We start from the raw sequence: 115,343 nt of genomic DNA on the forward strand, positions 1-115,343 counted from the left end.
CGCATGGAACCCGTAGCCACCATTGACGGTGTGCAGTTCATCAACGACTCGAAGGCAACCAACGTGGATTCGGTATTTTATGCCCTCTCCAGTATGAATGCACCAACGATCTGGATTGCAGGGGGGCAGGATAAAGGTAACGATTACAGTCAGTTAGATGGGGTAGTGGCGCAACACGTGAAGGCGCTGGTTTGCCTGGGCAAAGACAACCAAAAATTGATCGACTATTTTAGTGGTCGCATTGCCACTATTGCTGACACTCATTCGGTGCAGGAGGCCGTGCAACAGGCTATAGCATTAGCTCAACCTGGCGATGTAGTGCTTCTTTCTCCCGCCTGCGCCAGCTTCGACCTGTTCAGAAACTACGAAGACCGGGGGGAGCAGTTTAAAAAAACAGTAAACAGTATAGTGAATGCACAATGAATAATGTACAATGTACAATGTACAATGGCTTCGCATTTTGAATACGCCATGCAAAGCCATTGTACATTGTACATTGTACATTATTCATTGTGCATTAAAACCTCATCCCCATGACCCTCTCCATCCGCGAATTTGCCCGGGACAATCTGAAAGGCGACCGCCAAATCTGGTGGATCGTACTATTCTTGTCCATTCTTAGTGTGCTGGTGGTGTACAGCGCTACCGGAACCATCGCCTACCAGAAAATGGGTGGCAATACTGAGGCGTACCTGTTCAAACACGGGGCACTGGTGGTGCTAGGCCTGGGCTGCATGTTTCTGGCTCACCGGATCAACTACATCCACTATGCCCGCCTTTCCAAATTCGGACTGTATCTGTCCGTTCCGCTGCTAGTGTGGGCCTATTTTAAAGGCACCAACCTCAACGATGCCTCGCGCTGGATCACGATTCCAATCATCAACCAGACGTTTCAGCCGTCTGATCTGGCCAAGCTGGCACTAATCTCAAATCTGGCAGCTATGCTGGCCAAGCGCCAGCGTGTACCCTACGAGCCACAGGTGCTGGTGAACATGATTGGCTGGATCGGCTGCATCTGCGCCCTTATCGTGATCTCCAACACCTCCACTGCCTTGCTGCTGGGAATGACCTGTTTTTTGCTCATGTATATTGGTCGGGTGCCGCGTAATTATCTGGCGGGCATGGTGCTGTTCTGCATGGTCGTGGGTGGATTCGCCCTGGTGCTGGGACAGCGGTTCGAGACTGTTATTAGCCGGATAAACCATTTTCGAGACTCCGAAAGCATTCCTGACCAAGTTCGGGAATCATACATAGCCCTGGCTAACGGCGGCATAACGGGGCAGGGGCCGGGTAATAGTCACCAGCGCAATTTTTTGCCGCACCCCTATTCCGATTTCATCTTCGCGATCATTGTTGAAGAGTATGGACTGGTTGGAGGGGTGATCGTGCTGCTGGCTTATCTCTGGCTGCTTATGCGCGGTATGCGAGCGATCCAGAGTAGTACGAGGCCCTTCGGCGGGTTATTGTCGGCGGGCCTCACCTTCAGTATTGTCATTCAGGCGATGATCAACATGGCCGTAGCCGTTGGCCTGGTACCCGTTACGGGTCTACCGTTACCACTGGTCAGTATGGGTGGCACATCGTTGCTCTTTACGGGGGCTGCCATCGGTATTGTCCTGAGCGTGAGCCGCGATGAGGCAGACGAAAGCAAGCTTTGATTTACGATGTACGATTTACGACTTACGATTTATGGTCGTGCGTTAGTTAAATCGTAAGTCGTAAGTCGTAAATCGTACATCAGAACGTGAACGTAATCATATCCGGCGGTGGCACGGGGGGGCATATCTACCCGGCCATTGCCATTGCCAATGAGTTAAAACGCGTCGACCCAACGGTGAATATCCTGTTTGTAGGGGCCGAAGGGAAGATGGAAATGGAGAAAGTGCCCCGTGCAGGCTACCGTATCGAAGGCTTACCCGTGGTAGGTATCAAACGCGAACTCACGCTCGACAACCTGGCCTTTCCGTTTAAGCTGGGCCGTAGCCTGATGCGGGCGCGACAGATTGTCCGCGATTTTCGGCCCGACGTAGCGGTGGGTGTGGGCGGTTACGCCAGCGGACCAACCTTACTGGCGGCGGCACTACAGGGCGTACCCATTCTGATTCAGGAACAAAACTCCTACGCCGGCCTGACAAATAAGGTACTGTCGCGGTGGGCAAAACGCATCTGTGTGGCCTACCCCGGCATGGAAGCCTTTTTTGCGCCCGAAAAAATTCGCGTCACGGGAAACCCTGTGCGGAGCGACATTCAACTGGCCGATAGCCAAACTGAGGCTGGTAGGGCACAGTTTGGCCTAAATCCGGCTCAGCCTGCCGTCCTGGTTATTGGTGGTAGTCAGGGTGCCCGCACGATTAACGAAAGCATCGAAGCTGGATTAGTGCGTTTTGCCGAAGCCGGCATACAGGTGGTTTGGCAAACAGGCGCGGGCTTTATTGATCGAGCGCGGGCGGCGGTACAGCAGGCGGGTATCGCCAACGTGAAACCATACGATTTTATCTACGAGATGGACCGCGCCTATGCCGTAGCCGACGTAGTGGTGTCGCGGGCGGGAGCGCTCTCGGTCTCAGAACTATGCCTGGTGGGTCGTCCGGCTATCTTGGTGCCGTTTCCACAGGCGTCTGAAGATCATCAGACAAAAAACGCAATGGCGCTGGTTGACCATGAAGCTGCATTGTTGGTAGCCGACAGTGTTGCCCGCACAACATTAGTTGATCAGGTAATTAACTTATTGGCTGACAAGCAAAAAAAGCAAACCTTGAGTGATCATATTAAGTCGTTTGGAAAGCCTCAGGCTGCAAGGGATATTGTTGACGAAATTTTTAAATTAATTTCTGTCAGTAAAGAAGTATAATCCTTTGGTTGTAATGTAAATCACCGGCTTACATTTGTTAAATTATTTTCGTATATCACTTTGGCAACCGTAACGCTCTCTTCCATACGCAACGTTTATTTTTTGGGCATCGGCGGCATCGGCATGAGCGCATTGGCACGTTGGTTTCTGGTCAACGGCTATAGCGTAGCTGGCTACGATAAAACAGCAACCACACTCACTCAATCGCTGGCTGCCGAGGGGATGACCATTCATTATACGGAGGCTGTTGACCAGATTCCGGTGTCGTTCCGCGAAAACCCGGCCGACACGCTGGTGGTGTACACGCCTGCCGTACCCGTTCAGCACGCCGAATACGTTTACTTTTCCGAAAACGGCTTTACCATCCAGAAACGGTCGCAGGTGCTGGGCTTACTGGCAGGCCGCATGACAACCATTGGCGTGGCGGGTACGCACGGTAAAACAACGACCTCGTCGATGGTGGCGCATGTATTGCGTAATGCGGGTGTCAACTGCGCCGCGTTTTTGGGGGGTATCACCCAGAACTATGGTACTAATTTCTTGCTCAACGAGCCGGCCGATGACCTGTCGAAGGTGATCTGCGTGGTGGAAGCGGATGAATTTGACCGGTCGTTTCTAACGCTTTTTCCCGAATACGCCATCGTCACATCTACCGACGCTGACCACCTCGACATCTATGGCGACCACAACGCTGTGCTTGACTCGTTTCGGGCGTTTGTGGGGCAAATCCATGAAAGCGGTGTGCTGTTTCAGCGGGAAGGGCTGGGGCTGGATGGTGCTACCAGAGCTACCGTGCGCAATTATTCGCTCAAGTCGGGAGCCTACCATGCGGCTAATCTGCGCATCGAAGCGGCCCGGTTTGTTTTTGATCTGGTCTATCCGGGCGGCACCGTACCCGATATTCGGCTTATGATACCGGGGTTTCACAACGTCGAAAATGCCGTGGCGGCAGCTGCCGTGGCATTGAAAGTGGGGGTATCAGCCAAGGCTCTGCGCGACGGGCTCAATACCTACCGGGGCGTTCGCCGCCGGTTTGAGTATGTACTCGATACCGAGACCATGATCCTGATTGACGATTACGCTCACCACCCCGCCGAGGTCGACGCATTTTTAACGTCGGTCAAAGCCCTGTACCCAAATCGCGAGCTGACGGTCATTTTCCAACCGCACTTGTTCAGCCGAACCCGCGACTTTGCTGAGGGCTTCGCCCGAAGTCTGTCTTTGGCTGATCATGTGGTATTGCTGCCTATTTACCCGGCCCGTGAATCACCAATTGATGGCGTGACATCAGATTTGATTCTGCGTCATGTTAAATCAATATCAAAGCAAATAAGCACCAAAGAAGCCATCTCATCCGTTCTGCGGGATAAGAAGGCTACACTGGTAGTAACAGTGGGTGCCGGAGATATTGACCAACTGGTGCCGGTCCTTAAAAAGGATTTTGACACCAATGGATAAAATAATTAAACGGTCGACCGAGCTTATTTACAGATGTTTCCTACTTTTAGTAACCCGAAAAAGTGGCTTTGGAACGTGTTGGGTGCCGTAACCCTTTTTGGGCTTGTGGCGTTTACCGAACATCGCATCCGCCAATCGCACTGCGAAGCCATTATTGTTCGTCTCCGCGAGGCAGACGGGCAGCGGTTTCTAACGCGTAAGGATGTCACTGGTTTTCTGACAAATAATGGGGCAGACCCACTGGTAGGAAAACCATATGACGGTATTGATCTGGGGGCGTTGGAGCATCGGTTGGGGCGGTATAGTTTGGTCAAGCAAGCTCATCTGTCGCGTGATTTGGCGGGAAATCTGCTGGTTGACGTAACGCAGCCGCAGCCAGTAGGTCGGCTGATTGATGGAGAGGGGAGTGGCGCGGTTCGGTGGTTGGGTGGGCAGTATATCAGCGACGAAGGGCGTTTTTTTCCTTTGTCGATGAATTATTCGGCCCGAGTGCCCATCGTATCGGGTGATTGGTTTCGGCAACATCGTACGCTGGCAGATAAAGCCGGGCGCCCGTTGCTCGAATTATTGACATACATTCAGCAAGATGAGCTATGGAAGGCGCAAATTGCAGAAATTGACATAAACGGGGCTGGTGAGGTAACTCTCTGGCCGCAGGTAGGCAACTACCAGATTGAATTTGGCACGCCCGACGGGTTAGCCACCAAGTTTAAAAAAGTAAAACTGTTCTACACTCAAATAGCCCCCCGCCGTGGCTGGGACCGCTACCACCGGGTGAATGTGCAGTACCGTAACCAGTTAGTGTGTGAGTGATGACCCATCACCTTATGGATGACAAGATTGTGGTAGGACTCGACATTGGTAGCACCAAGGTGTGTGCCGTGGCGGGTCGGATGTCTCGAGGCAGCAACAACCAGCTCACGCTGGAAGTACTGGGCGTAAGCCGGGCTAGTTCAGAGGGGGTAACGAAAGGTAAGGTGATGAACATCACCCGAACGGTTGCCGCCATCAATCAGGCCATCGAAGAAGTGTCGAACCAGTCGAATGTGGATATCGGACTGGTCAACGTCAGTTTCAGCAACCACAATATCAATTCACAGAAGCAGCCAGGCAGCATTACTCGCCTTTCGCCCGGCGACGAAGTGACCCCTGCCGATATTGACCACCTCCTGCGCGATATGTACCGCACGCCCCAGTCGGCGGGTAAGGAAATCGTGCATGTGCTGCCTATGGACTTCACTGTCGATAGTGAAGCGGGGGTGGAAGATCCCGTTGGTCGCAATGGAGTGAAATTAGGTGCTGATTTTCAAATTATTACCACGCAGTCCGACGCAGCTGTCAATGTGCGCCGGTGTATTGAACGCACCGCCGGCCATCTGCAGCGTGATCAGGTACTGCTCTCGCCGCTGGCCTCAGCTATGGCGGTGCTCACGCCCGAAGAGCGGGAAGCAGGTGTGGCATTGGTCGACATCGGCGGCGGTACAACCGATCTGGCCATCTATTATCGCAATGTGCTGCGCCATGTGGCGGTCTTTCCCTGGGCGGGCAATAGCCTCACCAATGATATTCAGGAGGGCTGCAAAGTGCTGCCGCAACAGGCTGAAGTGCTGAAAACCAAGTTCGGCAATGCTAATCCAGGTACCTATCGCCTCAACGAAGTGGTGTCTGTACCTGGTTTACCTGGCCGACAGCCGAAAGATGTGTTGCTCAAAAACGTATCGATCATTATTGCTGAACGGCTGAAGGAAATTGCCGCGCTAGTACAGGCTGAAGTAATTCGGTCGGGCTACAAAGACAAGCTCCTGGGCGGCATCGTGCTCACGGGGGGGTCGGCCCTGATTGAAGGTATCGACGATATTTTCCAGAACGTCACCAGCATGGACGTGCGTGTAGGCTATCCTGAACAACTGGAACGCAATCTGCGCGCCGACCTGGTCAGCGACCCGGCTTTTGCTACGGCGGTTGGACTCGTGTGGGCAGGGTTCCGCAGCGTAGACGACCGGATTTCGTTTATCAGCGATCCCGGACAGTCATTTGGTACAACGGTTGCACCGGTTCGTCAGCCTGAGCCACAGCGGCCTGCCACCCGGACAAACAATAGCGGGCAGCCTGCCCAACGGCCTAAAGAAGAAGCTACAGCTACCAATGGAGCTAACAGCATTTTTGGTTGGATGAAGAAATTATTCAATCCTAACCTGGGCGATATAAACGAGACCTATAAAGAATAGATTCTGTGCCTGTTTAAATTAAATTACGCTTCGCTTACCCACCGCTTTTGCCAACAACGCGCCACCCATGAACTCTCGAACCCCGCTCCGAAATCAAGCTATGCTGGACCACGGTTTTACATATGAAATACCAGACAACAATGCACCCATCATTAAAGTGATCGGCGTGGGTGGCGGCGGCAGCAATGCCGTGCAACACATGGTGGCGATGGGTGTGAAAGATGTGGAATTTGCCATATGCAACACAGACCGGCAGGCACTGATGAGCAGCGATGTGAAAACCAAACTAAAACTCGGTACAGGCCTGGAAGGGGCGGGTATGGATGTAGAAGTAGGTCGCAAAGCTGCTCTGGAGAGCATCGACGAACTGCGCAACCTGCTGGGTGGCTCTATCAAGATGGTGTTTATTACGGCGGGTATGGGTGGTGGTACGGGTACCGGAGCTGCCCCTGTTGTGGCCGAAGTAGCGCGCGAACTGGGGCTGCTGACGGTTGCCGTGGTAACGGCTCCCTACAGATACGAAGGCATCGACAAACGGCGTCAGGCCACGGAAGGTATTGAGCAATTGAAAAAAAGCTGTGATACCGTACTGGTGGTTATGAATGATAAGCTGGCCGAGCTATACGGGAAGTTGAGCATTCGTAAAGCGTTTGCCCATGCCGACAACGTGCTTGCCACGGCCGTAAAAAGTATTGCCGAAGTGATTACCACACGTGGCGACGTGAACACCGACTTCATGGACGTGAAGAAGGTATTGCAAAACGCGGGGCCATCAGTAATGGGTGAGGCCGAATCTGAGGGTGAAAACCGGGCGCTTCAGGCTATCCAGGAAGCGCTGAATTCGCCGCTGCTTAATGACAGTGATATTCTGGGTGCCAAGCGAATCCTGCTCACCATCACGTCTAGTTCGGAACATGAAGCCACATTGGAAGAACAAACAATTATCTCGAACTACATTGTCGAGAAAATTGGTGAAGAAGCCCGTCTGTTTAAAATAGGTGCCATCTTCGATGATTCGCTGGAGGCAAAAATGCGTGTTACCATCATTGCCGCTGGCTTTGAGACGGCTGGTTTAGCCCCGGTGCAGCCTCTGATTGCCACTACGGTGGAAGACGAAGTCGATGATGAGGTGGCTGTTGCTGAGTCAGTAGAAGAAGCACCTGTTGAGACTAAAGTGCCCGAATTAGTGGCCGACGAAACCGGCGTTGGCACCCCTACCTTTACTCATAGTGGTGCCACGATGTTACCGCCCATGACGGGTCCTTTGGCCAACGGACTAGGTGGCAATGCAGGCTACACGGGTGTAAGTCTGAACCCCACCCGCCCCGATGATACAGAAGAAGTGAAGCAATTGGTCAACGATTTTTTGAGCAACCGCTTCACGGAAAGAGAACTGGAAGCGCCAGCCTTCAGCCGTCACCGTGTGGCCCTATATGAACTGCCACTAATACCTGACCACGAAGTAATTCGTGCCCGGTTGTTTGATTGATAGGACGGCTGTGATGGTCGGAACGGCTATACTGTAACTTGAACAGCCTGAACAAGCCTCCTTTGTTTCCCGATAGTTTAAACGCACCCTGGCCATACCGGCCAGGGTGACGTGTTTCCGGGCCTTTCCATGCCCCAACAACATGCGCTTGCCCGGCAGTTGGCTCAATTGTGCCGGTGGAAGAAACGGAGCGGTTGGTGCAGGATACGTACCACGAATGCCGCGTGGTAAGGCTGCTGATTTGAATGCTTTGCGAAGTTGGTAAACGCGATCAAGCAGCTCGATTAATTAACACCTTCGTATCTTTGCCGTCCGTTTGATTTGTTGGTTGGGTCAACGCCAACAGCAGCAAACGCCTAACCGTCAGATGCACCTTTATGTCCTGGTTCATACGAAAAGATAAGGGTATTCAGACCCCAACCGAGTTGAAGCGGGAGGCCCCCGATGGGTTGTGGTACCAGTGCCCAAGCTGCAAGCAGGTGATGCACACCCGTGAACATAAGCTCAACGCCTACACCTGCGTACATTGCAATTACCACGAAAAAATAGGTTCTGATGCCTATTTCTCGATCCTGTTCGATGATAATCAATTCACCGAACTCGACGAGAAAATGATGTCGGCAGACCCACTTTCATTTACCGATACCAAAAAATACCCTGACCGGGTGCGGGCCACGATTGGCAAAACCGGCCTGCGCGATGCAGTCCGCACGGCGCATGGGCCAATGGAGGAAACTGAAATCACGATTGCCTGTATGGATTTCAACTTTATTGGTGGCTCAATGGGGTCGGTGGTGGGTGAAAAAATTGCTCGTGCCATCGACTACGCCATTGCCAACAGAACCCCATTTCTGATGATCTCGCGGAGTGGCGGTGCCCGGATGATGGAGGCTGGCTTTTCGCTGATGCAGATGGCTAAAACATCGGCCAAGCTGGCGCGGCTGTCTGAAGCAGGCCTGCCTTATATATCACTTCTTACCGACCCAACTACCGGCGGCGTGACGGCTTCCTATGCTATGCTGGGCGATTTTAATATTGCCGAGCCGGGTGCCCTGATCGGATTTGCCGGACCGCGCGTAATCCGCGAAACCATCGGCAAAGACCTGCCGAAAGGTTTTCAGAGTGCCGAATTCGTGCTGGAACATGGTTTCCTCGACTTTATCGTTGACCGAAAAGACCTGAAAGACAAAGTGGCCTGCCTGTTGAAGCTGATTAAATAACATGCGCCTTGTCCGCCACCCGGTTTTGTGCAATTACTACGTCACGTACCGCTGCAATGCGTCGTGTGGGTTTTGTGACATCTGGGAGCGGCCCTCGCCCTATGTGACGCTGGAAAACGCGCGCGAAAACCTGCGCGACCTGAAGCGGCTTGGTGTGCGGGTAATCGATTTCACGGGCGGCGAACCGCTACTACACCGTCAACTGCCCGAATTGCTGGCTGAGGCGAAACGCCAGAAATTCATTACTACCCTCACCACCAACGGCTTGCTCTACCCAAAACAGGCCGATAGTCTGCGCGGTCTGGTGGACATGCTTCATTTTTCGCTCGATTCGCCCAACGCCGCTGAGCATGATGCAGGGCGTGGGGTACGTTGCTTCGACAAAGTGATGGAATCGATTGCCGTGGCGAAGCGCCTGGGCGAACGGCCCGATATTCTGTTTACCGTTTTCGAGCACAACATTGGTCAGATCGAGGCGATGTACGAACAAATCTGCCGCCTAAATGGCCTCGTGCTAATCCTGAACCCTGTTTTTGGTTATAACAGCGTCGATACGGGAGCCATTGCTGAAGGTGTTTCTCCTGAAAACCCACTCTCGGAAAGCGCATTGCAAGCATTGACGTACTGGGGAAAACAACCGGGCGTGTATCTCAATGATGGCTTTGTGCAACTTCGGCGTGATGGAGGAAACCACATTAATAGGCCGGTTTGCCGTGCGGGAAGCACCACCGTGGTTATTTCGCCGCAGAATGAACTAGTGCTGCCCTGCTACCACCTCGGTCTAAAAAACCTGCCCATCGACGGCCAACTCCACAACCTTTATCAAAGCGATGAGGTGCAGAAACTGGTTGCGTTGGAAGGTCGCCTGCCCGCCTGCGAAGGCTGTGTGATCAATTGTTACATGCAGCCCTCATTCGCCGTTGAACTGTCTAAATATTGGTGGAAAGCCCTGCCCAGTACCCTGAAATACAACTACATGAAGGGTACCTGGAAACAGCTTTTCTGACCTGTCTAACGGCGGACCGTCCGTTAAACAGGTCACTCTCTCACTACTTTTCGCGTTATCTGCTGCCCACCACTTTCGGCACGGATGAAATATAGACCGGCAGGCTGCGAGCTAAGATCTAGTTGAAAATGCTGTTGGTCAAGTAATTGACTTTTTTCAATGCGCTGATGCATCCGTCCCTGATTATCCAGCACACTGAAAACGGCTGGAAGCCCAAGTCGATTTTGCAACGATACGTGCACCAGGCCCCCCACGCTGGGATTGGGCGAGAGTGTGAGCTGTAGCTCATTTGGGGCGGCATCATCAACGGCGGTGAGTACCCCAACATAGGCTGGTTCATAGGGAGGTGGGGTTATAATTGCAAATTGCACCAGGTTTGTCTACCACGGTCAATGTCAATTCCTGAAGGGTTTCGCTAATCAGTTGCCCATTGCGCCATTCCGAGACCACTAATGCCACCGAATACCGCCCCAATGCACCCGGTACGTCCCAGGTAAGCAAACCTGTTTTTGCGTTAAGCCGGAAGATACCGGTATGCAGTACATCATTAGGAAACTGGTAATTGCTTAACGCTGAAAAACTAGTGCAAAAAGTATTTAGAGTAACGTTCGGATCACTACTAGTCATCGGCAACGCGAGGGAATATGTGAGACTATCACCCTCAGCATCACTGGCATTTAGTGGCAGCGATAGACGTTGATTACGAGCTATCAGCAAATTCTCTGTCGGTGTAAACAGCGTGGGCGTCTGATTGCTTATGCCGATTTGCACAGTTGTTTGTAAAGAGAAATTCTCCCCCACGGCTCCATAACCAATATTTAACATGAAGTCGCTTCGGGATATAGCAGTGGCTCTGATCGTATAAACCCCTGGCCCGCTAAACGTAAATGTTGTTGTATACTGATTGATAGTGACAGCTTTATCATCTGTTTGTGTGATGGAACCACGATTAACCGTAACCATACCAGTACCCCCGCCTATGCAAATAGCAACGCTTGAAGCTTCATCTCCAGCAGAACCGCCACTACGACCATTATAATACATGATTACGGTAATCAGACAGGTGTTTTTGTTTCCAGCAACAGGCGTTGCCCGGATGTAGCCACCCATGATGTGAGTGGCGAAGACCGCTGGAGAGCCAAGCAGCACAAGCAGGAGGCAGTAAAGAGGGCGCATGGAGAGTTTTGGAATAGACGTTGACGGATTTTGTAACCCTATAACTTACTGATCCTCAGTTTACGTATACAGCCTGGATAGATATTAATTACCCGGCCTGCTGCTTCGTGCATTTTGCAGTAGGTTTGGTATATGATTACCCTCTTTCGCTTCCTGCTCACGCTGGAATTGCTGCTCATGCTACAATCCCCCGTTCGGGCGCAGCCGTTGCCGGTTTCACCTGCTGAGCCGGGCATCAATCAGGGGCGGTTTATTGGGGTAGTGGCAGGTACGGCGGCATTCTATACCGTTACGCTGCTGCTACTTCGCAAGCAGTGGTATAAGAAGAAACTACCTTTCCACACCTTCAACGACAACCGCGAATGGCTACAGATGGACAAGGTGGGCCACGTCGCCACGGCCTATTGCATGAGCCGGGGTGGCTACGAACTGATGCGCTGGAGCGGCGTAAACGAGCGGGCCAGCATCCTGACCGGGGGGCTACTAGCGCTATTGTTCCAGACGACCCTGGAAGTCTACGACGGCCACGCCGAGGGCTGGGGTTTTTCCAAAGGCGACATGGTGGCCAATGTGGCGGGTACAGCCCTGTTTATGGGGCAGCAGTTCGGGGCTGGGCAGCAGGTGGTGAGCCTGAAATATGGTTTTCGCAAAACGATTTTTCCGCCCTACCGCCCCAACTTACTTGGCAAAACCACCGGTCAGCAGATGCTGAAAGATTATAACGGTCAGCAATATTGGCTGTCGGTCAATCTGGCGTCGGCGTTGCCCGTGGGACCCGACTTTCCGCGTTGGCTGAACCTGGACGTGGGCTACAGCGGTAGCGGGATGACCGGCGGACATGAAAATCCACCGATGATTAATTCTGAGGGTAAGCCGTTGGTATTCAAACGATTCAGACAATTTTTTCTGTCGCCCGATGTTGATTTGTCACGAATAAATCAGCCCGATCCGTTACATCCATTGCCCTGGCAGCGCTTTGTGGGTACGGTGCAATTTTTCAAAATTGCTGCTCCTTCGCTGGAATATAACCCCGTCAACGGTTTGCGTTTTCACCCGCTCTTACTGCCGAAAGAGTAAGAACCACAATTTGCTATGACCATCCTACGCACAACGTCTGAAAACGCTGATTTCCAATTCCTTGTCAGCAAGCTAGATGCTTGCCTGGCCGAAATAAACGGTAGTGACCATGCCTTTTATAATCAGTTCAACAGCATTGCTGCTCTGCAACACGTGGTAGTAGCCTATGATGATGGCATACCAGTTGGTTGTGGTGGCTTGAAACAGGTTGATCATGAATCGGTTGAGATCAAGCGGATGTACGTCGACCCGGCGCAGCGGGATAGGGGCGTTGGTGGCGCTGTGCTGGCAGCACTGGAAGCCTGGACACTGGAACTAGGCTTTCGGGCGTGTGTGCTGGAAACGAGTGTGAAGCTGCCCGCTGCCGTACACCTGTATTGTAAACACGGCTATGAGCGTACACCCAACTACGGACAGTACGTCGACATGCCCGACAGCGTTTGTTTTCGAAAAAATCTGACAGCCTAATCATGCTCTATACTGCCAACCAAACCACCGACCTGCTTACCCGGCCCCTGCGCTATCTGCTGGTGGAACAGACCAACCACGTGTTGACGCTTACCCTGAACCGGCCTGAAAAAAAGAACGCGCTCAACCCCACATTGCTCAATGAACTAGCTTTTGCACTGGCCTACGCTCACTTCTCGGCTGACGTTTGGGTGGTGGTGCTGGCGGCGGCGGGTGATACGTTTTGCGCAGGAATGGACTTGAAAGCATTAAGCAGTGGCACCACCGAACCCGAAACGGTACCTCCGCCAAGTGGTCCCGTGCGGCTGGCCGAACTGGTGGCGGGACTGCATAAACCCTGCGTTGCGCGGGTACAGGGGCCGGTCTACGCGGGCGGCTTTTTGCTGGTGGGTACGGCTACCTACGCCGTAGTAGCCGAGGGGGCCACGTTCGCCCTGCCCGAAGTGAAGCGCGGCCTGTTTCCGTTTCAGGTGCTGGCCGTATTGCTCGACCTGATGCCCGCCCGGCAAGCCCTTGACCTGTGCCTGCGGGGACGTACCCTCAGCGCCGCCGATGCCCTGGCCGTGGGGCTGGCCACGCAGGTGGTGCCAATGGCCGACATTGACCAATCGGTAGCGGCTCTTGTAAGCGATTTAACCGCCGTTTCGCCCACCGCATTACGGTTTGGTTTGCGGGCCTTCCAGCAACTGAAAACGCTGCCCAGCAACCAGCAACAGGCTTTTTTGCACGAGCAATTCGGGCAGATTCAGCAGACAGCCGACGCCCGCGAAGGCATGGCGGCGTTTCTGGAAAAACGTTCGCCAACCTGGCAGAATCGGTAAGTCCGAGGCCACTATTTTTGCCGTTTCGCTGTTAAGAAACTAGTTATTCGGCCTCTTCTTTATGCAAAACATTATTCACCTCCTGCCCGATTCCATTGCCAACCAGATTGCCGCCGGCGAGGTTGTTCAGCGGCCTGCGTCGGTGGTGAAGGAACTGCTCGAAAACGCGGTCGATGCGGGGGCTACGTCAGTGCAACTGGTGGTGCGGGAGGCGGGCCGGACGTTGATTCAGGTGATCGACGATGGCAAGGGCATGACCGAAACCGACGCCCGGATGAGCTTTGAGCGGCATGCCACATCTAAAATTCGCACGTCCGACGATCTGTTTAAAATTCGCACCATGGGCTTCCGGGGCGAGGCGCTCGCGTCGATTGCAGCGGTGGCCCAGGTAGAGATGCGCACACGAAAAGCCGACGACGAAGTGGGGACGCTTATTCGGATTGAAGGGTCAGATATTAAGGCGCAGGAGTCGGTATCATGTTTGCCGGGGACTAATATTCTGGTTAAGAACCTGTTTTTCAATGTGCCCGCCCGGCGTAATTTCCTGAAGTCGAATTCGGTCGAGATGCGCCACATCATTGATGAGTTTCAGCGGGTAGCGCTGGCTAATTCGGAGGTGACGTTTTCGCTGTTTCACAATGACCAGGAGGTGTTCAACCTGCCGGGGGGGAAACTCAGTCGCCGCATTGTCGACATGTTTGGTAAGGCATACCGCGAACAACTCGCTGCCTGCGACGAAGAAACGCCCTACGTATCGGTGCATGGGTTTATTGGTAAGCCTGAATCGGCCCGGAAAACGCGGAATGAGCAGTTTTTCTTTGTCAACAACCGGTTTATCAAACATAATTACCTCCACCATGCTGTGGTGGGGGCCTACGAAGGCACCATTCCCGAAGGCCACCACCCGTTCTACGTCCTGTTTATCGACATCGACCCGTCGCACATCGACATCAACATTCACCCAACTAAAACAGAGATTAAGTTCGACGATGAGCGGTCGGTGTATGCCATCGTGATGGCGGCCGTACGCAAGGCCATGGGCATCTATAATTTGTCCCCCTCGCTCGATTTTGAGTCGGACGTGAATTTTCTGGATGGAGGTGGAGCGGCCATTGCCAAACAGTTTGAGCCTGGTGGTAAGCATTCGGCCACGGCTAAAAACGGGGGCGGGTCGTCGGTGCCCCGGCCCATCACACCCTCGTGGGCGCAGCCCGCGCCAGCCGATCGCGCACCCGCCGCAAAACCCGCGCCCCCCGCCCGCCCGCAACAACCGTCTCCGCAAAACTGGCAGGCTATGTTTGACGGTGCCGCCCGCCCCGCCACCGCCAGATCGCGTCCTGAAAAACCCGTTGGCGATGACGTAAACTGGCTTGACGACCGTCCCGTACCTATGCCCGATGCGCCAGTAGATGTCCCTGCCGATGCTACGCCGGTAGCGGCGAATATACCAGTTGCTGAACCGGCCACATCCGCCGAACCACCCGTGACTATGGGCAGCCGGGCCAACCGTATGGGGCAGTCCGGAACCGTTGAGGCGATGCCGGGCGAAGCAGAAACTGCTGTTATTCAGGTTCAGAACCGGTTTCTGGTCACCACCGTGAAATCGGGCCTGTTGCTCATCGACCAGCGGGGGGCCTACGAACGCATCCTGTACGATCAGTTTCATACGGCGTTGACTAAGCACGGCGGTTCGTCGCAGCAGGTCCTTTTTCCGAAGACCGTTACCGTTTCGGCGGTCGATTACCAGGTGGCCCTCGACCTGCGCACGGAGCTGGAAAGCGTGGGCTTTCAGTTCGACGAGTTGGGTGCCAATACGTTTGTGATCCGGGGTATACCCGCCCAAATCGCCGACGAATCGGGCCGACGGGCGGGTGAAGAAGAACTGTTTGCCAACTTGCTGGCGCAACTGCGCGCAGACACCGGTAAGCTGAAACTGGACCGGTCTGAGGCATTGGCCCGGTCATTGGCGCGGCGTTCAGCGAGTCGTTACGTCAAATTTTTAAGCCCGTCAGAGCGTCGTGCTTTGGTAGATCAGTTGTTTGCGTCGGCTAATCCGAGCTACACACCGGGGGGCGAGGCCATCACATCAGTGGTGTCGCTTGATAAACTGTCGGGACTATTTAAAGCGTAAGTTGTTACCCCTACTACAGCGCCTCGTCAGGATAGACGAGTAATCCGTCTAATTGCTTTTTCTGCGTCTGGTCTGCCCCATCTATGTTCAATTTCACCCCTGTTGTCCGCCTGTTGCTGTTTGCCAATGTCATCATTTTCTTAATTACCTCGTCGGCAGGTGATTGGGTGGTTGACCGCTTCGGGCTGCACTCGGTGTTGTCGAATCTGTTCAACCCTATCCAATTGATTACGCACATGTTTATGCATGGGAGCTGGGGGCACATTTTCAGCAACATGATTGGCCTGATCGTGTTTGGGCCTATGCTGGAGCGCGTGTGGGGTGGACCCCGTTTTTTTCTGTTCTACATGCTCACGGGCCTGGGCGCAGCAGCATTGTATCTGGGAGTGAACTACTATGAAACGGCTTCAATGGTCGATGCTTACCATTTATACGCCGTTCATCCAACCAACAGCGAGTTTGTAGGGTTTATCAGTGAGTACGCCAGTTCAGTTTACGATAATATTGCGCCGTTTATCCAGAAATTTGATGCCGACCCGACCAATCCTGCGTATATTAAGCAAGGGCAGGCGTTCTTAGAGGCAATGGTGTCGCGGCAGGTTGATACACCTATGGTGGGGGCTTCAGGGGCAATTTTTGGGGTAATTATGGCGTTTGGCCTATTGTTCCCCAACACCGAGTTGATCTTGCTTTTCCCGCCAATTCCGATCAAGGCAAAATATTTAGTACTGTTCTATGGTGCCTACGAAGTGTATTCGGGCATCTACCAGGCGCAGTCTGACAACGTTGCTCACTTTGCCCACATCGGCGGAATGTTATTTGCGTACATACTGGTAAAACTTTGGGGGTCTCAACGAAAAACATTCTATTGATGTATGAGCGGATTATTAGACGATTTCCGGTCTGAATTCAGAAAGCCCAACAACACGTTGGTGCAGTTGATTTTAGTGAACACGGTAGTGTTTCTGACCGTAGTGTTGATTAAGGTTTTTGCCCAGGTATCGGGCAATTTACAAGTATCGCAGTGGGTCATGAATCAACTGCAGATGCCTTGGTCTCCGGGCGCTTTGGCCCGTAAACCGTGGACAGTAATCACCTATGCCTTCACCCATGTAGAGCCATTCCATATTCTGTTCAATATGCTGTTCCTGTATTATTTCGGGCGGCTTATTGAAGAGTATCTGGGTAGTCGGCGACTGGTTGGGCTGTATCTGCTCGGTGCCCTGGGTGGTGGGCTGTGCTATGCCATTTGCTACAACCTGATTCCTTATTTTTCAGTACCCGTGGGCACCCAATCGTTGCTGGGCGCATCAGGTGCAGCATTAGCCGTGGCTGTCGGGGCGGCCACACTGTTGCCCAACTACACGTTCCACATGCTGTTTATTGGGCCCGTCCGCATTAAATATATCGTGTTGTTTTTTGTGGTACTATCGTTTTTCAACAGCACCGGCGAAAACGCGGGCGGTAACATCGCCCACCTGGGCGGGGCAATGGTAGGCTTTTGCTATATCAAACTTCTCCAGAACGGCAGCGACATTGGTCGACCTATCTACTGGGTGATGGATGCCTGGAGCAACATGCTCCGGCCTAAGCCCCCGGTAAAAGTGTCGCAGCGGCAACGCAGCACCCAAACGGCTGCCAGTGCCTATGCCACTGCCGGTAGCCCCGGCCCCTCTGTGTCAATTCCTGACCAGGATGAAATAGACGCTATTCTTGACAAAATTGGCCGTTCCGGTTACGAGAGCCTCACCCGCGAAGAGAAACAGAAACTGTTCCGGGCGAGCCAGAAGAGTTGATTTGATTGATTTACAATAGCCGACTTACGACTTACGATCTGGGCTGTCGCTAGCGCACGTTTGCTCTGGCGACAGCCCAGATCGTAAGTCGTAGTTCGGCTATCGTAAATCTATTCCTCCACCCGCCGCCGCGAAGCTTTCACGTCGCCGCGGCGTTTTTTTGTATCCATGCGTTCGGCCTGGGCGGCTTTGCTTGGTTTGGTGGCACGGCGGGGTTTTTGTACCTCAAATGACCTGGCAATAAGTCGGTCAAATTTCTTGATAACCTTCTCTTTGTTAGCCAGTTGCGTGCGCTCTGTCTGGTGTGTCAATACCAGCTCGCCTTCGGTAGTGAGTTTGTTGGCCAGTTTTTCGGTTAGGGTGGCGCGCTCTTCGTCGGTGAGGAGCGCAGAGTCGCGCACCGAAAACCGGAGTTCAGCTTTAGTGGCTACTTTGTTTACGTTCTGCCCACCCGCGCCACCACTTCGGGCAAACTGAAAACGCAGGTCTGGGTGTAGGGTTGTTGGGTTCATGGAACTACAGATTGAAAACAGTAAACCGAAAACTACTCCTGGTCGGCCTTACGGTCAGCGCGAATCTCGGGGAGGGTGTCGGGATCGATCAGGCCAAGCACGGCAGCATGCTCAGCGGCCGCAACCGTGTTGGGCACCAGCAGCATGGGCACATTGTCATTAGCGGCGGTCTGAATCAGGTGTTGTACGGCCTCATCGCGGTCGGCCTCGCGCGATACGTCACGGATGTAGGCTACCACGATCCTGCCGGGGTTATCGCGGATGATGTCGGCGTAGATTTCGGGGTCCTGCTGCCCGCTATCGCCCAGGAGAATAAATCTCAGGTCGGGGTTTACGTCCATTACTTTCCTGATCATGGCCAGCTTATGCAGGTGATGCCCTTCTTTCGAGATCATGCTGGCGTTTATATCCAGGTCGCGCAACAGGATAGGGCCTTTCGGAATGCCCTGAATGCGGAAGAAGTCGATCAGGAGGTCATACAAGTTCCAGGGGCTGCTCGATACAAAATAGATAGGGTTAAACAACGTGGTCACTGCGCCACCCTGTAATGCCCGGTAGAACGCGGCGACCCCGGCAAAAGGTAAGCGCGTGAAGGCGTTTTCCAGAAACGTGAGCCTCAGCGTTTGCCACAGGCTGGTAGCCCCCGTCACCAGCACCGTGTCGTCAATGTCAGAAATAACACCAAACTGACTATAGGCCGGAGCAATCATCAGTTGCCCGTCTTTCACTACCTCGCGGCCTTGTCCCGACCCCGACTTGCCTTCGTAACCTTCTGGCTGCAGAACGCCTTCCAGCGCATACCGAACCGGAAACCAGGCCCGTCCGGTGGGCAGTTCAATGGCCGGGTCGATAGTGATGTCGAAATAGCCCTCATCATTAGTTACGGTGCGGAAAACCTGCCCAAACGCCTCAATGCGGACGGTGATGCCGTCTACTTCGCTGGTCAGAAACCGACTGACAGAGGCCGACAGGTTATCCCAGAACGGAGCCTGATCAGCAGGAGACACAAGTTCGTTCTGGCGCAGCACCCGCCCGGTGAGCCATACCGCCCTGGGTGAGCCGAAGCCACGGTAATAGATGATCTGATACGGTTTCATGCTGGTGATAGCCCCGCCTAACACAAAAATTCCTGACTCTGTCAGGAATTAGGGTACGGACAAAAATGGTTTCTTTCTTATCGCTTTACACGGAGGGGATCAGTTATAGCCATCCTAAGCAGATAACTCAGGCTGAATCTCATTTGTCGAATTGCCTGACGTACGCGTGTTATCTCATTCATTGGTAGCAAAGGTAGATGTTGGTCAGATAGCGAATACAAAACTAGGTAGCGTGGCACCTATATCGTTTAAACGGTTTATGAAGCGGGCGTTTGGTTTAACGAGCGGTTAGAAGTGCCTGGTAATATACACCACATGCGCTGTTTATGATAAACATTTCATGTGTAGAACATATGACTACTTAGCTGACAAATAGTTTCTGAATGAATAATAATTATATCCATTGGCCAGTGGCACCGACATAATCGCTCCACTCATCAATGTCAGTGAGGGTTTCTAAACGGCTATACGTGAGCTGGTTGCGTTGAAGCGCTAGTTCTGTTTCCGCCAAAAGATTAGGCTGGCTCCAGGGCATATTGGCAAACAGGTCGGTATGCAACTGCTTCATACCCAATAGGTAATAACCACCGTCGGTGGCCGGGCCAATCACTACGTCGGCGGTGTCGAGGGCGGCAAAGGCTTGTGTCAGATGGGTCTGAGTGAGGGCCAGGCAATCGCTACCAATGAGGACTACCCGCTCTGCATTGGTGGCAAACTGGTCCTGAAAGGCCTGCTGCATGCGCTGACCCAGATCGTTGCCTGTTTGCTGCACTTTGCGGTAACCACTCCAGCCATCATTAGGATTGACAAAGTCAGCATAATAGACCACTTTTTCCCAGGGGCTGTAGCGCGTAATCTGTTGTGTGTACTGCACCAGATGACGATATACCTGCGTTGCCTTTTCGACTCCGACTGTTTTGGCAATGCGCGTTTTAACGGTGCCTGGGATCGGATTTTTCACGAAAATGACCAGACGATGGCTTGGCATACGATCTTTACTTTTGACTTTTGATTTAAATAAGCTATGTCCAAGCAAATTGTTTACACCGAACAGGCTCCTGCAGCCATTGGTCCCTACAGTCAGGCTGTGAAGATGAATGGTATCCTGTATGTATCAGGTCAAATAGCCACCGAACTAGCAGCACAAGGCGATATTCGTGCCGAAACGCAACAGGTAATGAAAAATATCGGAGCAATCCTACGCGCTGCCGACATGGACTATGCCAACGTGCTGAAGGCCACCATCTTTGTGAAGGATCTCAACAATTTTGTGGCAATCAATGAGGTGTATGGCAGCTTCTTCACTACCGACTATCCCGCCCGGGAAACTGTCGAAGTAGCTCGCCTGCCCAGAGGCGTCAACGTCGAGATTTCGGTGATTGCGATGTAAACTACAATCTGACAGGTAACTTAACCCCTGGTCTGTTCAGCAAGTAGCGGGACAAATCGAGGGAAAGGTTACAGTAGACAAGCTCAACGGCCTATCTTTCCGGTTACAAGTACCTGCATCGCAATTGTGCAGGTCTGACTAGTTATTGCCTGCATGCACACACCTGTCCATATCTTGGTTATTGAGGATGAGGCTGTTTTGGCTATGACCCTCAGCGACAAGTTAGAAGCCGAAGGGTATACCGTAATAGGAATAGCCAACAACGGTGCCAAGGCCCTCAGCCTGTTTACGGCCAACTCTGTCGACTTGGTTCTGTCAGACATTCAGATAAAAGGCCCGTGGGATGGAATAGAAACCGTTCGCCAGCTTGTGCAGCAACGACCCGTACCGGTGATCTACCTCACAGCCTACGCCGACAGCGACACCATAACCCGCGCTAAGCAGACATACCCTGCGGCTTATCTGGCCAAGCCATTCGATATCAGTAGCTTAAGGCTTGCTATTGACCTGGCGATTCACAATTTTGTTCAGCGCCTAAACGCCGATCTGCCCACAACTAAAACGATCAATGGCCAACATGACGTTGCTGACCGCGACCCCGCGCGTGATCCCATTTTGCAGGTAAACGACCAGCTATTTTTAAAGCAGGGTTATCAGTTCGTAAAGGTTAATCTAGTTGATATCGTGCTGCTCGAGGCCGATAATATTTATACTACGTTTGTAACATCTACCCGCAAATATGCCCTGCGCTTGCCCCTGACGTCGGTTTTAGAAAAGCTGCCCGCCAAACGATTTGTGCGGGTGCATCGATCATATGCCGTCAACGTAAGCCAGGTCGACACCTTCAGCGATCATGAGGTAACCCTGGGCAAATACAGTGTGCCTATGAGCAAAAACTTCAAAGACGAGTTTATCCACCGGTTGCGGGCGTCGTAAAGGGGGTTTCAGGTCTAGGGTCTACTGGCTAAAGCCGGCTTCGTGCTCAGCTTATACTAGTGCGCGAAGCTGGCTTTAGCCAGTAGACCCTAGACCTGAAACCCCCTTGCCTTTCGTATTTTTGCGGGTTCGTTTTTGACACCATACTATGTCTGACTTAGTCCGCGACGTCCGCGTCCGTTTTGCCCCTAGCCCTACCGGCCCGCTTCACATTGGCGGTGTACGCACGGCACTATATAATTACCTGTTCGCCCGGAAGATGGGCGGGAAAATGCTTCTTCGCATTGAAGATACTGACCAAAATCGGTTTGTGCCGGGCGCTGAAGCCTACATCATCGAAGCCCTAAACTGGGTGGGTATCCAGATCGACGAGGGCCAAACCGCCAATGGACCATCGGGTCCGGATGCGCCCTACCGGCAGTCTGAACGGCGCGACATCTACCAGCGCGAGGCCCTGCGTCTGGTTGAAGAAGGCAAAGCTTATTACGCGTTCGACACCGCCGATGAACTCGATGCGATGCGCAAACGGCTGGAAGAAGCCAACGCGCCAGCTGCCCAGTACAATGCCATCACCCGTATGCAGATGCGCAATGCCCTCACTATGTCTGCTGCCGATGTGAAGGCCCGCATTGACGGAGGTGAGCCACATGTGATTCGGCTGAAAACGCCTCGTAAAGAAGAAGTTAGGCTCAACGACATTGTGCGCGGCTGGGTCAACGTACATTCATCGGCTATTGATGACAAGGTGTTGCTGAAGTCTGACGGCTTGCCCACGTATCACCTTGCCAACGTGGTCGATGACCATCTGATGAATATCTCGCATGTGATCCGGGGCGAAGAATGGTTGCCCTCGGCTCCGCTGCACGTGTTGCTATACCGGTACCTGGGCTGGGAAGCTACGATGCCGCAGTTTGCTCACCTGCCCCTGCTGCTGAAACCCGAGGGCAACGGCAAGCTCAGCAAGCGCGATGCAGACTTGGGTGGTTTCCCCATTTTCCCACTGCAATGGACCGACCCATTTAGTGGTACTGTGGCGCGGGGCTTTCGCGAAGATGGCTACCTGCCCGAAGCGCTGGTCAATTTTCTCTCCTTGTTGGGCTGGAACCCTGGCACTGAGCAGGAATTATTCAGTATGAATGAGTTGATTGAGGCATTTGACCTGGAGAAAATCCACAAAGGTGGCGCTCGTTTCGACATTGAAAAGGCCCGGTGGTTCAATCATCAATACCTGCGCCAACGTTCTAATGCCGAACTCGCTCCGGCCGTTCAGGTACAGGCGCAGGCCGCCGGACTCGACTGTTCGCCCGAAAAGGCAGAGCAGGTGGTGGCCTTATTGAAAGAACGGGTCAACTTCGCTCATGACATTTTCCCTGAAGCGCACACAATCTTCTACGCCCCCGAAGCCTATGATGAAACGATCCGCGCCGCCAAATGGAACGACGATGCCCGTCGTGCTGTAACCGTCTTCCGCGACGCCCTGCTAACCTACAATGGGCCTTTTGAAGCCGATGCCATTAAACACCTGCTGTCTGACACGCTCATGCAGGCGGGCATTAAGCAAGGCAAAGTCATGCAGGCAATGCGTCTGGCGCTCACCGGCTCCGGCGTTGGCCCCGACCTGATGCTGACTATGCAAATTGTGGGTAAGGAAGGGGTAGTGGCCAGACTGGAGAACGCGCTGGATAAACTGTAGTCTGGATTATCAGGTTTACTGCAAATGAATGTATTGTCTGTGCAGTCTGCGGTTTTAACCCTGGGCTGAAACAACGCTAATCAACTTCCAGACATCACCTTATGGCTAAGAAAAAACCACTCCCCAACCCCGACGAGCCAGAAAAGCCACGGGTGCATAAAGAACTTGAAGGCTTTAATATCGAAATCAACTCGTTTGGCGAAATCGTCACGAGTTTTGAGATCGATAAGATCAACCAGTTCCTTAACCGAACCGTAGATGATAAAAAACTACGGCACCGCGACGACCTCAAGGCACTGAAAGGTGAAGCTCCTGACACTGACGAAGACCCGGACGCGGAAACCGACGACGATCCAGAAAAATTGTTCGACGACACCGACGATATTTTGCCCGACGAGGGCAAGTAAAAAGGGCAGTTTAGAGTCTAAAGTCCAATATCTACTGATGCAGTGCATCAGTAGATATTGGACTTTAGACTGTCTCCCCGCGCCGTTTATCCAATTTCTTTGCCGCTAAATTGCCCAATCCAATAGCTTTCGTGCTATAACCAATTCACGAGCGGAGTATGACTTCTCACGAGATAGACTACAAGATTATTGGCGAAGACATTCAGGTTGTTGAGATCGAACTGGACCCCAACGAGACTGTGATTGCCGAAGCGGGCGCAATGCTGTTTATGGAGGATGGCATTGTGTTTGAAACAAAAATGGGCGACGGCTCGCAGGCATCAGGCAGTTTCCTGGGAAAACTGATGCAGGCTGGTTCACGCCTGGTTATGGGCGAATCGCTATTTATGACCCACTTCACCAACCGGGGCGTTGGCAAGCGGAAACTAGCCTTCGCAGCTCCCTATCCGGGCACGGTCATGCCCATCAACCTGGCCAACATTTATCAGAATACGCTGATTGTGCAGAAAGATGCTTTTCTATGCGCAGCGTTGGGTACCAAACTCAGTATCCATTTCAACCAGAAACTGGGTGCAGGCCTGTTTGGCGGTGAAGGGTTCATCCTCGAAAAAGTGCAGGGCGACGGCATGGCGTTTATTCATGCCGGCGGCGTGGTAATCAAACGACAACTCAACAACGAAACCCTGCGCGTGGATACCGGCTGCGTGGTTGGCTTCGAACCACAAATCGATTTTAGCGTCGAACGGTCGGGGGGGCTGCGGAGTATGGTTTTTGGGGGCGAGGGGCTCTTTCTGGCTACTCTCCGTGGCACGGGCGCCGTTTGGATTCAGTCTATGCCCATTTCTAAACTGGTTCAGCGATTGGCTCCCTATGGTGGCAACGCCAACAAAGAGGGTGGTTCTGTGTTAGGGCAGTTGGGGAACTTGTTTGAAGGGTAATGCCAGCTAAACAGCCCGAACTTTCGGCGTAACCAGACCGTTTTTAACAGATTAAGGCTGCTTATTATGGAAGTTATCTGCACAAACGACAAGTTTCCGGCCCCCGTTTTGGCTTTCTACGCTGAATTTGGGGTACAAACGCCGAAGAAGGACACGCTTTACACCATCAGGCAGGTGAAACAGCACACTACCGGCGAAACGGGCGTGTTACTCGCCGAAATACAGAACCCTGATGTGCCTGTGAAACACCCTGTATTGGGCGAAGTCTGGTTTGAGCCTACGTTTAATGTAAATCGGTTCGCTACCTTACTGGGACAACCCATCCGCGAGGAGGAACTTGCCGACGTAAACGTGTAGCCCCTTGCTGTCAATGATTGTTTAGGCCGATGCCCCACCGGGTGTCGGCTTTTTTGTGGACATTACTTTTGGTAAGAAGCAGTAAGTAAAAAAACGTACCTTTGTCTTATTCGTATTATTGTATAAATTCTTGAAATCAGTCTGTTTATGTGGTATGTCGTTATCGGCATTTTTCTGGGTTTACCGGTTGGCGTGTACCTCATGCTGCGGCGAAAACTGTTAACACACAGGCCAGAAAATTACCCTGATACTGCACAGAAGCTGGCTGATAAACAGGTGGTTGTCTGCGCTGGCGACAGTATTACCCACGGCAATACAGGTGTCAACTATGTTGATATGCTGACAGACATGTTTGCTACCGGGCCGTGGCAATTTTTCAACGCCGGGCGCAATGCTGACCTTACTTACACGCTGCTTGACAGGCTGGATGACATTATTCAACTGCAGCCCGACGTGGTCACAGTGCTCATCGGTACCAATGATGTAAACGCTACATTGAGCCCGTGGCGACTGAATGAATACAGAGACATTAAACGGATTGCCCCCGATGTAACGCCTGATTTTGATTCATTCCAGGCTAATTACCGATTGATCGTGGATCGACTACAAACTGGAACATCTGCCCAGCTAGCCCTGGCGTCGCTACCTGTTATGGGTGAGGACCTGACCCATGAAGCCAACCAAAAAGCCGACCGTTATAGTTTGTTTATCAGGCAGTTGTGCGATGAGAAGGAAATAACATATCTGCCTGTCAGGGAGGCTATGAAGGCATATCTGGCTCAATTTTCTACCGGGCGTCGGTACGGTTACGAGGCATCGCGGCGGTTGCTGACAGCAAGCGTGGCCCGCCATTATGTGCTGGGGCATTCGTGGAACCGCATTTGTGTTGGCAACGGTAACCGGCTGACGCAGGATATGCTCCATTTCAACAGTGTCGGTGCCAGGCTGATAGCCAATACAATTGTGCCTTTTCTACACACATCATTGCACCTTCAGCCAACAACTTCGTTATGATGCCCACCGTTTGCATTATTGGGGCTGGCTCTTCTGGTATTTCAGCGGCTAAAGTGCTGAACCAGAAAGGTATAGGATTCGACTGTTTTGAAAAAGGATCGGCTATTGGGGGTAATTGGCGGTACAATAATGACAACGGTATGTCGTCGGCATACCGGTCGCTGCACATCAATACCAACCGGATGGTAATGGCCTACAGCGATTTTCCGATGCCGACCGAATATGCCATGTTTCCGCACCATAGTCAGATCATTAAGTACTTTGAAAGCTACGCACAGCATTTTGGCATAGCTGATAAGATTACGTATAACACCGCCGTGACCAGTGTGTGCCCTGCCGATGGTGGCTACCGCGTTACTACCAGCGACGGGCAGGAGCGCATCTATGCTCATGTGGTTGTCTCGAACGGCCACCACTGGAATCCGCGCTATCCTGAACCGGCTTTTCCAGGTCAGTTTGCCGGTGAGGTGATGCATTCGCACGATTACAAGGTGCCGGAACAAATTCAGGGAAAAGACATCCTGATTGTGGGCATTGGTAATTCGGCGGTTGATATTGCCTGTGAGGCTGCGCGTCAAGCTACTGGTAATAAAGTTGTTATCTCAACGCGTAGCGGGGCATATGTTATCCCCAACTGGCTTATGGGCATGCCCTTCGATTCGCTGGCGAACCCGCTTACGGCTAAGTTGCCTATGAGTTTGCAACGGCTGTTGTTGAAAGCATCATTGCTATTGGCGCGGGGACGGCAGGAGGCTTATGGAGTGCCTGTGCCCAAGCGCCCTTTGCTGAGTGAGCACCCCACTATCTCGCAGGATTTACTTACTATTGCCGGGCGGGGATTGGTGCAATTTAAGCCGAATATTGCGTCATTTGATGGTTATGACGTGTTGTTCACCGATGGTACCCAACAACGGTTCGACATGCTCATCTACGCTACAGGATATAAGGTCACATTTCCGTTTTTTGCCCCTGATTTCATCAACGTTGAAACCGATAATAACCTGCAGTTGTACCGTCGTGTGGTGCATCCAAACTACCCGGGCCTGTACTTTCAGGGGCTTGTGCAACCCTTGGGGGCCATTATGCCGCTAGCTGAAACGCAGGCCAACTGGATTGCCAAACTGATTGCGGGCGAGTGTCGTTTGCCAGACCGGGACACCATGATGCGAACCATTAAACAAGATGCGGAACAAAACTTGCGGCGTTACAATCAGTCGGTGCGACACACACTGCAAGTTGACTTCCATCCCTATCGGAAAACTATTGAACTGGAAATAAAAAAGTACGCCCATAGACTATAGGAACTTTTTTGGCCCGATATATGATAGAGTTGGTAATTGCGGAAGTTAAAATTTGACTGATATAGAGTTGGTTACTAACTTCGGCGTTTGTTGTTTGGTAAGTACTACCAAATCCTTGATTCTTCTCACCTAGCCGCGATGAACGGTTCGACTACCGTAACCAATGATCTCAAAGAAAGCAAAGTACGCCATTAAGGCGCTTAAAGTACTTACCGAAGAGTTTGGTAAGGGTCCAGTACTGATCTCATACATCTCGGCCAAAGAGAACATCCCGAAGAAATTTCTGGAGGCTATTTTGCTCGAATTACGCAACCATGGCATTCTCCAAAGCCAGAAAGGCAAAGGCGGTGGCTACCTGCTCCGTATCGACCCGGCCCGCGTAAACCTGGCACAAGTACTGCGCGTAATCGATGGTCCTATTGCACCTACTCCCTGCGTTTCACTGAATTTCTATGTGAAGTGCGACGATTGCGATGATGAGGTAACCTGCGCCCTGAAACCAATCATGGAACGAGTTCGTGACGCAAACTTAGGCGTATACGAAAACACGTCACTGCTGGCGTTTCAGAATCTGGAGTCGCTGGAGACGAAAGAAATTTCGATTGGCATGCCCGCGAGTGCCGGTTCAGACGTCGGCCTTATGTCGGCCTAAACATCATTTGCGCATGAGAAAACGCTACTGCTAAAAAGAAACCCCCGATCAGCAAAAGCCGATCGGGGGTTTCTTTTTAGCACTAACTGCGCAACGAACGATTAATGGCCGATAACCGCAGGCTGGTGTTCGGGTCGGAGCAGGTCGTTGACGGTTTTAACAGGGTTGAACGTGATCAGCGGTACCTCTACAAACAGCGTATTCCAGTTGGCCATAGCACCGTTCCAGAGGCCGGGTAGTTCCTGGGCTTTCAGGTCCTTGCCATCCTTCGATTTGCCCGTGATGAATCCCGTCAATGGGTCGCGGAAGTCGGGGAGGTGGTACTTTTTACCCTGCCGGTCTTTCAGGCTACACACCAGGTCGACAGGGTTAAAGTGTGTTGCCTGCTCAAAAATAGCTTTTTGCGAGGCATCATCCATGTCTATCTGCGCTGATTCGACCACTTGCAGCGACACCGATCCGTCGGCGTTTTTAGCCCAGAATGGTCCGCCACCCGGTTCGCCTACGTTCTTCACCATGCCACAGGCACGAATGGGTCGGTCGAGCTTTTCACGGAAGTACGTCAGCTTTTCGGCTGGGCTACGTTCATTAAAACCGGCGGGCGGGGCCACGCACAGGGTCTGGCGCAGAAACTCGTCTACTTCGGTCAGCACACCTTCGCCAGGGGTGTCGTTATCCAGCAGTTCCTGAAAACGAAACAGTTGCTTCTGGGCGTCAAGCAGCACGGTGGCGAGCACTTTTTTGAAAGTAACAGTAGTTTCTTTCAATTCATCGGGCACCACGTTGTCTACATTTTTGATGAACACCAGGTCCGCGTCGATGTCATTCAGGTTTTCGATGAGCGCCCCGTGACCCGCCGGCCGGAACAGGAGTGAACCATCAGCATTCCGAAACGGGGTGTTGTCCAGATTTACTGAAATGGTGTCGGTAGCTTTTTTCTGCTCCGAAAAACTCACCTGAATATCCACGCCCAGCCATGATTCATAATCGGTCAATTCGTTGTCAATCAACGATTCAAAATGCTGCCTGTGTTCGGGCGAAACCGTGAAGTGGACGCGTACCTGTCCGCCGGCGTTGGCGTAGGCAGCCCCTTCTACCAGGTGCTCTTCTACCGGTGTACGCGGACCGTCGGCATAGTTATGAAATTTCAGCAACCCTTTGGGCAAGCTGCCGTAATTCAGGCCTTTATCGGTAAGGAGGTAGGTTAATACTGTCTGGCGGTCGTTTGCGGCCATTACCTGGGTTAAGTCCAGACCGTCTTTGGCCAGGGCGGCTTTCAGGTCGTCGTAGAAAGCGAAGTCTTCCAGTCGGGTGAAAAAAGCGTCGGCGGCTTTGTCAGCTTTACCTTCCAGCGCCGCAAACAGTGATTTAAACATCCGCGTGGCTGCTCCCGACGCTGGCACAAACTTCATCAGGTCCAGGTTGACCGACTGCCCGTCGTACTGCCGGATATAGCGCATGAGCTGGTCGTCGGGCACGTGCATAATGCCATCACCGATGGTGGCGGCGCGGATGACGTGCAGGAAAGGAAACCCGTCGACGAAATGCTGTATTTGTTGTTCCACCAGGGCAATTGAGGCACCCTGCGCGGCTATCTGGTCAAGATCGGCTTGCGTAAACATGAAAAAGCGATGCAGTTTTAGCCGGGCAAATTGCCCCTTTCGGGCAAGTATCGCAAGGCGGCAGCGGAAAAGTTAGTGAGTGACCAGCTAGAGCTAGTTAAGCAATTGTACAGATTTATAATAACCCCGCTACAATGTTGATGCTCAGGGCCACGATGAGCGTGTTAAATCCGAAGGAGAGCAGGCTGTGAAGGAGAATGAGTCGCCGGAAACGCTGACTGGTAGGGCCTACGTCGGCCACCTGACAGGTCATGCCGATACCAAAGGCTACGTAGGCAAAATCCTGGTAATCGGGGTTTTTTGTGTCGGGGAAATTCAGGCCGGAGCCAGGGTTAGACCGGTAATAGAGATGGCCATAACGAAGCGTAAATAGCGTATGCAGTAACGTCCAGGAACTGATAACCGTAATCACCGAAAGTCCGGCATAGAGTTTTAGATGCCCCGGATCGCTCTGCTTGACCATGTCGACCAGAAAAACAACGGCAAACAGGCTGGCGAAGGCTGCCGTAACGGCAAAAATCAAAATGAACAACCGACCCTGGTCCTGCAATTTGTAGGTCTGCCGGGTTTCGCTGGGGTGCAAATTAGCCATCGAAATAATGGTTAACACGTTGATTGTTAGCGAATAAGATAGGTATACGGCCAGAATGCGAATAGGTAAAGTTACAATGTCATAGGAAAGGCCTAAGGCAAGAAGGGCTACACAAATGCCGATGAGCAGTCGGTGGTGCGCATCTAAACGCGCTAGTTGGTTTAGCATACTATGGGTTGGTATATGGCTTCGTGAGTAGCTTTGTATGACCTGTTAAAGGAATCGCTATGCGCCATTATTGTTTTTACCTGGTTCTGCTCCTGGCCATAACTGCCTGTGAACAAGATGCATCTGTCGTGTACAAAGAAAATGTAGACATAGAGGGGGGCAAGTGGTACGTGAAAAATACACCGTCGTTTACGTTTAACATCACCGACGCCAATATCCCGTATGACCTTTACTACACCGTTCGTAACGGCCTGGCTTACCCTTATTACAACCTGTACCTAACTCGTTATCTGACCGACGACAAAGGACAGGAAATAGAATCGCGCCTCGACGAACTGTTGCTGATGGATGCCAAAACCGGCCAACCCCGTGGCAAGGGTCTTGGTGATCTGTATGATAACAAAGTAGTATTGAAACGAGCTTACCGGTTTCCGAAACCGGGCACCTACACGCTTCGAATAAAACAATACATGCGGCAAGACCCGCTGCCCGACGTGGTGAGCGTGGGCATCAGCGTTGAAAAAAGCCCCCAATAATCGTCCTTTCGACACGTATGGAGACAGTAATTCCTTTCTTTCCCCTCGGTCTGGTAGTGTATCCCGGCGAAGACCTTAACCTGCACGTTTTTGAACCGCGCTATCGGCAGCTTGTTAACGAATGTCTGGAGGAGGAAAAAACCTTCGGCATACCCGCTTTTATCGACAACAAATTGCCTGGCTATGGTACCGAAGTTCACGTAACTACCCTGCACCAACGGTATGACGATGGCCGAATGGACGTGAAAACCAAGGGATTGCGTGTGTTTAAGTTGAATGAATTCCAGAACCCGTTGCCCGGAAAACTATATGCAGGCGGGTCGGTGCAGTTCATTCAGCCCAGTCCCGACCCCACCCCTAATCAGTACCTGGCCCCCTTGCTTAGCCGGCTCGAGCGACTGTATGATTTGCTGCAAATCGAGACCGACTACAACCCGAAGAAGGCAACGGATTTTTCGTACCGGATCAGCCATAAAGTGGGCCTGTCTATTGAACAGGAATACGAAATCCTGACCCTCGACCGCGAGTCGGATCGGCAGCAGTTGCTGATTCAGCACCTCGACAAGGTGATTCCGGTGGTGGCCGACATGGAACGGACAAAAGAGCGTATCCGGCTCAACGGGCACTTCAAAAACCTGGACCCGCTTACGTTTTAGGCAGTTTATCAGGTCAATAAATCCATGACGGGTTTACCAAGGCCGTCGGGGGTGGAGTAGAAGGGGCGTTTTTCTACGTCGTAATGCGTGTCGGGTGGCAGGCCCAGCGCATGGTAGATGGTCTGGTGAATACCGTCGATGCGCACCGGATGTTCGACTGTTTTGCAGGGACGCTCGTCGGCGGTTTTGCCGTAGACGAATCCTTTTTTTATGCCCCCGCCAAACATCAGAATCGAACAGCCGTCGGTGAAATGGCGGTGCATGCCGTAGAACTTCAGGTCTGAGAGGATATCCGGCTGATTAACCTGCTCCAGCACCTTAGCATCCGGTCGTCCTTCCACCATCATGTCACGGCTGAATTCACTGGCCAGAATCACCAGCGTCCGGTCTAAATGGCCAGTTTTGTCGAGGTCTTTGATAAGCTGCGCTACGGGACCGTCGATCTGCTTTTTCATCGCCTCCAGCCGCGTATGGCCATTTTCGTGCGTATCCCAGCCTTTGAACGGCTCGTATTCGGTGGTGACACTGATAAACCGGGCACCCTGCTCGGTGAGTCGGCGAGCCAGCAAACAACCCAGACCAAACTTGCCGGTATTGTAGGTATCATAGCTGGCTTTGGGCTCATTGCTCAGATCAAACGCCTTCGCTTCGGGCGAATTCAGGAGCCGATACGCCTGCTCCATCGACCGCTTTAACGACTCTTTCTGGTAGTCACTGCCAAACTCGCCAACGGGTCCACTATTAATCAGGTCATTATAAAGTTGGTTGCGCCGCTCAAACCGCCTGGTGTTCATACCCACCGGTGGCCGGACGCTTTCAAGTCCCTGACTGGGATCGGGTATGAAAAACGGGCCGAACTCGTGGCCTAGAAATCCAGCGGTATGAAACGCTTTCAACTCCTCGGCTTCTCCCACGGTGAACCGCTGCCCAATGTCGACGAAGGCGGGAATGACGGGGTTCTTTGGGCCCAGCTCTTTAGCAATCCAAGCTCCCAGGTGTGGCGCGGCTACGGTTTGGGGTGGTTCGTAGCAGGTGTGCCAGTGATATTGATGCCGCGAATGCAGGATATGGCCCATATCGGCAGCCACGTAGGATCGGATCAACGTACCCTTGTCCATCACCCCGCCAATGGCTTGCAGGCCGTCGGAGAAATGAATACCGTCCAGCGCGGTAGGGACTGATTTAAAGGTACTTAACACCCGGTTGCCTTCCATACCGGTCTCAAACGGCGTATATTTTTTGGGATCGAAGGTTTCGGTATGGGCCATGCCGCCAGCCATCCAAAGCAGAATGACGGTGTCGGCGGTGCCGTTGGTTTGGCCTGGCTTCGCGCCCCGCCCACAGCCCGACAGCAGGCTTGCCACCGGCGCACTTGCCGCTAGGGCCGCCAGCGTGGCCGCGCTCGTTTTCTGCAAAAATTCCCGTCTGTTCCAGTTGGCTTTCATAGGCGAAAGAGGATTTTATCACGGTTTTTTGGACAGGATTATCAGGATGGCGGGATGAACAGGATTTTCTAGTTTGCTCTTACTATTTGCTGTACAGTAAAAGGAAATCCTGTTCATCCCGCCATCCTGATAATCCTGTCCAAAAAACTGCGTTCCATTCTATCAGTAAATCAGTTGAAATTCAGGGTGCAGGCTAATGGCCCAAATCAGGTCCTGAACCCCTTCAATGCCGGGTGATGCACCAATAATCTGCTGCGCCACGGCCGATTCCTTAAAATTTGGTTCTCGACCTAATGATTTAAGGTACAATCGTTTAACTAATTCAGTTGCTGTTGGATACGTTGTTAGCCATTGCTTTGCCGCCCGGTTGAGGGCGGTGTTAAACTGCGTACCGTTGGTCAGTTCCAGTGCCTGCAATAGGTTCGCCTGCGATGACCGGCTGGTGCTGACCGTCTCACGGTTGGGCCGGCCGAGCGCGGTCAGGAATGGATCGTTTTTGACGAATACCGCCCGCGCAAAAGGAATTTCCCGCTTAATCTGTTTGGGGAAAACCTTAGCCACCACAGCAGAATCGGGGTAAACCGGGCTGAAAACGGCACTAACGGCGTCGGCAAATTGCTCGGCGGTCAGTCGGCGACGTACCATGCCCTGGAATACAAAATTGGGCGACGTGAGCAGGTCGGCATCTTTCAACGCGACAGAGGGCAGTTGATACGTTCTTGAGGTCAGAATGGTTGATATCAATGCCCTGATATTGTAGTGGTTAGCCACAAAATCAGTTGCCAGCCAGTCCAGCAAGTCCTGGCTCCAGGGCTCATTGTCCATCACGTCGACAGGTTCCACCAGGCCCCGGCCCATCGTCTGCGCCCATACCCGGTTCACTACTGTGCGGTAGAGTCGGCCATTTTTGGGTTGCACCATAAAATCGGCCAGTTGGCGGAGGCGTTCTGCCGTTGGCGCCTGGCCGTTGATAGTACCCAGTTGCTCAAAAATGATTTTGCGCCCGGCCATCTTACCCGTCGGTTTATCACAGCGGTTTATTTCCAGCGTAGTGTCAGAAAACACATTGGCGAAAGCATAGGCATCGGTTAGTTTCCAGTCGCTGATGAAGCTGTCGTGGCAGGATGCGCACTTCAGATTCAGCCCCAGAAGTACCTGCGACACGTTTTGGGCCGCCTGCATTTCTGTTCGCTGACTGGCGTTGATCGTGCCGCGCCACTGGATGCCCTTAATAAACCCCGCCGACTGTTTGGTGGGGCTAATAAGCTCTCTCACAAACTGGTTATAGGGCTTGTTGGCCTTCAGCGAGGTGTAGAGCCAGTTGGTAATGTCGAACCGCCCACCCGTAATGTAGCCCGTGCCGCTGTAGTCGTTGCGCAGGGCATCGTTCCAGAACGTGAGCCAGTGCTGGGCATAATCGGCATTGCGGTTCAGTAATTCCTGAACCATTCGCTTCCGCTTATCTGGTTGATTGTCAGTTGAAAACCTGTCGACTTCTTCGGGTGAAGGTAGCAAGCCTATTACGTCGAGATACACCCGGCGGATGTAGGTCCGGTCGTCGACGGGGGCTTTCCAGGCAATTTTATGCTGTTGAAAATAGACGTTCACAAACCGGTCGATGGGATTGTTCAGGTCTGCTGGGGCAGCGGGGAGGGCGGGGGTACGGGGCTCTAACGCCGCCACGCGATAGAGGCTTTTTTCGGGGCCAACGGGCCAGGGGGCGCCCTGCTTAATCCAGAACTCAAGCAGCGCTATTTCGCTATCGGTCAGGCGTTTGCCTTTTGTAGGCATGGCGTCATCATGCCCTGCCGGAAGTTTGACACGCCGGATAAGATCGCTTTTTTCGGGGAAACCAGCCACCAGCACCGGGCCGTCTTCGCCGCCTTTCAGCACAAACGCCTGGGTATCGAGCCGCAGCCCGCCTTTGGCTTTGTTGGCTCCGTGGCAGCTATAGCAATTATGAGCCAGAATAGAGCGTACTTCCAGATTTAGCTGACTAACCTGTTTTTCATCAAGCGGTTGGCCGGTACTGGCAAACGCAAACTTCGTAGTGGACAGAGCAACCGGTTGTTTGCCAGAAGGTAACACGCTGCTGAGATAATCGTCGCCGTGGGTGACCATAGCGCCATAGTGTCCCGTCGCACTAACACCCACTATGGTAAGTGTTAACAAGCCACGGTACAAGGATATCTGTCTTGTTGTCAGCGCAGTAGCCGTCAGTATTGCCAGGGTCATGGTAGTCAGACCCAGCCATTGGTGGGTAGTGACAGTAGCACCGGCATAGCTATCCTGGTTAACCAAGAGCAACCCCAACACCGCTGCCGCGATGGCACTGCCGGTTCCGATCCAGACCAGCGCCGTAATTCCCGCCCTCAGTTCTGTCGATTTCCGAAGTAGGCCAACAATTTCCAACAGGAGGGCTACGCACAACAGACCGACCGGAAAGTGAACAAGCATCGGATGGAGGCGGCCCAGAAATTGCCAAAGCCAGAACGATTCGGTTAGTAAGGGCATTTCGCAAGACGTTGAGGGAGCTGACTACTAGCTAATTAAGCCAGTAGGTCGGTTAATTTACCCAAAACGGTGTGTTTAGAATGCCAGCACCTGCCGATAAAATGCCCGCAGTTTGGCTGCTTCGGTAGCCCAGTTATAGTGTTGTTCTACGGCGGCCCGTCCCCGTTCGCCCATCTGCTGAGCCTTGTCGGGGTGGTCGATCAGGTACTGAAGTGCATCGGCCACGGCGATTGGGTCGTAAGGTGACACGCAGAAACCGCATTGGTGCCGCTCTACCACGTCTTTGTAGAGCAAGAAATCAGCGGTAAGCACGGGCAGGCCGAGGGCCATGTATTCAAACAGTTTGGTGGTGTAGGATTCGGGATAATCGCCAACGGGTTTTAGCAACGCCAGCCCTGCCACTGAGCCACCCGCCTCCTGCAACGCCACCCGCTGATCGGTATAGCCGTAAAAACGGAGCCGGTCCCGAATGGCCAGATAGCTGGGGTCAGCGTCCAGTACATCTTGCGTAAATGTCTGACGGCCAAATAGTTCTATTATGAAACTTACGCCACGGCGCTCTAGGTCATGAAATGCCGCCAGCAACGTGTCGAAAGCTCGTTCCATACTGAGCCAGCCAATATAATAGAACGTAGCAGGCTGTTTCAGGGGCAGATACGGTTGCCGAAACGGGTCGAGCAGAGGCAACGACGCATAGTTGTAGATCACGACCGACGGCTTGCTCAGGTTGGTGTAGGTGGTCAGGTAGCCGTGTTCGGTGAAGACACAGTAGCAATGCCGCCGGGCTAGTTGGTCGAGCCGCGAAAAGGCCCACTTCAACAGCCAGCCCTTGTTTTTCTGTTTCAGATGCAGCTTTTTGAACAGGTTTTCCTGCACTTCATAGATCAGTTTCGCGCCCTGCAGCCTAAACAGAAACGCAAACGGAATGAACTCCGGCACGTAGAAATGCACCACGTCGGGCCTGATGGTCCAGCACTTCCAAACGATCAGTGGGCAGGTGAGCAGGATGCGCCAGATAACGCTTTCGTGGTAAGGCAACGAGATAAACTGCACGTTGGGCGCGGCGGTGGGGTCGGCGTCGGGGATAGCGCACCACACGGTATAGTCAGCGGCCAGCGTGGGGCACTGTTTATACACAATCCGGGGGTCGTGGGGGCGGTGGGCCGTGGTAACGTGCAGTACGCGGGGCTTCATCAGTAGCCAAAACTACGTAACTCGGCGTCAATTTGCCTGTTCCAGTGCGCCTGCGCTGCCTGATTGATACCGTGGATGGTCTCGGCGTCGTACCGTTGTTGGCGCTCGCCCAAAGCCCGGTACATCTCAATATAACGGTACTGGATGTTGCTGTTGTAATCATTCAGCGACAGGCTGTCGGGGTTCAGGGCCTTTTTGAAACGCTCCATCGCCAGCCGGGCAATGTCGAAGTGGCGTTGTTCGTGATTAAGCGCGTAGTCGTTATGGCCAGCTTCTTTCACCCACGACTGACTCTTAATCATGAACACTTTCAGCTTGAGCAGCACATTGATCTTACCTTTTTCCACCACGCTATGACCCTCGTAGGCTACGCCGGGCATGATCTGGGCAGCATAGCGGTTATTGGGCGGTGGCGGTGCCCGAAAATCGTCCCAGGTCAGGGCGCGGTCGGGGTCGTAGAAAACGGTGTCGCTGCTGGCGGGGGTGCGGGTCTTCACGTCGGTTACGGTGATCTTGAGTCCACCCGCCAGAGCCGGGTAACTTTCGGCCCGGTTATTCATGAAATTGTTAAGGTATTTCAGCCCTTCGTTCAGGCTTTGCCGGATCGTTTTTTCGATCACGTCGGTCTGTCCCGGTGGGCGCTGGTAGCGGGCATTACCGGCATACGAAATCAGGGACAGGTTTTCGTCTTCGCGCCGCACATCAAACGCCAGCCCCAGTTCCAACTTGCCGCTGATGCTCCCCCGCGGGCCGGGCGTTTCGGTCAGTTTACCCGCCGTGATGCGCAGCACGATGGGCCGAAGCCGGGGGTTCCGCTTCAGGCTTTGGCCAATGTATCGTTCAATGGCTGGTCCGGTGCCGCCTTCCAGATCAATGGCTTCAGCGGGCCGGTCGGGGCGGAGTATGAGTTGGGCAAATGCTGACTTCACAGGCCGCTGATCCAGCACGTCGGCGATGTAGAATTCGGTAGGAGTAAACGGCAGTGTTTCCGCCCGAAGCGCAATAACGGGCGGGGGCGCATAGGCCAGAAAAAGAAGAGAGACGCTAAGGAGCAGTGGTCGGAGCAGAGGCATCGGGCAACAGGCCAGTCGTGCGGGTATACACCGTAGATAACGTAACAGACAGGCCAATCGTGCCGATGGTGAAAACGGTGGTGGGGTCAGCTGATTCATGGGTTAGTGTCCACTGACCCTGCTCGTTCCTGCGCCATATTTCTACACTAACGGTCTGTGAATCAAGCAGTATGTATTCTGTCAGCGACGGGATAGCCCGGTAGCGATGGAACTTCCGTCCCCGGTCGTAGTCTTCCGTCCCGTCGGACAGGACTTCGATAATAGCGTTCGGATTGGTTAGGTTGTCAAACTCGTTCGGGAGCAGTTGGGGTTCGCCGCAAACGATCACGATGTCCGGATAGGCGTATAACGACGTACCCGGAAAATGTACCCGCATGTCGGACGAGAATGACTGGCAGTCGGCAAACTCTAAGTGACTGATAATTTTGCCGTTAAGGTTTTCTTTAACCCGATTGTGATTGATAGAGGCTCCTGCTATTGGGATACGTTCACCGTTATAAAATTCGCTCTTGTCAAGGGCGGCTCGTTCGAGCGTCAGGTATTCTTGTTCCGTCAGCAGGTGTTTCTGTTCCGCAACCATAGTTCACGTTGTTCTGATACTTGTGGGTTAATTTATGGATTCTAAACGACAATCGTATGACGGTACTCAACAAGCCAACTTGCACCACGCGCCGCTCATACCCCGAACTGATTTATGAGCAGTGGGGCGGACAAACCCATTATCGGAAGGGCTATACAGACGTAGTAAAGAAACGCAAACCCCCGCCGAAACCATGGGATCAAGTGACATACAGGCTTTTATTATCAGTTTCATTCATTGGTTTGTCATGTCGGCTATCGACCGAAAAAAATACCGGATGCTGACGAGCGGACCCGGTCTGCACCTCGGTCCCAACGAAAACCTGGCTTGTGATGTCATGATTTACGACCGTGATGGGCTAACCAACGACCGTATCAACGTGAAGTATGTCGATGTGCCACCGCTGGTAGCTATCGAAGTGGATGTGCGGGTTGAGTTATAAACCGAGAGTGAAATCTCCTACGTATTTCGGAAAACGGGGCAATTATTCACTTTCGGCGTACAACGCGTAATCTGGGTCGTTTCTGACCTGAAACAAATGCTGGTTTTTGAAAATGGTATTGATACGGTTGAGTATAAAGAGTGGCATCAACCCATCGAGATTATACTGGGTGTGTCCATCAACATTGGTGCGTATCTGGATGACCAGGGAGTTGGCAAATGACAGTAAATCTTCCTTTTAAGTAGTCTAATCTGTTTATGGGCAATTATATTGATAACTGCCTTCTAAATTGTAGAGTATGTTGCCTTTTTCTGTTAACTTATATGTACCTTTTACAGGTAGGTTATCTTTGCTGTAACTGTACGAATAATTATATGATTGATATTCGCTACCATCAATGTAGTGTGTATTGCCACTAATTACGTTGTTTGAACTGTATACATCAAAATTCATGAGGTATCCAATCAAACCTAAATTAGCATATGAGTTCTTAGAAGTGTCGAAAGTCACTGATGAAACCTGCTTCCATTCTATTCTTTTTACTGGTTCATAAGCGAAAGATGCGATTCTGTTGCCCGACGGGTTATACTCGTATCTATAATAAATAGAATCTGTTTTATTGAAAGAATAGGTGTCTCTAAGCAACTGACCTTGAGTATTATAGCGCAACACATGACGTACGTCTGGTGCATCATACATGTAATAAGTCAGAGGTAATTTACCTGTGCCATATTCAATCATATACGGTATAGTATATTTCCTTACACCGAAAATTTTATATTCCGTTGAATCTATTTGTGTCTCTACCATTGAAATGGCTCTACCATTATTGTCATAACCTATTTTATAACTCTTTTCTAAAAATGGCGAAACTTTACGAGCAGTAATTAATTCGTTTTTCGCATCATAAGTAAATTCGTATCTGTAACTTGTGCCATAAATAATAGATATTGTTCTGCATTCTACGTTTTTATCAGGTGTTACGATTGACTTCTCTTTCGAACAAGAAAAAATAATTAAAATAATTATAAATAAGAAATAATTTTTCACGATGCTGCGTTAAATTGCAAGTATTAAAAAAACAAGAGCATAGTATTAATCAAGAGAAATTTTGATTAATACTATGCTCTTTTGTGTAAGATTTGTACTACTCAATCAGCATCGCTTTGCCATTCATGAGGTCGTTTTCGATGCTTTTGTATTTCACGTCTTTCTTCACCGTGCCGTCAATGTATTGCACATTCACGCGGGCATTGCGGTCAATCTTGGTGTTGCGTACGGGCATCTGCTTGGGCATGGGTGGCGCGCCGGCTCCCATCTGATCATTCATGGCCATCCGGCGGCGGTACTCTTCCGGGCCAGAGGCCAGATGATCATCGTCGAAATCTTCCATGTTCGTGTGCAACTCCGGCTGCGGCGCAGGCCGACGCTGAACGGGGGCCGCCTGTATCTCCTGCTGCACTTCTTCTACCTCCTGACCGGGCAAGTCGGCTTTGGTCAGGAAACTGATGGTGTCGAAGTTGACTTTGTTCAGGAACCGCTTGAACAGTTCGACCGACTCGAATTTGTATACCAGCAGCGGGTCTTTCTGCTCGAATACGGCGTTCTGCACCGACTGTTTCAGGTCGTCCATTTCGCGGAGGTGCTCTTTCCACTCCTGGTCAATCAGCGACAGCGTCACCGACTTCTCCATCTCGCGTACCACCTCGCGGCCATTCGTGTCTACGGCCTTAATCAGATCCGTCACTACCTGCAACTCGTGCATACCATCCGTAAATGGCACCACGATGTTTTTGATCTGATGGCCCTGATCCTGAAACACCTGCGTGAGCACCGGTGTGATCTTTTCAGCGATGGCGTGGTTCTTGGCCTGGTACGATTGCTCGGCTTCGGCATACAGACGCTGTACCAAATCGGCCTTCTTCGTCTTGGTCATGTCGGCCTGCGTCAGGTTCGTGTCGAGGCCCAGCGTGGTCAGCAAACGCAGCTTGATCGTTTCTACGTCACCCTCGGCATTGTCCACGATCTCCTCCACCACGTCGTAGGTTGTGTTGGCAATATCCAGCGGGAGGCGTTCGCCGAAGAGGGCGTTACGGCGGCGGTCGTAGATGGCCGTACGCTGGTAGTTCATCACGTCGTCGTATTCGAGCAGCCGCTTCCGCACGCCGAAGTTGTTTTCTTCGACTTTCTTCTGCGCCCGCTCAATCGAGTTTGTAATCATCGAGTGCTGAATCACTTCGCCTTCTTCCAGACCCATCCGGTCCATGAGTTTGGCAATACGCTCCGAACCGAACAGCCGCATCAGGCTGTCTTCCAGCGATACAAAAAACTGCGATGTGCCCGGATCACCCTGCCGGCCCGCCCGACCACGCAACTGCCGGTCAACGCGCCGCGATTCGTGGCGTTCGGTACCGATGATGGCCAAGCCACCCGCCGCTTTCGATTCGGGCGTGAGCTTGATGTCCGTACCCCGACCAGCCATGTTGGTGGCAATGGTCACGGTACCGGGCTTACCTGCTTCAGCTACAATTTCGGCTTCGCGCTGGTGGTACTTGGCGTTCAGCACCTGATGCTGAATTTTCCGAAGCCCCAGCATCCGGCTCAGTACTTCCGAGTTTTCCACCGACGTGGTACCCACCAGCACCGGGCGACCTTTGCCCACGAGGTCTACGATCTCATCGACCACGGCGTTGTATTTCTCCCGCACCGACCGGTACACTTTGTCTTCCTCGTCTTTACGGCTAACACTCCGGTTGGTTGGAATGGCCACCACGTCGAGTTTGTAGATCTGCCAGAATTCCGAGGCTTCGGTTTCGGCCGTGCCCGTCATACCCGCCAGCTTGTGGTACATCCGGAAGTAGTTCTGAAGCGTGATGGTGGCGTAGGTCTGGGTAGCATCTTCCACCTTTACGTTCTCCTTCGCTTCCACCGCCTGGTGCAGCCCGTCGCTCCACCGGCGCCCTTCCATCACCCGACCCGTTTGCTCATCCACAATCTTTACCTTGCCCTCCTCGATGATGTATTCCACATCGCGCTCGAACAGGCAGTACGCCTTCAACAACTGGTTGACGGTGTTGATCCGCTGGGTCTTCACCGAATAATCGCGGATGAGGGCTTCTTTGTGCAGAATCTTCTCCTGCTCAGTGAAATCAGTGCTTTTGTCAATTGCGTTAATGTCAATGGAGAGGTCGGGCAGGATAAAGAAGTTAGGGTCTTCGCCGCCACCCGTAATGTAGTCAATGCCTTTTTCGGTCAGGTCAATGCTGTTGTTCCGCTCGTCGATGGTGAAATACAGCGGCGCGTCGGCTTCGGGCATGAGCTTCTGGTTCTCGGCCAGGTAGATCGACTCCGTCTTCTGGAGCACCTGCCGAATGCCGTTTTCGCTCAAAAACTTGATCAACGGTTTCAGCTTGGGCAACCCCCGGTGCGCCCGGAACAGGGCCAGACCACCCTCTTTGTCATCGATGTTGGCGTTGAGCTTTTTCTTGGCTTCGATCAGGAAATCATTGACCAGCCGACGCTGCACATCGACTACTCGGCTCACGCGGGGCTTCAGTTCGGCATAGTCCTGCTCGTCGCCGCGGGGTACAGGTCCCGAAATGATCAGGGGCGTCCGGGCATCGTCAATTAGTACGGAGTCGACCTCATCGACCATGGCGTAGTGGTGTTTCCGCTGCACGAGTTCGTCGGGCGTGCGGGCCATGTTGTCGCGGAGGTAATCGAAGCCGAATTCATTGTTGGTGCCGTAGGTGATGTCGGCGAGGTAAGCATTCTTGCGCTGTTCGGAGTTAGGCTGATGCTTGTCGATGCAGTCAACGCGCAGGCCGTGGAATTCAAACAGCGGGCCGTTCCATTCGGAGTCGCGTTTGGCCAGGTAATCATTGACGGTTACAATGTGTACTCCGCGACCACCCAGGGCGTTTAGGAATGAGGGTAGGGTAGACACCAGCGTTTTACCTTCACCGGTAGCCATCTCGGCAATTTTGCCCTGGTGCAACACTACACCGCCCAGCAACTGCACGTCGTAATGGACCATGTCCCACTTAATGGGTACCCCGGCGGCATCCCAGGTGTTGGCCCAGTAGGCTTTGTCGCCGTCAATACGCACGTTTTTCTTCCGGATGGACAGTTCACGGTCCATATCGGTGGCGGTTACCTCCAGGAATTCGTTTTGGGCAAAGCGGCGGGCGGTTTCTTTCACTACGGCAAACGCCTGTGGCAACAGAGCCAGCAGTACGCGTTCCAGATCGGCGTTGCGTTCTTTCTCAAGCCGGTCTACTTCGTTAAACAGCGTCTGCTTGTGGTCAACGTCCATGTCGGGATCACTGGCAACCTGATTACGTAGATCGGCAATCTGGTCGTCAAATCCCTGTAGTTCGCTATCAATCTGGGCGCGAAGCTGCTGTGAAAAAGCCCGCAGTTCGTCGTTCGACAGATCTTTCAGCCGCTCAAATTCGGCGTTGATCCTGTCGACGTAGGGCAGCAGGTCTTTCAAATCCCGCTGCGACTTCGTGCCGAACAGTTTAGCTATACTCTTGGTGATGAAATTGCTCATTGGCTATAAGACTGGTCGGATTACCTGGCGTTGGCAGGTTCCAACTCGGACGTTACTTTTTTACAAAATTAACGGATAATGCTGGTAGTTCAACGGATTAGGGCTGGTCAAGAATTGGCCCAGACTTGCTGTTGTAACTATTTTCTGCCAGAATGTCAGACCCAAAAAAACGCCCTTCCGATAAGGGAAGGGCGTTATGAAGACTTGCTTTAAGACAACTGATTACGCAAACCTTGTGCGTCTAAAACAGCGGTTGAGTACTACTCTGTACATGCGCCCGAACTGAGCGTAGCACCAGGCCTTTAGCTGCTTTACTTCGTCTTCGACTAGCTCCTGGAGGGCTTTGCGCAACTCCTTCTCAAACAACTGCCGGTCGAAACTTACTTTCTGAAGAATCGTTTTTACATACTCAAGCATGGAAGCCATACCGCATTCGTTAATGGTTAAAAGCCTATAAGTTCGGCGTGGGAAGAGGATAGAAACTGGTGACGGACCGTTATCATTGTAACGGAGGGCTTTCTAATTTGTTACTGGCAAATGTATAGAAGTGTTGCAATATTCGTAGCTGTATTTGCATTATATTTTTGTAAAAATCGGTCGATTTTAGCTCAATCCGTTGAGCCTCTGCCGGTTATCGAATTCTCGGCTACCGAATTTCTGATTGAACGGCCATTTACCATTTCGGTCATCATTCCGCAGGTTGAAAACCGGCCTACCATTGCCTTCCCCGATATCCTTGGCCTGACAAAGCAAGGTACCTCCACGAGTGCCACACGAACTGAAGTGGCTGGCCGCGAAGTGATTAGTCAGGTAGTTACGCAGACATACGCGGCCATCCGCCCCGGCACGCTGAAAGTAGCTCCGTTTGCCATCACCGTTAATGGGCAAACTATACGTTCGGCAGGGACAACGCTTATTATTCGGACCACAACACCGCCCGTTTCGGCTTCGGCATTGGCTGCCAAAATAGACAAGAAGTCAACCCTGCTCATTACGTCGGTAAGTCAGCCAAGCATATTTGTGGGCGAAGGTCTGCGTATTGACGTGGCCGTTTATGTCGCCGAAAATTATCCCTACGAGCTTCATTTCGACAAGTTGGCCCCGCAGGTGGAAGCTATGGCGAGGCAGCTGCGACCCGTAAACGCCTGGGAGGAGAATGATAACATCAGCGAACTAACCCCCCGGCCCGCGACCTACAATGGCCGCCGCTATATCCGGTACTTACTCTATCAGGCCACGTTTTTCCCCCTTAGTGGCCAAACCACCACAACTCGTACGGTTCATATACCAGCCCTGCGCCTGATGCTTACGCAAAGCAGCGTAAAACCCACTGTGGTAACCAATGCGAGTCAGCCACAGTCGGTAACGGCTTCAGAGCCACTCGTGCTCACCAGCTTGCCCGCAGACGTAACTGTCCGCCCCCTGCCCCCTCACCCCCTTCGCGAACGCGTGTCGGTAGGGCAGTTTCGGCTGGTTGATGAGGTAGACCGACAGCGGGTAGTGGCCGGGCAAAGTATTCGTTTCGACATCAGGGTTGAAGGCCGGGGGCAGATTGCGGGCATTCAGGCTCCCACACAAACGATACCTGAGCACGACCGGCAGGCTGCTGATCTGGACGTATTTCCGCCCACTATGCAGGAACAAATTGGCCGCGCCAACGAGCAGGTAAGCGGCTACAAGCGGTTTCGGTACTTTCTGATTCCAAAGCAAAAAGGCGTACTGACGTTGGCAAACCGGTTTTTCTGGGTTTACTTCGACCCCCAAACCGGACGTTACGACACCCTGCGTCCTCAAACTGTGCTGAGCGTAATCAACCCCGGCGATAACCTTGACGCGGGTATTGTTCCCGCCGACACAGTAACAACCAATGGGCGTGGGTCTGTTTATTCAGGCCTTGAGCAAACGGATAGTACGCAGCAGTCCATCAACATGCCGGTGCTGGTGCGATCATTGGCTAACGTCCTGATTATTCTGATGATCCTCGGCACGTTGTATGTCTATGCAAGAAAAACATGAGTAGCACCTACGGCACCCTTTTTAAAATTTCCACCTTCGGCGAATCGCACGGGGCGGGTATCGGCGTCATCATAGACGGGTGCCCGGCGGGCCTGACGTTCGACACCGATTTTATCCAGCACGACCTCGACCGGCGCAAACCGGGGCAATCGCGCATTACGACGCAACGCCGCGAGGCTGATGAATTTGAGGTGCTCAGTGGTGTGTTTGAAGGCGTTACGCAGGGTACACCCATTGCACTCGTGATTCGCAACACCGACCAGCGCAGCAAAGACTACGGCCATATTGCCCAGCAGTTCCGGCCCAGCCATGCCGACTACACCTACCAGGCCAAATACGGCACCCGCGACTACCGGGGTGGGGGGCGGTCGTCGGCGCGGGAAACGGCAGCGCGAGTGGCGGCGGGGGCTGTGGCAAAGCTACTATTACAGGGTCAAGGCGTTCATGTTCAGGCGTATGTGTCGCAGGTGGGGAAGCTGAAACTCGAAAAGAGCTATGCCGACATGGACCTCGCCGTAGCCGAAGAGAACGCCGTGCGCTGCCCTGATCCTGAAACAGCCGAGCACATGTTTGCCCTGATCGACGACACGCGTAAAAAAGGTGACAGCATTGGCGGCGTAGTCGACTGCGTGATTACGGGTGTTCCGGCGGGCTGGGGTGAACCCGTTTTCGACAAACTCCACGCCGAACTGGGCAAGGCCATGCTGAGTATCAACGCCGTAAAAGGGTTTGAATATGGCAGTGGTTTCGCCGGGGCTGAGCAGTACGGCTCGGAGCATAATGACGAATTCTATACCGACGAAACAGGCCGGGTACGTACCAGAACGAATCAGTCGGGCGGTATTCAGGGGGGCATCAGCAACGGCGAAACGATCTATTTCCGCACCGCTTTCAAACCCGTTGCCACCATTATGCAGGATCAGGACAGCGTCGATTCAGACGGTAACGCCGTGATTGTCAGCGGTAAAGGTCGCCACGACCCCTGCGTAGTACCCCGCGCCGTACCCATCGTAGAAGCCATGGCCGCCCTTGTACTGGCCGACATGTGGCTGCGAAGCCGAGGGAGTAAAGTCTAAAGTTTAACGTCCAAAGGTCCAAAGTTGCTTCGCACCCGTAGAGGTCTGACGCGAAGCAACTTTGGACCTTTGGACGTTAAACCTTAAACTCTTCTACAGTTCCCTTATCCGCACATTCCGGTACCAGGCTTTTTCTTTTGGGCTGTGGCACTGGATGGCGATGCAGCCTTTGGCGTGGGGAGTGGCGTAGGGCCATTTGGCAAACTTACTTTTGGCAACCTGCGCTTTCCAGGCATCGCTACCGTATTCATAATCAACTACTTTCTTGCCATTCAGGTAGTGTTCCACGTGGTTGTTGTTCACGACAATCCGGCCTTTGTTCCACTCGCCGATGGGCTTAATCAGGTTGAGATCATTGGGCTCATACATATCATAGTCGGCACCAGTTAGCTGCGTGTTGGCCAGCGACAAACGTTTGCCGTCTTTGTCTTTCCACTCGTAACCTTTGTCGTCAATGACCTGGTATTCAGGGCCTGACATATACGTACTAACAATGTCGGGGCGGTCCTGGACTTTGTAGATCACGCCGCTATTGCTGCCTTTGGGTAGCTTGAACTCAAACTCCAGATCGAAGTTCTCGTATTCTTTATCCGTCACCAGATCGCCACCGGTGCCGTCGGGCGTTACTTCGCCGTTTTCAATGGCCCAGCCCACTACGCCGGTTTTGTGGTAGCTGTGCCAGCCTGTAATGGTCTTACCCTCAAACAGGTTTGTCCACTTCTCTTTTTGGCCGAAACTAGTCAGAGCCACCGCCGCCGAGGCCAGCAGCCCAACCGTTAATAGGGTCTTTTTCATAGAATTGCTTTTTCTAAGGAAAGGCGGCTCTGCTTAAAAACTCCTTTAAACGGTAACAGGGTTACACACAGCGACTGCACGAAGTTTTACTTTTGAAAGTAAAACTTCGTGCAGTCGCTGTGTGTAACCCTGTTACTTTGACCTCACTACGACGCCATATCTCGGGTACCATCGAGATCGTTGTATTTCCGGTCAAGTCCGTCGGTCGATTTCACATCAGAGCGCGGGGTTGCGTTGTAGACTTCGCCAGTAGGCGATAGCATCTCCTGGGCTTGAATCGTGCTTTCATCCACCAACTCGCGGGGCATACTTTCGGCTTCGCGCTTTTCTTCGGGGCGCTCGCCGGGCTGGTTATCCTGGGTAGCTCTGTGATTGTCGATGTTATAGGGCAGGTCTGATGTGCCCGTGTCAGGCTTGGCGTCCATACCCTCGTCGTCCAGGCCATTCGACATGTTCACGTACTGCGTACCCGGTACGGCTTCGCCCGGCTCCACATCATCGGCAGACGGTTCAACCCCGTTTTGTGCCACCGACATCGTTGATGTTTTGGTTGAAAAACCACGCTGTGCAAACCCGCCAAGGCCATAATAGCCAAATCCTGATGGTACGTTGCTGGGGTATTTGCTCTGGCCCACGCTGTTGCTGCTTCCGTTGACTTCATGCGACCGGTCTGGTTCCATTGGCTCGGTAATCTCCGGCTTATCGGGCGAGGGAGATCCGGGTAGCGTAGGAATTTCCGGACCAGGCGACGGAGGCGTGGGTGGCGTTTCGGGACCACCAGGCATGGGGTAATTAGGGTCGGGCGTGGAGGGCTGTGGGGGCATCATGTCGCCCATGGGCATTCCGCTGAAGGTTTGCGTCTGGTCTGTGCCATTGGCCTGCACGCGGTCGTTGGGCGTGCTGTCATTGGCCGAAGCCGTGTTGGCCGGGGCATTGCCTTTCGACGAATCATCCAGGGCATAGCCAGTATCGGTTGTTTCGCTCTGCTGATCCTGCGTCAGGTCGGCATCGGCAATGGGGTCGTCCTGAAACGTTTCGGCCTGCGGGTCTATGCCGTCGCCTACACGCAGGGCCGCTTCCGAGTTTTCGTAGGTTTTCTGGCCTTCGGTTGGGGGATTCTGGAGTGCCCGCTCCTCGTCGCTACCATAGCGATTCTGGAGTTGTTCGTCCATTACGTCGTCTTCGGTGTCGCCGATGGGCGTCAATTTTCCGTCAACGAGTTTTACCATATTGGTTTCGGCCTGATCGGCCCCGAACATCGCCTCGGCGTTTTCGTTAGAAACCATGTCGGCTTGTTGTGCGCCGTCTGAAAGTGCTGAAGAAGCAGCCATAACGTTGGTGGTTGAGTTAGTCTATAAGAATAAGGTTAAAACTCCCCCCGAATGGAAAGGTTTGACTAACCGATTTGGGATTGGGCTGAAGCCAGCGTATTCTCGCCGCACCAGCGAGCCGGTCAGCCCAATCCCAAATTGCTAAACTCTTTACTCCCCTGCCGGGTTGCGGCTATACGCATGACCACTCCTATACGCCAAATCTTTACTGGTCCGGCCCTGTTGGGGCTGATTTTGTCAGTGACGCCGTTGCTGATGAGTTCATGGATTACCTATTACGCCGTGACCCACGAAGCCCAGATCACGCAATTTACTTCCACCGACTGGGCGTTGGCCACGGTGATTTGCAGCTTAGGGTGTGCCTTCGCATTGATGCTTCCTACGCCGCTGGCGCTCATTTTTGGCTATTTCATTGGCTGGCGGGCGGTAGTCCCGTTGTTCATCATCAACATGGCGGCCATTCTGCTGGTAAACCTCGTGGTGCGCCGCCTCGATAATGATCGCGTACGCCGCCTGATCGAAGAAAACCCCAAAGCGGCTCGCATCCTGGCCCGCATCCGCGAGCAGGAACTGAAATTCATTTTCTTTGCCAAACTGTCGCCCGCCCTGCCGTTTTCGCTTACGAATATGGTCTTCTCGCTGTCGGGAGCCAGTTTGCGCAACATCTTGCTGGGTGGGTTTCTGGGTATGGTACCCCGCACGCTCCTGGCTATCTGGACCGGTGCCGAAGCCCATCACATCCGCACTTTGCTCGATAACCCCAACCAGGATGCAAGCTCCCAAATAGCCGTTGTCGTACTGTTGGTGGTCTCTGTTGGGGGCCTGGTTTCAGTACTAATCAAGGCGCTTGGGAAGGCAGAGGATAAAGGAGTTGTAGAGAAGTCCTGAGGAAAGGAAGTTGTAAAGAAATTCGTAGGTTGCCCCAAACCGTAACTTAGTGAAGCCCCTTACGACTCTCAGGACTTATGCCTTCTTCAGCTGTCAATTCTGCTCCCCTCCGCCTTATCTATATCCACGGCTACGTAGAAGACCCGTCTATTTTCGATAACCTGATTCCGCTGTTGCCTGCCGACAATGTACTGAATCTCAATTTGCAGGACGAATTCGCGCATTGGAATCCTGATGATAAGACGGTTAATGTGTCATCGCTGGCAGCTTATCTGGCTAAAAACCATCAGATTACGGCTGCTGATGTAGTCATTGGCCATTCGATGGGCGGCTACATTGCGGCCAATCTGAAAGCCCAGACCGGCTGTGGGGCTGTGCTGATTTCGTCTTATACCGATCCGGCCAAGGTTATTACGCCCATCCGTAGCGTGGGGTTGCTGAAATACCTGGTTAACTGGGGGGTAATCCAAAGCAGCGGATTTGCGAATTACGCGTTAAAAAAATACCCGTTCGATCAATCGCGGACGTTGCACAAAGGCCTGATAGGCAACATGGTAGCTCAGCCGAAACGGTTCATTTACCAGCAGCTTCGCGTGCTGATGGCCAAACCTGACGTACCGCCTGCCCCCGCCGACGTGCGCATTCACACCCGCCCCGACAACGTGTTGCGTTACCCCGACGAGCCTTTCCACGAAACCCCCGGCGACCATTTCAACCTCGTTTACCACCCCGAAGAGGTAGCCGCGCCCATTCTGGCTTATCTGGCTACACGCGTACAGGCGGGCGTGTAAGAAGAGGACACCAGGCTACTCTACCCCCACGGTCTCTTCGGGTTCGTCAGACGTGGGGGTTTCGGCAACCAGCTTTTCCTTGGGCTTTTTCTTGTCGGCGAAGGTGCGGGGGATGGCGTGCTTTTTCAAGATACGGTCTTTTTCTTCCTTCGCTACCTCATTCTTCCGCTGACTATACAGTCTTCTCTGCGCCTCGCGGGCCGTTACGGCAAGGTCAACGATGGGGGCGGGGTAATCATAACCGATGTGGAAATCATACATGTCCTGCTCCAGCAGCGGCATTGTCCACGGTTCATGGATATAAGCCACAGGCACGTTCTGAAGCTCAGGCACCCACATTTTCACGAAAACGCCCTGTGGGTCGTGGTCGTGCGACTGCTTCACGGGGTTGTATACACGTACAGTATTAGTACCCGTCATCCCCGCCTGCATCTGGGTTTGGGCGTAGTGAATACCCGGTTCGAAGTCGGTGAAGAGCGTAGACAAATGCACCGCCCCCTCTTTCCAGTGCTGAAACAGATGATGCGTCAGAAACGACATCAGCATGGCCCGCATCCGGAAGTTGATATAGCCCGTGGCCATCAGGCAGCGCATGCAGGCATCCACCATCGGAAAGCCCGTATGGCCCGTAGCCCAGGCTTTGTAGGCGGCGGGATCGTTGTTTTTTTCGATGGAATCGAAGCCCCGGTTCACGTTCTCGAACTCCATCCTGTCTTCGGTCTCAAACTTCTGGATGAAATGACAATGCCAGCGCAGCCGCGAGGCAAAGGCCGCAAACTGCCCCTTGAACCCCACTGCTTCTTTGGCAACTAGCTGTGCCTGAAACACTTGTCGGATGCTTAGACAGCCCCACGCAATGTAGGGTGATAACCGGCTGCATCCTTTCCGGCTTTCCAGCGGCTTGGAAATACTGGCACCATAGAGCGCAATTCGTTCTGTCACCCAGCTTTGCAGGTAACGGTGTGCGTTAGCCTCGCCGCCGGGCTGAAAACGGCTGTCGGGCAGGCCAAACTCGGCTGGCAAATCAGGTCCCCGGTGCGCAGCGAACCAGCCGTCTGCATCCAGCGATACCGAATCAAGTTGGTCAATGGCCGGGTGTTGCTGGTCAGACCGCATGGTTTTTTGCCAGAGCGCGGGCCAGCCTTCGCGGTCTTTTAGCCGACGGATGACGCCGTTGCATTGGTACTCATGCCAGGTAACACCCTGCGTCCGGCACCAGGCCGCAACAGCCTTGTCGCGGTCGTAGGTCACTTTCAGCCCCGTCTCTTCGTGCGAAAAAATGGCTTCAATCCGGTATTGCTGAGCCAGTTCTGTCAGAACGTCGATTACCTCCCGGTGAAACACCCAGACCCGCCCAGGCTGGTGTTCAGCGCCGTTGCCAGCCGCCGCGTCGGCAAACACAAACGGCAGCCACTCATGATCAGAATCCTGATTTTCAGCCGGTTTCTGTTCCGACAAACGCGTTAGCTGCCTGTTCAGATCGGCCAGCGATTCGTGGACGAAACGCCAGTGACGCAGATCGTAATTCGGGTCGGCCATCACCGACGGCTCGAAGCAGCAGAGCATCAGCACAGGTCGCCCCGCCGCGATAGCCGCCTGCAACGGGGCATGGTCGCGGAGGCGCAGGTCGCGCTTGAACCAGAGTATGGAAATGGGTGTCGAGTTGTCCACAATACAAACGGAAAGCGTTGTGGATAAATAAGCCAAACAACGGTTTTTTGTTTGACCCTATTTTTGCTCCATGAACCAGCCCGCGATTACACCCGCCACTACCGCCGATATTCCTGCCTTAAACCAGCTTGTGAACAGTGCCTACCGGGGCGATTCGTCGCGAAAGGGCTGGACGACCGAAGCCGATCTCCTTGGCGGAATCCGCACCGACGAAGCGGGTCTACAAGCTATGCTGGATAATACCGACGCTGTTATTCTGACGTATAAATCTGCTAGTCAGCTGATTGGGTGCGTCTACCTGGAGAAAAAAGGCACCGATATGTACCTCGGCATGCTGACGGTGTCGCCTGAGTTACAGGCAGCGGGTATTGGCCGGCAGTTGCTCGAAGCGGCCGAAAACTGGGCAAAGGCGCAACACTGCCGGGCCGTTACCATGACGGTGATTCCGCAACGAACCGAGCTTATTGCCTGGTATCAACGCCGCGGCTACCAACCCACCGGCGAAACCCACCCCTTCCCCAACGATCCCCGTTTTGGCCTGCCCAAACAGCCACTGTCCTTTATTGTGCTGGAGAAGGTGCTGACCAACTAAGTGAACAGGGAGTGCTGTCCTTACTTTTGCTTCATGACCGACTACGACCCCAAAGACTGGTTTCGCTACCTGATCTCGTTCGACAGAAGCGACACCGCCCGTAAACTCGCTCCGGCTCTGCTGGCTATGGCTGCCTATTGCTCGGCGGTGGCCTGGTTTGTGATCGAATACGTGCATCCGGGTCCTGATTCTGACCTGAAGAACATTGCCATCATGCACTCGCTGCTGGGCTTTGCCATTTCCACGCTGCTGGTGTTTCGTACCAACACGGCCTACGACCGCTGGTGGGAAGGCCGGAAAGCGTGGGGTAGCCTGACCAATAATTCGCGGAATCTGGCCCTGAAACTGGCGCATATATTGGCCGCTGATGACCACGACAGCCGCACGTTTTTCAGAGCCATGATTCCCAACTACGCCACCGCCCTGAAAAATCACCTGCGTGGCCAGTTTCACGCAGCCGACTTTGTGGTTTGCAACGGCTTTGACCCTGCTAATGTGAAGCCAGACCAACACGTGCCCAACCAGATGGCGATGCGGCTGTTTAGCAAAATGGACGAACTGTATCAGGCCGGCGTTATTCGTGCCGAGCACCTGCTGGTCCTGAACGGCGAATTCAGCTCATTTACTGAGATTTGTGGCATCTGCGAACGGATTCATACTACACCCATTCCGTATTCGTATTCGTCATTTATGAAGAAATTCATTGCCGTCTACTGCCTCACGCTGCCCCTTGGCTACGTGCTGTCGCTGCATTACTGGGTCATTCCGGTGGTAATATTCGTATTCTACGTCCTCACCAGCCTGGAACTGGTGGCCGAAGAAATAGAAGATCCATTCGGGACCGACGCCAATGATCTGCCAACCGAACGCATGGCGCAGGGCATCCGCACGGCCGTGGGCGAGTTGCTGTAAAATCATTCCTTTAGTCGCCAGCAAAGTACGCCCAGCGCCACCAGGCTCGCAGCAAACCAATAAAAAGGGAGACTGAGATTGATGGTGGAAAGGCCCCCGTAGATAAGCGTGGTGAGCAGACTCGCTACCCCTGTCAGGGCCTGGTTGAGGCCTACCAGTTCGCCCCGGTCGTCGTCGCCGGTGAGGTTGGCGAAGAAGCCGTTCAGCAGTCCGCTACCCAGCGAAATGGTTAGCGTGTCAATAGCCACCGCGCCGCAGAGCAGCCACAAATTGTCACCCACGTTGGCATACAGGATGTGTAGGCCGGCCCCAACAAACGCCGCGATAATGAGCATGGTCCGGCGGTTAATTTTGTCTATGTCTACTAAAAACTTGAAATACAGAAAGTTAGTCAACGCGCTCATACCCCCGAAATAAGCAAAAAAATAGGCTGTCTGCTGGGCGCTGAGTTTCAAGGGACCCAGTTCCAGGTAGGTGATAAAATAGGTCAGATAGCCCTGGTGCAGCGTAATGAGCAGCATCAGGATGGTAATGAACCGAACGCCGGAATGGGTCTTCTCTTTGTCGGACAGGCGTTTCCAGAGCAGGGCCACGTTAAGGTTGTCGCGAACGGCCTGCCACACGGCCGCCCGGTCGGGTGGGGCGGGCTTGTCTTCATTTTTGGTGTCTTTCTGTTTGGCACTTGGTTCGGCCATAAACCACGAAAGAGCCACGTTGAGGGCGCTGAGGCCGATTATGGTCCAAACTACCAGCGTCACCTGCCGTGTGGGGTTGCGGGTGAAGGCCAGCGCCACGCCCGACACCATTGGGCCAAAAACGCCGCCCAGCGACACCAGCGTACTGATGTAGCCGCTGTTTTTGGCCAGATCTTCTTTAGACGACAAATCCGTCACCGACGACCGCATCAGGCCGTACATACCGTTGGTGAGGCCGTCGCTGATGCGGTTGGTAAAAAACGCCCAGGCCCGCACCGGCAGCAGCAGCACATTCGCCACCAGCGTACCCGCCGACGACAGAATAACCAGCGGCTTTCGCCCGTAGCGGTCCGACAAACTGCCCAGCAACGGGGCCGAAATGAGTTGTACCCCCTGAAAAAGTGCCGTGCCCACCGCCAGCCAGAGTTCGGGGTTACTAAGTCCCTTCACAAATTGCGGGCGCACCGGCCCCGTTGCCGACCCCACCGTAACATCAATAAATACCAGGAGGTAAATGAGCAGCAGGGGGCGGTTTTTAAACATGTATCGACAACAAAAGCGTGACCAACATGGCCGCGAAAAGTCAGCGAATGGCTTCTAAACGGCGCTACTGAGTTGCACGATTTTTGTTTACTATTGCGCTGTTCACCACAACTTGCGCATGGAATCGACTGAGGTAGTTGACGTTATCATTATTGGTGCGGGTTATGCCGGCCTTACTGCTGCCCGTGAGCTGCACCGCGCCGGGAAATCGGTGCTGGTACTCGAAGCCCGCGACCGGGTAGGCGGCCGCGTCTGGACAAAGCAACTCGATGATGGTCAGTACGTTGACCTGGGTGGTGCCTGGGCCGGACCCACGCAGGATCGGATCTATGCTCTGGCGAAAGAATACGGCGTAGAGACCTTTAAAACATACGATGAAGGTCGTAGCACGCAGTTTTTCCGGGGAAGAGTAAAGCGGTATAAGGGCCTTATCCCACCACTGTCTATCCTCTCACTCCTCAGCCTCGACCGGGCCATAAAGCGGATCAACAAACTGTCGAAAGGCATAAACCTCGAAGCTCCCTGGGACAGCCCCAACGCCTACCTGTATGACTCCATGACCCTGGAAACCTGGATGGAACAGACCATCGGGCTAGACACAGCACGGCAATTTTTCAAAGTGGCCGCCGAAGCGATCTGGGCGGCCGACCCTGCCGACATCTCGCTGTTGCATGCCCTGTTCTATGCCAAGTCGGGTGGCGATCTGGAAATGCTGATGAACGTAAAAAATGGGGCGCAGGAGGAGCGTTTTGTGGGTGGGGCGCAAAGCATGGCTAACCACATGGCCCGCGAACTCGGCGACCGTATCCGGCTCGATAGTCCCGTGCGGCACATTCGGCAGCAACCCGATAGCGTAACCGTGTCGGGAGAAGGCTTTTCGGTTGAAGCAGGCCGCGTAGTGGTGGCTATTCCGCCCGTGTTGCAGGAGCAAATTCAGTTTACGCCGCCGTTGCCCGCCGCCCGGCAAATGCTGATCCAGAGTATTCCGATGGGGGCCGTCTGGAAATGCTACGCCATCTACGACCGCCCGTTCTGGCGCACCGCCAACGGCAACACCCCCGCCCTCAACGGCCTCGCCGCCACTACCGATGGCTACGTCACGGTCACGTTCGATACGTCGCCGAAAGACGGAAGCCGGGGTATTCTGATGGGATTTGTGCTGGGTAATCAGGCCCGTGCTTTCTCAGAACTAACTGACAATGATAGAAAAGAGGCCGCGCTACATGCCTTCGCTACGTTCTTCGGCGAAGCCGCCCGCACGCCGCAGCAGTACCTCGACCATAGTTTTCTGAACGAACCCTACAGCAAGGGCTGCTACGCGGGCCTGTTCGGACCCGGCGTCTGGACCGAGCACGGCCCCGCTCTCCGCGAACCTGTAGGCCGCATCCACTGGGCCGGCACCGAAACCGCCCCCGTCTGGAATGGCTACATCGAAGGGGCAATCCGGTCTGGAGAACGGGTTGCGGGGGAAATTATATAGAAAATTGTCTACACATCTGGATACAACCCAATCATAGCTAATTCCCGACGTAGAATCAGCCGTTCTGCCTGATTGACATTCAGTATCGTTACTGTGGCCTGCCCAATAGCGGATAGCGGCACAATTTCGCCCTCCACGGCTTCGAAGTGGTCAGCCCAGTTGTCACGGCGAGGATTGAAAAATCGAATGAGTGTTTCACCATCGTTATCAGCGAATGTACCAACGTCACTTCCTTTATGTTGATTGCAATGAGGGCAGGCGTAGACGAGGTTGTCAAAATCTGAATTGCCGCCATGTTTCAGGCTTCTCACGTGATCAACGTGAAAATAAGTTGCTAAAAATCGCTCCGGTATCAGGCAATATTCACATCTATATTTAGCTCGTTCTATTACTTGTTGTCGAACCTTTTTAGGTACATAGGCAGTCATGCTGACTTGTGAGATTGGTAGGCCCGCACTTTCGCCAAACCTATTAATAAATCATAAGTCAGATATTTGTCCAGTTCTTCTTGCTCGTCGGGCGGTAAGTTACCTGCTTTTTTTCCCGCCACTAATTGCTCAATCCGCGTCTGAACTGATGCAGAAAATTTAAACGAAAGAACTTGCTCTGGCATGGCGTCGGCCATAAGAGCGGCTAATTGATCCTGCGCAGCTAACGAAGTGAGCATAAAAGGACTGGGGGTATCCCGTTTGTACAGCGTAAATTTAACTAATTTCCCCGATCAGTCCGATTAGGTTAAAGATCGCTGACGCGCCTAAAAGCGGGTGTGAAACAACTGCCACTGCTACTTCACTTCTTCCCACTAAAAAACGTATACGTCCCCTGAATGTAGTCCTGGATGGCAGGGCCGTGGTCTTTCCCGTTGATAGTGATCAACTCAACGGTGGTGACGCCGCGGGCTTTCATCGCTTTGGAAGCATCATCCGAGTTGCGGTAGAAAACCTGGTTGTCGGCGGTGCCGTGGTAGAGTTGCAGGGGCGTTTTGGGTGCCCAATCATAGACGTTATTGTCGCGGACGGCTTTCAGAAAATCAGCGTCGGTGCCGTTGTTTATGCCGTTTCTGAACGCGTCGGAAAAGGCCTTGTTGATGCTCACGTTGATGTTGGAACGGGTGCTGTTAGTCTGAACGTCAGTGGCATATGGTTCTTTGAAGTACGCACTCATGGGCCGGTTGAGACCATAAACGCGGTTGATGGTTTGCAACACCCACACATACAGGTTGTTGTATGCCGCAATGCCGTGGGTGTCTTTGTTCACCAGATCCTGCATAAAGCCCTCTACGTTGTATGGGCCTGCGCCGCAGCTCGCCGCCGTGATCGTGAACTCGTTGGGGAACTGCTCTTCCATCATTTTCAGCAGTGACATACTCGCGTGCCCCCCCTGCGAATAGCCTGTGATAAACACCCGATTGTCCCATTTCACGTTGTTTTGGGCCATAAACTCCTTCGCCGCCCGCAGCATGTCGAGGCTGGCAAGGGCTTCTGTTTGCCGGTGCAGATACGGGTGCGGCACCGACTTCGACTCGCCGTAGCCTACATAGTCGGGGCAGGAGAGGATGTAGCCCGCCGACGTAAACAGGGTGCCGATGTTAGCCGCCTCGCTGTTGTTGCTGAAATAAGACGGCGCGTCGGGTTCGTTGAACAGCGTACCGTGCTGCTGACTGATTATTGGGTAGGTCTCCGTACCGATGGGTACCGGTACAATCAGCGCCCCCGACGCCGTGATGGTGGTGCCGTCGGCGTTTTTGGTTTTGTAGGTAAGCCGGTAGGCCTTCACGTCGCGCTGAAGCAACAGGGTTAGAATCCCGTTCAACTGCGCAGGCAACACGCCCGAAGCCGACACCCGATCAATCAACTGCGTTTTGGTGAGCGTCGTAATGGGTGTACTGCTCACCAGCGTGACGTTGGCCGCGGGTGTGGGATTGTCTGTGCTGCTGTTTTTGCAGGCGGTAAAATTCAGGCTCAGGGTGAGCAATACCAGCCAGAGAGACGTGTAACGGGAGTGGTTTTTCATGTAGATACAACAGATCGTTAACGTTGTGCTTCATCAACGAAAATACAGCCCGAATGTGCGAGGCTGCACAACGTATGAATGATGATTTATTGGTTAATGTGACTACCAACTCTATATTATTTTACTACAACTCGCGTGCCAGTAGAGTGGGCGGCGAATTCTGGGGCGTAGAAACACTGTACTTCGGCGATGCCCGTGCTGAAATCCCCGCCGTGCACCACCCGCAAATTGTACTCGAACACGTGCGTACCCACGGGCAGACGCTCGATGAAAAAGTCGGTACTGGCGTCGCGGGGGGCTTCATAATAACTCAGGCCGTTCTGGTATTTGGTGCCCGACAGCGTTGCCACCGGTTCGAAACCCGATGCCCGACCATCTTTTAAGTGTACGTATTCCATAGCCCGGTCGGTAGTCAGCACCACGCGCACACTGAGCTTATCGCCGGGTTTCAGGGGCGTTTGGGGCGTAATTGGTTCCAGCACCGGACCTGCGTCGGTGTTGCGCACGCGGAAGATGTTTTTCCTGACAGTCAGGTTATTACTTCCCCTCTGTACGGCATCCAGCGGTTCGAAATGTTGCCAGTATACCCCGCCCCAGCTGATACCCGTTTTCGCCGATTTGCTCACCTCGATCACGCCCATCTGCTGCGTTACTTCGGCGGGGGCAAAGCTCACCTTCTGGTAGCCGGTCAGGGCCTCGGTGGCCGTTACGCGTTTGGCAATATCCTGGCCTCCTAGCCGCACGGTCGTGGTGGCTTTGGTGTCCATCCAGTCTGAACCGTTGAGCAGCAGGGCGTAGATGGCCTCGGTCGTGGCTTTGGTCGATGGCCACGACTGGGTACGTTTCTGCTGAATCAGCCACTGCCGCATTTTGTCGATAAACGGTTGATTGTCCGTGGTTTGTGCGTAGGCAGGCTGCTTCCGGTACCAGGCAAAAACATCCCCTGCGCTGTTGGTAGCCTTGCCCGCTTCCAGGTATGCCTCGATCAAATAGGCCTGCGTCTCGACCGGGGCCTGATACCAGTACGTACCGCTCACATTTTCAGGCCAGTACATACCCAGTTCGTCCGAAATCTTGCTGTGCTCGGTCAACGATTGCAGAATTGCCGTGGCCTCCTTGGTATAGCCGTAGCGGAACAGCGTCATGGCACTCATGGCCTGCCCCTGCAAGCTGCCACCCTGCCAACCATTGGTAATGGCGGGAATCAATTCGGCCAGAAAGGCCTTGTCGAGGGGACTTTTGGCCTGGTAATAGCTGCGCCCGTAGAGGTAAAATGCCGCCCAGTACGGCACTGTTTTTTGTTTCGTTTGCTGCTCGGCCCGGTTGTGTTCAGCTAGTTTTTGCCGCGCATCGGCGTCTATATAGACCAGCCCTTTTTGCTGAAGCGTAATGATATCCGGGGCCAGGTCGGGCGAAAATTGGACGCCCATTTTCTGAAGGTGCCCCAGTCCGGCCAGCACGTGCAGGGTCATCCAGATGTTAGACCGCATACCCGGAAACCACGTCAGCCCACCATTGCCGTCCTGCAAATCTTTCAGCTTGTTAAGTGCCCGGCGTTGTTCGGCGGCAAGGGTATTCTGATCGAAAAACTGGCCTAGTTTAGCCATGCGTTCGGTTTCCGAGGTTGCCTCGGCCAGCCAGGGGGTGTTTTCAATGGTGACGGCTCTTAGCTCCTCGTTTTTCAGCAGCGGGCTTTTCGGTGGCGTCTGTTTCCAGATGTCTACCGCCTTCCTGAATTCAGGACGGCTGTTCATGATGTGGGCACCCAACGCGTTAGCATAAAGCTTACTAAACAATTGCTCGGCGCAGTCATATTGGTAGTCCATCAGATACGGCAAGCTTTGCAGGGCATACCAGGCGGGGTTGTTCGTCACCTCCACCGTAAGCCGCTCAGTCTGCATCGGCAACTCCGGCGACCGGTCGACCAGTGGTTTCAGCCGGAACGTTTTCGCCTGACTACCCCCATCTATCCAAATCGGCTGTGCGTCGGTGACGAGAATGCGGTTGGGCAACACCGGCACTACGCGCTCTTCGCCATCCGAAAAGTTACCCGCCTGCGCCGTTACCCGCACGGCCACGGGCGGCAGCGATTGAGGCATCACCAGGGTCCAGACGGCCACGGCACTTTGCCCCGTTTTGGTCGAAAAGGCCTGATTCAAGGTCTTCAGGCCCAGTTTGGCGTTCAGCGACTCGCCGGTGAGGGCGTCGGTGAGATCGAGTTTGGCGGTGCCGGAGAGGGGTTTGCCGCTGAGGTTATCAATACGGGCGGTGAGGCGGAGGGTATCGTTTTCGCGGAAAAAACGGGGCACGTTGGTCGTCACCATCAGTTCTTTCTGTGTCTGGGCCGTGGCTTCGAAACTGCCCGTCTGCATGGTTTTCGTGTGCGCAAACGTCATCAGCCGCCAGCGCGTGAGGGCTTCGGGCATGGTGAATTTGAGCACCACGCGCCCTTCTTTGTCAGTGAGCAGTTGCGGGAAGAAAAACGCCGTTTCGTTGAAATTTTTTCGAATGACGGGCGGCGGGCTAGCCTGACCAGATTGCTGACCGACAACCTGTTCCGCAGCAACGGCCTCGCGTAATTCCTGTACCTGCATACCAGATGCTGCATCTGCTGCCATGGGTGCAGCCAGAACATCCTCGCTGTTTGCCCCGCTATAATCACCACGACTACGAGCTGATACTTTCGAAACCGCTCCCGTAATATCACGCCGTTGCTGGATACCATAGCCAACCACGACGACCTCGTTCAGGCCACTATTATTAGACTGAAATTTGGCACTGAACGACTGCTTCTTATCGAGTTTGATCTCAACCGTTTTATAGCCGACAAATGAAAACCGGAGCACGTTATTTCCCGCCGATTTTTTCAGCGAAAAACGCCCATTCACATCGGTGGTGGTGCCACTGGTGGTTCCCTTCCACGACACTGTGATGCCTGGAAAGCCACCCATTTCGGCTCCAATCACGCCTTGCACAAGCCCATTTTGTACCGTTCCGCTGATGGTAAGTTCAGTGGCATAGGCGAAGCCACCGCTGAAACGGCCACGATACGGGTCGTAATTGTAAGGATACCAGCTAATTAAGGGGTAGTCTCTGATTATTTGTTTTGGATAATCGGTCCCCGCGCGGCTACTGTATTCCAGTGGTCGCTCAATGCCAAATGCGCTTGATTGCCAGTAGTTTGCCGCAAAGCTATTACCTGTGTAGAAGGAATCGGCCCAGTCGAGTTTAGCAAATTCGTCGAGCGAGGCGTCGTAAAGGGTGGCGACCATTTCGGCCAGTACCTTGTCTTTGTTGGGGCCACTCACGCGCAACGTCCACTGCTCAGGCTGACCGGGTTGCAGCCGATTCGGCGAGTTATCGCGGAAGGTCTCGGTCTCCACAGTCAGTTGCTTGCTGGTGAAGGGCACCGATACCTGTTGGCTTTGCGATAGTAGCCGCCCATTTTGAACCGAAGCAAAATGCACCATAAACCCGCCACGCTGACGGTCGGTCACGGGCAACGCAATGCGCAACGGCTTGCCGGGCTTAGGCAATAACCACTGCTCCGTGATGGGTCTGCCCTGCTCTTCAACGGCCATCAAAACCGGTTCGCCGGTGGATGACCCTACCCAAAAAACGGCTTCCTGACCAGGCAGGGCCGTTATTTTGATCGGTTGCACAAACTCACCAATGCGCTCAGACGGAGTGGGTACCTGCTCATCACGCACGGTGAAATAGACCATTTCCTCCCCTGTTTTCCCCGTCGAATCCTGCGCTGTTACCTCGGCGGCGTAGGTGCCTGGTGCCAGGCCCGCCAGCGTGACCGAGCGCGGGTCGGTGGTGCGAACGAGGGTTTTAGTCCAGGTGGCGGGGTTGTCTTCGTCGGCATAGAGGTCCAGTGGAAACTGCTTCTCGAATTCGGCGCGGGTCAATAAATCGCGGTCTGGACGCTCCCAGAGGCGTTTGCGCAACGGACCGGGTCGCGTGGGAGTGAGCCGTGAAATACGTACGCTACCCTGTTTCAGGCCCACTGTGTTCCCCGACGCGTTGGTAAGCCGCACGGCGTAGGTGGTTTTATCGGTGGTGAGTACGGTGCCAGGCAGGGGCAATCCCACCGAAAATGGCGCGTACCCAATCCGCAGGCTCTGTGTGGTGCTCCGCGTCTCGCCCGACTGGTCGGTCACGTCGATGGTGACGGTGTAGGTAAACTGGGGTTTGTCTTTTTGAGCAATGCTACGGTCAGGCACGGCCACGAAGGTCAGGCTTGCTACCCCGTCGGCGTCGGTAGTGGCGGTGCCGTTCGCGATCTCCTGCTCCGGCGAGGGGCGGTAGGGTCGCCACCACCAACCACCACCCCAATAAGGCTGGTAGTACGTCCGGGTGACGCGGTAGGCCACCGTGGCACCGTCCAGATTAGCCCCGGCCAGGGTTTTGGCCACCACCCGCACCGGTACAGTTTGGCCCACCACCACAGCTTTGGCAAGAGGTTCGGCCACCACAGCGAAGGTGGGGCGTTTGTACTCTTCCACCCGAATGCTAGCCTCACCGATGTACTCAGTCGTAGTAATGGTCATCTGCCCCGTCAGCCGGCCAACGGGGGCCGTAAACGTGCCACTTGCCGTGCCGAACTCGTTGGTTTTCAGCGTAATCTTCGCCACCGTTTCGTTGTTCACGTCGCGTAGTTGCACGTTCAGTTCATCATTTGGCACTACGGCAAACTCGTTGTTGGTCCCTCTGAAGACCAGTGCTTTCCAGTGAATTGTCTGACCGGGACGGTAGATGGCGCGGTCGGTGAAAAACCGGGCCTGCGGGGCGATTTCGTCCCCGTCTTTGTTTCGATTGCCCCGGTTGTAGGGGTAGCTGTATTGCTGGTCGCTGTCGAGAATATCGTCCTGCTGACTGAAGCGCAGAAAATAAGACTCGTTAACGGGTAACTGGCTGTAGTTGATGATCAGCTTACCCTGCTCATCGGTTTTTAACGAACTCCCTTTTTTGAACGTGGTTTGATTGGTTCTGCTGGTGATTGCCTGCCAGAGTTGCACGGTTACGCCAGCCAGCGGTTTACCGGTCATGCGGTCGGTCACGTACATGATCCGGGCGGTGTCTGACTCCTCATTCCTGCGCGGTTCCAGATACGCCAGCCGCGACATGGCAAACTGCCCCACCTGCACTATCTGTTGCGGGTTGTTGGTCATCACCTCAAAGGTGCCCGTATTGGAGATCAGCATGGCGTAGTGCCCAATCGGCAGGCCCGCCACGGGCACTTCCACGCTATGATTGCCCAAATCACCATCGTCGGGCAGGGCCACTTGCCCATTAGCCACGGACTGACGGTCCATCAGCAGGTCAAACTGCGACGTGCGCTTGTCGTACTGTTGGTAGTAATTCGTGCGAATGTTCTGAGCCTCGTCGGGCGTTACGCGTACGATTTTGTAGAACAGCGTTTTTACATTGGCATAGGCCACACGCACCAGAAAAGGCTTCGTTGGCGTGTTGGCTTCCTCAATCTGTATGTCCAGCGAAGGCCGTAGCAGGTTATCCAGAATAGGCCGAACACGCTGCGTAGCATAGGCATTGGGGCGGCGTTTGATCAACTCGCGGGCGAGTTCGGCGGCCTGTTTACGGTCCCAGCGGTGGGTGGAATCAGGCGCATTGGGTGCATCGTCAACATCCATACGCCGCCCCCGCCCCATGGGCCGGTTGTTGCCGTTGGCCAGTGCCTCAATCAACAGCGCGGCGTATTCGGCTTCAGCATCGCCAGACCCGTTTTTGTAGCGTGTTACTTGCGCCTTCAGCGTTTGGCGATAGAGCTCTTCTTTGTTAGGTAGCACACTCTGCCGGTGAACAAACGCAAGTCGTTCGGCATCGACCGCCGCCAGCACCAACGGGTCTTTGTTTGCGAGGTGCAGGGCCACCAGTTTTTGGTACAGCAACAGCGCCTGGAACTTCCCCGACAGTGTGTCGCGGCTGGTAATGGGTGTTTTGACGAAAATTGTTGGTTCAGCCAGGTACTCGGCTTTGTCCAGTTCGAAGCGATAAATCGGCTTGGTCACGTCGGCTTCGGCGTTACTCAAAAAGTCGATGGCCTTATGCGCCAGCAGGTCGTAGAGCGTGGGGCGCAGGGCACGACCTGCGGCGTTGCCGGGACTGCTCACTACGGTATAGGCCTCGGCGGGGGACTGTTGCAGCCCTTTTTCATCCTGCACCGAAGCTAGGTACAGCTCCATCACCACGCTGCTCAGGCGCCGGGCGTCCCAGGTGCGGGGGTCGTCACTATCAACCTTATCGGCATCACCCACGGTGGTGCCGGCATTGGGGGCCACGCTCGTGCGGTTCATAAACCGGTAGCGGTTGCTTTGGTAATACTGCCAGTACACATCGGCCAGCACCGACTGCAAAATGGCTTTGGCGGGGGCGGGGGCAGCTGCCACGTCGGCCCGGAGCGACTTAATCAGGTTCACAAACGTGTCTTCTTCACGACCAACGGCGGTGCTAAACACCACCCGGCGCATGGCTGCTTTGGTAAGCTGCGGATAATTGTTGGCCTTTTTGGCCGCGGCGTATACCCGGTCAGCAATATCCAGGGCCGATTTTGGCAGCCCTTTTCCCATAAGCGAGTCGGCTTTTTGCCAGTCGGTGTGGTAATCGTTCATGGGGGCGGGGGTGTTTTGCGCCAGGCCAAACAGGGGCAGGAAAAGCAACAAAAGCAGGCGTAACGCGGTGGGATGGGCAACCATAGTCGTTGGTGTTAGAACTGTCAGACAACAAACTCGTCTGTACGTTTAGCGGAGTTAGCCGCATTACCATACAAGAGTACACTTTTTAGGTAAAGGGTTGGGAGTTGATTGATGCCATCGCCTTAAATGGCATCTATCAACTCCCAACCCTGCCTTCTTAAATCTGGATTAGAACTACGAGTTGGAAAATTATTCGTTGTTCCATTTCGTTTTCTAGATAGAATCCCGGCGGGTTTTCCACATTCACCCGGCTAGGCTGACAGGATGAAAAACAGAACGTTGATCTATACGATACTGAGCTTTGTGCTCGTGCTGACGTTGTGGAGTTGCGGGCCTTCATACGTGGGTGTACGCACAGGCTACGGTCCGGGCTATTATGGTGCGCGCCCCTATTACGGGTATGGTTACGGCTACCGCCCACCCGTGGTGATTGCACCGCGCCCCTACTACGCTCGCCCTTACTACCGCGTTCCGAATTATAGCTACCGTAACTACGGCCCCCGGTATGGCGGTGGGTTTGGTGGTCGTCGCGGTTGGCGGTAAGCCAGCCTGCTGAATAAAAATCCTGTCCACTTGGGCGGGATTTTTTGTTTTAGGTCTATGCCCTCGAAACCGAAACTAGGTACCGCCACCCTTGCTGATTTTCGACCCGGCGACGTGTTCGTAAACCGTATCGACTTGTCGATGAGTGGGTTACACCGGCCACGGCGGGCGGGTATCAGCGGAACGGGCCCCCACGGTGCCGACTCCATCATCCTGGCGGGCATGTATGAAGACGACATCGACGAGGGAGATCATATCGCCTACGCGGGCCACGGCGGGCGTGACCAGAAAACGGGTAAGCAGATTGCCGATCAGGTGCTGGATGGCTACAACGCGGCCCTGATTCGAAACGTGGCGTCGGGGCATCCGGTACGGCTTGTTCGGGGAGCCACGCTTCGCAATGAACACGCTCCCGCCGAAGGCTACCGTTACGAGGGCTTGTTTCGCGTTACGTCCTACGAGCGCATCCGGGGGAAGTCGGGCTACTGGATTTGGCTGTTTCAACTAGACCGGGTAAGTTGATTGCTAAAATCACCCCGTTATGCGCCACCTCGCTGTAATAGTGCTTTTCCTGCTCACCAGGGCACTTTTTGCCCAACATGTAATTGACTCGGCCAACGTAACGCCCGCCAACCGGGCGGCGCTGATGGCACAGTTAACAGCCCTGCCCTGTGGTATTCAAGCGGCTGATAAAAAGGCTGTTGTACTACAAAAAATCAAAACCTACCTGGCAAACTATAAACCGGACCCCGCCCAGCCCGACGATGTGTTTGCCAAAGCGGCGGTAGTGCAGGCGTTGCGGGGCGTACTCACGGGTGGTTATGGCATTGGCGCGGTGCTGGTAGACGGCAGAGGCCGGATTCTGCACGGTGCGCATAACGCTCAGCTTCAGCAGGGTCGGTCTGACCTCCACGCCGAAATGAACCTGCTCACGGAATTTGAGAGCCTGCCGCAGTTTAAAAAATACCAGTCGAAGGGAAATTTTACGGGCGGGGGCAACACCATCTATACCGAACAACTCCGCCTCTACACGTCGGCCGAACCCTGCCCCATGTGTTTTATCCGGGTGGCTATTGCGGGCGTCGACACGCGTTATGTAAGCACCGGCCCCGACGACGGCATGAACGCTCGCGCTGCTTGCCTGCCCCCATTTTGGGCCGAACTAAGCCAGAAGCACAAAATTATCGCGGCTAAAAATGCGCCTGTGCTGCAACAACTGGCCCACTGTTTGTTCTATTCGTTTATGCTTTGAAAAGAAGCAAGAAATAAGAAGTAGTCTGCAGACTTTCTTGTTTTCTTGCTTCTCACCTCTTGCTTCTTACCTCTCATCGCTCACAACGTTTCAGCCTTTTTCGCGTTATTTGTTGTACAGCCTCTCAACGGTAATCAAGTATGAAATCGACAACAATTGTGCTTCTGCTCATGGCCTCGCTGGCTGTAACGGAAGCACCGGCGGCAGGCTATTTGGCCAGCCCGACCGCGAAAGAGGCGACTATTTTTCGCAAGAAGAAAAAAGGGTTCCGCCGCAAAAAGGGCTTCCTCTGGGGCCTGTTCAAGAAAAACGACTGCGGCTGCCCGAATCATTGATAATTTAAAGGGACCGCAGATGAGGCGGATCGGGCTGACTTACACGGATCTTTAATCTGCTTCGATTAGTAAAAAGATCCGTGTAAGTCAGCCCGATCCGCCTCATCTGCGGTCCCTTTAAATACTACCTTATCCGGTTCGACTCACGGACGAGCTTTTCGTCGCGGCGGATGAAGCGGTTGGCAAGAAAATTGAAGACTAAGGCAGCGAGGATAGCCCAAAAGCCCGCCAGGAATGACCCCTGATCGTTTGGATTGCCATACGTTTTGCCATTTACTAAAACGTTGTACAGTACCACGCCCATAGACGCCGTCAACAAAATGGCATTTACGGCGCACAAACCCATTTGCAAAATGCGCTTACGGTACTGAAAAATGGCTACCAGTGCTACAATGGCTACCAGTACCAGTAGGCCAGCCAGATACCACGTAGGCGTTGTGAAGGTGGTGATGCCCTGCTCATAGGAATACTGCAATGGCGTTAGTTCGGCTTCTTCGCCGGGTTTGACTCCGTTCTTTTCCCAAATAGGATTTACGAGTGCTGTGCCCATCGAGGCACTGATGAGGAACAGAAATACACTTTGAATTCGTTGAATCATGGTAACAGAATAGAAATATACCGGTTTACCATACAGATGGGTAACTTAGCGTAGCCAGCAGCCTTACTGGCACCGAAAGCAGCCGTTTTGGCCCTGTTTATTTGCCCTGTATCGATCCGCAAAATTAGCCCAAAAGCAGGAGTTTGTAAATGAATACACAAGTTGTTGTCACCGCCGATGGCTCCCACTCGGTATACAATGCGGAGGTAGGTCACCACTACCACTCCGTATACGGGGCCGTGCAGGAGTCACAGCGCGTGTATATCGAGTTGGGCCTGCAACATGCCTTCGATACCATCGACGGGCCGGTTCGGGTGTTTGAAATGGGCTTCGGAACGGGCCTTAATGCACTCATGACCCTACGCGAGGCCATCCGGCACAACCGCTCGGTCGAATACGTAGCTATTGAGCCGTATCCTATCCCCGCCGACGAGGCACAGCAGCTTAATTACGACGAACTGCTGCACACCTTCTGGCTGGCCGACGTACATGATGCGCCCTGGAACGTACCAACGGCCGTGACGCCGTATATGATGCTGACTAAATACCAGATTCCCCTTGAACAGATGCTGCCTGTTGGCCCGTTTGACGTGGTATATTACGATGCTTTCCCACCTGAAGGTCAGCCCGAATTATGGACGCAGGAGATATTCGAGAAAGTGGCTTCTATGATGCACCCAGGTAGTTTTCTGACCACCTATTGCTCGAAAACAATGGTACAGCACAACCTCCGCGCTGCCGGGTTTGCCGTTGAAAAACACAGCGGTCCGGCCCGCAAACGGGAAGTAATCAGGGCAGTGCTGAAGTGAGTTCAACGTTAAACAGCAGACCTTAAACGTTGAACGCTAGACGCACCACCTTCCCCACGGCTTCCAGCCCAGTTACGTCTGCTTCCAAGAAATCATTCAGTTGGTCGCTGTCTACATCGAGTACGGCTACCACGTCTCCGTTCTGATCAAAGATGGGCACGACTACTTCTGATTTCGAGGCGGAGCTACAGGCAATATGGCCGGGGAAAGCCTCTACGTCGGGTACCACTATCGTTTCGCGGCGGGTGTAAGCAGCCCCACAAACGCCTTTGTCGAAGGCGATGCGTGTGCAGGCGATGGGTCCCTGAAACGGCCCCAGCACCAGTTGTCCTTCTTTTTTAAGATAGAAACCCACCCAGAAAAACCCGAACGCTTCTTTCAGCGCCGCTGCTACATTGGCCAGATTCGCTACCAGATCGGTTTCGCCTGAAAGCAGCGCTTCCAGTTGCGGGACAAGACTGTTATAAATCGCCGTCCGGTCCTGCGTCTGGGGGATGGTGAGTGTCTCTGCCATAACTAAGACTAAACGGATACGTTTTTAAAATACCGCTTCAGCCAGGTGCTGGCAGCTGGAAGTTGCCAGTTGGTATGAAAGTCGGCAATCGTTTTTATTAATGTATTGAAAACCAGCGTTTCCGGCGTGAGTAGGCCCTCAGCAACGGCGGCTTTCACATCACCCAGCGGCAGGGTTTGCACGGAGCCATCAGCGGCACGGTAGACCACGGCACAGTCTAGAAAATCAACCTGCAAGGCTTGCCCAATGGCCTGCACCGTGTGCACCGATGAGTCGATAGAGCAGCCACTAGGCAGTCCCGCGCCTTCATCGACGGCCAGCAACAGAAAACGCCCATCTACCACGTTCGCCGAGGCCAGCAGCGGGTGCCCATGGGCCGCCCACGTATCAAGTGCGGGCCGGATAGCGGCATCTATCGCAGCCACATCATCGGCAGCCAATGGTCGATTGGCCTGATATACCCAAAGCCGCGCCGAAGCGGGCATCTGATCGAAGGGGAGATACATGGTTTGATTGACGATTTACGAACGGCGGACCGCTCGTCATTCGTAAATCATAACCCTTGCCCTTGCGCGATGAGTTCCGAGATGTCGTAGACCTTTACGGTGTCTTCGCGGTTCTGGTTTTTCACACCGTCGCTCATCATGGTCATGCAGAAGGGGCAGGCCACGGCAATGGTATCGGCACCGGTGGCGAGGGCTTCCTGCGCCCGTTCTACGTTCACGTCTTTTTTGCCGGGTTCGGGTTCTTTGAAGTACTGCGCACCACCCGCCCCGCAGCAGAGGCCATTGGCTTTCACGCGCTTCATTTCCACCAAATCGGCATCCAGCGCCTCCAGTACCTCGCGGGGAGCCTCGTAGATTTTGTTGGCCCGACCCAGGTAACATGAGTCGTGGTAGGTGATTTTGCGGCCTTTGAAGGGTTGCCCGTCCTGTACTTTCACGCGCCCCTCATTGATGAGCTGCTGCAAAAACTGCGAGTGGTGAATAACTTCATACTCCCCGCCCAGGTCAGGGTATTCGTTTTTCAGCGTGTTGAAACAGTGGGGGCAGGCCGTCACGATTTTTTTGACGTTGTAGCCATTCAGCACCTGGATGTTAGCCATGGCCTGCATCTGAAACAGAAACTCGTTGCCCGCCCGCCGCGCCGGGTCGCCGGTGCAGGCCTCTTCGGGACCAAGTACGGCAAACTTGATGCCCACGTGGTTCAGGATACGCACAAACGCAATGGTCACACGTTTGTAGCGGTCATCAAACGAGCCGGCGCAGCCCACCCAAAACAGAATGTCGGGCGTATCGCCGTTGGCCATCATCTCGGCCATGGTGGGTACTGAATAGGTCTTTTCGGTTGTCATTTTTTCTTATTTTTCATTCACCTGCTCGGCCCAGTTAAAGCGGTCGCTGGGGGAGAATTTCCAGGGGGCCATGTTGTTTTCTACATTGCTGAACATGGCATTCCACGAAGCGGGAGCCTGTGCATCTTCCATTACTTTGAAGCGCCGCATTTGCAAAATGATATTCAGCGGATTGATATTGACCGGGCAGGCGTTAACGCAGGCCTGACAGGTAGTGCAGGCGTTGATTTCCTCGACGGTAGTATAATCACCGAGGAGCGACTTGCCATCGTCGTAATCGTTGCCATGCTTCTGGCGGTTGGTCGTAATCTCTTCGGCCCGCCAGCGGGTGTCCATCATGATCTTGCGCGGCGACAGTTTTTTGCCCGTTATGTTGGCCGGGCAGGCGGCCGTGCACCGTCCGCACTGGGTGCAGGAAAGAGCGCCCATAATGTCGACCCACGACAGATCAGGCACGTCCTTTGCCCCAAACCGCCCAATGTCCGACGGTTGAGCACCGTTTTCATTAGCCTGTGTGCCGTCGGCTGCTACGGGTTCACCACCGGTAGGTTCAATCCCCAGGGCCAGTTGCACCTCGCGAGTGATGCTGGGCATATTCTTCATTTCGCCCTTTGGCACCAGGTCCGAGAAATAGACATTCGGGAAGGCCAGGCCGATGTGCAGGTGCTTTGAATAGGTCACGTAGCCTGCAAAAAACAGGATGCCCAAAATATGAAACCACCACGTAGCCCGTTCAACGCCTACTAAAGCGCCATCGCTTAAACCAGTAAAGAGGGGTTTTAGGTACTGGCTGATCAGAAAATCGGGCACTACGCCTTTCAATTCGCCGTAGTGACCCACGCCCCGGTCACGCAGCACACTGTCAGACGCGTTCCAGGACAGAAATGCGATCATCAGCACAATCTCGAATACCAAAATCAGCGTGGCATCGAGCAGGGGCCAACGTGGACGGAGTTCTTCATTGGTGGCCGCTTGCAGACGATTTACTCGTGTGATATAGCGGCGGCTGAGGAACACCACGCAAACCGCCAGCACCCCAAAAGCCAGGATTTCGAAGAAATTGATGAGATAGGGGTATACCGGGGCAATGTAGGGCGCAAAGAGCCGATGCGTACCCAGCAGCCCGTCGAGGATGATCTCTACAATCTCGACATTGATGATGACAAAACCAACGTAGATCACCAGGTGCATAAGGGCCACGGTGAGGTTGGTAAACATCTTTTTCTGCCCGAAAGCTACCAGGAGCATGATCTTAAATCGTTCGCCGGGATTATCGGAGCGGTCTTCGGGACGCCCCAGGTTAATGGCCTGCGCAATGTATTTGACGCGCCGGGTAATAATCACCGCCGAAACGATCAGGGCTGCGGCGAATAAAACTTGCTGGATTACCTGCATGGTAGGTTACTGGATTAACTGATTAAGGCTCAACGCGTAAGCCGGAGGGTTGTTCAATTCAAAACTTTTTTTGCGTGCAAGGTTGGAAAACCTACCCCCGCACCCTACTTTTGCACCCACGTTTGACAGTCAGACGACGCGGTGATGTAGCTCAGTTGGTAGAGCAAAGGACTGAAAATCCTTGTGTCGGCGGTTCGATTCCGTCCATCACCACCGCGAAAGAGGCCTTCTCCAGTTTGGGGAAGGCTTTTTTGTTATGGTCGACGCTGAGCGGAAAGGGGCAGATCATAAGGATAACGATTTGGAAGCGGGGTTGATTTCATGCAACTAGTATGCATGCATACTATTTTTTCTGCCGGGCAAATATACGGCTTCAGGCTTGGCTGCCAAACCGCAATTCGGGCTAATTTTGGCCCAACTCAGTGCGGCATTCCGACCTGACGGCACCGTAACTCGCTCCATGTATCATTTCCTGCTTTCGCTTGTCCTGCTTGGCTATCTGCTCCTGCCTGCGCTTTGTCGGGCACAGTCAGATAGCTTGCCGGCGCTGGTGCCTCCAATTGCCACGACGGTTGCTACAACTGATTCAGTGTTGCCCGCCCCCTCGTCGGCGGTGCCGCGTTACCGGACCTACCTGCTGGCGGGTACGTCGCTGCTGACGCTGGGGTCTACGTATGCTTACCTGGAAAAGCGCTGGTGGAGCGATGGGCATGCCAGTTTTCACTTCGACGATGGCCGCGATTTCCGGTATGCCAGTAACGTCGATAAACTAGGTCATTTTTTGGGGGGTGCCTTCACGGCCGATGCGTACTATGCCGGCTTTCGCTGGGCGGGGGTGTCGCCACGCCGGGCCGAATGGTATGCGGTTGGAACCACGGCACTGGTGCAACTGTGTATTGAATTCAAAGATGGTTACGCCCCCACCTACGGCTTCAGTTGGGCCGACGTAACGGTGGGTACACTGGGTGGTTTCTGGCCAATGGTACAGCACCGGTCGCCGTTTCTGGCCGATTCACAGTTGAAGGTCAGCTACTGGAAACGGACAAACAAATACTGGGAACACCGGGGAATAGTGGACATTCCAGCCTTGTCTATCGACGACTACATCAATCAGGCGTACTGGTTTTCATTTTCGCCGCGCTACTTGGGGAAACCTGGCTCGGCCATTCGCCGCAACTGGCCCAACTGGCTGCAGCTCTCGGCGGGGTTTGGGCTGGATGCCGACACCTGGAGCCCAACGCGCAATGGCGAAGGTGGTCTGTGGGAATTTTACCTCGCCCCGGATCTTGATCTGGTGAAGTTGTTCAAGCCCAAAAAACCGTTGATGCGTACTATGCTACATCTGCTCAACTACGTCAAAGTGCCCATGCCCACCGTGCAGCTAGGCCCTAAGCCTCGCCTCTGGTGGCTCTATTTCTGAGTATTTATTCGGATAAAATAACTAAAAACCAAATTAATTACGGCTATTTCGTAAAATTATTGACTATTATTTTGAAAGCATCTATTTTAACGGTTCGTAACACCTGACTAAGCCCACAGGCAAAGTCTTGTACTAACCATAAGATGATTGTTTTCTCACGCACAACCAGGCCGGCACTCGCCTGGTGGGGGCTGCTGTTGGCCCTCGTCATTACATTACCAACAGCATCCCAGTCACTTACGCCTGATCAGGCCCACGACGATTTGCTGTATCTACGACGGCAACTGCGTACTTACCACCCCGGCCTGGGCCACTACACACCCGTCTCACGCATGGAGCAGGTGTTCGACTCGCTCTACAATCACGTCGACGCGCCAATAGACTATCTGGCATTTTTTCGGCATCTGTCGCCTTACCTCAGCGGCCTTAAAGACGGCCATACCAACCTGAACCACCGCAAGGGATTCATCAATCGCGACACCCGCTACGTGCCCTTTTATATCCGGCAGGTAGAGGGCCATTATTTCATCAGCCACAACGCCTCAGAAGACAGTACGCTACGGCGTGGCACGCAGCTTATCAGCATCGACGGGCAATCGGTAGCCGACATTCATCGGGCGTTGCTGGAAGGTGACCGGTCAGGCTCGGACGGAGACAATGTGTCGGGGCGGCAGCAGTGGAGCCTGACTCAGTTTGCCGACTACTACGCCTGCTGGTTTGGCTCGCGCGACTCCATTACGGTGCAATACCGTTCGCCGCTACCAAACGGGAAAATAGATTCTGTTCTACGCGAAAAACGTATCTCCTGCCCTACTGTAGCTCATTTTCGCGAAAAACTCTGGCAGCGGTACCCCACCGATTTTGGCCCAAAATCGGAAAGTCGGTTGCCAAACCTGGGCTTACGTATTGTGGATTCACTGTCGGGTACGGCGGTGCTTCGGGTATCGTCGTTTAGTAGTCCTCATGGATTCGATCCGTTTGGATGGGGATTTAAGAAGCGGCTGAAACAAGCCTTCCGGCAAATAAAAGAGGCAGGAGTCGACAACCTGATCGTGGATATGCAGGACAATGGCGGTGGAGCAGTGGTTAACTCGGCGCGGCTGTTGCAGTTCTGGATGCCTGCTCCCTTTCGGATTATGGCCCGCGAAGAGATGAAGCAGGCTGCCCGACCTCAGCTCGTAAACCGCTGGAATCCCCTTTCGGTCATTGATTTCAATCTGCGCTATAAAAAAGATGGTCATGGCGGGTTTATCAGCCGTGTGGCAAACCGGCAATACCGGCCCATTCAACGGTTGGCGTTTACCGGCAATTTATACCTGCTCATGAACGGCTCGTCGTTTTCGGCAGCTACGTCAGTGCTGGCTAAAACCCTCGACGCGGGCAAGGGTACGTTTGTTGGCGAAGCCAGCGGGGGAGCTTATTGGGGTGACTTTGCCGGTCAGTTCAACTTCGTCACCCTGCCCCATTCGCGTATTCAGGTGCGGTTGCCGCTTAAAAAATTAACTCATGCCGTAGCGCCAAACCACGCTAACGGATTCACGGTCGAGCCTGACTTCACCGTCACCCGCTCCTATAACGATCTGCTCACCAATCGTAACTATACGCTGGACTATACGTTAAAACTGATTCGCCAGCGCGTTACCGCCGCCCGCGACATACCGTCGCTGCTTTCGGAAATGAAGAACTGAGAGGTGAGAAATAAGAGGCAAGAAGTAAGAAGTGAGAAGCAAGAAATAAGAGACAAGAAGCAAGAGAAAAGAGCAGCGTCAAGGGTTCGACAGAGTACGTCTTGTTTCTTTTCTCTTGCTTCCTGTCTCTTGCTTCTTGTCTCCTACTTCTCACTTCCCAAACGCCAGCCTCGTTTGCGGCAGACTTTGCGGGTATTCGTCGCGAAGGAACTTGATCAGTTCTTCGCGGAGGTGGCACCGGAGGTCGAAGTTTGAAGGTGCGTCGTTGGATGATACCAGCACACGAACAACCGCGGTAGTGGGCGTTGTATCGGTTATCTGCACGGCAAACGACTGTTGATTCCACAGGGGATCCGCTTCGGCCAGCGCACGGGCTTTTTCGCGGATAATATCAATGGGCGCGTTGTAGTCGAGGTAAAGCAAAATTGACCCTGTGATGGAGGCATCGGAGCGGGTCCAGTTCTGAAACGGTTGTTCTACGAAATAAGTAATGGGCAGAATCAGCCGCCGCCGGTCCCAGAGGCGTACCACCACGTTGGTGAGGTTGATCTCTTCTATGCGGCCCCATTCATTTTCGACCACTACGGCATCGTCGAGGCGGATTTGCTGCGAAAAGGCGATCTGAATACCAGCCAGCAAATTGCCCAGTGACTTTTGCGCCGCAAAACCCACCAGCACCGACACAATGCCCGCCGAGGTGAGCACGCTGACGCCCAGTTTACGACTTCCCTGAAAGCTGAGCAACAGCAGCGAAAACGTTACCAGGACCACCAGGGTAGCGATAATGCGCCGGAAAAATTGCATCTGTGTCACAAACTTCCGATGCGACAGGTTGGCGTCGCTACTGATGTCATAGCTCCGCACCAGCAGGATTTCGCCTACTTTCAGCAGTCGCAGAAACAGCCAGGCGCTCGTGACAAGAAAAAGGACTTCGGCAGTTTTGTCGGCAATAGGGTGCCGCTGCAAAAATCGTTGCGACTGGATATTGGTCCCTAGCAGAAAAAACAACGAGGGTAACCAAAAGTAGAAGGCTGTGCGCAGGTGATTGCGGAGTAAAGTCAGCACGGTGTCGCCGCGCCGCCGTAAAATCATCCTGACAATCTGGGTAAGCAACAGCATTGTAGCCACACCAGCTACCACAGCAATAATGAGCAATATCCAGCCCGACAAATCACGATTGGGCACGTAGCCAAACCAGCGGACAAGGGCACGAATCCAGGAGTCGAGTTGCTGTTGCATAGGCTTAAAAGTAATGACACAACCCTAAACCCCGGCGGTCAGTTTGGCCGGTCTATCACCAGACGCTGGCTGGGGTCATACAGTTTTGGACCTTCCCCGCCTACTTGCAGGATCTTGACCTGGTAGTTACCCTGCGCAAATCGTTTGGCAAAGGTGCCGGTGCTGACGCCCGTTCGGTAGAGTTGCCCGGTGGTTAGAAACTGCCGAAAACCGCTCTTGGCTGGTGCGGCAGGTAGCAGAAAACGTTGCCCACCGGTGGTTTCAATCACCACATAGGTGCCCCGGCTACCGGGTCCTTCCTGCACACGTGGAAAGTTGGATTCACTGATCTGCACCACATCGGGATGATACCCAATCATGGAATTATTAACGGCCATATCGGGCGCGGTGCTAACAGAAATCGGCGTGGTCATGGTTGTAGACGGCCAGGTGGCAGGCGGGGTAAAGGCCACCGGAAACTGATAGGTGTTGCGCTGTTTGGCCTCCAGCAGCAGGCTGTCGATGGGTCCACGGAAGTAGGGTAGCGGTACGGTGGTCTGGTGATAATGAAAGTTGAACGCGTCGGCCTGCCGAAGCTGGTGCGCCGAAATAACGTTGGGCATGTTGGCGTGGAAGGCGGCTATGTTCATAACCACCGCCCCTGCCGTCACCAGCCCTGCACCAGCCAGCTGCCACCGCCGGTTCAGCACCGATAAAACCAGCAAATAGGCCACGCTGAGGGCCAGGTGCGCATAAATCTTGTACCGGTCGCGCAGAATATCCTCGGTAGGGCGGTAAATAGCCAGCAGTAAACAGGTGGCCAGTATCACTACGGCGAAGGCCATGAGTACGTTGGTACTGGGTTGTTGCTGCAATCGTTTACCTGGTTTACCCAGGCCAGACAACCACATCAGCAGCGCTGTACCCAACACCGCCGCCAGTCCCACACCCGCCACCATTGGCAGCAGCCGGCTATCCTGATTGGTCATGGCCGAGCCAAGCGACAGCAGCGTGTTGGGAATCCAGTTGATGAAAGGCGTTTTGTGTTCATTAACGGGCAGAATCGTGAGCCGCACCAGAATCACCAGGGCTGTAATGCCCCACCAGATTAGGCCCGAAAAACCCCGTCGCCGTTGATGCAGCAATACCAATGACCCCACCAGAAACGCCAGTACCCCATTGCCGCTGGTCAGTACCGCCGCCACGCCCAGCACCAGCGGCCACGCCAACGACTGCCGACGGTGCAACTGATACAGCGACTCGAGTACAAACCAGACAACGGTGAAGTTCTGCAAGCCGGCCATCGCCCAAAACATGTTCTCGTGCGATTGTAGACTCAGGACCCAGCACGGTACCGGCAAAAAAGCCCACGCTGGTAGTTCCAGTGTTCGAAACAAGGTCCAAAGCCGCCACACGATAGCCAGCAGGGCGGCGTTGCCGAGCACGATCATGACCAGAAAATTGATCTGGCCGGTGGTGTAGTAGGTTGCCAGCGCCACCAGCCGGTCGTAGATGATGTAGTGGGTGTTGTGCACGGCCACCAGTTCGCTCAGGCGCGTGGGCCAGGGCGTGGCGGGGTTGGCCCAGTGGGTGATAAACCGCAGCAGGGCGTAATCATCAAACAGGACCACATTAACGGCGTAGCGTTGCAGGATAAACAGCCATACCAGCACCGGCAGGCACAGCAGCATCCCACCCGCTATGGTTAACCAGCTGGATCGGGGCCGAGGAATCGGGAGCGACATTGTAAGCAGGAATAAGCCGCAAAGATGGCGCGGGGCTTCCAGATTACGCAACTGGGCTCGTTTACTCGAAAACGGTTTTCCGGTAAATCGCCGACATGGGTAGTTCCAGATCACCCAGCCGAACCGTGCTATCCAGTGTTCGGTAATCGTGGTTCAGCCATTCGTCGGGTACGTTGGTACGGGAGTAAACCGTGGCGTAGGGCCGGTATTGATCAACGAAGAGAACGTGTTGCAGCGGCGGAATAAGTTTATAGTAAGTGAGTTTTTCCTGTAAATCGAATCTACGTGTGCTTTTCGAGAGTACTTCGACCACAATTTCGGGATTGATAAGCCGCGAATTTGACGTTTTTCCTGTGGGTGTAAGTCCATAAATAGGTGATTTAACCACGCACGCGTCGGCATTCACATCGCCGTAGTCCCCTGGTATAATGATTTTAACGCTGCTGCCCATTACCTGATAGTCAGCATGAGCAATGTAATGGTTATTCAACAGCCATATGAGTACACCCACAAGGGTCTCGTGATCGCCAGATGCCTGACTCATAATAAGTTCGTTGTTGAGAAATTGAACAGTATAAGGAACGGTATCAACAACGTCGAGGTAGTCAGCCCAGGTAGCAGGCATATACAGTAGCTCATCGGCCTCCAGCGAATCCGGCAATTTCAGGGCAACGGCTTCCATCGGTACACAGTCAGTTTGAGCCATTAAGATAACGATTTTTGGGGTTGTAGCGCAGGCTTCAGCCTGTTTTAGCGGGCGAAAGCAATAGTTACACAGCATTGCTTTCGCCCGCTAAAACAGGCTGAAGCCTGCGCTACGATCCCTACGCCAATATCCCCTTAACTACCTTGCCATGTACATCCGTTAACCGGTAGCGGCGGCCCTGGTGTTTGAAGGTCAGTTTTTCGTGGTCAACACCCATCAGGTGCATAATCGTGGCCTGAAAATCGTGGACGTGGACGGGGTCTTTCACTACGTTATAACCAAAATCGTCCGTTTGGCCGTAAACAAAGCCTTTTTTGATACCCGCCCCGGCCATCCAGATTGTGTAGGCACGGGGGTGGTGGTCGCGGCCGTAGTTTTCGCGGGTGAGCTTGCCTTGCGAATACGGTCCACGGCCAAATTCACCACCCCAAATCACCAGGGTGTCATCTAATAATCCGCGCTGTTTCAGGTCGTGAACCAATGCCGCCGACGCCTGATCCACGCTTTTGGCCTGTGGTTGAATAGCCGAGGGCAAGTTGCCGTGCTGATCCCAGCCCTGATGGTACAACTGCACAAACTTCACGTCTTTCTCCACCAGCTTCCGGGCCAGCAGGCAGTTGGCAGCAAAGGTGCCGGGCTTGCGGCTGTCGGGGCCGTACATATCAAAAATGTAATCCGGCTCGTGGGCAATGTTCAGCGTTTCGGGCACCGACGCCTGCATCCGGTAAGCCATTTCGTACTGTGCCATCCGGTTGTTGATCTCCGGGTCGAGTACATGCTTGCTTTGCTCGTGGTGCAGTTTGGTGAGGTAATCGAGCATACGGCGGCGGCTGGTGCGGTCAATACCGGGCGGGTTGTTGAGGTAGAAAACTGGATCTGGCCCCGACCGAAAAACCACGCCCTGATGCACAGAAGGCAGAAAACCATTGCTCCACAGCTTGGCGTACAGAGGCTGGTCGCCGCCGTTGCCTTTCGACAGCAGTACCACAAACGCGGGCATATTCTGGTTGTCGGAACCCAAACCATAGCTCACCCACGACCCAAAACTAGGCCGACCGCCCTGCTGACTACCCGTCTGAATGAACGTGACGGCGGGGTCGTGGTTGATAGCGTCGGTGTTCATCGTGCGGATAAACGTGGCCTCTGGGGCAATGCCCGAAATGTGTGGCAGCAATTCGCTCACCCACATTTGACCCGGCCCGTGCTGTTTGAACTTAAACTTCGACGCGGCCAGGGGAAACTTGCTTTGCCCGGCACTCATACCCGTGAGGCGCTGCCCGTTACGCACCGACGCGGGGAGGTCTTGCCCCCACATGGCTTCCAGCTTCGGTTTGTAATCGTAGAGGTCGAGTTGCGAGGGTGCACCGCTTTGGAACAGGTAGATGACCCGCTTCACTTTGGGCGGAAAATGCGGCTTACCCAGCGCCGGTTCTCCAGCCGAAGCTGTACCGCCAAACAACTTGGTTGGGTTGAGCAACGACGCCAGCGCCAGTGCGCCAATGCCCGCGCCCGACTGCCCCAGGAAATTCCGGCGGCTAAGGGTGTCGTGTAATTCGTCCTGGATGTCCATGTTATCGTTTCACAATCGCTTCGTCAAAATTCATTACTGTGCTGGCCACCACGGTCCAGGCGGCTAGTTCGGCGGGGGGTATTGTTTTATCGACGGGGTATTCGCCAACGGAAAGTAGTTCGGTAGCGCGTTTGGGGTTCTTTTTGAAATCGGCCAGTTCCTCGGCATATAGTTGTTGCATCAAACGGACCTCTTCCGCCCGCGCTGGGCGGCTGATTACCGCTTTGAAAAAACGATTGATGGCCTCCCTGCCTCCATTCTCCCTTTCCGGCTTTCCTCCATTCTGTGCCAGCACCCGCGACGCCTCCACAAATTGCGGATCGTTGAGCGTGACCAGAGCCTGCAACGGCGTACTGGTTTTCTGCCGTTTCACAATACAGACATGACGTTCGGCGGCGTCGAAGTTGAGCATCATGGGAGGCGGAGAACTCCGTTTCCAGATCGTATACATGCTGCGCCGGTAGAGTGTGTCGCCGTGTTGCTGGTTGTAAACCACCGCATTGCGTGTAGCCAGCGCCTCCCAAATGCCCGACGGCTGATAGGGCAATACGCTCGGCCCACCCATCTGTTTGTTCAATAAGCCACTGGCTGCCAGCGCATTATCCCGAATTTGTTCGGCACTCATGCGGTAACTGGGGCCACGGCTCAGGTACGTGTTGTCGAAATCGTATTCCCGCGCTGCCTCCGATACCGACGAGGATTGCCGGTAGGTAGCTGAGGTGACAATAAGCCGGTGCATGGCCTTCACATCCCAGGGCCTGATGCCTTCTTTCTCACGTCCCTCCCGGAATCGAATAGCCAGATAATCAAGTAGTTCGGGATGTGAAGGCATTGCTCCCTGGTTGCCGAAATCGTCGGCGTTCTTGGCCAGCCCCTGCCCGAAGTAATTTTGCCACATGCGGTTTACCACCACCCGCGCAAACAATGGGTTGTCGGCACGAAGCAGCCATTTTGCCAGACCTAGCCGGTTGGGGGGCAAGGCATCGCCCGCGCTATTGTCGCTGAGTGCAGGCAGGAAGTGTGGCGCGGCAGGCTGAACAGGTTCACCGGGGGCATCATAAGCACCACGATTGAGAATAAACGACGGCCGGGACTGGCCACGCTCCTGCATAACCATCACCTGATCGGCGTTGGTCAGCGCCATGAACTGTTTCTCGCGCAGTTTCAGCGTTGAGTCCAGCGCGGCGCGGTATCCAGCATCCTGTGTGGTTACAAAATAGGTATACAAACTGGCCCGTTGCTCAGGGGTGCGTCTGGCCGCCGGGGTACGTAGGGCGGCGGTGATGGCATCGGGTTGACCAGCCAAGCGGGGCATTTCGGCAGGAGTGAGGCAGCGGGTGTAGATACGTAGCTCATCGACGGCAAAATCGCGGTAATAATTGTCGTGCATCCGGCCCACATAAAACGCGTGTTGTGCCCAGTGGGTCTTGTTTTTGCCCCAGACCATGCTATGCTGCAGTTGATCGGTAATAACCTGCCGATGCATGGGTTTGCCGTTTAAGTACAAAGTCAGTCCCTGCGCTTTACCCAGGCCATCATACGTAAAGGCCACCTGAAACCACCGCCCGGCGGGTACTTTCTCTACCGACTCGATATCAATGGCGTTGGCGGGCCACACGTGGCTCAGCATCAGCTTCAACCGTCCGTCGGCCAGGAGGTCCAGCTGGTAACCGCGCTGTCCGTCCATCGGTCCGGCGGTGCGGCCCATCAGCGTAACCAGTGAGCCTACCTTGTTCATTTTGAACCAGCTGCTAATCGTGAATGGCTGATTCTGGTCATACGCGCCAAACTCGTAGGGCAGGCTGATCCAGCTGTCGCCGGGCAGGAAACGGGCCTTGCCAAAGCGTCCCGGTACGGGTTTAGGCAGGTTGTCTACGTCGCCACCCAGCCACGCGGGCAAGGTGTCGTTGACCGAGTTGAGGAACGCATTGCGTGGATCTTTTTCCAGTTCGGCGCGGGTTTTTGGTTTGCGAGGCTCCTTTTTTGCCTCAGTGGGCTTCACCACGGCCCCTGCCTTTTCCGGCTTTCTCTTGGCTTCTTGGGCTTTGCGCTTGTCTTCCTCGGCCTTCTTTTTGGCTTCCTCCAGCTTGTTTTTTTCGTCTTTCGCCTTCACATACGCCACGATATCGCCCCGGTTTTCTTCGTCGAAACTATACCGGGCCACCATTCCCAGGTCGGGCTGTATGACGCGTTTTTGTTCCGCCTGAGCCAGCCATTGACCAAAACGCTGCTGGTAATCAGGCTTGTTGGGATTTAGCAGGGGTTGAAACGAAGCCATTTTCTTGCGCACTGCCGCCAGCTGCCGCACCACCTGTGGGCTTGGTAGCGTAATGGTGGGTGCCGATTCGCCATTGTACGGAATTTGGCCTCGCTCATTGTTGCTGTTAAAAAAGGCAAACAGCGAGTAATAATCTTTCTGTGAAATAGGGTCGTATTTGTGGTCGTGGCAACGGGCGCACTCGGTGGTTAAGCCCAAAAACGCCTTGCCGAATGTGGCCACCCGATCGGCCACATATTCCACGCGGTACTCTTCATCGACAATGCCTCCCTCCTGACTTTGCTGGTGGTTACGGTTAAAGGCCGTAGCCAGCAGCTTGTCGCGTTGCTCATCGGGGTTGGCCGAACGGGGCAGCATGTCGCCCGCCAGTTGCCATGTCACAAACTGATCGAAGGGTTGATTTTTATTGAACGACCGAATCACCCAATCGCGGTAGGGCCACATGGTGCGGGGACCATCGTCCTGATAGCCGTGGGTATCGGCGTAACGGGCCACGTCCATCCATTCAACAGCTTGGCGTTCACCGTAATGCGGATCGTTAAGCAGCCGGTCAACCAGTTTTTCGTAGGCATTGGGCGAACGGTCGGCCAGGTAGGCGTCTACCTCGGCGGGAGTAGGAGGCAGGCCCGTGAGGTCGAGCGTGACACGACGGAGGAGGGTCAGTTTGTCTGCCTCGGCGGCGGGCACCAGGTGTTTTTCGTCCAGTTTCGCGCCCACAAACCGGTCGATGTCGTTGCGTACCCAGCGGTTGTTTTTGGGCGTAGGCAGGGCGGGCATCACAGGGGCAATAAGCGACCAATGCTGTTTGTATTCGGCCCCCTGCTCAATCCAGCGCAGCAGCATGGCTTTTTCGCTGGCGGTGAGCGTCAGGTTCGACTTAGGCGTGGGCATCACCTCGTCGGGGTCGGTGGTGGTGATGCGGTGAAAAAGCTCACTACTTTCCAGATCACCGGGTACCACGGCGGTATGACCACTTTTAGCTAGTGCCTCGTAAGCACCTTCCGGCGTGTCGAGGCGCAGGCCCGCCTGCTGTTTATTCTTATCGGGACCGTGACACGCAAAGCACCGATCAGACAGAATGGGCTTGACATGCAGGTTATAGTCTACCTTCTCGGGTAAATTGATCTCTGCCGCCAGCACGTCGGCGGGTTTGCTGACGTGGCTCAGGTGGCTGCATGATGACCAGACAGCCCCGCCGAACGCGCTCACCGCTACGGCAATCCCTATAGATTTTATACGCTTTGTCGACCAGCGAACCATATAGTTGAGTATGAGCAGATTATTATAAACAAATTTACATGGGAAATGTGCAAAATGTTCGGCTAAAAAGACTCATTCACTACACAGAATTGACCAGTTTATGGTTGAACATAACCCACAAGGGTATAAAGAGGCGACAAGTCAACATTTCCCTACAAAAAAAGAAGCCGCTTACCCTGAGGGTAAACGGCTTCCTGTAAAGGTGGCTACAGCATCACCACAGCGGTTTTATTGTTTCGTCAGCACCACCGTGTATGTTGTTTTAACGGGGTTGTTGCCGGGGTCAACATCAAGCTGCGTAACCATGGTGGCGGTAGTGGCAGTGAATACTTTGCTGGCCGTTACCACCCGACTACCCGTTGTCAGCACCACCTGGTTGTTTGTTTCGGCATAGGTGGTGGCCGAACTGAAAAATGCATTGACCAACTCCTTCGATTTCGCGGCAGTGGAACAGGCCGCTACCGACGATACATTGTTGGTGATGGCACCCGCGGCCGTAAACGTAACGGTGGCCTGCCCAAGGCAGTTACCCTCTAGTGCGTTAAGTCCCCCTGCCAAATCGGTCAGACTCAGGTAGGCGGGTGACACATTAAGGCTGGTGAGCTTCCAGGTGCCCTGCAATGATGTCAGCACGGCAGGATCAGTGGGGGTATCTTTTTTGCAGCTTAGGCTGAAAGCAAAAAGCGCCGCTGTAGCTACCAGCAGAACAAAATAGTGGTGAACAGATGAACGGGTCGTATTCATTTTTAACTACCTGTTTGGTTGAGAGACAACAAGAAGAAGTATTTACGGGTTTATCGGCTCACATTGGCCGTTTTGTGCTTGATCGTTCTGCTTAGTAATCAAACGGTATTATTGCCTTCACAGAGGCATTTCGGCCGGTAAAAAAACGGGACAACCCAGCCTTGCCATTGGCTACAACTTCGGGTGTGTTCTAATCCCTTGCCCTCTTTTTTTTGTTAAGCCTATAAATCCGTGGCGGTGCTTGCCGCCGTATACATGGAAAGGTCTGCATTCTGCAGGAGTGAAAACCAATTAACACCTTGAAAACTATGCTCTCGTCAAACAAAGACCAGCAGGTCGCGCCCGGCGTGTTTGTGTCGCCCGAACACCCGTCGATGTTCCTGGGTCGGCGCTTATTTCTGCGTTACGCAGGCTTTACCGTAGCGGCTTCGGGCCTGCTGATGGCCTGTAGCTCAACCGAAACTGTACAGGTAACACCCTCGGTTGTCGATCTGGGTAGCGGCGACACCGGTATTCTCAATTACGCGTATGCCCTTGAGCAACTCGAGGCAGCTTTCTATACGCAGGTGATTGCTACGCCCTACGCCAACATGTCGGCCGATGAAAAAACGATTCTGACGGAAATTCGGGATCATGAGATCATCCACCGCGAATTTTTCAAAGCAGCGCTTGGCTCATCGGCCATCATTGGCCTGACGCCCAACTTCACGGCCGTAAATTTCAGCGACCGCGCCAGCGTGCTGGGAGCCGCCAAAACGTTTGAAGACCTCGGCGTAGGAGCCTATAACGGGGCCGGCCGACTAATAAAAAGCGCTGACTATCTGACGCTTGCCGGCAAGATTGTTTCGGTAGAGGCGCGTCATGCGGCTATCATCCGCGACTTGCTGAGTGCGCGTACGGCCAACTTTGCCGGCGATGATGTTGTGAATCCCACCAGCGGCCTCGACAATGCCTATACCCCCTCGCAGGTATTGCCCCTGGCACAACCGTATGTCAACAACAAAATTTCGGGTGCCAACCTGCCCCAGTAATTCACCCTCAACCAACGAGACATCATGAATCTGTTCAATATTTTTTCTGACATAGAGAAATTAGACGGCGATGTGGCCGAGCGCGTGGACTATTACACCCGCCGCAATCTGTTTAAACTGGGCCGCAAAGCGGCCACCGTGGCGGCAGCCCCCGCCGTTCTGGCTGCCAGCCTCAACGACGCATACGCTCAGACAGCGACCGTAGCCGATGTGCTAAACTTCGCTCTAACGCTGGAATACCTCGAAGACGAATTCTACCGTACCGGCCTGGCTACGGCTAGTTTAATACCGGCTGGTGATCAGGCCGTTATTGCCCAGATCAGTAAGCACGAGGCCGCCCACGTAGCCCTGTTAAAAGGCGCGTTGGGTACGGCAGCCGTGGCTAAACCTGCTTTCCGGTTTGGCAATGCATTCTCTACCTATCAGATATTCCTGGCGTCGGCCAATGCGTTTGAAGATGTTGGCGTACGGGCTTATAAAGGGCAGGCACCCAGTCTGTTGGGTCAAACGGTGCTGACCACGGCGCTACAGATTCACTCGGTAGAAGCACGCCACGCCGCCATGATTCGGCGGATGCGCGGACTGAAAGGATGGATTTCTGATCCTGCCGAAGCACCTGCTGCTGTTTATGCTGGTGAAGACAACACAACGCAGGCGGGTGTGGTGCTGACCTCGCTGTCCAATGTGACAGGTATCGACGCGGCCCGCTCACGTGAGGCGTTCGACGAGATCCTGACCAAGCAGGCTGTACTGGCTATTGCCGCCAACTACCTGTAGAAAAAAATAACCGTGTGTGGTTATTCTTCCCCGGTGTGGCCGAAACACGGTGGTCATAAGCGTCGCGCAGAAGGCTGCCTGTTTTGTTAAGAATTTAATTTTTTGGCGTGGAAATGAGCAAATAAGCTCATTTCCACGCTTTCTTTTTCGCTTATAGACCCTGATAGTGTGTAGGGTTAAACATTGGATGGGTTGTTGGTGGTTACTTGTTCTTATTGATCAACCATCGCTACTATGAACCCGCCAAGTCTTTACTCGCCGAAGCCTGTATATTTGGGTTCACAACAAAGACTACCCTTGAAAAGCCGCCCGCTCCTTACCGATGAATCTGTGCTGGTAGACCGGCTGATGCAGCGCAACGAGCAGGCATTCCAGTGGTTGTACGAGAACTATTCGGCAGCACTGTACGGGGTTTTGCTGAAAGTAGTGCGTGAAGAAGAGCAGGCGCAGGATCTGCTTCAGGAGGTGTTTGTGAAAATCTGGAATAACCTCACCAGCTACGATCCCCAGAAAGGTCGTTTGTTTACCTGGATGCTCAACATCACCCGAAACACGGCCATAGATAGTGTTCGGGCGGGCAAGGCCATGAGTCGTCCCAGCACCGCACAAACCCTGTCAACCAGCGACGAAAGCACTTTTTTGATTGACAAGCAGTATTCAGTAGCGCCCGAGAACCCCGACCATATTGGCTTGCAGGATGTAGTGGGTCGCCTGCGTCCCGAACGGCGTGAACTCATCAATCTGGTGTATTTCGGTGGTTATACACATGAAGAAGCAGCCGAAGCACTTAGCCTGCCGCTGGGTACGGTAAAAACACGCATCCGGTCTGCGCTTCAGGAGCTGAAATCGCTGTTTAGCCGCTAGTCGTCGGCGAAATTCTTCTACAATGTTGTGTCAAACTGGCACCCTGGCTCCTAGTACGCAGCCAAATTACAGGCGTCATAGTATTTTGTAATCAATTACTATACAGACGGTTAACCCCCGAAAAGGCGGCTGGATCAGAGTTCCGAACAAAGTGGGATGTTTTTTGTAATGAATAGTGTGCACACTAAACTGCAACAGTAGATCATGCTGGAACGTCTGGAAGGAATCCGCGAAAACATATTTCGCTATATAGAGGCTCGAATAGAATTGTTTACCCTCGAAACCCGCGGTAAGGTTGAAGAGGGTGCCGTAACGGCTATTCATGGGGTCATTTTGGGATTTCTGGCCACCATTACCACCATCTTTTTATTCAGCTTGCTGGCTGCTTACCTCAACGAGGTGACCAATAGCCGTTATGTCGGTTTCCTGATCGTAGCCGGTTTCTTTTTGCTGCTCACCATCATCTGGGCCGTATCGAAACCGTCGATGATCAATATGATCCGGAAAATGGCCTATAAAGCCTTAAAGGAAAGCCAGGAAAAGAAAGGCGAAGAGAAATCACAGGCCGTTCAGGACCTTATGAAGCAAACCACTGCCTCAATCAATGAGGAGGGGCAGTATTTGAAGTAAACACTGAGAGTCAGAGGATAAGAGCTTGGCAACAGGAAAAACGTATGTCAGACATGTGACATACGCATCTCCGTTCTTAGGGTATGCTCCTACTCTCCCAAATAACTTTTTATTAATTTAGACGTACAAACCAATGGAAGACCCAAAAGTACCCTTTGCCGATACCACAGCCCGTCGGGCGCAACTGATGCAGGCTACCGAACGCTTTAAAGAATCAATTCAGGACAGTGTAGATTCCCTGAAATCAGACGCTTCGGAAATAGGGAAAACATCAGCATTAGTGGCCGGTGTTGCTTTAGGCGTATTTTTGCTGGCCAGCCTGATTCTGCCTAAGTCTGACGAGTACCGTTACGCTGAAAAATATGGCGAACGCGATGAAGATGATGACTACGACGAGGACGACGATGATGATGACGATCACGTTAGCTACCGTCAGCCTCAGCAAGAAGTAAAAAAGCAGGCTAAAGCCACGCAGAAGTCGGCAGCAGCCAGCGGGTTGATTGGTGGTTTACTAACCTCAGTACTCACCAATATAGCTCGTGAGCAAGTATCGGGACTGCTGACTCGTATTCGGAATAACAATGCAATCAATCCCACAGCAAAACCCGCTGAACCCCAGTATCACGAAAAAGCACCCGTTCAGCCTGTTAGCTACGCTAACGAAGCGTAGGCAGGAGGGGCGTAAATCACTGGCCGTATTGCTCGACCCGGACAAGGTTGAGCAGTACGACTTTGTTGACACAGTCAGTCGGGCCGTTCGGCATCAGGCTGACTTTTTTTTCGTTGGGGGGAGTCTAATCACCGACTATGTACAGCGCGACATGATTGCCACGATCAGGAAACTGACCGATACCCCCATCATACTTTTCCCCGGTAACGCCGCCCACATCGAACCCTCTGCCGATTCTCTCCTGTTGCTGTCGTTGATTTCGGGCCGAAACGCTGAATTTCTGATTGGGCAGCACGTAGTGGCGGCCCCGCTGCTAAAGCGCAGTGGCCTCGACATTGTCTCTACCGCCTATATGCTGGTTGATGGTGAAGCGCAGACAACGGTTTCCTACATCAGCAACACCACCCCACTGCCTCACGACAAACCCGGCGTGGCCGCCTGCACAGCCATGGCCGGTGAACTGCTGGGCCTGAAATTAACCTACCTCGACGCAGGCAGCGGCGCGCGCCGAGCCGTTCCGGCCGCCCTGATTGCCGCCGTTCGTGCCGCCGTTGATACGCCTATTGCGGTAGGAGGGGGGATCAATTCGGGCGAAAAAGCCTACGAAGCGCTGGCCGCTGGTGCCGATCTGATTGTGGTGGGCAACGGTATTGAACAAAACAGCGATCTGCTTCCCGAACTAACGGCAGCTCTGGCTGCCTTCAATTCAAAAATTCCCATCGTAAACGAATCCCTGTAGCTGAATGAAATCGTCATTTCTGTCCTTGCATTGGGTAGGCATACTAGCTATTGTAGTCTGTTTTTCGTGCATTGAAACGGCTGCCACGGCGCAAAAAATGCCCAGACAGACGTACCCGGGCCGTTATTACACATCTGTCGAAAAATTAGCTGAGTTTCCCGGTGGCCGCGACGCCATGCTCCGCTTCATGGCCGAACACATTGAATACCCGTCGTCGCTGGACCGGATGAAGTACAAGACCGGCCCTATGAAAGTGCGCTTTATTGTATCTCCCGACGGCAAGCTCTACGACATCACCGTTGATTCAGTACCGGTGCAGACGGCTGAAGCCCAAAAAGGAATGGATGACTACATCATCAGCATTATCCACGCCATTGAGATCATGCCCCGCTGGAAACCTGCCTTCCTGGACGGAAAACCCGTAGCGCAACTATATACCGTACCTATTCAGGTGGTTGAGTAGCCTAACAGAACGGTTCGCCGCTGTGGCGTTGCTCCGTTTTTATTGAAACGAACGGAGCGTTGCTCCGTTAGACTATGCATGATTAAAATCTTCAAATTCGGCGGGGCTTCTGTGCGCGATGCAGCGGGGGTACGTAATCTGGCTTCGATTCTCCAGTCCTACGCTGGTCAGTCAGTGGGGGTGGTTATTTCGGCGATGGGCAAAACCACCAACGCGCTCGAAACGGTGGTAGACAGCTACTGGGCCGCAAACACCTCAGAGGCGCTGGACCGGTGGACGTTGATAGAAAATAATCACCTGACTGTCAGTGCAGACCTGGGCCTGTCAGCCCAGGAAATAGCCCCCGTACAGACGCATCTGGATCACGTGCGGTCGTTGCTGCAAACACCACCCGTGGGCAGCTATGATCAGGTATATGACCAACTTGTATCGACGGGCGAAATCCTGTCGACGCAACTTGTAACGGCTTATCTGCTTCAGCAGGGGTTACCTGCCCGCTGGACCGATGCCCGTCAGCTGATTCGTACCGATGCCACGTTCCGCGAGGGCCGCGTAGACTGGACGGTGACCGAACAGCAGGTCCGCGCTGCGGTAAATACGGCTCATGGAGAATCGAGCATTTTAATAACGCAGGGATTCATTGGCAGTACCCACACCGGCGAGACCACCACACTGGGACGTGAAGGCTCAGACTACACGGCTGCTATTCTGGCCTATTGCCTGGATGCGCAGGATGTAACGATCTGGAAAGATGTGCCCGGTGTGCTCAACGCTGACCCCAAATATTTCGACGATACCGTGCTGTTAACGGCCCTGACGTATCAGGATGCCACCGAACTAGCCTATTATGGTGCAACGGTCATTCACCCGAAAACGATTAAACCGCTGCAAAACAAGGGCATCCCACTCTACGTACGCTCCTTTCTGCAACCCACGCAGCCCGGTACCGTAGTGGGTGTGGCCGACGTGCCTACGCCCGTAGCGTCATTTATTTTCAAGGTCAACCAGTGGCTCATTTCGCTGCACCCCACCGATTTCTCATTCATTACGGAAGATAACCTCAGTCTGATTTTTGGTGAGGTGGCCGCGGCAGGTCTGAAAATTAACCTGATGCAGCAGACCGCGCTCAACTTCTCCTTTGTGGTCGATAACCGCCCCGACCGAATCGAAACGCTGTTTACAGCCTTGCGCCCGCACTTCCGCGTCAACTACAACGAGGGCCTTGAACTCATCACAATCCGCTATTACAACCAGGCCACCATAGACCGCGTGCTGATAGGCAAGACCCTGCTGTTGGAACAAAAAAGCCGCACAACCGTGCAGCTTGTGGTAAGAGAAAAATCGTCTGTTGGCTGACGCTAGCGTCAGCCAACAGACGATTACTTATTCTCCATATCCCCTAGAACTTGGGACAGGACAACTCGCCTTTGCGCTGTTTGTAGCGGGGGGAGCGGCCTTCGGGGCGGTCGAAAATGTAGGAGATTGAGATTTCGTGCGAACCGCCAGAGGCAAAACCCAGCGTTGAGATGGTGGCATCGTAGCTGTAGCCAATCGAAAACTTGTCGGCACGGTAGCCAATCAGGCCCGCCAGCGCGTCGTGGTTGTTAATCCGCTGATCGTATTTTTTAAATGGAATCCCCCGGTAATACGCGCCAATCGTGATGGGTGAATAGGTAAGGTAGGCCCCCAAATCGAGCTGATCGTAGTTGCCCTGAAACTTATAATACACCACCGGCGAGAAACTGATCTCGCGTTCCAGTTCGTCGCCCCGGCCTGTGAATCCGTTCAACGGAATGCGCAACCCAGCCTGGAAACTGCCTTTTACGGGCAACCGGCTTGAATTTTTAACGAAAAAGCTTTGGTCAGGTCGGTTAATGTGGTGTGCCGATACGCCCACCCAAAACCAGTCGGAGTAGAACAGGCCACCAGTTGAGAAGTCGACGTACTTGTTGGTGGGCGAGCCGCCCAGCACTACTGCGTCGGTGGTTTTGTCGCGGATAAGGCCCTGCGAAGAAAACTGGTCGCCGAAGGTGAGACCAAAATAGTTAACGTTGCGGTTTACGTAGCTTGCCTGTACGCCCAGACGAACAAAAGATGCCTCGCCTACCTGAAACTGATAAGCATATTGCCCGGCCAGTTCGGTGCTCTGCACAGCCCCCTGCCCCTGATTGTCGCTCACCAGCATGAGCCCAATGCCACTATTCAGCTTGGAAATGTAATGGTCGATGCCTACTACGGTGGTTACGTAGTTAGTAATGGCGGGCCATTGGTTACGGTAGTTGATGGTAGCACGCGGGGCCAGCGCCGAGCCGGCAAAGGCTGGATTCAGGTATTGGGGCGCCGCGTAGAACTGGGTAAATTGAGGGTCCTGTGCCCACACCGACCCCATGCTGAGCAACAGCAGAAGCACAAGGAGAGTATACTGTTTAGCCATAGGTAGAAGGCAGCGCAAATTCATTGCCAAACGAGCGAATTGATTAAAGATAACAGGCAGCGAATGGATACGTACCCCTCGTCAATGAATGAACCGGGCCGTGGGTAAATCCGCGTAAAGATGCCGGTTTGGACCGTAAAATTTTACTCGCTGGCATTCGTTTATACTAACGTAACGTGTCTGTTGTCTGTTATACGGATTACCGACTTTCGTTTTAAGCAACAAATGGTACTGCACACTCAACTTATACGTTCTAACTGGTTGTGGGCTGTTTTGTGGCTGCTGACGGGTTTGTCGGTCAGCATGGCACAAATACCCCGTGGCGTGGTGGTTCCCCGCAAAATATGCGTACCCGATTTAAGCTGTAAAACAGCCGACTCGATTGTGATCAGCGATGTGCTTGCGGCTACCGAAGTGGCGTCGTCAAGCTGGACAGTGGTTGGCGGCACCCTTAGCACCGGCGGCACGTCTACTACGGGAAGCACCATCAACGTGTCGTTTGCTACGCCAGGAGTAAAACAGTTTACGCTTCTTCGGAAATTCAAAAACGGCACCGACACTACCTATTCTTTTCCTATCAACGTAGGTGACCGCCCCCCGCAGTTTACGGGCTGGCGGCATGACACCACTATTTGTAAAGGCGACAAAATTGTACTGAACCCTTATCAGTCCGGGCCTACACCGTCGGGGGTTATTTACCGCTGGTTTCCTAAAGGCGACTCCACTCAGACCATTCGGGTCGACAGTTCAGGCTGTTACTCGGTCGAAGTATCCTACAAAGACGGCTGTAGTACTCAGGATCGGATCTACGTCGATGTGTGCGGGGAACAGCCTCAGAAACAGGGTGTCAAATGGTTTTTTGGTGGAAATGCGGGCCTCGATTTTCAGGGCGGTTCGCCCAAAGCACTTGATAACGGCAAGCTGAATACCATTGAGGGCACTTCATCCATTGCCGACACTAAAGGCAAACTGCTGTTTTATACCGACGGTATCTCGGTCTATGATCGAAATGGCAACAAGATGCCCTCGCTGATTCCCAATGACACGACCAAGCTGGGGGGCAACATACGGTCTACACAGTCGGCGCTGATTGTGCCAAAGCCGGTCTGTAATGGCTGTGACTACCTCTATTATGTGTATACCACCGCCGAGATTCGGGGCACGCGCCAACTCACCTACAGCGTAGTCGACATGCGGTATAATAAAGGTAATGGGGCCATTATCGACCGGAACATTCCAGTGGGAGGTACCACACCCAGCACTGAGCGGTCGGCCTCGGTACGCAACGACCGCGATACTACTTACTGGGCTATCACCCACGACTATGGAACCAACTGTTTCAGAGTCAACCATTTGACGAGAGCAGAGAGTGCCACGGCCGCTACTTATTGCGTGGGCACTGCGCACGACACGCCGCAAAAAGGCGAGGGACAAATGAAAGTTGGCCCCGCCACCGACACGACCAACAAAGGGCAGCGTCCGTTGGCTGTGGTCATTCCCGGCGACACGACCAAGGGTAAGGAAACCCACAACTTTGTGGAACTGCTGAACTTCAACGACTCAACCGGTAAAGTAACCGAGCCTCTCCGACGGATAGACCTTGGCCCCGCACCGCCCAAAGCTTATGGCGTCGAGTTTTCGCCCGATGGTAAAACACTCTACGTTAGTATGCTGGCCGACACCAATGCCAATGGTTCGTTGAAGGGGCTATCCTACATACTGCGTTATGACCTTACCCAGCCGTCTGACTCGCTTATAAAAAGCTCGAAGACAGTTGTCGACAGCAGCAGCACGCGGCAGTATGGTTCGCTGCAGGTAGCGCCCGACGGCAAAATCTACGTGGCCATCAAAGACAACCCATCGCTGGGTGTGATCCTGAACCCGAACGGTGGCCTGCTCGACAGCCTGAAATTCCAGGCCGACGGTATCAATCTGGGCGGCAAGATTAGCCAGTTGGGGCTGCCAAACCAGGTCGCTAACTTCAACGAGAAATCAAACAGCCCTGGTTTGGCCGTGAGCGACACCTGCGCCGGGCAGCCTACTACGTTCCAGATCACACCCAACTGCCAGAAACTCAAAGAGCAGTACACGCTCAATTTTGGCGATGGCAGCGCGCCCAAGTCATTTACGCAGGCATCGCCGCAGGTGCATACTTACACCAACCCCGGTTCCTACACGGCCACGCTCCGTATCCTGACAAAACGGGCCGACGGTGGTATCTGCAAAGACACGCTGGTGAAAGCCCCCATCACGATCCTGGCCGTACCCGACACAGTAAAGCTGGGGCCGGATGTAGAGGTATGCGATCTGCGCGGTAAACTGCTCGACATTGGCGTGAAGGCTAAATTCTACATCTGGCTGTATAACAGGCGGGTGGTAGCCCGGACCAAAACCTTCCAGGCTTATCGATCCGGTGAATATATTGGCCTGGCGGCAAATGGAGGCTGTTTCAACGGCGATACCATCAGGTTGCTGTTCCGCATACCGCAGCGCCTGAACCTCGGCCCCGATACGTCCTATTGTCAGGGCAGAACCTATGCGCTGAGTGTACCCCAAAAAGCATTCAACACCTTTGCCTGGAGTACTGGCGAAACCTCGGCCACCATTGCCGTGGGCAAACCAGGAGCCTATTCGGTAACGGGTTCGTACAAAATTGGCGACGTCACCTGCGTAGCCCGCGACACGATCAACATTGCTCAGCGCAACAACCCAACGCTGACCGCCGCGCTGACAAACCCTGCCGGCTGTACCACCGTTGACGGGGCTATCGCGCTGACGCCCAGCCCGGCAGGTTCGTTTGTGTATTCGTGGACAACCATTGCCGGAACGCCCATTTCAACCTCCACCAGTTCGGCGTCGGCGCTGACGCAGGGTGACTACCGGGTTAGAGCCACCGACATATTCACCTGTTACCGCGACAGTACGTTTGCCCTGCGAACAAAAGTGCCTCCGTTGCAGCTAACCACACAGGCCACGCCGCAGCAGTGTGATAAACCGGGCAGTGGCAGCGCTACGCTTGGGGTGTCGGGTGGGGTGCCGATACTGTATGAGTGGCGCGATAAGGCAGGAAATATAGTGAGTACAACAGCTTCATTGTCAGGCGTTTCGGCGGGCGTATACAGTGTTTCCGTGGCTGATAATCTGGGGTGCGTTTCGTCGCTTTCGGCGGTGCCAATTGGTCTGAACACGGTAGTTGCGCTTGATCTGGGACCAGATCGAAGCAAATGCTTGGGCGATACTGTACTGCTACTGAGTCCTGCCGTAGCAGGTGGTACCTACCGCTGGAGTAATGGGGTTACGAGCAGTTCCAACGGCGTAAACACGTCGGGTACGTATTCACTCACGCTGACAAATACGGCCAACGGCTGCGTGGGCACCGATGCTGTGGCGGTGCAGTTTGTGGCTAAACCCAGTGTGTCGGCGGGTAATAACCTGTCGCTCTGTCTGGGTGCGCCGGGGTCGCTCACCTCGCTGCAACTGTCGGGCAGTAGTCCCGGAGGGGGCATCTGGTCGGGGCCGAATGTCGACCCGGGTGGGCAGTTCACCCCGTCGCCGGCGTTGATCGGTCAAACCATTACGCTGACCTATTCCGTGACGGCCAATGGCTGCGCTAATTCGGCACCGAGACAGGTGGCGTTGAAGCCAACCCCCGTAGTCACGCCCCTGACCGACCTCACCTTCTGCGAGGGCGCTGGCCGGACGGTACAGGCCACCGGATCGCCAGGGGCCGTATTCCGCTGGTCTGATGGTACGCAGGGATCCCTGCTGCGGCCCACCCAGACAGGGCGTTATGTGGTCATTGTTGATCTGGCGGGCTGCGAACAAACCGACGATGTGCAGGTGACGGTTGATCCTGCGCCGCGCTTCTCGCTCACCCGCGAGGCCGTTATTTGTGTGGGCGACCGGCAGCAGGCGCAGCTTCGTGTCGTGCCCCAATCACCGAATCAGACTGTTCGATGGACCACCACCGGCGAGTCGACGACGGCTATTACGGTAGGGTCGGTAGGGACGTATTCGGTGGTGGTGACTGGCAGTAACGGTTGCGTAGCCAGTGACGCCGCTCGTGTGGTTGACCTCTGCGAACCACGCCTGCAGACGCCCAATGCCTTCTCGCCAAATGGCGATGGTAACAACGATAAATTTGGTCCGCTCTATGCCTATACCACTGATCTGGAAGTACGGATTTATAACCGCTGGGGCGAAGTAATTTTTGCCAGTACACCCGATAAACCCGACTGGGACGGCACCTACAAAGGCGAACCCGTTCAGTCGATGGTATACCCGTATGTGATCAGCTACCGAAGTCAGTATTTCCCCGAACGGCCCGCTGTGGTAAAACGAGGCAGTGTGTTGTTATTGAGGTAGGAGAAAAGCAGGAGGGAGGAAAGGAGAAAAGGGTTGCTGACGTGAAAAAACCTGCGTCGGCGACCCTTTTCTCCTTTCCTCCCTCCTGCTTTTCTGCATTTTTCTTCGTATCTTTGAATAGGTCAGGGTAATTGCTAATGGCCTGATAATCAACAATGCGAAAAGATTTTATGACCGGTTCGGGCGATGGAATGTCGACTTCTGAGAAGGAGATCGAACGGGCGCTTCGGCCATTATCATTCGAGGATTTTACGGGGCAGGCCAAGGTGCTTGAAAACCTGGAAGTGTTTGTGAAAGCTGCCATGCAACGGGGCGACGCCCTCGATCACGTGCTGCTCCACGGCCCTCCTGGTTTGGGCAAAACCACCCTCTCGCACATCATCTCCAATGAGCTTGGGGCCAACATAAAAATGACCTCCGGCCCCGTGCTCGACAAGCCCAGCGATCTGGCAGGGTTGCTCACCAACCTCCAGCAAAACGACGTGCTCTTCATCGACGAAATACACCGGCTCAACCCTATCGTGGAAGAGTATCTGTATTCGGCTATGGAAGATTACAAGATCGACATCATGCTCGATTCGGGGCCAAATGCCCGGTCGGTACAGATCAAGCTCAACCCCTTCACGCTCATTGGCGCCACAACGCGCGCGGGCATGCTCACGGCTCCCCTGCGCGCCCGGTTTGGCATCAGCGCCCGGCTGGAATATTATGATGCCAAATTGCTTACCGGTATCATTCAGCGGTCGGCGGGTATTTTAGGAACGCCCATCAATGAACAGGGCGCGTTTGAGATTGCCCGCCGTAGCCGGGGTACACCGCGTATTGCCAACAACCTGCTGCGCCGCACCCGCGACTTTGCTCAGGTGCGCGGTAACGGCGTCATCGACATTGCCATTGCCGAAATTGCGCTCAGTGCCCTTGAGGTCGATCAGCACGGTCTCGACGAGATGGACAACCGGATCCTGATGACTATTGTCGAGAAATTTAAAGGCGGTCCCGTGGGCCTGTCGACCATTGCTACGGCCTGCGGCGAAGAATCGGAGACTATTGAAGAAGTGTATGAGCCGTTCCTGATTCAGGAAGGTTTTCTAAAGCGTACCTCGCGCGGCCGGGAGGCTACTGAAAAGGCTTATTTCCACCTTGGTGTAGTGCCTAACTACAAGAACGGCGAGCTATTTGCCTAGTCTTTATTGTTTCGAAGCAGAAGGGGTCCACTTTTTTATGGCTGGCTTGAGCAATAGGAAAACAGACCGCTTCTGCTTATGAATAATAGGTCCGGGTGACGGAGTTACAAACAAAGAGGCCCGTCTTCACTACGAAGACGGGCCTCTTTGTTTGTACTAGCAACAATCGATTATGCCAGAATTTTACTCTTGTAAATACATTCGATGATCTCAGCTACGGCGTTATCGACCAGGAAATAGTAGATGTTTTTGCCGCTGCGCCTGATTTCCAGAATGCCTTTGTCGCGCATGTTAATGAGGTGATGCGAAATCAGTGACTGCTCGGCGTGGAGGTTTTTGTATATCGTTGAGACATTCAACTCCTTGTTTTCGTGCAACATCTGAATAATCTTAATCCTCAATGGGTGGGCTACTGCCTTAAGCACGTAGGCCGCTTTTTCAATCTTCTTGTCATTTTCCATACTGTCTGTCATTTCGGCTGTTTTTCAAGCCATTAAGATACCGGTTATTGACGTAGCCTACTTAAAAGTTCAGCCGTTTATTGTGCCTAATTTATTTAAAGGGCCATATGTTCGTCTGTTCGTTACATTATTTACAAACGAGTGATCTAACTGCGTGAAAATTAAGCGAATAGAGAAAGTAGAATAATGACCGCTTAATAAATATGAGTACCGATAGCAACACCGATACAATAAAAAACAGCACACACTACTCAGCAGAATTCACTAGAACGCCGGCAAACATATCAATAAATGCTCCTATATAGAACGTATTAATAGCAATATGATGTATACCCAGTTGCTATATAGACTAATATTAGTTGTCTCATTGTTTAATTAACTTGGCTATTAGCTTTGACCTTCAGCCTGTTAGTGAGATGAAGGCCGGGCATGGCTGGCGAATAATCTGTGAATTACCGCGCTCGGGTGCTGTCTTTACTGGTGGTGCTCTTGGCGCACAATTGGGGCCGAGTCGGTTGCGGGTGGTGGGCTGGTGGTAGGCGTATACGGATACGGCCACCAGCTGACTTTACCCGGTCGTTGTCCGGTTTCTGTTTAGCGCAGGCAATGATCTGTGTAGCGGGGGGGTATTCCCAGGCCTGGTCTTTGGCTACAACGCCGAAATCACCGGCGACTTCAACGACAACGAACCCTGCTTTCTCAGTGCGGCCCAGCAGCAGGGCAGGTGCCTCTTGTGGTTCAAAATTGACCCCACAAAAGAGGTGGTTTTGGAGTAAAGGGAATGGACAATGCATAATGTACAATGAACAATGGCTTCGCGCTCTGATAGATTCAACTTGCGGAGCCATTGTTCATTGTACATTATGCATTGTCCATTAGTTTTATTTCTGTCGGAAAAATAACGTCAGCGGGACGCCATCGAAACCGAAGTGATCGCGGAGTTTATTTTCCAGGAAACGTTCATACGATTCTTTGATGTACTGCGGCAAATTGCAGAAGAAAATAAACGTCGGTGAGGGAGTGGGCACCTGAAGCATGTACTTGATCTTCACGTGTTTACCCTTCAACGCTGGTGGTGGATACGCCTCTATTTCGGGCTGCATCAACTCGTTTATTTTCGACGTTGGAATCTTCTTTGTTTTATTCTCATACACCTCCATTGCCTTTTCCATCACCTGAAAAATGCGCTGCTTTTCGTGTACCGATGTGAAAATCACGGGCAGGTAATCAATGGGGGCCAAACGCTGGAGCATTTCTTTTTTCCAGACATCAGCCGTGCGGTGATCTTTCTCTACGGCATCCCATTTATTCACCATCAGCACTACACCTTTTTTGGCTTTAATAGCCTGCCCAATAATGGTCATGTCCTGGCTTTCCATGCCCCGTGTGGCGTCGAGCATGATAATGCATACGTCCGACTCCTCCATGGCCTTGATTGTGCGCAGCGTCGAATAGAATTCGATGTTGTCGCTCACGCGGGCCTTGCGGCGCAAACCGGCGGTATCGGTCAGGATCAGGTCCTGGCCAAAGGCTTTGTAGCGGGTGTTGATCGAATCGCGGGTAGTACCGGCAATATCGGTTACGATAGTGCGCTCTCGGCCCAGCAGCGTATTAACAAACGATGACTTACCCACATTGGGGCGACCAATGATAGCGATGCGTGGAATACCTGCATCTGGGTCTTCCACGTCTTCCGACGGAAAGTGCTTAATAACTTCATCGAGCAAGTCACCTGTACCTGAGCCAGTTTGAGCCGAAATGGGGTACGGGTCACCCATGCCGAACGAATAAAATTCGGATGCGGCCTGCATACGGTCGGTGGTTTCGGCTTTGTTGGCCACAACGAAAACGGGCTTTTTCGAGCGGCGCAGCACATTGGCAAAATCTTCGTCGAGTCCCGTAACCCCGGTCATGCAATCAACCACAAACAGAATCACCGTGGCTTCGTCGATAGCGATTTCGACCTGCTCACGGATAGCCTCTTCAAAGACATCTTCCGACCCCACCACATACCCGCCGGTGTCGATAACGGTAAAAAAATGGTTGGTCCACTCGGCCCGCCCATAGTGCCGGTCGCGCGTTACGCCCGACTGGTTATCCATAATGGCCTGACGCTGCTCGATCAACCGATTAAACAGCGTTGACTTACCCACATTCGGGCGGCCTACAATTGCGACAATGTTTGACATTTTTTTAAAGGAGGAAAGGGAGGAACGGAGGAAGGGGAGGAAAGAGGCTAAGGGGTTGTGCATCCCTTTCCTCCTTTCTCCCGTTCCTTCCTTTCCTCCTCTCTTATTTATTCGTCATAGCCCAACCGCCGGAGCATGCGCTCTTTCTGGCGCCAGTCGGGTTCTACTTTGACGTGTGTTTCTAAAAAGACTTTTTTACCGAAGAAGCGTTCCAATTCTTCACGGGCCATAATGCCCGTTTTCTTGATCATGTTACCTTTTTCACCCAACAGAATGGCCCGTTGGGTGGGGCGTTCTACCAGAATCTCGGCAGAGATCACCAACATGTCTTCGCGGTCTTTGAACCCGGTAATAACCACTTCCGAGCTGTAGGGCACTTCTTTCTTATAATTCAGAAAGATTTTCTCCCGGATCATCTCCGACGCAAAGAAGCGTTCGGGCTTGTCGGTCAGTTCATCTTCCGGAAAATACGGCGGATGAACCGGCAGGTAGCGCACGATATCGTCGAACAGCCGATCCAGGTTAAACCCGTTCAGCGCCGAAATCGGAATGATCTCGGTAGCCTTGCGAGGGCCGGAAGGCTCGGCTTCGGCAACAGGTTGCTCGGTGAGGTCAACGTCGGTCAGGTCATCTTCGTCAATCAGGCTACCGTCTTCGTTGAAACGGAGCGAGTCTTCGTCAGGAATTCCTTCCTCCTTTCCTCCTTTCTCCCCTTCCTCCAGAACAGCATACCCACCCACGCTAAAGTGCTCTTCCCAATACCGGATCTTCTCCTCTACCTGTTCGGGCGAGGCCTGATCGATCTTGTTGATAAGCAGGATAATGGGCACGTTGGCGTATTTAAGCCGCTTGATCACGTCGTCTTCGTCGTGTTGCTCGAAGATGTCGGTCACAAACAAAATCACGTCTGCGTCTTCCAGCGACCCGCGCACGAAACTCATCATCGACTCATGGAGCTTGTATTTGGGTTGAATAATACCCGGCGTGTCGGAGTAAACGAGCTGAAAGGGTTGCCCGTTGTGGTTGCCGTTGAGGATGCCCATGATCCGGTGGCGGGTGGTCTGGGCTTTTGAGGTGATGATTGAGAGGCGTTCGCCAATCAATTGATTCATGAGGGTCGATTTACCGACGTTCGGCTTACCGACGATGCTCACGAACCCGGCCCGAAAATCGGGAGCGGGCGGGGCACCCGGACTTAGGTCTCCGGGTGGTTGTATGTCAGGTGATCCCATATTGGTCTAATAACCAATGGCTTTGAGGTGAAGGCCATGCCTTATGTTTCACAACGGAAGGCGGCCAGAAAAATATTTTTACAAAGGTACTTGATTTTATCCAAAGTTGCCGTACATTTGCACTCCCAACATCGCGGGATGGAGCAGTTGGTAGCTCGTTGGGCTCATAACCCAAAGGTCGCTGGTTCGAGTCCAGCTCCCGCTACAAAGCAAACCCCTAATTATCTAACTATCAGGTAATTAGGGGTTTCTCTTTTTGTGCTGGGGACGGATTCGGGGACGGATTCCGGTTTTTTATGTCTTATTAACCTACATCGCAATATGACATTTTCGCAGCGTATGGGCCTGAAGCCAGTACGGTCAATGATTCAGAGAGAAAGTGCAGACATGGCACTGAGAAATTTTCTTTGGAATGCTTTGAGCATGTTCTATTTCAGGAAGTTTAGAGGCCCAGTAGTCATGACAGAAAAGAGCACGAACGCTCTCATAACCAAGATTTGGGTCAGGCATTATAAAGCGCGAATAGACGAAATACCTTATGATGCTGAAAGTATCACCGAAAGGTTGAAAATTGACTTTATTAATGGTAAATGGAATGAAATGTTTGACATACTAGAGTTTATGCCAAATAACTACAATGAGACCGACAGTTATGATGACCCTATTAATGAGATTAACGAACAATTCTTTTCTTTCACAAACGATACCTTAAAAGAACATCTTTCAGCGTATCGGTTTGTTGGTGGGATGATTATAGAAATCACATCTGAAGAAGAGATAGCATCTATTGAGGATACACTCAAAGATACCGATACAGCAAGCCTCAAGCCTATATATATTCACCTGCGCAGAGCACTGGAGCTTTTCGCGGATAGAGATAATCCCGACTACCGCAATTCGATCAAAGAGTCAGTGAGTTCGGTCGAATCGTTATCGAAAGTGATAACTCAAGACCCTAAAGCAACATTAGGGCAAGCTTTGAATGAAATAGAAAAAAAGCACGAGTTACATCCGGCCTTGAAGAAGTCATTTTCTAGTTTATACGGGTATACCAGTGATACAGATGGTATTAGGCACGCTTTATTAGAGGAATCAACCCTTAAGCAGGAGGATGCAAAATTTATGTTGGTGGCATGTAGTGCTTTCGTAAATTATCTTCTAGTTAAAACTGCTGAATCTTAGCAATTTTCAGATCGTTGCTTGGCAAATTCGCATACTCGCCTACGACTAAGAGATTCGGCAATTTATTTGGGTTATCTACTTCCTCTATTTAAAAGGTCTTCATAGAGTTCAGGAATTACAAAGTTCAAAAAATTTTGACCTAAAGAAGTAATTCGATGCTTTCTTTCTGTCTTTATAACTGCCCCCCTGTGACGATCTTCAACCATCTTGGCAGTATCCTCATACTCCAGTAACCGCTGAGATTCCATTTCGGATATGAAACCTTTCCAATCGTTATATCTATTTACGTTTGCGTAGAAATTAGTTCTTCCGGTAGAAATTAAAATAGACGTGATTGTTTCAAGATGATGTACTTGAACGTATTCTATAAATACAATCAAATCCAAAAAATCAGGTTTTTGAATTTGATTTTTGATATAGGCTCTAAAAGCATTGGCCATTAGTATTGCCTTATCAAATGTGTCATACCGATCTAAATATATAATGATCTTTTCACCAAGTTTTTGTTTTTCCGTTTCGTTCCCTTCATATGAAGCCCAGAACTTTATTTTATCCTCCGTCGGGATGGATTCCAATTCGGAAATAAAGTAATTAAGTTTTCTAAAGAATATACGGTCTTTTATTCCTGAAAAAACATTGTATACTTTGAAAAATGACCCGGCAATAGGTAAATCTTTTAAAATGCCTTCCTTCATCTGACTATCGGCAATAACCTCAAGCGAATCTGCAATTAGCTCCATTAAAGGGTCACTAGAAGAGTTAGAATCACGTAGTTTAGATTTCTCTTTTGCCATTGGGTTAGAAGCCCTTATCGAGCCTATTGGTTTTGTTGATGGGCCGTTCTATGCCCGAACATACACAAAAAAGCCCCGACGTATCGCCAGGGCTGTGTTGCTGTTAGAGCTTCTCTCTGAACTCGATATGTAGCTCACCGCCCAGCGCCGTGAACAGGTCGCCCAATGTCTTTAGTCCCAGCTTGCGGCTCCCCTGTTCGATGTTGCCGATGACCTGAGCCGGGTAACCAATGGCTTCGCCTAGCTGTGTTTGGGTCATGCCCTTCCAGCGCCGAAGTCCTGCAATGAGCGCGGGCATCTGATCTGCGGTGTTCGACAGCCTGAACCCTTCGCCGGCGGTCCCGCGTCCGGGTATCACTTCGCCGGGTAGTTCTATTTCTTCCTCTTCAATTGAAAATGTCTCCTCACTGTCGGTGGGGGGCGTTATTCCGGTCCCGGCTGACTGCATCCGGTCACCTAATGTGCTGGCTGGTGTTGTGGTGGCTGCTGGCTGGTGTTGTTCTGATACCATTGTAAAGGCCGGACTATCGGCTCCGGCTCCGTGGTTATACTTCATTTGCTTCAATCTCAACGGCCACGATCTGGCCGGCAACCTTCACCGTCTTTAGCCGCCTGATGCGTAGGTTCAGGGCTGGCAAAAACAGCGTTTCAGCCTCGCGTGGCGCATCACTGTAGACCGCAATGTCCCGGCCTGTTTTACCCTCAATGGTCAACCGAACGTTACCGCCAAACTTAAGGGCTACAGGCTGTAACCGGCTGGCACTGGAAAAGGCGGCAAAGGTGAGCACCGGGCTACGTTTGATCTGTTCGACGTACTGCTCGATGTTGTCAACCGTGAAGGTCCGGTAGCTTGTGCCGGGCATCATAGGCAAGGCGGCTACAGCATTAAACAGGGTCTTGGCCTGCTCGGTGGCAATACCTTGTAACAGGTTGCGGTTGATCGGTCGGTACGCCTCGCGGGTGTAGTCGGTAATAATCTGCATGATTTGTCTCCGATAGTTCACCTCGGTAGCGGGCTTTCAACTATGACCAAAGATAATACAAAAATATATTAGAAACAAGTCGGCTGATCAAAAGAACCCCGGCTATGTGTCGGGGTTCGTGCATTATAGCCTGACAAGTACTTACTGCTGGTAGTACTCTAGCTCAGTGATGGCCTCGAATAACAGGGCCTTTAACTGGCTGTTGATCACCTCATCTTCTGCCAACCATCCGGCGCAATGGTTGGACGTACTGGTTTACTCAATGGTCTATTCTCTACAACAGGCAAATAATCTCCTGCTCTTGCCTGCTGTTGAAAAGGCATGTAATCTGCTCTTTGTCTACCTCGATTTTGGAGACACATGTAGACTTCTCGCGGAAGTCGATACGTAATTCACCGCTATTAAGCCATCTGTTTATGCTCGAACGCAAAGAAAATACGCTTACTACAAAAACGCCCGACAGCATAACCATCGGGCGTTCTAATACCTAATTGGGTATAATATAGTACTTGCCTAACCTGGCGAATGTTAGATTGTTTTTGAGTGCTACCGGTTGGTTACAGGCTATACTTCACACGAAAACGCCCAACAGTACCACCGTTGAGCGTTTTATCACTACCTAAGAGTTTGATTCAATAACTCGTTGAGTTAACACGATGTAACCGGCTTTGTTGTTGTTACGTGGTCGGTAGTCTGTTATAGTTTGATTAAAAGAACCACGACGATACGCTGACCAGTTTAAGCCATGACTCCGTTGGAAGGCGTTTCAGTGACCAGACCGCGCCCGTATACATCTCACCGTTAGGGGCATCGACACATCAGATTCAGAACGAATCGTCAAAAGAGTACCAAATGCACATACATGGCTTTTTAGATGAGTATATCTAAACGTCACGTTTTTTTTACCCTGAGTAGTTCTTTTGCCTGTCGACAAAATACTCAGTATATGGTTTATCTAACTGAAAAAGAGCTGACTACAGCCACGGTATCGGCTGAGCGAATGATGGTAGTCTATGCGCCAACCAAACGAACGATGTTCAAGGTACATGTACCCAGCCGGCTAATGCCAGAGACTGTACAACCCGCTAAACTCGCTTTGAAACGGCGCGAGCACCCTGGCTATAAACTTACCTGGAAACGCGTTGGAGGTGACTCTGATTGGGAATTAGTCACAGAATACCGGATCGTATAGCCAGCCTGGTAGTGTACGCTTAAGGATGTCGTTTTCTCCCTAAACTAGGCGCAAGGTGGTAGGAGCAAGAAAAAACCCCGACACATAGCCAGGGTTCGTTCATTATAGCCTGATAGGTACTTACTACTGGTAGTGTTGCAGTTCAGTGATGGCCGCCAATAACAGCGTTTCTAACTCGCTGTTGATTGCGTCGTCTTTTGCCAGCCATACGGCGTAATCATCGGACGGATCGGCCTTCCAGATTCTTATGTCGTTGTCGTTGCGCTCGTCGATCAATCGTTCTAGAATAGCCTCGTCGAAGGTTGGGGTAATGTCGGTACGGGGGCTCATAGTACGTAGGTCTAAAAGTCTTTTTTCAACGTCCCAAGAAAGCCCATCAATACGGTTCTCGACAACTTCAAGTGCGTTGTAGTCTTCCCGGCTTTTACTTCGGGCAAGTTGGCGGATAGACTCTTTGCGACCATACAGTAGAGCCCGAAGGTAGGGGGCGGCATCTGATACGTGAATACTGCCCAGAGAAAGGGTAAACGATTGGGGGGCGGGTGTGTTAGCCGTTGCCATGTTGTTTGGGGTTCCCTGTTTTTGGGGCTAGTGCGTCGTTGCCGTTGGGGAATGACCTAAGTATAGGGAACGGCCTTGGTGAATCCAAGCATTTGAGAAACTTTTTCGCGTATACGGTTACTTGTTGCGAATGCATCTGCTTTTTGCTGCCTGCCCTTCTTATGGCCTGATACACCCCTGTAAAGGGTCTGGTATTACATGTTTGGCCCCGTAGCTGGCTGGCATAACAGAATAGAACCGGAGGTAAACAAAAGAAGCGTCGACAGATTGAGCCGGTTTGTTCTCAACTTCTGTGCTCATCACGCCAAAAGCCCGTTAGTGTCGGCGTCATTCAATACAGGTACCGAATGGCAATATTTTCATGTAATCTACCGGGGGGTATTTGGGTCAGGGGTACGGGCTTTTTTGGGACGGGGGGCTAACCCTACAATCTGGCTATCAGCGAAAAAAATACAATTAAAATTTACAAATCTGGTCACTTTGCTCATGTGTTTAAACGACTGATTATCAAACTACTTGTGATAATTACGCGGGCGCGTATAGCGGGTATTGCGTGATGTGGTGAGTGGCAGGGGGAATAGAAGGGAGAAAGGGGTAGTACAGCCATGTCGTATTACTTCACCGTCAAGCGTAGAGAATTTTACTAACTCTTCAATGCCGCTCCCTTTTTTATAAGCAAAAAAGCGAGAATGGTTATCAAAATACCTCCTAAAAGTCTGCCTACTATTTCGGCGCGTCTCTCACTACTAACCTCAGATGTTAACGCATCTACTAGAGCATAGAATGTTGGAAACATTTGCTTTAATGCAGTGACCAGCACTATTACCCCGAAGATTAGTAAAATCCAACCGGAGGTGATTTTTAAAATCTTTTTCATATCTATTCACGCAAAATTGCAAGACAATATATAATTCGTTTTTGAAACATATATAGAATAGTACTGCCGGGTAGTACTTTCAACACAATCAACCGGACATATCTAAATACAAGAAAGGGGCCAACGTGCGCACGTTGGCCCCTTTCTTATATATCCACTACGGATTAGGTCCAAGCAAAAAGTCGCGTAACTCCTGCGCTCGAAGCTGCTGTTTTCGACTTGGTATCAAGCCGGATAGCGGCGAACGGCTACCCGTTTCGGCTGGAGCACTGATCACCGTTTGTGCCCGCTTCTCGTCGCTGTTGTTGGTGGCCGACGTAGCGCCGATTTGATTGGCTGCCAGTGCTGAGTAAGGGATGGGCAGTAGTACGGTTACGTCGTGGCTTTTATCCGGTCTGCCGTCTTTGCCTACCTGGTCGATGATGTTAGCCGTAGCCAACACATGCGGAACCCGGCCAACACCCGGAGCGCCGCCCTCTCCTTTGACGTGAAAGATGCGGTTCGTATCCACTCGTCTAAACAGGATGGGGCTTTCATCGGCATTACCAACCCGCTGACCATTGACCGTAACCGATGTGAGATTAGAAGCTATCAGGCCGGGCGCCTGTTTGCCCTCCGTATCGGGCGGGAGTAGGGGGGCTATATCGGATTCGATACCGACGGTCTGAGCCAGCAGTCTACCCACTTCGCCACCTACGCCATGCGATACCATCACCTCACTGCCATTCATGGTAATGGCCTTCCCGTTGGGCCCCCTGGCAATCGAAAGGCTTGTCTTTGGTGGTGCCCATATGTTTTGCACGATCCCGGCACTACCCGTACTGCCTTTGGCCTCGGCCTGCGCTTTCTGGGCCTGGGCGTTCTTTAGGCTGACCTCGGCACTGGTTCGATGGCGTTCTAGGCTCATGCCTTCTCGCTGGATAGCCAAACCCTGTCCCTGGTAGTTTAATGCCTGCTGACGGAAGGCGTTTTGCTGGGCTTGGTCCTGCGCCTCCCACGGGCTTTGTGAATCCATCTTCCACGTCCTCCCGCCTCGATAATCCAGCCGTTTGATGTAGTCGGCGGCTTCGGCGGGGGTTAGTCCTTCGCTGATCAGTCGGTCTTCTAGGTCCTGGTGGGTGACCTCAAAAGCCTTGTACTGTGGCCGCCCTCCTGCCTTACCCACGTATTGCCCGTAGGGGCTTTGGGCGTGGTGGTTCTTATCGAAGTAGTCCCACACATTTTTCGGCGCATCATAGGCACCCTGGAAATGAAGAGTATCAGTTCTGCCCTGCATGTAGTCGGCGTAATGCTGATCGAAGTTCCCTACAATGAGCTTACCCTTTGCCTCAGCATCTTTAGCCAACGCATAGTTAGCCATATTCTGGATCGCCCTCGTGTAGAGCGGATGGCTAACGAGTTGCTTGGCGAACTGCTTGGCTGCAAAGTCGCCTCGTTCACGCTGGTAGCGGGTCACGTCGCCGCCGTAGTCATCGCGTAATTCGGCTTCTACCTGCTGGCGAAACGGTTCGGTCAGGTTCAGATTAAGCCGGGCTTTATCGGGGGCTAGTAGACTCTGCTGGTCGATGGCTGACAGGGTGTTTTGCACCTGCCCTAAAGCGGTACGTTTCTGGTCAGCGGCTTGTGCTGCCTGCTGCTGGTCGAGTTGCACTAATTGCAGATTGGCGGCCTTATCGGCGCGTTCTTGGGCGAAGTTGCGGGTTGGCATGAGGGCCTGTGCCAGGCCAGCCGAAAAACGTGGATTTGCGGGGATTCCAAACATGAGAGATTAGGGAGTATAGTCAGTTAAAGAAATTCAATAAGTGCCGGGTCAGGTCGAAAAACGGTGCCGGGTTTCCAATCGGTCAGCGTCGTTACAATCCTGGGCGGTGGTGCGGGCATCAGTAAGAAGTCGGCAAGGTCTAGCCCGTCCTTCCGCTGCTGCTCGGTGGCGTTGTCTTCGAGTAGTGATGAGACACGGACCCGATAGCCCTCGGCTCGCATGGCCTCGGCTCGTTTCGACCAATCATCGAAGGCGTTCAGGTCAGGATAGAGCACGACCCTACGGCCTTTCAGTCCGGCCAACCGTGACGGCTTCGCGTAACTCTTAGCGCCAAAGGCAAGCCAAATAAATTGCGGAAAGTGCCCAGCGCACACAACGGCGGTTTTACACGCCTCCACGATGGCCACGGGCTTATCTGTCGGCTCGGTGTATAGCTGGTGAAGCCCGAAGGTGACCGGCCACGTCTCGTTCTGTTCTAACCACTCCGGTATGGATTCGCCGCGTTGTCTGTACTGCCAGCTCAAGCAACTTCCTGCCGATCCGAAGTGATCTTTACTCCGGTGCCAGTCCTCGCGAAACAGAACGACCTGCCCACCTCTTACGCGCTGCTGCTCATCTATGATCCAAAATACGGTAGCTCCTGGCCAACGTTTCGACGTACCGATCTGGAACCGTTTCAACAGGTCTTCGGCTTTCTGCTGCCCAAAACGACTACATAGTAAAGTAGCAAACTGGTTGCTGTCGTAGTGGCCTAATGTCTTTCTGAATACCTCATCGGGTAGGGTGTAAATCGGCTCTTCGACTACCGGGCAAGGTGTGGGTGTCGTGTGGCGGGTGTAGCTCGGTGGCAGTGGATTGGCTGTTTTCCAGTGCTCGAACACCTCGTCGGCGTAGCTTGTACCCTGTGGGCCACTATGGTATGGGCTGAGATGATAGCCGCAATTACTCTCCCGGTCGCATCGCCCAAACTCTTCGGGTAATACTTCTCCGGCCTGGCTATCGACGTAGCGCGACAGGGTACGCCGATGTTTTGGCCCGCACTGTGGGCAATCTCCCTTGATCGCCTTTTTAGGCAGATGATAGCGATATTCGGTTGAGTTAGCTGGCATGACTTAGGCTGGTTTCTAAAGTTTCCAGTTTCCAAACCCCTAGAGAATCGGAAACTGGAAACTTTTCTGATCTTGAGTTTACCGAGAGTTTCCTGTAGGAAACTGTGAGGAAACTTCGGTTTCCATCTCCTCTTTGGGGCCATACTTTGCTTCTAGCTTGGAGATGTACCCTTTCGACATACCGGCATGTTGTGCCAGCACGTCACCCTTGAGGCCAAGCCCACGAAGTCGCTGTATCTCCTCGTATTTTTCGCGGCCTACGTCGGTATCGTCCTTGGGTTTCATCAACTGTTCAAAGGGTATCCGCTCGGCGGTCTGTGTGAACTGAAATGATTCAAAGCCTAAGGCGTAGCTGTCGCCTTTGAACTCGTCGGGCAGGTAGTTCCCTTTGACAATACAAAGGTGTCGGCGGCTCTGGTCGTGGTGGTCACGGCGCAACTCAATCAGCAGTCGCATCTTTCCCTCAAAACCTTGCCCACCGATAACGTTATGTTTGCTGGGGGCTTCGTCGTCTGTTCGCTTGCCGGTGTGGTGTAGCCACAGAACAAGGCAACCATGTTTCTGAGCCAATTGGCTGTAGCCATGTAAGAACTGCCGAATCTGGTTTGTCTTGTTGGCATCACCGCCGTACAGGTCGCCAAACGCATCAATAACCACAAGGTCAGCCGGTGCGTTAGTCAGTCGGCGGTCAAGCTCGTTTAGCAAGTCGTGTGTATCGAAGATGAACCGCAATCCCTGGCAGTCGGACGGGTTTTTCTGTTGCGCCTTGTTGAGCATGCAAAGCAAAAAGGCGGTGGCGTTTTCGTCGTCTTCGGTACTAACGTAGATAGCGGAACGGTGTTTTGCCCGGATGGGCCAGCCTAAAAAATCAGCCTCACCGGTTCCGACGGAAAACGCCAACTGTCGAAGAAACGCCGACTTACCAACGTCGCTACTACCTGCCACGGCGGCCAATCCGACGGCCTGAAATATCGGCTCTATCAGACAGGGAATAGATTCAACTTTCCGCCGTAATAGGTCTGTCGCTGTTACTTCGCGTAGCGGATCGGTCGGCGGTGCATCTGTTGTTTCATCAGTAGCTTTCTTGCCTGCTGTTTCGTTGGCTGATTCTTCCATCCCTTCGGCATCGGCGGCAATACCTTCGGCTATCCAGTCGGGGGCCTTGGGTGGCTGAGATTTTGCGTAAGCCTCGGCGGCTTCGGCCTCAGTAGCGGCGTAGGGTACTTCGCTTCCTCGCTCGTACACATGGTAAGGCTTTTTCGTGTTCGGCGCTGATCGTATCCATTCAGCACCATGTTCACCAAAAAAATGCCTTGGAGTTTTGTTATCTTTGTTCATAAAAATCAGTGAGTTGGGGGTCGTTGCCGGGGGGTGGCGGCTCTTTTTTTGTTGAAAGGAAAACGCGCCTCGTTCAGATGAACGGCGGGCGGGTGAGCGAGTTGAACCAGTCGAAGAAGCCCTGAAAATCTCTCGCCACATAGACCGCTGCACCTGACTTTTGCAGGTCGGCAATAGCTTCTTTCTGGTCGTTGGACAGTTGATCTTTACCAACCTTGATTTCAACGTGTACGGCTCGGCCATGCACCACGGCGAACACGTCGGGTAGGCCTCGCCGTTGCTGTGAACCCACAAACTTTTTGAGGTCTTCCCGGTAAGTACCAACGCTCTGTAGGCGGGTGGCGAAGTGGCCTGAATAGGTGAAAAAATCCACGATGCAACGAGTCAGGTCATTGGCTGACTTGTCGCTGTACTTCGCCTTGATGCGGGCATGTGGTGGCAGCGTGGGATGCTTGGCGGCTTTGGCGGCGTCGACCAACATCTCCAGTTGTCGGAGTGCCGGGATTGGTGCGGGCTGGCTCATACCTCAACGCCCTTTTTAAGCACGGCCGCAAACACCTCACTACGTAGATAACGGACTTGATTACCAATGCTGTGCTTTTTGAGAATGCCCCGTTTACACCAGTCCCACACCGTGACTTTGGTAACTTTCAAAAGGCGGGCGGTTTCTTCCGGCGTAAGTAGTTCGTCAGCCGGGGCGGCTGGCTGTAGAGCGGGCTGATTATGCTTAACGGCAATACTTGCCCCCTCTATAATCATTTCCCGTAATTGACTGACAGGAATCAATACCATCTCCATGTTCGCGATTGGTTAGCATTAAACATGGAGGCAAGTTTCAATCGGCGTTTTGCACGACCTTGCACATTCCGCACAGGTGCGATTAGTGCGGAATCTTAGCTACGAAGTAGTCTTTCAACTTTTTAGCTGTGTCGGCTTTGGGCTGATGGTAAGCTGTCCGGCGGCTAATTTCAAGACCCTTGAAATAAGACATTAGGAGGGGTATCAAGTTTCCCCGGTCGCCTGTTGACTTCATTTTTCCCTTGCTCTCTAATCTGTCTACCCAAGCCATCAATATAGATCGGCTACCTTTCTTACCGACCCAATTAACAGAATCGTCAATAGTCGGTTTTTCATATTTCCGTAGGACATCTATGTAATGGAGAAAGTCCTTTTCGCTGGCAAATAACTGCACGAGAGCGTCATATTCCGTCTCTTGGTTTGGTAATGAGTTGACGTTATTGCTACGTTTGATCTCACTTTTGGCAGAAACGGGTGTAAAGACTAACTCGCTTTCCTGTTCGGCTATATCGGGAAAGGCTAACTCGAAATGTGAATTTATTATATATGCAACTCCATTTACCTCGCGCATTAAACCAGTGCAAAGCCGATTAAATTTAATTAATGCTGGCCTTAGGGCTGCCTCATCTTCCACAATGTCGCCGAACTCGACATTACCCCAAGAATTAAACAAGTCTGTGCGGTCTTCCATTAGAAGCAAGTTTTGTATTTCGCTTATTAATTCTTGGAATGGATACAGAGGGCATGAGTTGATTCTAGCTTGTTCGCACTTATATGGGCCTTTGTACACTGTATCTTTCCAAAAATCAATTTCACAAAATTGCTTTACTGGCTTGAGCAATAGATTGTCGAGAAACTTATAATAGCTACGTAGTGCACTGGGTGAGTGTAAAAGGGCGTCTGTGTTGGCTCTGATTTCCTTAGCCAAGAGGTCAATATCCTGTGTGAAACCCGTTTCGATTTCATTCCAACGATTTGCAATAATATCAATAACGTCTGGCCATAGGCTCCATCTTGGATCAAAAGCACAGAGTGGCAGGTAAAAAGCCATTGCCAATAGGCTACGGTTAAGCTTATAGGCTGTGACTGTTTTTGTGCTGCTTGGTGAATAGCCGAACTGTTGGCCGTTGTCGTTGGTTTGCATGGTGTTGAATCATAGTAGCCCGCTGTTGGTGTTCTGGACCTCGGCGGGCTTTTTGTTGATTAGGCAATCTTGAACGGTGAGTTAGCTACCTGCTTCTGCCAGTGTAGAGCCATTACTTTGGCGTGTTGCTCGCGATCCAGCTTAATATACTTCATGAACGCCTTTTCGGTACGGTGGCCGGTGATCTGCATAATGGTCATGGCCGGAATGCCCAGCAGGTACATATTTGTTGCAAAGCTTCTCCTGGCGGTATGGGTTGAGACCATTTCCCACTTCTCGAAAGATTTGGTAATTCGCTTGCCTCCCTTCGTTTGTGCCTTGCTCTCGATACTATTGATACCTGCCAACTGGCAAACCTCCTTCAGATAATCGTTCATCTTCTGGTTTGAAATGCTACGAGGCAAGGTGCCGCCGTACTTTGTCAGCATGGCCGTAACAATGGCATGGCAGGGGATTACCACTTTGTCAGCGGTCTTCTGCTGCTCAATCCGGATCAGCCCGTCTTTGATGTATTCGGGCCGTAGATTGGTCAAATCCGAGAAACGTAGGCCGGTATAACATCCAACGAGGAACAGGTCTCTAACGCGCTCTAATCGCTCCGTTCTAGATAGGTCTACATTCTGTAAGCATAATAGTTCGGCCTCGCTCAAATACACGTTATCGGCATCCTCTTTGACCACTTTAAACTTGCGGCTCCGGTAATCCTGCTTAACGGCTATTCCCCTCGCGCTGGCATCGTTTAGAAAGACCTTCAACGTTTGCAGGTACTTGCCTACGTTGTTGGTGGCAAAGCCCTTTGTTGCTGTCAGGTAGGCATTGAACGCGTCGTAGAAGTCCAGGTCGATAGAATCAAAGTCAACCCTACGGCGGTAGGTTGTGGCAAACTCCCGTAGGACTTTTAAGACCGTTTCGTACTTCTGGATAGTTCGCCGTTCGACGTGCTTGCCGGTCTCGATATTGACGCGGGTAGGGGCGGCTGTAATGAAGTCAGCAATGAAGGTGAACAGGGCTGGCTCGGTTGGCTCTGGTTTGGCTACATCGACCACTGGCTTTAGGTACGCATCAATCCGGACCTTTACGCTCTCTTTGGTCAGGGCTTGCCGGTTCGACTTCATGTCAGCAATAATGTGCTTGACGGCTTCTTGAGTATCCTGTAGCCAGTCGTTTATCTGCTGCTTGTCGGTGGCATCGACGACGTTCTTTACCCGGCTCTTCAACGGGTTCCAGTGAGCGGGGATCACTTTGAAACCAGTAGCCACTTTTATACGGTCATTGTTGAACCGTACGATACCAATAATAGGCGTTGATGTGGTCCCGTTAGGGTCTCGTAATACGTAGGAGATTGCCTCTTCTGCTTGCCGGGCCATGTCTGTTTTGTCGTCGTTTGGTATGCTGGCAAGGTAGCAGGAAAAACGACTCGGGGACGGAATGGGGGACGGAATAGCTTAATTTATTCGTATCCGGGCTAACTAGGCTTAACTATGCTATATATCATAAACGGCTTATACTGCTTAAATAAGTCGTTTTTATGCTGTTCTCTTGCTGGAATAGACATACTCGGATTAACTAGGTTAAAGTCCAGCTCCCGCTACATAATAAAAACCCTGATAGATAGTCTATTGGGGTTTTTTGTTTTTCTACAACATAGAAACTTGCCAATCTACTTCTTCCACAAGGTCAGCCTTGTATGCTTCAATATACAAAGAAAAATGTTTGTATAATTGTATGCGTCTTGCTAATTTTATATCCTTGCGTCAGGCAGTCTCTGTTGTCGGGTTTAAACAAAATTCATATAAAGGCATTACCAGGTCGCAATGCGTCAATACAATATTGCTTCATGGATCGATTGTTGCAAAAATACTCGACAATATAATTTTCTGATCGTTTGTAACCTTTGTAAGAGATTTTCACTGCTTGACAATTAGAATTTAGTAGCCATGAACTACATTATTTCTCATATTGATCGAAGAATTAATTTTCTAGAGGCATCTAATGATAAGTCAGCTCTTAAAGTGCAGCTACAAGCAAAATTTGAATTTTATTTGATATTGATGCTTGGATACATGTGGAGCAACTTAGATAGAATAGAAGAAGAAGATAAATTACATGTATGTACCAGTATACTTAGACCATCAGTAGGCAGTATAGTATCCATTCTGAGAACCTTAGATGTTGACAAATCGTTATTCGGCAACAAGAAATATAAAACCGTACAAGA

The 115,343-nt window shown here is 52.9% G+C and carries 105 protein-coding genes and 2 tRNA genes (2 of these 107 cut by a window edge); 56 read left to right on the plus strand and 51 right to left on the minus strand.

Translation table 11 applies throughout. The annotated features are described in order from the left end of the window. From murD to J2I47_RS14545, 9 genes are all read left to right on the plus strand, one after another. Positions 1-423, plus strand: the 3' portion of a protein-coding gene (murD, locus tag J2I47_RS14505; RefSeq protein ID WP_207365315.1) for a UDP-N-acetylmuramoyl-L-alanine--D-glutamate ligase. The gene continues 921 nt to the left of window position 1, outside the view; only the last 423 of its 1,344 coding nucleotides appear in the window; its start codon lies off the left edge, out of view; the stop codon is at positions 421-423. Between the two features lie 110 nt (positions 424-533). Beyond that, positions 534-1,658, plus strand: coding sequence for an FtsW/RodA/SpoVE family cell cycle protein (locus J2I47_RS14510; protein ID WP_207365316.1), 1,125 nt, complete (start codon positions 534-536; stop codon positions 1,656-1,658). A gap of 86 nt (positions 1,659-1,744) precedes the next feature. Further along, positions 1,745-2,851 (plus strand): undecaprenyldiphospho-muramoylpentapeptide beta-N-acetylglucosaminyltransferase, encoded by a 1,107-nt coding sequence (gene murG / locus J2I47_RS14515; RefSeq protein WP_207365317.1) that lies wholly within the window; start codon positions 1,745-1,747, stop codon positions 2,849-2,851. 123 nt (positions 2,852-2,974) lie between these two features. Next, positions 2,975-4,309, plus strand: coding sequence for a UDP-N-acetylmuramate--L-alanine ligase (locus J2I47_RS14520; protein WP_229374649.1), 1,335 nt, complete (start codon positions 2,975-2,977; stop codon positions 4,307-4,309). A 33-nt stretch (positions 4,310-4,342) separates the two neighbouring features. After that, complete coding sequence (locus J2I47_RS14525) at positions 4,343-5,122, plus strand: cell division protein FtsQ/DivIB (RefSeq protein WP_207365319.1); 780 nt, start codon at positions 4,343-4,345, stop codon at positions 5,120-5,122. Between the two features lie 14 nt (positions 5,123-5,136). Beyond that, positions 5,137-6,537 carry a cell division protein FtsA gene (gene ftsA / locus J2I47_RS14530; protein ID WP_374759909.1) on the plus strand — a complete coding sequence of 467 codons (1,401 nt, stop codon included), beginning with the start codon at positions 5,137-5,139 and terminating at the stop codon, positions 6,535-6,537. Between the two features lie 100 nt (positions 6,538-6,637). After that, positions 6,638-8,026, plus strand: a complete 1,389-nt coding sequence (gene ftsZ, locus J2I47_RS14535) for a cell division protein FtsZ (protein ID WP_207365541.1) — start codon at positions 6,638-6,640, stop codon at positions 8,024-8,026. A gap of 377 nt (positions 8,027-8,403) precedes the next feature. Next, positions 8,404-9,246 (plus strand): acetyl-CoA carboxylase, carboxyltransferase subunit beta, encoded by an 843-nt coding sequence (gene accD / locus J2I47_RS14540; protein WP_207365321.1) that lies wholly within the window; start codon positions 8,404-8,406, stop codon positions 9,244-9,246. A gap of 1 nt (position 9,247) precedes the next feature. Continuing rightward, a complete protein-coding gene (locus J2I47_RS14545) occupies positions 9,248-10,252 on the plus strand; it encodes a radical SAM protein (protein ID WP_207365322.1) in 1,005 nt (334 codons plus the stop codon). A 32-nt stretch (positions 10,253-10,284) separates the two neighbouring features. Here the strand turns inward: J2I47_RS14545 and J2I47_RS26790 are convergent, their stop codons facing one another. Beyond that, positions 10,285-10,623 (minus strand): T9SS type A sorting domain-containing protein, encoded by a 339-nt coding sequence (locus J2I47_RS26790; protein WP_207365323.1) that lies wholly within the window; start codon positions 10,621-10,623, stop codon positions 10,285-10,287. Then, positions 10,589-11,428 (minus strand): hypothetical protein, encoded by an 840-nt coding sequence (locus tag J2I47_RS14555; protein ID WP_207365324.1) that lies wholly within the window; start codon positions 11,426-11,428, stop codon positions 10,589-10,591. The genes J2I47_RS26790 and J2I47_RS14555 overlap by 35 nt, the downstream gene beginning before the upstream one ends. 132 nt (positions 11,429-11,560) lie before the next feature. Here J2I47_RS14555 and J2I47_RS14560 point away from each other — a divergent pair, with 132 nt between their 5' ends. From J2I47_RS14560 to J2I47_RS14585, 6 genes are all read left to right on the plus strand, one after another. After that, a complete protein-coding gene (locus J2I47_RS14560) occupies positions 11,561-12,505 on the plus strand; it encodes a DUF2279 domain-containing protein (RefSeq protein WP_229374610.1) in 945 nt (314 codons plus the stop codon). 15 nt (positions 12,506-12,520) lie between these two features. Next, a complete protein-coding gene (locus tag J2I47_RS14565) occupies positions 12,521-12,973 on the plus strand; it encodes a GNAT family N-acetyltransferase (protein ID WP_207365325.1) in 453 nt (150 codons plus the stop codon). A 2-nt stretch (positions 12,974-12,975) separates the two neighbouring features. Continuing rightward, positions 12,976-13,794, plus strand: a complete 819-nt coding sequence (locus J2I47_RS14570) for an enoyl-CoA hydratase-related protein (RefSeq protein ID WP_207365326.1) — start codon at positions 12,976-12,978, stop codon at positions 13,792-13,794. Positions 13,795-13,855: 61 nt separating this feature from the next. Continuing rightward, entirely contained in the window at positions 13,856-15,925 is a 2,070-nt protein-coding gene (gene mutL / locus J2I47_RS14575; RefSeq protein WP_207365327.1) for a DNA mismatch repair endonuclease MutL, read from the plus strand. 83 nt (positions 15,926-16,008) lie between these two features. Continuing rightward, entirely contained in the window at positions 16,009-16,797 is a 789-nt protein-coding gene (locus J2I47_RS14580; protein WP_207365328.1) for a rhomboid family intramembrane serine protease, read from the plus strand. Between the two features lie 3 nt (positions 16,798-16,800). After that, on the plus strand, positions 16,801-17,721 hold the full coding sequence (locus tag J2I47_RS14585) for a rhomboid family intramembrane serine protease (RefSeq protein ID WP_207365329.1): 921 nt from the start codon (positions 16,801-16,803) through the stop codon (positions 17,719-17,721). A 110-nt stretch (positions 17,722-17,831) separates the two neighbouring features. Here the strand turns inward: J2I47_RS14585 and arfB are convergent, their stop codons facing one another. The 3 genes from arfB to J2I47_RS14600 form a co-directional block, all read right to left on the minus strand. Continuing rightward, on the minus strand, positions 17,832-18,233 hold the full coding sequence (arfB, locus tag J2I47_RS14590) for an alternative ribosome rescue aminoacyl-tRNA hydrolase ArfB (protein WP_207365330.1): 402 nt from the start codon (positions 18,231-18,233) through the stop codon (positions 17,832-17,834). 32 nt (positions 18,234-18,265) lie between these two features. Continuing rightward, the gene (locus J2I47_RS14595; RefSeq protein WP_207365331.1) at positions 18,266-19,330 is read right to left on the minus strand and encodes an App1 family protein phosphatidate phosphatase; all 1,065 of its coding nucleotides are present in this window, start codon (positions 19,328-19,330) and stop codon (positions 18,266-18,268) included. Positions 19,331-19,724: 394 nt separating this feature from the next. After that, positions 19,725-20,318, minus strand: a complete 594-nt coding sequence (locus J2I47_RS14600; RefSeq protein WP_207365332.1) for a TIGR04282 family arsenosugar biosynthesis glycosyltransferase — start codon at positions 20,316-20,318, stop codon at positions 19,725-19,727. 36 nt (positions 20,319-20,354) lie between these two features. On the opposite strand from J2I47_RS14600, the gene J2I47_RS14605 reads away from it, so the two are divergent. From J2I47_RS14605 to J2I47_RS14645, 9 genes are all read left to right on the plus strand, one after another. Beyond that, positions 20,355-20,720 carry a Rid family detoxifying hydrolase gene (locus J2I47_RS14605; RefSeq protein WP_207365333.1) on the plus strand — a complete coding sequence of 122 codons (366 nt, stop codon included), beginning with the start codon at positions 20,355-20,357 and terminating at the stop codon, positions 20,718-20,720. Between the two features lie 153 nt (positions 20,721-20,873). Next, positions 20,874-21,656, plus strand: coding sequence for a LytR/AlgR family response regulator transcription factor (locus J2I47_RS14610; protein ID WP_207365334.1), 783 nt, complete (start codon positions 20,874-20,876; stop codon positions 21,654-21,656). Between the two features lie 148 nt (positions 21,657-21,804). Beyond that, positions 21,805-23,349, plus strand: a complete 1,545-nt coding sequence (gene gltX / locus J2I47_RS14615) for a glutamate--tRNA ligase (RefSeq protein WP_207365335.1) — start codon at positions 21,805-21,807, stop codon at positions 23,347-23,349. Between the two features lie 101 nt (positions 23,350-23,450). Next, on the plus strand, positions 23,451-23,756 hold the full coding sequence (locus J2I47_RS14620; RefSeq protein WP_207365336.1) for a hypothetical protein: 306 nt from the start codon (positions 23,451-23,453) through the stop codon (positions 23,754-23,756). A 158-nt stretch (positions 23,757-23,914) separates the two neighbouring features. After that, on the plus strand, positions 23,915-24,694 hold the full coding sequence (locus tag J2I47_RS14625; RefSeq protein ID WP_207365337.1) for a TIGR00266 family protein: 780 nt from the start codon (positions 23,915-23,917) through the stop codon (positions 24,692-24,694). A 66-nt stretch (positions 24,695-24,760) separates the two neighbouring features. Next, positions 24,761-25,051, plus strand: a complete 291-nt coding sequence (locus J2I47_RS14630) for a hypothetical protein (protein ID WP_207365338.1) — start codon at positions 24,761-24,763, stop codon at positions 25,049-25,051. Positions 25,052-25,198: 147 nt separating this feature from the next. Then, complete coding sequence (locus J2I47_RS14635; protein WP_207365339.1) at positions 25,199-26,065, plus strand: SGNH/GDSL hydrolase family protein; 867 nt, start codon at positions 25,199-25,201, stop codon at positions 26,063-26,065. Continuing rightward, positions 26,062-27,366 carry a flavin-containing monooxygenase gene (locus tag J2I47_RS14640; RefSeq protein WP_229374612.1) on the plus strand — a complete coding sequence of 435 codons (1,305 nt, stop codon included), beginning with the start codon at positions 26,062-26,064 and terminating at the stop codon, positions 27,364-27,366. The genes J2I47_RS14635 and J2I47_RS14640 overlap by 4 nt, the downstream gene beginning before the upstream one ends. Positions 27,367-27,529: 163 nt before the next feature. Continuing rightward, the gene (locus tag J2I47_RS14645; RefSeq protein ID WP_207365340.1) at positions 27,530-28,018 is read left to right on the plus strand and encodes an RrF2 family transcriptional regulator; all 489 of its coding nucleotides are present in this window, start codon (positions 27,530-27,532) and stop codon (positions 28,016-28,018) included. 101 nt (positions 28,019-28,119) lie between these two features. Here J2I47_RS14645 and J2I47_RS14650 read toward each other — a convergent pair whose 3' ends face one another. After that, a complete protein-coding gene (locus tag J2I47_RS14650; RefSeq protein WP_207365341.1) occupies positions 28,120-29,640 on the minus strand; it encodes a DUF4301 family protein in 1,521 nt (506 codons plus the stop codon). Positions 29,641-29,755: 115 nt separating this feature from the next. Continuing rightward, positions 29,756-30,400, minus strand: a complete 645-nt coding sequence (locus J2I47_RS14655) for a DUF1345 domain-containing protein (protein ID WP_207365342.1) — start codon at positions 30,398-30,400, stop codon at positions 29,756-29,758. Positions 30,401-30,459: 59 nt separating this feature from the next. Here J2I47_RS14655 and J2I47_RS14660 point away from each other — a divergent pair, with 59 nt between their 5' ends. Both J2I47_RS14660 and J2I47_RS14665 read left to right on the plus strand, forming a co-directional pair. Beyond that, the gene (locus J2I47_RS14660; protein WP_207365343.1) at positions 30,460-30,936 is read left to right on the plus strand and encodes a gliding motility lipoprotein GldH; all 477 of its coding nucleotides are present in this window, start codon (positions 30,460-30,462) and stop codon (positions 30,934-30,936) included. Positions 30,937-30,953: 17 nt separating this feature from the next. Next, positions 30,954-31,592: an LON peptidase substrate-binding domain-containing protein gene (locus J2I47_RS14665; RefSeq protein WP_207365344.1), complete on the plus strand. Its 639-nt coding sequence runs from the start codon at positions 30,954-30,956 to the stop codon at positions 31,590-31,592. Positions 31,593-31,600: 8 nt separating this feature from the next. On the opposite strand, the gene J2I47_RS14670 is transcribed toward J2I47_RS14665, so the two are convergent. The 5 genes from J2I47_RS14670 to J2I47_RS14690 all read right to left on the minus strand — a co-directional run bounded on the left by J2I47_RS14670 (position 31,601) and on the right by J2I47_RS14690 (position 38,398). Continuing rightward, positions 31,601-33,037 (minus strand): DUF1501 domain-containing protein, encoded by a 1,437-nt coding sequence (locus tag J2I47_RS14670; RefSeq protein ID WP_207365345.1) that lies wholly within the window; start codon positions 33,035-33,037, stop codon positions 31,601-31,603. A 162-nt stretch (positions 33,038-33,199) separates the two neighbouring features. Beyond that, complete coding sequence (locus tag J2I47_RS14675; RefSeq protein ID WP_207365346.1) at positions 33,200-35,551, minus strand: DUF1549 domain-containing protein; 2,352 nt, start codon at positions 35,549-35,551, stop codon at positions 33,200-33,202. A 75-nt stretch (positions 35,552-35,626) separates the two neighbouring features. Continuing rightward, positions 35,627-36,745, minus strand: coding sequence for a glycosyltransferase (locus tag J2I47_RS14680; protein ID WP_207365347.1), 1,119 nt, complete (start codon positions 36,743-36,745; stop codon positions 35,627-35,629). After that, entirely contained in the window at positions 36,745-37,818 is a 1,074-nt protein-coding gene (locus J2I47_RS14685) for a DUF922 domain-containing protein (RefSeq protein ID WP_207365348.1), read from the minus strand. Before J2I47_RS14685 ends, J2I47_RS14680 begins: the two co-directional genes overlap by 1 nt. Further along, entirely contained in the window at positions 37,790-38,398 is a 609-nt protein-coding gene (locus J2I47_RS14690) for a Uma2 family endonuclease (RefSeq protein WP_207365349.1), read from the minus strand. The genes J2I47_RS14685 and J2I47_RS14690 overlap by 29 nt, the downstream gene beginning before the upstream one ends. Positions 38,399-38,591: 193 nt before the next feature. Here J2I47_RS14690 and J2I47_RS14695 point away from each other — a divergent pair, with 193 nt between their 5' ends. Further along, on the plus strand, positions 38,592-38,840 hold the full coding sequence (locus tag J2I47_RS14695) for a PDDEXK family nuclease (protein WP_207365350.1): 249 nt from the start codon (positions 38,592-38,594) through the stop codon (positions 38,838-38,840). A gap of 96 nt (positions 38,841-38,936) precedes the next feature. Next, complete coding sequence (locus J2I47_RS26795; protein WP_262899019.1) at positions 38,937-39,062, plus strand: hypothetical protein; 126 nt, start codon at positions 38,937-38,939, stop codon at positions 39,060-39,062. 33 nt (positions 39,063-39,095) lie between these two features. Here the strand turns inward: J2I47_RS26795 and J2I47_RS14700 are convergent, their stop codons facing one another. The 3 genes from J2I47_RS14700 to J2I47_RS14710 form a co-directional block, all read right to left on the minus strand. Beyond that, on the minus strand, positions 39,096-39,890 hold the full coding sequence (locus J2I47_RS14700) for a hypothetical protein (protein WP_207365351.1): 795 nt from the start codon (positions 39,888-39,890) through the stop codon (positions 39,096-39,098). Positions 39,891-39,987: 97 nt separating this feature from the next. Continuing rightward, positions 39,988-43,395, minus strand: a complete 3,408-nt coding sequence (gene secA / locus J2I47_RS14705; protein WP_207365352.1) for a preprotein translocase subunit SecA — start codon at positions 43,393-43,395, stop codon at positions 39,988-39,990. Between the two features lie 222 nt (positions 43,396-43,617). Beyond that, on the minus strand, positions 43,618-43,821 hold the full coding sequence (locus J2I47_RS14710) for a hypothetical protein (protein ID WP_207336809.1): 204 nt from the start codon (positions 43,819-43,821) through the stop codon (positions 43,618-43,620). Positions 43,822-43,932: 111 nt separating this feature from the next. On the opposite strand from J2I47_RS14710, the gene J2I47_RS14715 reads away from it, so the two are divergent. After that, positions 43,933-45,411, plus strand: coding sequence for a BatD family protein (locus tag J2I47_RS14715; RefSeq protein WP_207365353.1), 1,479 nt, complete (start codon positions 43,933-43,935; stop codon positions 45,409-45,411). Next, positions 45,408-46,487, plus strand: a complete 1,080-nt coding sequence (gene aroC / locus J2I47_RS14720) for a chorismate synthase (RefSeq protein WP_207365354.1) — start codon at positions 45,408-45,410, stop codon at positions 46,485-46,487. Before J2I47_RS14715 ends, aroC begins: the two co-directional genes overlap by 4 nt. 93 nt (positions 46,488-46,580) lie before the next feature. Here aroC and J2I47_RS14725 read toward each other — a convergent pair whose 3' ends face one another. Beyond that, positions 46,581-47,282 carry a 3-keto-disaccharide hydrolase gene (locus J2I47_RS14725; protein WP_207365355.1) on the minus strand — a complete coding sequence of 234 codons (702 nt, stop codon included), beginning with the start codon at positions 47,280-47,282 and terminating at the stop codon, positions 46,581-46,583. Between the two features lie 146 nt (positions 47,283-47,428). Next, positions 47,429-48,613, minus strand: coding sequence for a hypothetical protein (locus tag J2I47_RS14730; RefSeq protein ID WP_207365356.1), 1,185 nt, complete (start codon positions 48,611-48,613; stop codon positions 47,429-47,431). A gap of 180 nt (positions 48,614-48,793) precedes the next feature. On the opposite strand from J2I47_RS14730, the gene J2I47_RS14735 reads away from it, so the two are divergent. Beyond that, positions 48,794-49,501, plus strand: a complete 708-nt coding sequence (locus J2I47_RS14735) for a TVP38/TMEM64 family protein (RefSeq protein WP_207365357.1) — start codon at positions 48,794-48,796, stop codon at positions 49,499-49,501. A gap of 77 nt (positions 49,502-49,578) precedes the next feature. Then, positions 49,579-50,292, plus strand: coding sequence for an alpha/beta hydrolase (locus J2I47_RS14740; protein ID WP_207365358.1), 714 nt, complete (start codon positions 49,579-49,581; stop codon positions 50,290-50,292). A gap of 15 nt (positions 50,293-50,307) precedes the next feature. Here the strand turns inward: J2I47_RS14740 and J2I47_RS14745 are convergent, their stop codons facing one another. Continuing rightward, positions 50,308-51,999: an FAD-binding domain-containing protein gene (locus J2I47_RS14745; RefSeq protein WP_229374614.1), complete on the minus strand. Its 1,692-nt coding sequence runs from the start codon at positions 51,997-51,999 to the stop codon at positions 50,308-50,310. 34 nt (positions 52,000-52,033) lie between these two features. Between J2I47_RS14745 and J2I47_RS14750 the strand changes: the two genes are divergently transcribed. Together J2I47_RS14750 and J2I47_RS14755 are read left to right on the plus strand one after the other, a co-directional pair. Then, on the plus strand, positions 52,034-52,555 hold the full coding sequence (locus J2I47_RS14750; RefSeq protein ID WP_207365359.1) for a GNAT family N-acetyltransferase: 522 nt from the start codon (positions 52,034-52,036) through the stop codon (positions 52,553-52,555). Positions 52,556-52,588: 33 nt separating this feature from the next. Then, the gene (locus tag J2I47_RS14755) at positions 52,589-53,467 is read left to right on the plus strand and encodes a bestrophin family protein (protein ID WP_207365360.1); all 879 of its coding nucleotides are present in this window, start codon (positions 52,589-52,591) and stop codon (positions 53,465-53,467) included. A 2-nt stretch (positions 53,468-53,469) separates the two neighbouring features. On the opposite strand, the gene J2I47_RS14760 is transcribed toward J2I47_RS14755, so the two are convergent. After that, positions 53,470-54,705: an MFS transporter gene (locus J2I47_RS14760; protein ID WP_207365361.1), complete on the minus strand. Its 1,236-nt coding sequence runs from the start codon at positions 54,703-54,705 to the stop codon at positions 53,470-53,472. A 118-nt stretch (positions 54,706-54,823) separates the two neighbouring features. Between J2I47_RS14760 and J2I47_RS14765 the strand changes: the two genes are divergently transcribed. Continuing rightward, the gene (locus J2I47_RS14765; protein ID WP_207365362.1) at positions 54,824-56,185 is read left to right on the plus strand and encodes a flavin monoamine oxidase family protein; all 1,362 of its coding nucleotides are present in this window, start codon (positions 54,824-54,826) and stop codon (positions 56,183-56,185) included. 8 nt (positions 56,186-56,193) lie between these two features. Here J2I47_RS14765 and J2I47_RS14770 read toward each other — a convergent pair whose 3' ends face one another. From J2I47_RS14770 to J2I47_RS14785, 4 genes are all read right to left on the minus strand, one after another. After that, on the minus strand, positions 56,194-56,613 hold the full coding sequence (locus J2I47_RS14770) for an HNH endonuclease (protein ID WP_207365363.1): 420 nt from the start codon (positions 56,611-56,613) through the stop codon (positions 56,194-56,196). Further along, complete coding sequence (locus J2I47_RS14775) at positions 56,610-56,852, minus strand: hypothetical protein (protein ID WP_207365364.1); 243 nt, start codon at positions 56,850-56,852, stop codon at positions 56,610-56,612. Before J2I47_RS14775 ends, J2I47_RS14770 begins: the two co-directional genes overlap by 4 nt. A 122-nt stretch (positions 56,853-56,974) precedes the next feature. Continuing rightward, a complete protein-coding gene (locus J2I47_RS14780; protein ID WP_207365365.1) occupies positions 56,975-58,198 on the minus strand; it encodes an alpha/beta hydrolase family protein in 1,224 nt (407 codons plus the stop codon). A gap of 116 nt (positions 58,199-58,314) precedes the next feature. Next, on the minus strand, positions 58,315-64,917 hold the full coding sequence (locus tag J2I47_RS14785) for an alpha-2-macroglobulin family protein (RefSeq protein WP_207365366.1): 6,603 nt from the start codon (positions 64,915-64,917) through the stop codon (positions 58,315-58,317). Positions 64,918-65,181: 264 nt separating this feature from the next. Here J2I47_RS14785 and J2I47_RS14790 point away from each other — a divergent pair, with 264 nt between their 5' ends. From J2I47_RS14790 to J2I47_RS14805, 4 genes are all read left to right on the plus strand, one after another. Continuing rightward, positions 65,182-65,460: a hypothetical protein gene (locus J2I47_RS14790; RefSeq protein WP_207365367.1), complete on the plus strand. Its 279-nt coding sequence runs from the start codon at positions 65,182-65,184 to the stop codon at positions 65,458-65,460. A gap of 57 nt (positions 65,461-65,517) precedes the next feature. Next, a complete protein-coding gene (locus tag J2I47_RS14795) occupies positions 65,518-65,982 on the plus strand; it encodes a YDG/SRA domain-containing protein (RefSeq protein ID WP_207365368.1) in 465 nt (154 codons plus the stop codon). Between the two features lie 19 nt (positions 65,983-66,001). After that, positions 66,002-66,712: a nucleoside deaminase gene (locus tag J2I47_RS14800; protein WP_207365369.1), complete on the plus strand. Its 711-nt coding sequence runs from the start codon at positions 66,002-66,004 to the stop codon at positions 66,710-66,712. A 140-nt stretch (positions 66,713-66,852) separates the two neighbouring features. Then, positions 66,853-67,047, plus strand: a complete 195-nt coding sequence (locus J2I47_RS14805; protein ID WP_207365370.1) for a hypothetical protein — start codon at positions 66,853-66,855, stop codon at positions 67,045-67,047. Between the two features lie 124 nt (positions 67,048-67,171). Here J2I47_RS14805 and J2I47_RS14810 read toward each other — a convergent pair whose 3' ends face one another. Continuing rightward, positions 67,172-67,645, minus strand: coding sequence for a DUF4293 domain-containing protein (locus J2I47_RS14810; RefSeq protein WP_207365371.1), 474 nt, complete (start codon positions 67,643-67,645; stop codon positions 67,172-67,174). A gap of 149 nt (positions 67,646-67,794) precedes the next feature. Here J2I47_RS14810 and mnmC2 point away from each other — a divergent pair, with 149 nt between their 5' ends. Next, on the plus strand, positions 67,795-68,454 hold the full coding sequence (mnmC2, locus tag J2I47_RS14815; protein ID WP_207365372.1) for a tRNA (5-methylaminomethyl-2-thiouridine)(34)-methyltransferase MnmC2: 660 nt from the start codon (positions 67,795-67,797) through the stop codon (positions 68,452-68,454). Between the two features lie 22 nt (positions 68,455-68,476). On the opposite strand, the gene msrC is transcribed toward mnmC2, so the two are convergent. Genes msrC through J2I47_RS14835 form a run of 4 tightly spaced genes read right to left on the minus strand, consistent with a single transcriptional unit; the run spans position 68,477 to position 71,717 of the window. Then, entirely contained in the window at positions 68,477-68,968 is a 492-nt protein-coding gene (gene msrC / locus J2I47_RS14820) for a free L-methionine (R)-S-oxide reductase MsrC (protein WP_207365373.1), read from the minus strand. 8 nt (positions 68,969-68,976) lie between these two features. Then, positions 68,977-69,474: a hypothetical protein gene (locus J2I47_RS14825; protein WP_207365374.1), complete on the minus strand. Its 498-nt coding sequence runs from the start codon at positions 69,472-69,474 to the stop codon at positions 68,977-68,979. 47 nt (positions 69,475-69,521) lie between these two features. Further along, on the minus strand, positions 69,522-70,322 hold the full coding sequence (locus J2I47_RS14830; protein ID WP_207365375.1) for a (Fe-S)-binding protein: 801 nt from the start codon (positions 70,320-70,322) through the stop codon (positions 69,522-69,524). A gap of 6 nt (positions 70,323-70,328) precedes the next feature. Further along, a complete protein-coding gene (locus J2I47_RS14835; protein ID WP_207365376.1) occupies positions 70,329-71,717 on the minus strand; it encodes a 4Fe-4S dicluster domain-containing protein in 1,389 nt (462 codons plus the stop codon). 140 nt (positions 71,718-71,857) lie between these two features. On the opposite strand from J2I47_RS14835, the gene J2I47_RS14840 reads away from it, so the two are divergent. The 3 genes from J2I47_RS14840 (at position 71,858) to J2I47_RS14850 (ending at position 74,825) form a co-directional block, all read left to right on the plus strand. Then, positions 71,858-71,930: transfer RNA gene (locus J2I47_RS14840), tRNA-Phe, on the plus strand. Between the two features lie 247 nt (positions 71,931-72,177). Further along, positions 72,178-73,137, plus strand: coding sequence for a DUF2279 domain-containing protein (locus J2I47_RS14845; protein ID WP_207365377.1), 960 nt, complete (start codon positions 72,178-72,180; stop codon positions 73,135-73,137). A gap of 143 nt (positions 73,138-73,280) precedes the next feature. Beyond that, the gene (locus tag J2I47_RS14850; protein ID WP_207365378.1) at positions 73,281-74,825 is read left to right on the plus strand and encodes a S41 family peptidase; all 1,545 of its coding nucleotides are present in this window, start codon (positions 73,281-73,283) and stop codon (positions 74,823-74,825) included. Between the two features lie 150 nt (positions 74,826-74,975). On the opposite strand, the gene J2I47_RS14855 is transcribed toward J2I47_RS14850, so the two are convergent. From J2I47_RS14855 to J2I47_RS14880, 6 genes are all read right to left on the minus strand, one after another. Continuing rightward, positions 74,976-76,064 carry a mechanosensitive ion channel family protein gene (locus tag J2I47_RS14855; protein ID WP_207365379.1) on the minus strand — a complete coding sequence of 363 codons (1,089 nt, stop codon included), beginning with the start codon at positions 76,062-76,064 and terminating at the stop codon, positions 74,976-74,978. 38 nt (positions 76,065-76,102) lie between these two features. After that, positions 76,103-77,734 carry a hypothetical protein gene (locus tag J2I47_RS14860; RefSeq protein WP_207365380.1) on the minus strand — a complete coding sequence of 544 codons (1,632 nt, stop codon included), beginning with the start codon at positions 77,732-77,734 and terminating at the stop codon, positions 76,103-76,105. 115 nt (positions 77,735-77,849) lie between these two features. Then, complete coding sequence (locus J2I47_RS14865; protein WP_207365381.1) at positions 77,850-78,494, minus strand: Uma2 family endonuclease; 645 nt, start codon at positions 78,492-78,494, stop codon at positions 77,850-77,852. A 118-nt stretch (positions 78,495-78,612) separates the two neighbouring features. Continuing rightward, the gene (locus J2I47_RS14870; protein ID WP_207365382.1) at positions 78,613-80,064 is read right to left on the minus strand and encodes a DUF1501 domain-containing protein; all 1,452 of its coding nucleotides are present in this window, start codon (positions 80,062-80,064) and stop codon (positions 78,613-78,615) included. A gap of 1 nt (position 80,065) precedes the next feature. Next, positions 80,066-83,602: a DUF1553 domain-containing protein gene (locus J2I47_RS14875; protein ID WP_207365383.1), complete on the minus strand. Its 3,537-nt coding sequence runs from the start codon at positions 83,600-83,602 to the stop codon at positions 80,066-80,068. Between the two features lie 228 nt (positions 83,603-83,830). Further along, a complete protein-coding gene (locus tag J2I47_RS14880; protein WP_207365384.1) occupies positions 83,831-84,346 on the minus strand; it encodes a hypothetical protein in 516 nt (171 codons plus the stop codon). A 308-nt stretch (positions 84,347-84,654) separates the two neighbouring features. Between J2I47_RS14880 and J2I47_RS14885 the strand changes: the two genes are divergently transcribed. From J2I47_RS14885 to J2I47_RS14920, 8 genes are all read left to right on the plus strand, one after another. After that, positions 84,655-85,377 carry a ferritin-like domain-containing protein gene (locus tag J2I47_RS14885; protein ID WP_207365385.1) on the plus strand — a complete coding sequence of 241 codons (723 nt, stop codon included), beginning with the start codon at positions 84,655-84,657 and terminating at the stop codon, positions 85,375-85,377. A gap of 24 nt (positions 85,378-85,401) precedes the next feature. Then, positions 85,402-86,154 carry a ferritin-like domain-containing protein gene (locus J2I47_RS14890; protein ID WP_207365386.1) on the plus strand — a complete coding sequence of 251 codons (753 nt, stop codon included), beginning with the start codon at positions 85,402-85,404 and terminating at the stop codon, positions 86,152-86,154. A gap of 348 nt (positions 86,155-86,502) precedes the next feature. Beyond that, a complete protein-coding gene (locus J2I47_RS14895) occupies positions 86,503-87,018 on the plus strand; it encodes an RNA polymerase sigma factor (RefSeq protein WP_229374653.1) in 516 nt (171 codons plus the stop codon). 204 nt (positions 87,019-87,222) lie between these two features. Next, positions 87,223-87,648 (plus strand): phage holin family protein, encoded by a 426-nt coding sequence (locus tag J2I47_RS14900; RefSeq protein ID WP_207365388.1) that lies wholly within the window; start codon positions 87,223-87,225, stop codon positions 87,646-87,648. Positions 87,649-87,781: 133 nt separating this feature from the next. Then, positions 87,782-88,318, plus strand: a complete 537-nt coding sequence (locus tag J2I47_RS14905; RefSeq protein ID WP_207365389.1) for a hypothetical protein — start codon at positions 87,782-87,784, stop codon at positions 88,316-88,318. After that, a complete protein-coding gene (locus J2I47_RS14910) occupies positions 88,230-89,057 on the plus strand; it encodes a geranylgeranylglyceryl/heptaprenylglyceryl phosphate synthase (RefSeq protein WP_207365390.1) in 828 nt (275 codons plus the stop codon). The genes J2I47_RS14905 and J2I47_RS14910 overlap by 89 nt, the downstream gene beginning before the upstream one ends. A gap of 4 nt (positions 89,058-89,061) precedes the next feature. Then, positions 89,062-89,520, plus strand: coding sequence for an energy transducer TonB (locus tag J2I47_RS14915; RefSeq protein ID WP_207365391.1), 459 nt, complete (start codon positions 89,062-89,064; stop codon positions 89,518-89,520). 81 nt (positions 89,521-89,601) lie between these two features. Continuing rightward, on the plus strand, positions 89,602-90,876 hold the full coding sequence (locus J2I47_RS14920) for an aspartate kinase (protein ID WP_207365545.1): 1,275 nt from the start codon (positions 89,602-89,604) through the stop codon (positions 90,874-90,876). A gap of 43 nt (positions 90,877-90,919) precedes the next feature. Here the strand turns inward: J2I47_RS14920 and J2I47_RS14925 are convergent, their stop codons facing one another. Continuing rightward, a complete protein-coding gene (locus J2I47_RS14925; protein WP_207365392.1) occupies positions 90,920-91,954 on the minus strand; it encodes a PorP/SprF family type IX secretion system membrane protein in 1,035 nt (344 codons plus the stop codon). Positions 91,955-92,257: 303 nt separating this feature from the next. Here J2I47_RS14925 and J2I47_RS14930 point away from each other — a divergent pair, with 303 nt between their 5' ends. Next, positions 92,258-96,319 carry a T9SS type B sorting domain-containing protein gene (locus tag J2I47_RS14930; protein ID WP_207365393.1) on the plus strand — a complete coding sequence of 1,354 codons (4,062 nt, stop codon included), beginning with the start codon at positions 92,258-92,260 and terminating at the stop codon, positions 96,317-96,319. A gap of 155 nt (positions 96,320-96,474) precedes the next feature. Continuing rightward, a complete protein-coding gene (gene ruvB / locus J2I47_RS14935; RefSeq protein ID WP_207365394.1) occupies positions 96,475-97,503 on the plus strand; it encodes a Holliday junction branch migration DNA helicase RuvB in 1,029 nt (342 codons plus the stop codon). A 170-nt stretch (positions 97,504-97,673) separates the two neighbouring features. Here the strand turns inward: ruvB and J2I47_RS14940 are convergent, their stop codons facing one another. From J2I47_RS14940 to J2I47_RS14955, 4 genes are all read right to left on the minus strand, one after another. Next, entirely contained in the window at positions 97,674-97,976 is a 303-nt protein-coding gene (locus J2I47_RS14940) for an ArsR/SmtB family transcription factor (RefSeq protein WP_229374618.1), read from the minus strand. A 440-nt stretch (positions 97,977-98,416) separates the two neighbouring features. Further along, the gene (locus J2I47_RS14945) at positions 98,417-98,758 is read right to left on the minus strand and encodes a hypothetical protein (RefSeq protein WP_207365395.1); all 342 of its coding nucleotides are present in this window, start codon (positions 98,756-98,758) and stop codon (positions 98,417-98,419) included. A gap of 87 nt (positions 98,759-98,845) precedes the next feature. Next, complete coding sequence (gene der / locus J2I47_RS14950) at positions 98,846-100,153, minus strand: ribosome biogenesis GTPase Der (protein WP_207365396.1); 1,308 nt, start codon at positions 100,151-100,153, stop codon at positions 98,846-98,848. A gap of 107 nt (positions 100,154-100,260) precedes the next feature. Then, on the minus strand, positions 100,261-101,385 hold the full coding sequence (locus tag J2I47_RS14955) for a GTP-binding protein (RefSeq protein WP_207365397.1): 1,125 nt from the start codon (positions 101,383-101,385) through the stop codon (positions 100,261-100,263). 132 nt (positions 101,386-101,517) lie between these two features. Here J2I47_RS14955 and J2I47_RS14960 point away from each other — a divergent pair. After that, positions 101,518-101,590 (plus strand) — tRNA-Met (locus J2I47_RS14960). 116 nt (positions 101,591-101,706) lie between these two features. Next, positions 101,707-102,567 carry an AbiJ-NTD4 domain-containing protein gene (locus J2I47_RS14965; RefSeq protein ID WP_207365398.1) on the plus strand — a complete coding sequence of 287 codons (861 nt, stop codon included), beginning with the start codon at positions 101,707-101,709 and terminating at the stop codon, positions 102,565-102,567. Between the two features lie 71 nt (positions 102,568-102,638). On the opposite strand, the gene J2I47_RS14970 is transcribed toward J2I47_RS14965, so the two are convergent. From J2I47_RS14970 to J2I47_RS15025, 12 genes are all read right to left on the minus strand, one after another. Continuing rightward, the gene (locus J2I47_RS14970; RefSeq protein WP_207365399.1) at positions 102,639-103,361 is read right to left on the minus strand and encodes a hypothetical protein; all 723 of its coding nucleotides are present in this window, start codon (positions 103,359-103,361) and stop codon (positions 102,639-102,641) included. Positions 103,362-103,464: 103 nt separating this feature from the next. Continuing rightward, a complete protein-coding gene (locus tag J2I47_RS14975) occupies positions 103,465-103,917 on the minus strand; it encodes a helix-turn-helix domain-containing protein (RefSeq protein WP_207365400.1) in 453 nt (150 codons plus the stop codon). Further along, on the minus strand, positions 103,907-104,344 hold the full coding sequence (locus tag J2I47_RS14980) for an ADP-ribosyltransferase family protein (RefSeq protein WP_207365401.1): 438 nt from the start codon (positions 104,342-104,344) through the stop codon (positions 103,907-103,909). The genes J2I47_RS14975 and J2I47_RS14980 overlap by 11 nt, the downstream gene beginning before the upstream one ends. Before the next feature lie 1,315 nt (positions 104,345-105,659). Further along, positions 105,660-106,097 (minus strand): hypothetical protein, encoded by a 438-nt coding sequence (locus J2I47_RS14985; protein WP_207365402.1) that lies wholly within the window; start codon positions 106,095-106,097, stop codon positions 105,660-105,662. Positions 106,098-106,740: 643 nt separating this feature from the next. Continuing rightward, positions 106,741-106,974, minus strand: a complete 234-nt coding sequence (locus tag J2I47_RS14990; protein WP_207365403.1) for a hypothetical protein — start codon at positions 106,972-106,974, stop codon at positions 106,741-106,743. 157 nt (positions 106,975-107,131) lie between these two features. Further along, positions 107,132-108,736 (minus strand): hypothetical protein, encoded by a 1,605-nt coding sequence (locus J2I47_RS14995; RefSeq protein WP_207365404.1) that lies wholly within the window; start codon positions 108,734-108,736, stop codon positions 107,132-107,134. A gap of 23 nt (positions 108,737-108,759) precedes the next feature. Further along, a complete protein-coding gene (locus tag J2I47_RS15000; protein ID WP_207365405.1) occupies positions 108,760-109,845 on the minus strand; it encodes a DUF6371 domain-containing protein in 1,086 nt (361 codons plus the stop codon). Between the two features lie 78 nt (positions 109,846-109,923). Further along, positions 109,924-111,183 carry an AAA family ATPase gene (locus J2I47_RS15005; RefSeq protein WP_207365406.1) on the minus strand — a complete coding sequence of 420 codons (1,260 nt, stop codon included), beginning with the start codon at positions 111,181-111,183 and terminating at the stop codon, positions 109,924-109,926. A gap of 73 nt (positions 111,184-111,256) precedes the next feature. Further along, positions 111,257-111,706 carry a VRR-NUC domain-containing protein gene (locus J2I47_RS15010; RefSeq protein ID WP_229374620.1) on the minus strand — a complete coding sequence of 150 codons (450 nt, stop codon included), beginning with the start codon at positions 111,704-111,706 and terminating at the stop codon, positions 111,257-111,259. Further along, entirely contained in the window at positions 111,703-111,981 is a 279-nt protein-coding gene (locus tag J2I47_RS15015) for a helix-turn-helix domain-containing protein (RefSeq protein ID WP_207365407.1), read from the minus strand. The genes J2I47_RS15010 and J2I47_RS15015 overlap by 4 nt, the downstream gene beginning before the upstream one ends. A gap of 82 nt (positions 111,982-112,063) precedes the next feature. After that, a complete protein-coding gene (locus J2I47_RS15020) occupies positions 112,064-113,125 on the minus strand; it encodes a hypothetical protein (RefSeq protein WP_207365408.1) in 1,062 nt (353 codons plus the stop codon). A gap of 59 nt (positions 113,126-113,184) precedes the next feature. Continuing rightward, positions 113,185-114,492: a site-specific integrase gene (locus J2I47_RS15025; protein WP_207365409.1), complete on the minus strand. Its 1,308-nt coding sequence runs from the start codon at positions 114,490-114,492 to the stop codon at positions 113,185-113,187. Positions 114,493-115,062: 570 nt separating this feature from the next. On the opposite strand from J2I47_RS15025, the gene J2I47_RS15030 reads away from it, so the two are divergent. Beyond that, positions 115,063-115,343: the start of an NB-ARC domain-containing protein gene (locus J2I47_RS15030; RefSeq protein WP_207365410.1), read on the plus strand. Its footprint extends 2,428 nt past the window's final position; only the first 281 of its 2,709 coding nucleotides appear in the window; its start codon is at positions 115,063-115,065; its stop codon lies off the right edge, out of view.

The organism is Fibrella rubiginis (assembly GCF_017353185.1).
In the GTDB taxonomy this organism is placed as follows: domain Bacteria; phylum Bacteroidota; class Bacteroidia; order Cytophagales; family Spirosomataceae; genus Fibrella; species Fibrella rubiginis.

Bases quoted from the DNA above. Each gene is read 5' to 3' on its own strand.
- J2I47_RS14995 (WP_207365404.1), bottom strand. From the start codon at position 108,736: ATGTTTGGAATCCCCGCAAATCCACGTTTTTCGGCTGGCCTGGCACAG.
- J2I47_RS14975 (WP_207365400.1), bottom strand. From the start codon at position 103,917: ATGAAGTATAACCACGGAGCCGGAGCCGATAGTCCGGCCTTTACAATG.
- J2I47_RS14780 (WP_207365365.1), bottom strand. From the start codon at position 58,198: ATGAAAAACCACTCCCGTTACACGTCTCTCTGGCTGGTATTGCTCACC.
- J2I47_RS14715 (WP_207365353.1), top strand. From the start codon at position 43,933: ATGTATAGAAGTGTTGCAATATTCGTAGCTGTATTTGCATTATATTTT.
- der (WP_207365396.1), bottom strand. From the start codon at position 100,153: ATGTCAAACATTGTCGCAATTGTAGGCCGCCCGAATGTGGGTAAGTCA.
- J2I47_RS14525 (WP_207365319.1), top strand. From the start codon at position 4,343: ATGTTTCCTACTTTTAGTAACCCGAAAAAGTGGCTTTGGAACGTGTTG.
- J2I47_RS14560 (WP_229374610.1), top strand. From the start codon at position 11,561: ATGATTACCCTCTTTCGCTTCCTGCTCACGCTGGAATTGCTGCTCATG.
- arfB (WP_207365330.1), bottom strand. From the start codon at position 18,233: ATGAACCCAACAACCCTACACCCAGACCTGCGTTTTCAGTTTGCCCGA.
- J2I47_RS14730 (WP_207365356.1), bottom strand. From the start codon at position 48,613: ATGGCTGCTTCTTCAGCACTTTCAGACGGCGCACAACAAGCCGACATG.
- ftsZ (WP_207365541.1), top strand. From the start codon at position 6,638: ATGCTGGACCACGGTTTTACATATGAAATACCAGACAACAATGCACCC.
- J2I47_RS14865 (WP_207365381.1), bottom strand. From the start codon at position 78,494: ATGGCTCAAACTGACTGTGTACCGATGGAAGCCGTTGCCCTGAAATTG.
- J2I47_RS14980 (WP_207365401.1), bottom strand. From the start codon at position 104,344: ATGCAGATTATTACCGACTACACCCGCGAGGCGTACCGACCGATCAAC.
- J2I47_RS14650 (WP_207365341.1), bottom strand. From the start codon at position 29,640: ATGTTTACGCAAGCCGATCTTGACCAGATAGCCGCGCAGGGTGCCTCA.
- J2I47_RS15020 (WP_207365408.1), bottom strand. From the start codon at position 113,125: ATGCAAACCAACGACAACGGCCAACAGTTCGGCTATTCACCAAGCAGC.
- J2I47_RS15005 (WP_207365406.1), bottom strand. From the start codon at position 111,183: ATGAACAAAGATAACAAAACTCCAAGGCATTTTTTTGGTGAACATGGT.
- J2I47_RS14970 (WP_207365399.1), bottom strand. From the start codon at position 103,361: ATGGCAAAAGAGAAATCTAAACTACGTGATTCTAACTCTTCTAGTGAC.
- J2I47_RS14755 (WP_207365360.1), top strand. From the start codon at position 52,589: ATGACCGACTACGACCCCAAAGACTGGTTTCGCTACCTGATCTCGTTC.
- J2I47_RS14825 (WP_207365374.1), bottom strand. From the start codon at position 69,474: ATGTATCTCCCCTTCGATCAGATGCCCGCTTCGGCGCGGCTTTGGGTA.
- J2I47_RS15025 (WP_207365409.1), bottom strand. From the start codon at position 114,492: ATGGCCCGGCAAGCAGAAGAGGCAATCTCCTACGTATTACGAGACCCT.
- J2I47_RS14555 (WP_207365324.1), bottom strand. From the start codon at position 11,428: ATGCGCCCTCTTTACTGCCTCCTGCTTGTGCTGCTTGGCTCTCCAGCG.
- J2I47_RS14770 (WP_207365363.1), bottom strand. From the start codon at position 56,613: ATGACTGCCTATGTACCTAAAAAGGTTCGACAACAAGTAATAGAACGA.
- mutL (WP_207365327.1), top strand. From the start codon at position 13,856: ATGCAAAACATTATTCACCTCCTGCCCGATTCCATTGCCAACCAGATT.
- J2I47_RS14940 (WP_229374618.1), bottom strand. From the start codon at position 97,976: ATGACAGACAGTATGGAAAATGACAAGAAGATTGAAAAAGCGGCCTAC.
- J2I47_RS14845 (WP_207365377.1), top strand. From the start codon at position 72,178: ATGTATCATTTCCTGCTTTCGCTTGTCCTGCTTGGCTATCTGCTCCTG.
- J2I47_RS14600 (WP_207365332.1), bottom strand. From the start codon at position 20,318: ATGCCAAGCCATCGTCTGGTCATTTTCGTGAAAAATCCGATCCCAGGC.
- J2I47_RS14685 (WP_207365348.1), bottom strand. From the start codon at position 37,818: ATGCCTCTGCTCCGACCACTGCTCCTTAGCGTCTCTCTTCTTTTTCTG.
- J2I47_RS14945 (WP_207365395.1), bottom strand. From the start codon at position 98,758: ATGCATTGTCCATTCCCTTTACTCCAAAACCACCTCTTTTGTGGGGTC.
- J2I47_RS14595 (WP_207365331.1), bottom strand. From the start codon at position 19,330: ATGAAACCGTATCAGATCATCTATTACCGTGGCTTCGGCTCACCCAGG.
- J2I47_RS14690 (WP_207365349.1), bottom strand. From the start codon at position 38,398: ATGGTTGCGGAACAGAAACACCTGCTGACGGAACAAGAATACCTGACG.
- J2I47_RS14895 (WP_229374653.1), top strand. From the start codon at position 86,503: ATGCAGCGCAACGAGCAGGCATTCCAGTGGTTGTACGAGAACTATTCG.
- J2I47_RS14620 (WP_207365336.1), top strand. From the start codon at position 23,451: ATGGCTAAGAAAAAACCACTCCCCAACCCCGACGAGCCAGAAAAGCCA.
- J2I47_RS14835 (WP_207365376.1), bottom strand. From the start codon at position 71,717: ATGCAGGTAATCCAGCAAGTTTTATTCGCCGCAGCCCTGATCGTTTCG.
- J2I47_RS14710 (WP_207336809.1), bottom strand. From the start codon at position 43,821: ATGGCTTCCATGCTTGAGTATGTAAAAACGATTCTTCAGAAAGTAAGT.
- J2I47_RS14640 (WP_229374612.1), top strand. From the start codon at position 26,062: ATGATGCCCACCGTTTGCATTATTGGGGCTGGCTCTTCTGGTATTTCA.
- ftsA (WP_374759909.1), top strand. From the start codon at position 5,137: ATGGATGACAAGATTGTGGTAGGACTCGACATTGGTAGCACCAAGGTG.
- J2I47_RS14735 (WP_207365357.1), top strand. From the start codon at position 48,794: ATGACCACTCCTATACGCCAAATCTTTACTGGTCCGGCCCTGTTGGGG.
- J2I47_RS14680 (WP_207365347.1), bottom strand. From the start codon at position 36,745: ATGAAGCCCCGCGTACTGCACGTTACCACGGCCCACCGCCCCCACGAC.
- J2I47_RS14915 (WP_207365391.1), top strand. From the start codon at position 89,062: ATGAAATCGTCATTTCTGTCCTTGCATTGGGTAGGCATACTAGCTATT.
- ruvB (WP_207365394.1), top strand. From the start codon at position 96,475: ATGCGAAAAGATTTTATGACCGGTTCGGGCGATGGAATGTCGACTTCT.
- J2I47_RS26795 (WP_262899019.1), top strand. From the start codon at position 38,937: ATGCTGGTTTTTGAAAATGGTATTGATACGGTTGAGTATAAAGAGTGG.
- J2I47_RS14665 (WP_207365344.1), top strand. From the start codon at position 30,954: ATGGAGACAGTAATTCCTTTCTTTCCCCTCGGTCTGGTAGTGTATCCC.
- J2I47_RS14900 (WP_207365388.1), top strand. From the start codon at position 87,223: ATGCTGGAACGTCTGGAAGGAATCCGCGAAAACATATTTCGCTATATA.
- J2I47_RS14985 (WP_207365402.1), bottom strand. From the start codon at position 106,097: ATGGCAACGGCTAACACACCCGCCCCCCAATCGTTTACCCTTTCTCTG.
- J2I47_RS14875 (WP_207365383.1), bottom strand. From the start codon at position 83,602: ATGGTTCGCTGGTCGACAAAGCGTATAAAATCTATAGGGATTGCCGTA.
- J2I47_RS14930 (WP_207365393.1), top strand. From the start codon at position 92,258: ATGGCACAAATACCCCGTGGCGTGGTGGTTCCCCGCAAAATATGCGTA.
- secA (WP_207365352.1), bottom strand. From the start codon at position 43,395: ATGAGCAATTTCATCACCAAGAGTATAGCTAAACTGTTCGGCACGAAG.
- J2I47_RS14695 (WP_207365350.1), top strand. From the start codon at position 38,592: ATGGGATCAAGTGACATACAGGCTTTTATTATCAGTTTCATTCATTGG.
- J2I47_RS14925 (WP_207365392.1), bottom strand. From the start codon at position 91,954: ATGGCTAAACAGTATACTCTCCTTGTGCTTCTGCTGTTGCTCAGCATG.
- aroC (WP_207365354.1), top strand. From the start codon at position 45,408: ATGAGTAGCACCTACGGCACCCTTTTTAAAATTTCCACCTTCGGCGAA.
- msrC (WP_207365373.1), bottom strand. From the start codon at position 68,968: ATGGCAGAGACACTCACCATCCCCCAGACGCAGGACCGGACGGCGATT.
- J2I47_RS14905 (WP_207365389.1), top strand. From the start codon at position 87,782: ATGGAAGACCCAAAAGTACCCTTTGCCGATACCACAGCCCGTCGGGCG.
- J2I47_RS14910 (WP_207365390.1), top strand. From the start codon at position 88,230: ATGCAATCAATCCCACAGCAAAACCCGCTGAACCCCAGTATCACGAAA.
- J2I47_RS14965 (WP_207365398.1), top strand. From the start codon at position 101,707: ATGACATTTTCGCAGCGTATGGGCCTGAAGCCAGTACGGTCAATGATT.
- J2I47_RS14675 (WP_207365346.1), bottom strand. From the start codon at position 35,551: ATGCCCTTACTAACCGAATCGTTCTGGCTTTGGCAATTTCTGGGCCGC.
- J2I47_RS14740 (WP_207365358.1), top strand. From the start codon at position 49,579: ATGCCTTCTTCAGCTGTCAATTCTGCTCCCCTCCGCCTTATCTATATC.
- J2I47_RS14655 (WP_207365342.1), bottom strand. From the start codon at position 30,400: ATGCTAAACCAACTAGCGCGTTTAGATGCGCACCACCGACTGCTCATC.
- J2I47_RS14990 (WP_207365403.1), bottom strand. From the start codon at position 106,974: ATGAAAAAGATTTTAAAAATCACCTCCGGTTGGATTTTACTAATCTTC.
- J2I47_RS14785 (WP_207365366.1), bottom strand. From the start codon at position 64,917: ATGGTTGCCCATCCCACCGCGTTACGCCTGCTTTTGTTGCTTTTCCTG.
- J2I47_RS14605 (WP_207365333.1), top strand. From the start codon at position 20,355: ATGTCCAAGCAAATTGTTTACACCGAACAGGCTCCTGCAGCCATTGGT.
- J2I47_RS14580 (WP_207365328.1), top strand. From the start codon at position 16,009: ATGTTCAATTTCACCCCTGTTGTCCGCCTGTTGCTGTTTGCCAATGTC.
- J2I47_RS14630 (WP_207365338.1), top strand. From the start codon at position 24,761: ATGGAAGTTATCTGCACAAACGACAAGTTTCCGGCCCCCGTTTTGGCT.
- J2I47_RS14565 (WP_207365325.1), top strand. From the start codon at position 12,521: ATGACCATCCTACGCACAACGTCTGAAAACGCTGATTTCCAATTCCTT.
- mnmC2 (WP_207365372.1), top strand. From the start codon at position 67,795: ATGAATACACAAGTTGTTGTCACCGCCGATGGCTCCCACTCGGTATAC.
- J2I47_RS14635 (WP_207365339.1), top strand. From the start codon at position 25,199: ATGTGGTATGTCGTTATCGGCATTTTTCTGGGTTTACCGGTTGGCGTG.
- J2I47_RS14810 (WP_207365371.1), bottom strand. From the start codon at position 67,645: ATGATTCAACGAATTCAAAGTGTATTTCTGTTCCTCATCAGTGCCTCG.
- accD (WP_207365321.1), top strand. From the start codon at position 8,404: ATGTCCTGGTTCATACGAAAAGATAAGGGTATTCAGACCCCAACCGAG.
- J2I47_RS14855 (WP_207365379.1), bottom strand. From the start codon at position 76,064: ATGCAACAGCAACTCGACTCCTGGATTCGTGCCCTTGTCCGCTGGTTT.
- J2I47_RS14870 (WP_207365382.1), bottom strand. From the start codon at position 80,064: ATGGACATCCAGGACGAATTACACGACACCCTTAGCCGCCGGAATTTC.
- J2I47_RS14775 (WP_207365364.1), bottom strand. From the start codon at position 56,852: ATGCTCACTTCGTTAGCTGCGCAGGATCAATTAGCCGCTCTTATGGCC.
- J2I47_RS14610 (WP_207365334.1), top strand. From the start codon at position 20,874: ATGCACACACCTGTCCATATCTTGGTTATTGAGGATGAGGCTGTTTTG.
- J2I47_RS15010 (WP_229374620.1), bottom strand. From the start codon at position 111,706: ATGAGCCAGCCCGCACCAATCCCGGCACTCCGACAACTGGAGATGTTG.
- J2I47_RS14800 (WP_207365369.1), top strand. From the start codon at position 66,002: ATGCGCCACCTCGCTGTAATAGTGCTTTTCCTGCTCACCAGGGCACTT.
- J2I47_RS14955 (WP_207365397.1), bottom strand. From the start codon at position 101,385: ATGGGATCACCTGACATACAACCACCCGGAGACCTAAGTCCGGGTGCC.
- J2I47_RS14760 (WP_207365361.1), bottom strand. From the start codon at position 54,705: ATGTTTAAAAACCGCCCCCTGCTGCTCATTTACCTCCTGGTATTTATT.
- J2I47_RS14885 (WP_207365385.1), top strand. From the start codon at position 84,655: ATGCTCTCGTCAAACAAAGACCAGCAGGTCGCGCCCGGCGTGTTTGTG.
- J2I47_RS14570 (WP_207365326.1), top strand. From the start codon at position 12,976: ATGCTCTATACTGCCAACCAAACCACCGACCTGCTTACCCGGCCCCTG.
- J2I47_RS14520 (WP_229374649.1), top strand. From the start codon at position 2,975: ATGAGCGCATTGGCACGTTGGTTTCTGGTCAACGGCTATAGCGTAGCT.
- J2I47_RS14765 (WP_207365362.1), top strand. From the start codon at position 54,824: ATGGAATCGACTGAGGTAGTTGACGTTATCATTATTGGTGCGGGTTAT.
- J2I47_RS14750 (WP_207365359.1), top strand. From the start codon at position 52,034: ATGAACCAGCCCGCGATTACACCCGCCACTACCGCCGATATTCCTGCC.
- J2I47_RS14585 (WP_207365329.1), top strand. From the start codon at position 16,801: ATGAGCGGATTATTAGACGATTTCCGGTCTGAATTCAGAAAGCCCAAC.
- J2I47_RS14545 (WP_207365322.1), top strand. From the start codon at position 9,248: ATGCGCCTTGTCCGCCACCCGGTTTTGTGCAATTACTACGTCACGTAC.
- J2I47_RS14660 (WP_207365343.1), top strand. From the start codon at position 30,460: ATGCGCCATTATTGTTTTTACCTGGTTCTGCTCCTGGCCATAACTGCC.
- J2I47_RS14670 (WP_207365345.1), bottom strand. From the start codon at position 33,037: ATGAAAGCCAACTGGAACAGACGGGAATTTTTGCAGAAAACGAGCGCG.
- J2I47_RS15000 (WP_207365405.1), bottom strand. From the start codon at position 109,845: ATGCCAGCTAACTCAACCGAATATCGCTATCATCTGCCTAAAAAGGCG.
- J2I47_RS14860 (WP_207365380.1), bottom strand. From the start codon at position 77,734: ATGCTGCTGTGCCTGCCGGTGCTGGTATGGCTGTTTATCCTGCAACGC.
- gltX (WP_207365335.1), top strand. From the start codon at position 21,805: ATGTCTGACTTAGTCCGCGACGTCCGCGTCCGTTTTGCCCCTAGCCCT.
- J2I47_RS15015 (WP_207365407.1), bottom strand. From the start codon at position 111,981: ATGGAGATGGTATTGATTCCTGTCAGTCAATTACGGGAAATGATTATA.
- J2I47_RS14625 (WP_207365337.1), top strand. From the start codon at position 23,915: ATGACTTCTCACGAGATAGACTACAAGATTATTGGCGAAGACATTCAG.
- J2I47_RS14510 (WP_207365316.1), top strand. From the start codon at position 534: ATGACCCTCTCCATCCGCGAATTTGCCCGGGACAATCTGAAAGGCGAC.
- J2I47_RS14890 (WP_207365386.1), top strand. From the start codon at position 85,402: ATGAATCTGTTCAATATTTTTTCTGACATAGAGAAATTAGACGGCGAT.
- J2I47_RS14880 (WP_207365384.1), bottom strand. From the start codon at position 84,346: ATGAATACGACCCGTTCATCTGTTCACCACTATTTTGTTCTGCTGGTA.
- J2I47_RS14830 (WP_207365375.1), bottom strand. From the start codon at position 70,322: ATGACAACCGAAAAGACCTATTCAGTACCCACCATGGCCGAGATGATG.
- J2I47_RS14805 (WP_207365370.1), top strand. From the start codon at position 66,853: ATGAAATCGACAACAATTGTGCTTCTGCTCATGGCCTCGCTGGCTGTA.
- J2I47_RS14790 (WP_207365367.1), top strand. From the start codon at position 65,182: ATGAAAAACAGAACGTTGATCTATACGATACTGAGCTTTGTGCTCGTG.
- J2I47_RS14850 (WP_207365378.1), top strand. From the start codon at position 73,281: ATGATTGTTTTCTCACGCACAACCAGGCCGGCACTCGCCTGGTGGGGG.
- J2I47_RS14645 (WP_207365340.1), top strand. From the start codon at position 27,530: ATGATCTCAAAGAAAGCAAAGTACGCCATTAAGGCGCTTAAAGTACTT.
- J2I47_RS14725 (WP_207365355.1), bottom strand. From the start codon at position 47,282: ATGAAAAAGACCCTATTAACGGTTGGGCTGCTGGCCTCGGCGGCGGTG.
- J2I47_RS14795 (WP_207365368.1), top strand. From the start codon at position 65,518: ATGCCCTCGAAACCGAAACTAGGTACCGCCACCCTTGCTGATTTTCGA.